This window comes from Ruegeria sp. D3, assembly GCF_056534465.1.
On sequence record NZ_JBQFPK010000004.1, the window covers coordinates 167,780 to 280,474 of the forward strand.

The window sequence follows — 112,695 nt, forward strand, 5'->3', positions numbered from 1 at the left end:
GAAACAGATCCTCTGGCCGAATACCAAGGGTGTCTGACCCCTGATTCAGCAGGCTTTCGGGCAGGAAGTTCATCGAAGGAGATCCAAGGAATCCCGCGACAAACTGGTTGGCGGGGTTGTTATACAGCTCCATCGGGCTGCCAATCTGTTCGACCCGCCCATCGCGCAGCACGACGATCTTGTCGGCCAGCGTCATCGCCTCGGTCTGGTCGTGGGTGACATAGATCATCGAGGCATCCAGTGCCCGGTGCAGGTTTGCGATCTCAATCCGCGTGTTCATCCGCAGCGCCGCGTCGAGGTTCGAAAGCGGTTCGTCAAACAGGAACAGTTTCGGCTCGCGCACGATGGCCCGCCCGATGGCGACGCGTTGGCGCTGACCGCCGGACAACTCAGATGGATAACGGTCCAGATATTCCTCAAGGTTCAGCATCCGGCTGGCAGTGGCGACGCGCTCCTCGATCACCGCTTTGGGCTGCTTCTCTTGTTTCAGCGCCAGTGTCATGTTCCCGCGCACGTTCAGATGGGGATAGAGCGCATAGCTTTGAAAAACCATCGCGATGCCACGTTTCGACGGCGGCACCAGATTGACCTGCTGGCCGTCGATATTGATCTCACCCGAGGATGCATCCTCCAACCCCGCGATCACGCGCAGCAAGGTGGATTTGCCACAGCCCGAGGGGCCGACGAAAACGACAAACTCGCCTTCTTCCACCTCAAGCGAGATGTCTTTCAGGACATGCACCTCGCCAAAGGATTTGTTCACATTGGTCAAGGTCAGAGCAGTCATGTTGCGGACTCCTTAAGCGAAACGGGCTGGCCGGTGCGGATGCTTTCATCTGCGGCCAGACAAATGGCGAGGGATTGGACGGCGTCATTCATATGGCGCGTCAGGTCGATATCGTCAGCGATGGCGCGCAGCATATAGGCTTGTTCGGCGTCACAGAGTTCCTGATGGCCGGGCTCATCGGGCATCTCGACGGTGCGGTCGCCGCCCGGAGTGTGGATCAACAGCCCGCCAACCTTGGTGTGGCCGTCAATATCCGCCGATGCGCCCTTGTTGCCGTCGGTGATCGAGACTGAGCCGTTGGGCGAGACGATGTCTTTCACGAAAAACGCGGTTTCGGACATCATCGGGCCCCACCCGGCCTCATACCAGCCGACCGAGCCGTCCTCAAAAATTACCTGAAACTGGCCGTAATTGTACATGTCCTCGGCGATCTCATCCGACAGGCGCAGGCCCATGCCATGCACGCGGACGGGCTGCGCATCGGTGATCTGGCACATCACATCCACATAATGCACACCACAATCCACGATGGGGGATGTGGTCTGCATTAACGCCTTATGCGTCTCCCACTCCGCCCCCGAGGATTGCTGGTTCAGGTTCAGGCGGAACACATACGGTCCGCCCAGATCGCGCGCCTCGGCAATCAGGCGCATCCACGAGGGGTGATGGCGCAGGATATAGCCGACCACCAGTTTGCGGTTCAGACGAGTGGCGGTTTCCACCACGCGCCGTGCATCGGCCACGTTGGTGGCCAGCGGCTTTTCGACAAACACATGCGCGCCAGCCTCCATTGCGGCGCAGGCAAAATCGGCGTGGCTGTCGGAATAGGTGGCGACGACCACCAAATCGGGTTTGGTCTCGGCCAGTGAGGTGTGGAAATCCGAATAGGCGGGGTATTGGCCCAGCTCGGGGTGGTCTACGCGGCCTGACCGGTTCACCAGCCCCACGATTTGCGCGTCCGGGTGGTTGTGATGGGCCAACGCGTGGCTGAGGCCCATATTGCCAAGGCCAGCGATCAGAACTTTGGTCATTTGACAGCTCCGGATGTGATGCCGCGGATCAATTGGCGCGAGAAGATGACATACAGAACCAGCACCGGCAGGATCGCCATCGACAGGGCCGACAGAACCGCGTTCCAGTCGGTGACGAACTGCCCGATAAAGACCTGACTGCCCAACGTGAGCGTCTTGGTTTCCTCAGCCGGGGCAAGGATCAGCGGGAACCACAGGTCGTTCCAGATCGGGATCATGTTGAACACCGCCACAGTCGCCATCGCGGGCCGGACCAGAGGCAGAACCAGCCGGAAAAAGATCGTGTATTCCGACAGCCCGTCGATGCGGCCTGCGTTCTTCAGATCGTCACTGACCTGCCGCATGAACTCCGACAGGATGAACACCGCCAACGGCAGCCCCTGCGCCGTGTAAACCAGGATCAGCGCCCAGAGCGTGTTGACCAGCCCGGTCGCCACCATCATCTCAAGGATCGCCACGGTGCCGATGCGGATCGGGATCATGATCCCCAACGCCAGATACAGTCCCATCAGCAGGTTGCCCTTGAACTGATATTCAGACAGCGCATAGGCCGCCATTGCCCCGAACAGCAGGATGAAGAACAGCGACGCGACGGTGACGATCATCGAGTTCTGGAAGTAGAGGAAGAAATCCCCCTGCTTCATTACCGTCTCATACCCGATCATTGAGAAACTGTCGGCGTTCGGCAGCGCCAGCGGCTCGCGGAAGATCGCGCGGCGGGACTTGAAGCTGTTGATGATGATCACAAAAACCGGGAACAGGGCTATCAGCGTGTAGAGGATCAGCGCCCCGTGCATCGCGGCGGTATTCAGCGGGTTATGGCGAGCTTTGTTCATCTAAGCGCCCTCACAATTGATACCGGCGCATCCGGGTCTGGATGCCGAAGAGGTAGATGCAAACTCCCACCAGAATGATCGCGAACATGGCCCCGGCGATGGCCGATCCCATATGCGGGTCGCCCAATTGCAACTGGAAGCCAAAGAAGGTGCGGTACATGAACGTGCCCAGAATATCAGTCGAGAAATCCGGCCCGGCCAGCGCGCCTTGGGCGGCATAGATCAGGTCGAACGCGTTGAAGTTGCCCACAAAGGTCAGGATCGAGATGATGCCGATCGAGGGCAGGATCAGCGGCAGTTTGATCTTCCAGAAGGCCGAGGCCCCGGTTATGCCGTCGATCTCTCCGGCCTCAAGGATTTCCTCGGGGATGGTCAGCAGGGCGGCATAGATCAGCATCATCGGGATGCCCACAAATTGCCAGACCGAGATCAGCGCCAGCGTGGTGAGCGCATATTCCTCTTTCCCCAGCCACGGCGCGAACAGGGATTTCAGGCCGACAGCATCCAGCATCGAGGGCGCGATGCCCCAGATGGGCGACAGGATCAGTTTCCATGCAAAGCCAACGATCACAAAGCTCAGGATTGTCGGGATGAAAATCGCCGACCGATAGAGCGCCGAGAACCTCAGGCGCGGGTGGCTGAGTAGCGCCGCCAGCGCGATCCCGATGGGGTTTTGAACAAGCATATGGATCAGGAAGAACCAGAAGTTGTTGCCCAAAGCGTTCCAGAACTGCTCGGACCAGATGGGATCGAAAAACAGCGTTTGAAAGTTCTGCAAGCCAACGAACACGCGGCTCTGATCCACCTCGGAATAGAGCGCCAGCCGCAGCGTGTTGAACAGCGGGAAAATCATCACCGCCGTATAGACCAGCACGGCTGGGGCCAGAAACACGACGATATGCCAGCGGAAGCGGGGGCGATTCATGGGTCAGCTTTCAAAGGGGTGTCGGGTGTACCCGGGCGGGCGTTTCCGCCCGGGTAGGGATCAGCTTACTGATGCGGAGCGTACCAGGAGGCAAGACCTTCCTGCAGTTCGGCGCCCAGTTCTTCGGGCGATTTGGCACCCTTGATAGCCGCAACGGATGCGCCCCAGGTCTCATTCTCAAGGTTCGGCGTGCCGCGCGACAGGATTTGATAGGTCGAGCGGATGGTCGATTCACACTCATCACGCCAGCCGACGATTTCCTTGGCCAGCGGATCCTGCAGCTCAACCGGCGTGCTGGACAGCGGGAAGAAGCCGGGCAGCGCGTTGCCGAAGATTTCCGCGAACTCTGGGCTTGCGACCCAGGCCAGGAAAGTTTCGGCCGCCTCGGGATTCTCGGTGGCGGCGTTCATGCCGATGCCGATATCGGTGTGATCCGAGATATAGCAGGTGTCGCCCGCATTGCGGACCGGCGGCTTGAATGCGCCCATTTCGAAATCAGCCTGCGCGTTGAAGCCAGAGATTTCCCACGACCCGGCAGGGTAAACTGCCGCACGGCCCAGCGTGAAGATGTTCTGGCTGTCGGGATAGGTCTGCGCCTCATACCCGTCGCCCAGATACTCACCCCAGCGGGCCAGCGTGGCGTAAGGGGCGGTCCAGGCCTCATCGGTCAGCTTCTGCTCGCCTTTGATCAGCGCCTGACGGCCTTCCTCACCTTTCCAATAGTTCGGGCCGATGTTGTTATAGCCCATGGTGGCGGCTTCCCACTGGTCGTTGGTGCCCATCGCCATCGGGATATAGGTGCCGTCTTCCTTGATCTTGTCGAGGGCGGCAAAGAACTCATCCTCGGTGGTCGGCACGTCGATGCCAAGCTCGTTGAACGCGTCTTTGTTGTAGATGAACCCGTGAATCACCGAGGCCATCGGAACACAGAAACTGACCGCGCCATCATCGGTCTGCCACGCCGATTTGGCGACATCCGAGAAATTGCCCATCGCCTCGACGCCCGACAGATCAGTCAGGTGCCCGGCTTCGTACAGCGCCAGAGAGGCGTCAAAAGGACGGCACGTGATCAGGTCGCCAGCCGAGCCCGCGTCCAGTTTTGAGTTCAAAACAGCGTTGTATTCGGCGGGGGCCGAGGGCGTGAATTGTACCTTGATGCCGGGGTTTGCGGCCTCAAATGCAGGAATGATCTGATCCTGCCACAGGGTCAGGTCATCGTTGCGCCAGCTTTCGATGGTCAGCGTGACATCTTCGGCCATGGCAGCCGTACCCATAAGGGTTGAGCCCAGCAGAGCCAGCTTCAGACTTGTGCGTTTCATTTCATTCTCCCAGTTGGTTAGCAGTTGTTATTCATGTTTAGTGCGGTGCTCAGAATGCCGTCGGCTTCTTTAAGCCGCGCCACCGCGTCGCCCTTTGACACGCCAAGGGCAGCGATCAGGATGGCGGGTTTCACGTCGCCGTTCGTCTGCGCCAGCGCAGCCTGGGCTGCATCGGTGTCAACCTTGGCAATCCGTTCCACGATCCCGGCCGCGCGCGCACGTAGCTTGTGATTGTCAGCGCGCAAATTCACCATCATGCCGCCATGCACATGCCCCAGATCAAGCGCCATGAGCGAAGACAGCATATTGAGCGCGATCTTCTGCGCCGTCCCAGCCCCCATGCGGGTCGAGCCCGAGATCAACTCGGGTGGCGTGGCGAGCAGAATTGGTATGTCAGCGGTTTGAAGAAGAGGGCTTCCCGCGTTATTGGCGATGCCGATCAAGGTTGCCTTTTTGGCGCGCGCGATGTCACCCGCTGTCAGAGTATAGGGCGTGGATCCGCTAGCCGACACCGCGATGACGGTATCGGTAGGCTTTAAGTCGGACAGAGCTTCGGCAAGTCCTACGTCCGAGTCCTCTGTATCGCCGGGCATTTCAACACCAGTCGGTAAGCCGCCTGCCATGTGAATGCGTAAGTGACTTGGAAGGATCGAGAATGTACCGCCCAGTTCCTGCGCATCCGCTGCGGCCATCAAACCAGATGACCCGGCGGCGACGTAATGCAGCACGCCTCTGGTGCGGAGTGTTGCCGCCATTGCCGCAGCTCCTCGCGCGATCGCGGGTGCCGCACGCTCAACAGCCTGCGCAGCAGCGATTTGACCAGCGGCCAAGGCGCGGGCCGAGTTGGCCAGATCGCTCCGGTCAAGTTGGGCGGCATCAATGTGCAGTTGTTCAGTCGACGGCAGCGTCAAGAGAATCCCCCTTACAGTCCTTTTACAATACCTATGTAATACCACTTGTCTATAACTTTATTATTGCAAGCGATGTTTGGATATTTTTGCGCTAAACACCAGGAATTTGCGATTTGTGCCCGAATTTTGGTCTTTCCAGTGAAGTAAAGGTATTATAATGGTATTGCCATGACTGAGTCTCAAAACACCGCGTTTCTGGCCGTTGACGGTGGTGGAACCCGATGCAGGGTCGCTGCTGAGGTCCGTGGCGTCGTTCATTCGGTCGAGACCGGAGCGGCCAATGTATCAACGGATTTCGAGGGCGGGGTTCGTCAGATCGCTGCCGGTTTGTCTGAATTAGCAGCGGGGCTGGATACCTCTGTAGCAGAATTGGTGCGCTGGCCCGCCTTTATCGGGTTGGCCGGCGTAACGGGTGACAGCGTCGCCGATCGACTGCGAGTGGCGTTGGATATGCCCAACGCGCGGATCGAGGATGACCGACCTGCAGCGGTAAGGGGCGCATTGGGTTCCTCAGATGGCCTAATCGCGCATTGCGGGACCGGGTCATTTCTGGCTGTTCAGATCAACGGTGACATCCGCCTTGCCGGAGGGTGGGGGCCTATCTTAGGCGACGAAGCATCCGCGCAATGGGTCGGTCGACGTGCGCTGTCCGAAGTGCTGCACACGGTGGATCAGATCCAAGCGAAGTCGAGCTTGACGCAAGAGTTTTCTAACCAGTTCGGCGGTGTTGCTGGAATTGTCGAATTTGCGGGACAGGCCGCGCCGGGGGCGTTCGGCGCATTGGCACCTCAGGTCACAGCCGCTGCCGCCGATGGTGATCAGGTTGCGCGTCAGGTCATGCGGGCAGGTGCCGATTACATCGGTGGAATGGCGAAACGCCTTGGGTGGAAGGCGGGGTTAACCCTGTGTTTAACAGGCGGAATTGGCCCGCATTATGCCGATTATCTGCCCGCAGACATGCAAGCTGCGCTAAGACCAGCACATGGCGAACCGCTGATCGGGGCCTTGGCCTTGGCAAAGGAGGGCGCTCATGAGCATTGCTGATTTCTTGCGCGCAGAAGCGTGGCTGAGCCCCGAGAACGGCCCACGATATGTTCAGCTGCGCCGCCGCCTTCAGGAAGGGATAGATACGGGCGTGCTTGCACCGAATTCATCTCTTCCGTCAGAGCGGGAATTGGTGGACATCACTGATCTGTCCCGGGTCACGGTGCGAAAGGCTATTCAAGAGCTGGTGCAGGAAGGTGTGATCGAACAACGTCAGGGTTCAGGCTCGTTCATCCGCGAGCGCGTGCCCCGGGTCGAACAATCGCTGACACATTTGACGTCTTTTACCGAAGACATGTCGAGCCGCGGAATGCAGACCACGTCAAAGTGGTTGGAGCGGGGCGTATTTGCGGCGACGTCTCAAGAGATAGCTGCGCTGAACTTGCCGGAAGGCGCGCAGATTGCCCGCATCTATCGTCTGCGCGAGGCAGACGGCCGCCCTCTGGCGCTTGAGAAGGCAGCACTGCCGTTGGACATTCTGCCGAACCCGATTGAGGTGACTACCTCGCTCTATGAGGTTCTGGACGGGTTGGGGCGTCGTCCCGTTCGGGCGGTCCAGAAAATCTCTGCACTTAATCTTGCTGCGCGCGAGGCTGAGTTGCTGGATGTGCCGGAAGGGGCGGCAGGGTTGAACATCGAGCGTCTCTCATTTCTCAAAAACGGGCGGGTCGCGGAATTGACCCGCTCTCTCTATCGCGGTGACGCTTATGACTTCGTCGCCGAGCTGCGTTTATAATCGGAAGGATCAAAGGCCGATGTCCGACAATACATCCAAGATGCGTCAGGAGATTTTGGAAATCCCTGCCGCGGTTGACCGGCTGCTAGGCAGTGGCGCGGCCAGTATTCAAAACGCGGCCGCGCTGGTCCGGGAAACCGACCCGCGGTTCCTGATCACGGTGGCGCGCGGGTCATCCGACCACGCGTGTAGTTATCTGAAATATGCCAGCGAGCTATTGCTTGGGCTGCCTGTGGCCTCGGTTGGGCCGTCGGTTAGTTCGATCTATGGGGCCGACTTGATGGCGCGGGGCGCTGTATGCCTGTCGGTGTCTCAATCTGGCCAAAGTCCCGATATTGTCGGATTGACGCGCTCGCTGCGGTCATCAGGGGCTGTTGCGCTGGCGATCACCAACAACTCGGAATCGCGATTGGCAGACGTTGCGGATGCGATGCTGCCGCTGCACGCCGGCCCCGAGTTGAGCGTCGCCGCCACCAAGACATTTGTGACTTCGCTGGTGGCAGGGTTGTGGTTGCTGGCCGAAGTCAAGGGCGATGCTGAACTGTTGGGGGCGATACGGGCGCTTCCCGCCCAGTTGGAGCGCGCAGCACAGTGCGACTGGTCTGCAGCGGCGGCCACGATTACAGGGCGTTCGCTGTTTACTTTGGGCAGGGGGCCATCTTTTGCCATATCGGGCGAAGCGGCGTTGAAGATCAAGGAAACCTGTCAGATCCATGCAGAAAGCTATTCAGCTGCCGAGGTGCTGCATGGACCAGTCTCAATCGTCGAGGACGGGTTCCCAACCATTGTCTTTGCGGCTGGGGATGCCGCGGAGGACACCACGGCGCAGGCCGCTGACGCGCTGGCCGATAAGGGGGCCATAGTCTTCGCCACCACGGATCGCGTCACGCGGGCGCAGCAGTTGCCAGTAGAGCGTACGGATCATTGGATCACCGATCCGATCACGACGATCACCGCGTTTTACTCTATGGTCGAATCCGTCGCCAGTATGCGCGGCATTGACCCGGACGCGCCGCGTCACCTCAAGAAAGTGACCGAGACGGTATGACAACAGACAGAGTGATCTTTCGAAACGGTGCAATCTTTGACGGCAAGCGGTTGCTGAGTGATCATTCGCTTGTATTCAGCGGCGGTCAGAGTGTGGAAATCGTAGCTGACGCAGAGGTAGCGGCTGTTGGGGATCACATTGATCTGAACGGAGATATCGTCAGTCCGGGTTATGTGGACTTGCAGGTGAATGGCGGCGACGGTGTCATGCTGAACGATGACCCTTCGGTCGAAACGATCCGCCGGATCGCGCAGGCCCATCACCGGTTGGGAGTCGCGGCTTTGCTGCCGACTTTGATCACGGATACCAGCGAAAAGACTCGGGCGGCGATCGGAGCGGCCATTCAGTCAGTGAAAGAGGGCGTTCCGGGTGTCGCGGGATTGCATTTGGAAGGCCCCCATCTGTCGGTTACCCGCAAGGGGGCGCATGACGGTGATCTGATTTGCCCCATGTCTGATACCGACCTTTCCATGTTGCTTGAGGCGGTGCAGCATTTGCCTTGCCTTAAGGTAACTGTGGCACCTGAAACGGTCTCGGAACAGCAAGTTGGGGCGCTGAGTGATGCGGGCATTCTTGTCTCGCTTGGGCACACGGATGCAGATTTCGCGACCTGTCAACGTTACGCAGCAGCCGGGGCACGCTGTGTCACCCATTTGTTCAATGCCATGAGCCAATTGGGCAACCGCGAGCCCGGTTTGGTTGGCTCTGCTCTTGCTAACGGCGGTCTTTCTGCCGGGCTTATTGCGGACGGCATCCACGTCCATCCCGAAACGATGCGAGCCGCGTGGGCTGCAAAATCCGGCCCGGGCCAGATCTATCTGGTTAGCGATGCAATGGCCGTTGCAGGCACTGATTTGTCCGAGTTCAGATTGGAAGGTCGTCGGATCACGCGAACCGATGGGCGACTGACTCTGGAGGATGGCACTTTGGCTGGGGCCGACCTGGATTTGACGACAGCCATCCGCGTGCTGGTGACGCAGGTGGGTGTTCCCTTGCCAGATGCTCTGACAGCTGCCACGACCTATCCCGCCCAGTTGATCGGGCAAACGCATGGGCCGTCGATGAAGCGCGATCAGATGATCCGGATCAGTGCAAACCTTGAAAAATGCACGTGGTTGTTTCCTACTGAATGAACTGCTTGGGCAGGACTTGTCGGCTGCGCGATTTTTCGGCGCTGAATTTGAAAACAGCGACCGAAGGACGCTTGACGCCATCTGACGCATCGCTTAAACCGACCTCCGCTGAGCGGGCGTCGTATACTGGCTATTACCTCAGCCTTCCAAGCTGATGAAGCGGGTTCGATTCCCGCCGCCCGCTCCAAGTCAGCCCCAAAATTCTGCGTCAAAAGGCCCGTTTGGTGTTCGATTTTGCCATGGCAGCTTGACCCCACGCGCTGTCATCGCCAAGAAGCGCTGAAATAAACGCGAACACCACGTAAGGGCCAGTCATGGCAAGAAACGCCTCAGCCAGTCCATCGGCAAAATCCGCGCCCGGCGCCAGCGAAGAGCGCGCGCGTTCCAGAAAAATCGGCGTTCTGGGCTCGTTGTGGCCGTTTATGAAGCCCTATAAGCTGTTGATGATCGGCGCGACATTGGCATTGATCCTGACGGCCAGCATGACATTGACTCTGCCGTTGGCCGTGCGCCGCGTGGTGGACAACTTCCGTATCGAAGATGGCGAGTTGCTGGATTGGTACTTTCTGGCTGCGCTGGGCATCGCCGGTGTCTTGGCCATCGGAACAGGTATTCGCTATGCACTGGTGACACGGTTGGGTGAGCGCGTCGTGGCCGACATTCGTAAGGCCGTGTTCGACCGCGTCATCGGGATGAGCCCCGAATTCTATGAACGCATCATGACCGGAGAAGTCCTGAGCCGGATCACCACTGACACGACGTTGATCCAGTCTGTGCTGGGCTCTTCGGTATCGATCGCGTTGCGCAACATGCTGATGTTCATTGGCGGTTTGGTGCTGATGCTGCTGACTTCGGCCAAGCTGACCGCGATGGTTTTGTTGCTGATTCCGCTGGTTGTAGTGCCGATTTTGGTGTTGGGGCGCCGGTTGCGCGTGATCAGCCGCGAAAACCAGGACTGGATCGCAGCCTCGTCCGGAAACGCAGGCGAAGCGCTGGGTGCGGTTCAGACCGTTCAGGCCTTTACCCACGAACAGGCAAGCCGCGCCCAGTTCGGAGAGATGACGGAAACTTCGTATGAGGTTTCTTTGCGCCGTATCCAAACCCGTGCCGTTTTGACTGTGATCGTGATTTTTCTGGTCTTCTCCGGCATCGTGGGCGTTTTGTGGATGGGCGCGAATGACGTCCGCAACGGTGTGATGACCGAAGGTGTTTTGATCCAATTCGTGATCTATTCGATCATCATGGCCGGCTCTGTCGCGGCCTTGTCAGAGATCTGGAGCGAACTTCAACGTGCAGCCGGCGCAACCGAGCGTCTGGTCGAATTGCTGAACGCGCAGGACACTGTGAACGACCCCACGCAAGCCAAGGCCCTTCCCGCGCCCGTGCGGGGCGAGATAAGGTTCGACGGCGTCACGTTCCGCTATCCTGCGCGGCCGGATGTGGTCGCGCTGGATCAGATGACTCTAACAGTCAGCCCGGGCGAAACGGTCGCCTTTGTCGGGCCTTCGGGGGCGGGCAAAACGACTGTCATTCAGATGATTCAACGTTTTTACGACCCGGATGCCGGTGGGGTAAGCCTGGATGGCGTCAACCTGCGTGACTTGGACCGATCTGAATTTCGACGTCACATGGCGCTGGTCCCCCAAGACCCCACGATCTTTGCCGCTTCGGCCCGTGAGAACATCCGCTTTGGCCGATTGGACGCAACGGATGCCGAAGTCGAGGCTGCCGCCCGCGCCGCGGCCGCGCATGACTTCATTTCGGCATTGCCGGAAGGCTATGACAGTTTCGTAGGCGAACGGGGCGTCATGCTTTCGGGTGGTCAGAAACAGCGCATTGCCATCGCGCGCGCGATCTTGAGGGACGCTCCGGTTTTGTTGCTGGACGAGGCGACCTCGGCGCTGGATGCGGAAAGCGAGCGGGCGGTGCAGGGTGCTGTGGATCAGATGCGTGCGGGACGCACCACGTTGATCGTCGCACACCGGCTGGCCACCGTGAAAAAGGCGGACCGGATCGTAGTGATGGATGCAGGTCAAATTGTGGCGCAAGGTACTCATGATGATCTGGTGGCGCAGGATGGTCTGTATGCACGTCTGGCGCGGTTGCAGTTCACCGATGGTGTAGCTGCCGAGTAGTATGACGTCGGGGAAACGGATTTTCGCCGTAGCGTAATTTAGTTTTTTACCCCCGCCCTCTCTAACCCGTTGCTTGAACCCGCGTGGTTTTACTTCCATCCTGTGATGGAAAAAGCCGCGCGCAGAGTGCGAAATAAAACGGGAGGAGACGCATGTCGTTTGTTGGCATCGACGATAAGAAGGAACTTGAACAGGAAATGCCGTGGGAGGATCGGGACGTTCCGGTCACATTCCACCAGTTACTGTCGCGAACCGCGACCAAGTTTCCGAACAACAATGCGATCAGCTTTCAGTTGTTTTCTGGTCCCACAGACAAGGCCGAGACGCTGACATGGTCGGACCTGCTGGGCAAGGTCAATCAGGCCGCCAATCTCTTCCGGTCGTTAGGTATCGGGGAACAGGACGTAGTCGCCTATATCCTACCCAACTGTAACGAGACGCTGATCACCATGATGGGTGGCGCGGTTGCAGGTATCGTCAACCCGATCAACCCTTTGCTTGAACCCGAACAGATTGCAGCCATCCTGCGTGAAACCGGTGCCAAGGTTGTTGTCACGCTGAAATCCTTCCCCAAGACGGATGTGGCCCAAAAGGTCGAAGAGGCCGTGCGGCATGCGCCCAAGGTCAACACAATCCTCGAAATTGATCTGAACCGCTATTTGACCCCGCCCAAGTCATGGATCGTGCCTCTTTTGCGTCCCAAGATGGGCGACAAGGAACATCTGGCGCATGCGGATTACAAAAGCTTCAGTAAAGAGCTTGCCAAACAGCCGACCACTCTGACTTTCGAAGACAGTAAGGAAGACCGCGTCGCCTGCAATTTCCACACCGGTGGTACAACGGGTATGCCCAAAGTGGCGCAGCACAAGTACTCGGGCATGATCTATAACGGCTGGCTGGGCGACACGCTGCTGTTCTCGGACGAAGACGTTGTTATGTGCCCGCTTCCGATGTTCCACGTCTTTGCCGTACATGTGATCATGATGGCGGCAGTTTCGTCGGGTGCGCATGTGGTATTCCCGACGCCGCAAGGCTATCGCGGCGATGGCGTGTTCGATAATTTCTGGAAGCTGATCGAGCGTTGGAAGGTGACATTTATCATCACTGTCCCAACGGCGATTGCCGCCAAGATGCAGCGCCCTGTAGATGCCGATATCTCAAGCGTGAAAACTGCGTTCTCGGGCTCGGCCCCGCTGCCGGTCGAGCTGTTCCGCCGCTTTGAAGAGGCCACGGGCGTCACGATCATCGAAGGTTATGGCCTGACCGAGGCAACCTGTCTGGTGTCGTGTAACCCGACGGATGGTGAGAAAAAGATCGGTTCGATCGGGATTCCGTTCCCCTATACGGACGTAAAAATCCTCAACGACAGCCCGGACGGCCCGGTCGAGTCTGCTGCCAATGAGATCGGCGAGATCTGTATTTCGAACCCGGGTGTCTACGCTGGCAATACCTATACCGAAGCCGACAAGAACGTAGATCTTTATCATTTCGACGAATACCTGCGCACAGGCGATCTGGGCCGCTTTGACGAGGACGGATACCTGTGGATTACGGGCCGCGCCAAAGATCTGATCATTCGCGGAGGTCACAATATCGACCCGGCTGAGATCGAAGAGGCCCTGCTGGGCCATGAGGCAGTCGCATTCGCTGGTGCCATCGGTCAGCCCGACGCCTATGCGGGAGAGGTGCCTTGCGCCTTTGTCGAACTAGTCGATGGGGCCAAGGTCACCGAACAGGAACTGATGGAATACTGCGACGTCCACGTTCACGAACGCGCCGCACAACCCAAGCACATGACCATTTTGGACGAACTTCCGAAGACCGCCGTTGGAAAAGTGTTCAAACCCGAACTGCGCAAACAGGCGATCACCCGTATCTACAACGGTGCGCTGGAAAAAGCTGGTGTCGAGGCCCGTGTTGTCTCGGTGATTGATGATAAAAAACGCGGTTTGGTCGCACAGCTTGACGCGAACGGTTCCTCGGACGACGATGTCAGTAAAGTGCTGGGCTCATTCACCCGGCCATGGGAATGGGCTGCCTGATTGCGGAGGACACATGGATTATGAACGCCTGATCGACGAAGAAACTTGGGCGTTCATAAGACGTACCGCTGAAAGCTATCCAGATGATGCGGTTGATCTGTCCATCGCGGATCAGCGCAACGTGTATGACGCCATGTGCCGCGACTTTCGCCAACCGCGCCCGGCGGGCGTTGAAACAGAAGACAGGCACGCCGAGGGTGTGCCTGTTCGCATTTACACTGCCGGTGATCCGACGCGGACGGTCGTCTATCTGCACGGCGGTGGGTTTGTTGTCGGAGGACTGGACAGCCACGATGACGTCTGCGCCGAAATTTGCGCGCAGACTGGGTACCGAATTGTTGCCGTAGATTATCGGCTCTGCCCCGAACATGTGCATCCAGCGCAGTTTCAGGATGCGTGGACCGCAGTGCAATGGGCCGCGAGTGAATTCGGTGACCCGCTTGTTCTGGCCGGAGACAGCGCCGGAGGCAATCTGGTCGCCGCTGTATCTCATCACGCGAGGGGTCGGCTGGATGGGATTCTGGGGCAGGTTCTGATTTATCCGGGATTGGGCGGGGACCGCTCCGAAGGGTCATATATCGAACATGCCCATGCGCCGCTTTTAACGTTAGAAGACATAGTCTTTTACGAAAAGGTGCGTTGCGGTGGCACACCTCCGCAAAGTGACCCGACCTACGCGCCTTTGCAGGATACGGATTTCGCCGGGCTGCCGCCCACAGTGATTGTGACGGCGGATTGCGATCCGCTGCGGGATGACGGGCCAGACTATTGCGCACGGATCAAAAAGGCCGGAGGGAAGGCACATTGCATCAACGAAGCGGGACTGGTGCATGGCTATCTGCGGGCACGAAGCTCGGTCAAACGTGCCGCAGATAGTTTTGAGCGGATTTCGATCGCGATTGAAGCGCTGGGCCAGCAAATCTGGCCCTATGACTGATCACTTCAGAAAGGGTTGCGCCTTCATGGTCTCGGCCACCGGTGCGCCTATCCTCGTCAGGATCGTTGGTGCCAACTGAAGCTGGTCTATGACCGTATCCGCCTCGGGGCCTTCCGCGTCGCCGAAGTAATACAGCGCCGTTTCCTGTTGCAGTGGACTGCGCCCTCCGTGGTGGCCGCGGTCGTCCTGACCGTGGTCGGCGGTGACGATAACCTCGTACCCCAACTGGCGCCAGCGGGGAATAAATGGGGCCAGCATTTCGTCCATGACAAAACAAGCGTGGTCCATCTCTTCGCTTTCGTGGAAAAAACGGTGCCCCATGCTGTCCAGAGTGCAAGTGTGCAGGATTCCGTAATCCAGCCCGAACCGAAGGCACATGTTGGTGAGCTGGGCAAACAGATCCACATCGCAGGGCGTCATCTGATTGGCTTTGCCGTAGCCCGTCATGGTGTGGAACCGGCCGTGGTTGATCGTCTTGCTGTTGGGTTCGTCATATTCCACGTCGCGCACGTAGTCGAAGGGATGGCGGTTGAAGAACTGCGACCAAAAACTATGAGTGACTGCCCCTGTGACGCCCCCGGCCTCGCGTACCTGGCTGAACACATCCTTGTGACCGAGGCGGAAGACATTGCCATTGCCGGTGCAGCCATGTTCCTGCGGTGAGACACCTGTGTGGATCGAAGCGTAGCAACTGGCTGAGATTGACGGCAGCACCGCGCGGTGTTTCCACACGCGCGCCTCGCCGCTGTCGACCCAACCCTCGAGGTTGCCGAACAGGCGGCGGAAATTACGCCAAGGGACACCGTCAAGGATGATGAGAAGAAGTTTGCGGTCCATGGTTCGGCCTTTTCATGGGGTCTTTCGGCGACCCTACGAGATTCGCAGGGCAGGGGCAGCTTGTTCCCGCCCCAAATAGCAAAATCCCGACACCTGTTTGTGACAAGCGTCGGGATTTTATGATTGTTTTGCGTGGGATCAGTTCCCGGCGCTCTCCATCTTGCGGTGGGCGACAACCTCTTCCAGCCAACCCAGATGCATCTCGGGCACCGAGCTGAGCAGAAGGTCGGTATAGTCGTCGAACGGCGGGCTTAGAACCTGCGATTTCGGGCCGTAGCGGACCACACGGCCCTGGTACATCACTGCAATACTGTCGCTGATCGCGCGGACCGTCGCCAGATCGTGAGTGATGAACAAATAGGCCACATCCTCGATCTTTTGCAGGTCCAGAAGCAGCTTCAGGATGCCATCCGCAACCAAGGGGTCGAGGGCCGAGGTGACCTCATCGCAGATGATCATCTTGGGCTTTGCCGCCAGTGACCGCGCGATACAGACACGCTGTTTCTGCCCGCCCGACAGCTCCGCCGGATAACGGTCGATGAACTTCTCGCCCAACTCGATCTCGTCCAGCAGTTCCACGATCCGCTTGCGTTTTTCAGCGCCGCGCATGTTGAAGTAGAACTCCAGCGGGCGTCCGATGATGGTGCCCACGGTTTGACGAGGGTTCATCGCAACATCGGCCATCTGGTAGATCATCTGCAATTCACGCAGATCCTCGCGGGTGCGTCCCTTGAGGTCGGGCGACAGCTTGCGCCCGGCAAACGTGATCTCACCATCGCGCGGCGGCAGCAGGCCGGTGATCACCCGCGCCAGCGTGGACTTGCCCGAACCCGATTCACCCACAACCGCCAGCGTCTGCCCTGGATGAAGCTCGACATTGACGTTGTGCAGCACATCGAAATTCAGCCCCTTGTAACGCGCGGTGATGCCGTCGACGCTGAGCACCGGTTCAGGTGTGGCCTGCTTTTCCTCGTGTTCGATCGAACGCACGGAGACCAGGGCCTTGGTGTACTCTTCCTGTGGGTTGTTGATGATCTGGTCGGTGGTGCCGTATTCGACCGTATTGCCCATGCGCAGAACCATAATGTCATCACTGACCTGCGCAACGACCGCCAGATCGTGCGTGATATACAGCGCGGCAACGCCGGTATCTGCAATAGCCTCTTTGATGGCCATCAGAACGTCGATCTGCGTGGTCACGTCCAGTGCCGTAGTGGGTTCGTCGAACACCACCAGATCAGGCTCGGGGCATAGCGCCAGCGCCGTCATGCAGCGCTGTAGCTGACCGCCCGAGACCTGGTGCGGATAGCGCTCGCCGATATTGTCGGGGTCGGGCAGACCCAGCTTGGCGAACAGTTCGCGCGCGCGGGCCTCGGCCTCTTTGCGGCTGAATTTTTTCTGTTCAACCGCAGCCTCGACCACCTGATCCATGATCTTTTTGGCGGGGTTAAAGGACGCCGCAGCGGACTGAGACACATACGTCACCTCACCCCCGCGCAGCTTGCGGATATCGCCATAGGACGTCTTCAGGATATCACGCCCGTTGACCCAGACCTCGCCTCCGGTGATCTGAACTCCGCCCCGACCATAGGCCATTGAGGCCAGACCGATGGTGGACTTGCCAGCCCCGGATTCACCGATCAGCCCCAGCACCTTGCCGCGTTCAAGGTCAAAGCTGACCCCGTGCACGATTTCGATGTCATGGGGCTTTTCGCCCGGCGGATAGACGGTCGCGCCGATCTTGAGGTCGCGGACCTTGAGAAGGGTATCACTCATCCCCGGCCTCCTTTCAGCGATGTGGTTCGGTTCAGGACCCAGTCAGCCACGAGGTTGACCGAGATTGCCAGCGTCGCGATAGCCACAGCGGGGTAAAGCGCCGCGCCGATGCCATAGACGATGCCGTCCTTGTTTTCTTTCACGATCCCGCCCCAATCGGCCAGTGGCGGCTGAACGCCCAGCCCCAGGAACGACAGTGTCGAGACGAAGAGAACCGCAAAGATGAAACGCAAGCCCAGTTCCGCCACCAGCGGCGACAGAGCGTTAGGAAGGATTTCGCGGAAGATGATCCACGACTGCCCCTCACCGCGCAGCTTGGCGGCCTCGACATAGTCCATTACGGCGATATCTACCGCGACCGCGCGAGCCAGGCGATAGACGCGGGTGGAATCCAACAGACCCATGACGATGATCAGAACCGGAATGGTCACTGGCACCATCGCCAGCACCACCAGCGCGCTGATGAGCGTCGGGATCGACATGATCAGGTCAACTGTTCGGGACATGACCTGATCGGCCCATCCCCCCAGAACAGCGGCCAAAAATCCAAGGATCGAACCGGTCACAAAGCTGAGGATCGTCGCAGCCGTCGCGATAAAGATCGTTGTGCGTCCGCCATAGATCATGCGGCTGAGAAGGTCGCGCCCGATATTGTCGGTCCCAAGCCAGAACTGCGAACTTGACGGTTCCCAGACATCGCCCACGACCTCGGCCATACCGTATGGGGCCAGCACAGGAGCCAGCAGAGCAATCAGAAAATAGAGGGCTGTAAAGGCCAGCCCGATCATTGCAGAGATGGGGATGTTCTTCATTTCGGATGCCTCAGCCTTGGGTTGGCCAGAATGGCAACGATATCTGCAACCATGTTTAGTCCGATATAGATCGCGGCAAAGATCACGCCGCAGGCCAGAACCACGGGCACATCTCGCTTGGTTACGTGGTCCACAAGGTACTGCCCCATGCCGGGATAGACGAACACCACCTCAACCACGACAACGCCGACGACCAGATAAGCCAGGTTCAACATCACCACATTGACGATAGGTGCGACTGCATTGGGCAGCGCGTGGCGGTAGATGATTTTAAAGTTGGTCAGACCCTTCAGTTCAGCCGTTTCGACATAGGCCGACTGCATCACGTTCAGAATAGCGGCGCGCGTCATACGCATCATATGCGCCAAGACAACCATGGTCAGCACCATGACGGGCAGTGCGATCGAGTTCAGCTTTTGCCCAAGTGACATGCTGTCATTGATCATTGCCAGCGGCGAGAACATGCCCAGTTTTACGGCAACGAAATAGACCAGCACATAGCCGATCAGGAATTCCGGGATCGAGATTGTGGTCAGCGTGACAGCCGAAATCAGTTTGTCCGGCCACCGGTTGCGGTAGCGCACTGCCAGCAGGCCCAGAAAAATGGCCAGTGGAACCGAAACCAGCGCGGCCCAGAACGCCAAGAACAGAGTGTTGTTCAGACGGCCGCCAACAGATTCGGCGATGTCCAGCTTGTTTGTCAGGGACTGGCCCAGATCGCCTTGCACAATGCCACCCAGCCATTCGAAATAGCGGGTCAGGGCAGGGCGGTTCAGACCCATTTCTTCGCGTAGGTTAGCCAGAGCTTCAGGGGTTGCGGACTGCCCCAGGACGGCTTGCGCGGCGTCTCCGGGAAGGGCTTCGGTCAGGCCAAAAATCAGGGCCGAAGCGCCGAGCAGCAATAGGAGTCCCAGCGCCAGGCGCTGGGAAACCAGTTTCAGAATAGGATGCATTCGTCCGTGATCCGTATCAGACGAACCACATCTTACGAGACATCTGACCGTTCATCAGCTCTTGGGTCGGGTCGGTCTCCCAACCTTCCAGCTGGTTGCTGACGCCTTCGACAAAGTCGTTGAACATCGGGCAGATCAGGCCGCCTTCGTCGCGGACCATCTGGCCCATCTGGCTGTAGATGTTCTTGCGCTTGTCATTGTCCAGCTCGGCACGGGCTTGGAACAACATTTCGTCAAAGCTGGCAACCTTGAACCGCGTGTCGTTCCAGTCAGCGGTCGACAGATACGCGGTCGCGTACATCTGATCCTGAACCGGACGGCCACCCCAATACGAGGCGCAGAAGGGCTGAACGTTCCATACTTCGGACCAGTAGCCATCGTTGGGCTCACGCTTGATTTCCAGCGGGATACCGGCCTGAGCGGCGGTCTGCTGGAACAGAGCGGCGGCATCCACGGCACCCGGGAATGCACCATCTGCGACGCGCAAGATGATGGGCGATCCGTCATGGCCGGACTTCTTATAGTGCTCGGCGGCTTTTTCGATGCTGAATTCACGCTGTGGGATCGAGCCATCGAACAGAGGATATGCCGCGTTGATCGGCATGTCGTTCCCGATCGAGCCATAACCACGAAGAACCTTGTCGACCAGTTCCTGACGGTTGATTGCATATTTCAGTGCCAGACGCAGTTCGTTGTTGTCGAACGGTGCGGTGTCGCAATGCATGATGAACACATAGTGCCCACGACCAGCTGTTGAATGCACTGTCAGGTTGGGTGCGCGGCCCAGCAGGTCTGCCACTTTGGGCTCGACCCGGTTGATCGCGTGAACCTGGCCCGACTGCAATGCGGCTGTACGGGCGGTTGCGTCGTTGATTACAACCACTTCGACGCTGTCGAAGTTGCCAAAATCACTGTTCCAGTGGTTGGCAAATTTCTTGAACACATGGCGTACGCCGGGCTCGTCGACCTCCAGTTGGTAGGGGCCGGTGCCGATACCGGCGCCGGGGTTGTCCATGCCGCCGTCTGGCTGGATGATCAGGTGGTAGTCGGCCAGCAAATAGGGAAGGTCGGCATTCGCTTCGGTCAGTGTGACCTGGAAATACTCGCCATCGGCCTTCATGGACTCGATGCCCTTCATGATGCCCAGAGCACCGGACTTGGAGTCTTCGTTCGAATGGCGCTCCATGGTTTTCAGCACGTCTTCGCTGGTCATGGTCTTGCCATTGTGGAATTCCACGCCTTGGCGCAATTTGAAAGTCCAAACCTTAGCGTCCGCGCTGCCTTCAACGCTTTCGGCGACGCGTGGCTCGATCGAGCCATCGGGCGCGACCTCGACCAGCGTGTCACCGAACTGCTTGCCGTTCGCGAACGGAACCGAGCTGGCATAGGTTGCCGGGTCAAGCGAGTTGGTGGATTCGCCGCCCTGAAGGCCCAGCTTAAGATCGCCGCCCTTTTTTGGTCCCGCTGCGCGAGCTGCATCTGCAAACATGGTGCTGGCCATCGCTGCCGAAACACCCAATGCTGCCGCTTTTCCCATAAATTCGCGGCGGGTCAGTTTCCCGGCTGTGACCTGTTTGGTCATGTGAGTGAGTTGTTCGTTCATCCAAAGATCTCCCAGTTGATTGGATTCCAGCCCTTGCGCGGGCTTTTTATTGACGCATGAGTCAAAGTTGGCTGATTTTTGCCCACCGGGCAAGTTTTATTGTCATACATTTGCATCGCACTGAGTCACATCTGCTCGCGCGGGATCGAATCCTCCGTTTCCTTTGAAAATACCTCTGTCTCGCCCTCATAGGCGGTCAGTTTGGCTTTCAGGTAAAAGGTATTGATATCCGACCACATTTCACAAGTGGTCACGGTGCGCAGGTGAATGTCATCCCGGCGCATTTCCTGTGTCCAAACACATTGACCGCGCGCTGAAAGCGGATCTTCGGGGTGAATAGACCATTTTTCGGTGGCCGTGCCCCCGTGTGTCAGACCGTGGTGTTTATCTGTGATCAACCCAAAATCATCTTCGATGATCAAGTGCGTTTCGCCCGTGTTCATGTCTGTTTCTACACGGCGTTTGTTGCTGTCTGCACGCAGAGTGTCGACATCGCGAGGGGTTTCAGAATCGGCGGGTTCGAACACCCATTCGTCCCCGGATGACGGGCGAAGAGGGATATCGATCTCACCCTTGGTCATATGAAGCTCGGTCGCCTCGGGCGAGGGCCAGATCAGCGGCCAGTAAGTGCTTGAGATTGCGACACGCAAATGATGCCCTTTGGGAACGCGGTACGCGATATGGTCGAGGTCTAATTCTATCTCGAAGGGTGCGTTGGGTGTCAGGGCCGACGGGGTCGCGTGGCTGTCTCGGTGTGACAGATTAAGGACCCCATAGGTGATACGCGTCGACGCACCGTCGGGGTGCACGTGGTTCAGACGCACGGCAATCTGTGCTTGTGGTTTGTCGGCGCTGACGCGAAGCCGTAGTCGAGGTGCGCCAACGATATCCAAATCATCGGACAGTACTGCGCCGTCGAAACAAGCAGACAACGCGTCGTCCCTCCGCTGATCACCGGGCATGTCCGGGCCGAGCCAGATGGCGCAATACTCGCCGCCTTCCATCCCGCAGGTGTGCGGCGACCGGATGCGAGCGTCCAACGCGCCTGACGCGCCCAACCCGTCCTCGGTCAGCGCCAACGTCTGAACAGGCAAGTGCGTGGTCGCGCCCTTTTCTTCAGCGATCCAGCGGCCGGGACGTTCGGTGTACCAACGTTGCGGGCGAACGCCGTCCATAAGATAGGCACGGTAATCCGGGTCCTGGTCCACTCCGGTATTTCGGCCTTTTAACCAGTGGTCCCACCAGCGCAGCGCCTCTTGCAGGAAGCCAATCCGGGGCTCGGGGATCGCGAAATGCGGATACTTGTGCACCCATGGTCCCACGATCCCTTTGGCTGGGGCGTCAAGTTGTTCGACCAGCAGAGGAACAGTGTTTTTATAGGCGTCACCCCATCCTCCGACAGCGAGGGTTGCGGCCCGGATAGCACCGAAATCCTCGCAGACCGAGCCGTGCTGCCAATAGGCATCCCGAGTCTGATGCCGCAGCCAGACCGACGGCAGGAATGGTTCATTTTCCAGTCGATCCAGCCATAGTTCGCGCCAGTTCGGGCGCAGTGCCGGATCAGGAGCGCGTGACGAATACGACCACATTGTTGCCCCCCAGCCGAGGTTTTCGTTCAGCAGGCAACCGCCCTTGTAGTGGATGTCGTCGGCATAGCGGTCTGCGGTTGAGCAGAGGGTGATGATCGCCTTTAGGGCCTCGGGCTGCATTGCAGCGACCTGCAACGAATTGAAACCGCCCCAGCTGATCCCCATCATCCCAACTTGACCCGTGCACCAGGGTTGGTCGGCCAGCCACCGGATCGTCGAGACGGCGTCGTCCAACTCTTGTTGGGTGTACTCGTCCTCCATCAGCCCTTCGCTGTCGCCATTTCCGCGCATATCGACCCGGATGCAGGCGTAACCGCGCTTAGCGAACCAAGGATGTGTCAGGGCATCGCGCGTCGCGGTGCCGTCGCGTTTGCGGTAGGGCAGGAACTCCAGAATGGCAGGGACAGGATCGTCCTGCGCATCCACCGGTCGCCAAAGGCGGGCAGACAGGCGGCACCCATCTGGCATGTGAATACCGATATCTGGCAGGTCTTCGATCTCGCGCAGCGCATTGGAGGGATGAGTCATCGGATCAGTCTCGTGGTCTTGTGCGTTTCGGGTGAGATAAAAATCGTCAATTCAAGAGCGAATTGCGACAAGCAGATCCATCACGTTTGTTCCGGTGGGGCCGGTCACCAACAAAGCATCTGCACGCTCAAGGTAACTGCCGCTGTCGGCATTCTGAAGCGCTTGCTCTGCGCCGTCTGCCCAAGTGGTTCCATCGACAATACCGCCTGCCGCCTGCGTCGGACCGTCGGTGCCGTCAGTGCCGCCTACGACCACCGTCAGCCCTTCGACGCCAGCGATTTCCTTGGCCAATGCCAGCGCCAGCGCCTGATTGCGCCCGCCGCGTCCCGGATCGTCCGGCAGAACAACCGTCGGTTCGCCTCCAAAGATCATAACTCCCTTTGGCATGTCGCGCAGGCGTGGGCCGAGGGTCGCTGCCACGGCAAGAAAATCGTCGTGCAAAGCTTCTTCATCGGCAAATACCGCTGCGCCTTCGATTTCGGCCTGTCGGACAGCGGCCGCACGGGCGTGGGCGTTTGAGGCCACAATCTGTGCCGATGCTTCGAAATCACGGGCGTCGGGGAGCGCTCCAATCCCCGAGCCGATGACACTCAGATCATCCCCAGGCACATCCGAGATCGCCAGAACCGTTGCTTTGCGTCCTTTGAAATGGGACAGCAATCCGGCCCCCTTGATCCGGGATATCTTGCGACGTTCGACATTCATCGCAGTGATATCAAGCCCTTGGGACAAAAGCCGTTTGTTCAATCGCTCAAGATCATCCAGCGTCTGGCCCGGTACCAGATCTTCCGCCAGCGATGATGCGCCGCCTGACACGAGCAGTAGCAGGTGCGACGAAGCTCCCATTCCTTCCACGGTTTGTCGCAGCGCACGCCCACCGTCCAGACTGCGCGCGTCAGGAACAGGATGAGACGCCTCGATCACCGTTACATGATCAGGCAGGCCCCGTCCGTGATCGTCCTTGGTGACGACAAGGGTTGGCACCGGGCCGAAATGCTCAAGCGCGGCGAGGGCCATTGCCGCTGCAGGTTTTCCCACTGCCAGAATTTGGTCGGGCGCTGGGATATCACCAAGGGCTGTCTGCGTTGCGGCGTGGCCGCCAACGGCATCCACGCCTGCTTGCCAGATGCGTATTGCCTTTTGCGTTTGCTTCATCAGTTCTCCACCCAGATTGTGACCGGCCCGTCATTTACCAGTTCCACGGCCATATCCGCACCGAATTGCCCGGTTTCGACAGATATGCCTTGCGCGTACAGAAAGCGCGCGAATTCTTCGTACAGGTGCTTGCCAATCTCAGGCGGGGCAGCTTCTGAGAAACCTGGCCGGTTTCCCCGTGTCGTATCTGCCGCCAGCGTGAACTGGCTGATCACAAGCGCCGAGCCCCCAATATCCTGAACCGACCGATTCATCTTGCCGGCGTCGTCCTTGAAAATTCGCAGTTTTGCGATTTTGGTCGCCAACTGCTCTGCTTTAACCAAGTCATCGCCCTGCATGGCACAAACCAGAATCATCAGGCCGGGACCGGTCCGCCCAACGACAACACCATCTACGCTGACCTTGGCTTTGGAAACTCTTTGTAAAACGGCCCGCAAGTGCTGCTCCTTTAGTTAATCGGCCCAGGTGATAAATTCACTTGGTGCAGCGCGTGTTGTACGAAATCCATTTGCCGGATGCTCTGAATCCGCATAGCCGAAGGAAATTGCGCAAAGGATCAGCCGGTCGTCAGGGATGTTGAAAAACCGGTGCAGGAATGGGCCGTAGCTGGCCACGGCTGCCTGCGGGATGGTCGCCACGCCCACAGCCTGCGCCGCCAGCGTAAAAGCGGTGATAAAACCGCCACAATCCATTGCACCATATGGGCCCAGCTCGGCTGGGCTGGACACAATCGCGCAATGAGGCGCACCGAAAAGGGTAAAGTTCTGCATCATCTGTTTTGCGGAGGCGGATCGGTCTCCGCGTTCAACACCCACCGCTTCGTATAAAGCCCAGCCACATTCGCGGCGACGGTCCTTGTAAACGCCAGAATATGACGTCGGAAAGGGCAGATCAGGCGCAGGCGCGCCAGTGGTCGCCTCTTCTTGTAGCGTTTTTCGGAAGGTATCGGTTTGGGCACCGCTGGTAACGATAACATCCCATGGCTGTGCGTTGCACCAACTTGGCACACGTGCCGCGCTTGTCAGTATTTGCTCGATCTGGTCTTTCGGAATCGGATCAGGGCGAAAAGCGCGACAGGAATGGCGCTCGTCCAGCAATTTGTTCAATTCGGATAGCGTCACACTGGCCTCTCCCCTCGGCGTTGACGACGCGCAGGATGGCGTCTGACCAAAGGATGTTCAAGCAGTTATCCGGCGGGTAGTGTGTCTGTCTATTGCTGACCGGTCGCGATCAGATAGCCAACCCCCGCGGCAAACAGCAAACCAAGCGCAACGGCGATGGTGATCTTGATAGCAGACCAGGGGCGTTCGCCCTGTACCCGTCCCGTGCGGCCATTCACCACGAACCGATAGGTCTGGCCGCGATACTTGTAGGCCGCCATCCAGACGGGCAACAGGATGTGTTTGAAGGTGACATTCCGCACATCGGTATCAATCGCGTGTATGCGCTGACGGTCGCCGCCTATATCAAAGCGCACGTCCCGCTCGATCACGCGGGCCATATGGCCGCGCGCCTCGGTATAACCTTCCTTCAGCTCGACCGAGTACGCCTCGGCCCGGAACCCGGCCAGATATTCGGGCTGATAGGGTTCCAGCGCAGGCAGATCCCAAGGCTCCAACGCGTCGGTATAGGTTTTGGGTAAGGACCGAGAGGCCAGCACCAGCACATCGTCAAAGAAACGCGCCACCCGCCCGGATTTGGGCGACCATCGCACTTTGGGAACCTGCTGTTGCACCCGCTTGCCATCGCGCATGACAGTGCGGGTTTCGTAATAGACCGTGCCGCGCTCACCTCGGTAGCTGGACTGGGTGTTGGCATCAAAGGTCCAGTAGGGCACATAGATACCCTGCATTTTCCGGCCCTTGCGGGCATAGTCCTTGAGCCCGTTAGGCGCAAACCACAGCCGGCCCAACCAATCGCCCATCGCCTTATGCGCAGCCCGCTCATCCAGCGCAAAAGGCAGCACGCCGCGCGGCTTGATGTGCCGGTTGACTCCGGTATCCGTCACCACGGGCGTGGCGCAGAATGGGCATTCTGCGGCATGGGTGGCTGGGTCGAATTCGACCTGGGCCGCACAATTGGGACAAGAAAGAACGCGCGTTTCCTCGATCTCGGTATCGGGCAGCCGGTCGGCGATGGCGGTGTCGAAATCCAGCTCTTTCAGGCTGGCCCCGCCCCACGGACCTGCGCCGATGGGTTCCGAATGGCCGCAATGGTCGCAGGTCAAAGTGCCATCGCCCGGGTTGAAACGGTAATCCGCGCCGCATTGGTCACAGGGGAAACGGTGTTCTTCTGTCATAGCTTGGCCTCTGTGTTCGTGGCGCTGCTCCCGGGGCCAATTATCAAACGAACAACCAAGGCCGAGAGGATGCAGATTGCGACGAAATTCAGAGAGTTCTTTGCAAATACCCACCAACCATAGTCGGTGTAGACACCGTTGATCGAGATGGTGTCAGTCCCGTCGCCATAGCTGGATGTGCTTTTAGGATCCTGCGACATTAGCCAGCTTCTGAAGAACCTGAAGGTCAGTCGAATGGCGATGAGGTTTACCGCAATCCCTGCGCCCCAAATGGCCGCACGTATATAATTGATCCGGCGGCGCATCATGAAGCGCAGAAAGGGTTTGACCAACAGCCAGCAAATAAAAAACGATATTGGCAGGCCAAACAACGCGTACCAAAACACAAGGAACACAGAGTCCACGTCCAGAGCTTCACGGCTCAGGCTGGCAAACAACGGTACGCCGATAACGCCCACCCAGCCCAACAGCGCAGACAGTTTCACCGCACATCCCAGATCGCGCTGAGAATACGGAGACTCCGCCTTGACGTCGGCCACCGATTACGCCCCCGGCGGCGGTGGCGGCAGGATGGTGAACAGCTGTGCCAGTTCCTGCACCTCGCCCGCCTTTTTCCAGCCGTCCTGACCGGCGGTCCAGACATGGGTGTCACGGGTTAGCTCTCCGTCAGTGGCCATTCGGCCCATCTTGGCCTTGGAAAACGGCCCGCTGGTCTGCCCGTCGACGGCGATATGCCAAACATGCTCAACCGGAGGCGGGGGCGGCGGTGCCGCATGTGCAACTGTTTGCGGGGCAGCGGGGGCGGAGCTGCCCCACGGGCCGCTCGGTTGACCCGCTGCCATGTTCGCCATCTGCTGCGCCATCGCCATTCCCATGCCCATACCAAGACCGGCGCCCATGCCACCGCCCTGACCGGGGTTGTTGGCGGCTGCGGTCATCGCCTCGGCTGCAGAATACTGGGTGAACTTGCCCAAATCACCGGCCAGACCCATAGATGTGCGCTTATCCAGCGCCGCTTCGACCGCCGGCGGCAATGAGATGTTTTCGATGTAAAACTCAGGCATCTCCAACCCGTACCCATCCAGCACGGGCGAGACCTCAGCCGCGATCAGTTTGCCTAGATCGGCGGTGTTGGCCGCCATGTCCAGAACCGGAATGCCCGATCCCGCAATCACGCGGCTGAATTCCTGCACAATGATGTTGCGGATCTGAAAGCTGATCTCATCCATGGTGAATTCGCCATCGGTGCCGACGATCTCGACCAGAAACTTCGCGGCGTCCTTCACCCGCACCGTATAGGTGCCAAAGGCCCGAATGCGGGTTGGCCCAAATTCGGGATCGCGCAGCATGATCGGGTTCTTGGTGCCCCATTTCAGATCGTTGAACCGGGTCGTGTTGACGAAATAGACCTCGGATTTGAACGGAGACTGAAAACCGTGATCCCAATGCTGCAGGGTCGTCAGGATCGGCATGTTGTTGGTTTCAAGCATATAAAGGCCCGGCGTGAACACATCCGCCAGTTGCCCTTCATGCACAAAAACGGCGGCCTGACCTTCGCGCACGGTCAGCTTGGCACCGTATTTGATCGCATGGCCTTCGCGCTCGAACCGCCAGACCATTGTGTCACGGGTGTCGTCGACCCAGTGAATGACGTCGATGAATTCTCCGGTCAGAAAATCGAAAATACCCATTGGGGCCTCCTTATCCTTGGGCCTATAGCGGCTGGCCCATCAATTCACGTGCCAGTATCCGCACCACGGGGCGGGCATCCTGTGCCGTCACGCCCGGTTGCAGGCGCGGATCGTAAAGCATTGAAAGCAGTTTCTCGTCATGGCTGGTCAGCAGAGCAAACTCGTCATCGTCGTTAAAGATCGAAGGCCGTGCGGCCGGACTGTCGTTGGACAGGCCAAGACCCTGCGCCATTTCTTCATGGATGCAACTGCGGCGCAGCAGGTCCGGCAATTCCGTTCGGATGAGTACCACGGCCCGCACGAACTGGTTCGGCGCCCGGTTAGTGGGGGACGCAATTACAAAGCAATCAATATTGGCCCGAGGGTTTGCGACCAGTTCAATGACCGGTTGGCTGATCCCCGGCGCGAGCTCCTTGAGGCGTGACACCACGTATGCGCTGTCGTCTTTGCCTGCAAAAAAGACATGAAAATTCGGTTTTCTTGTGACGACAGAAATCGGGTGGCTGGTAAGTCTCGCTAACCTTTCGGTGTAGGCGTTGACCTGAGCGGTATCCTGTTCGCGCAACTGTGGTTCCACGGTGGGCGCAAACTCAATTTGGACACGAACCGGGGTGGTCCAGCGGCTGAGTTGCCCCTCGGTGCTGTACGTCGTCGCGGTGACGGCGTGGTCGGGATACTCGTTGTAAAACGCAATCACGTCGAAATTGCGCTCAAGGTCGCTGGCGTCGTAGGGCGTATCTGGCCCCCCGCCATCTGTGCGCAGCAGGCCGCGCGTGACCAGATCGCGCTCGACCCGCTGGTAAAACCGCGCAAGATCCTGACTGGCGGCCGAGGGCGCGACATATGCGTTGGGCGCGGGCGTTGCCGGCGCAGGGCGGGGTTCAGGCACTGCAGACGCGGTCAGGGTTTCGTCGCAACTGGCCAAGGCCCAAAGCGCAACGCACCCCAACGCATATCTGAGTGTCCTTAGTCCTGCCACCGTATCAGTCCGGAACAGCGGTGCCGGAATTGTCGCCGATGCCGTCCTTGCGGGCCTTGGCAGCGGCCAGCGTGTCGCGCAGCTCGGCCTCCATCTTCTGAAGCTCTTCTTCGGCGGCCGCACGTTTGGCTTTGCCCTCATCGGCAATAGCAAGGCTTTCATTGATCGTTCCGATCAGATCAGCATTGGCCTGTTTTACAGCTTCGATGTCGAACACGCCGCGCTCCATCTCTTCGCGGATCATCTTGTTCGACTGCCGCAGATTGGCCGCGTTCGAGGTCAGCAACTCATTCGTCAGGTCGTTGGCCTCACGAACGGCCGAGGCAGCCTCGGCACTGCGCTGGATAGTAACCGCCTGCGCCAGTTGGGTTTCCCACAGCGGTACGGTGTTCACCAATGTCGAATTGATCTTGGTCACCAGCGACTTGTCGTTTTCCTGTACCAAGCGGATTGAGGGCAGCGACTGCATCGTCACCTGTCGGGTCAGTTTCAGGTCATGCACGCGGCGTTCCAAATCATCCCGCGCGGCGCGCAGGTCGCGCAATTCCTGCGCTTTCATGACCTGATCATCTTCGGGGGCGGCCTGAACGGCGGCCTCTTTTTCGGGAATATCGTGGCTGTCCAGTTCGGTCAGCTTTTCCTCACCCGCCGCGATATACAGCGCCAGCTCATCGTAAAAACCCAGCGTCTTTTCATAGAGCATATCCAGCGATTTGATGTCTTTCAGCAGCGTATGCTCATGCGCCAACAAATCGTCAGTAATGCGGTCTATCTGGCCCTGTACTTGTTCGTATTGCGCGGTGAACTTGGCAAATGGCGCCGCGCGGCCCATTAGTTTTTCCCACCAGCTTCGTTCGCGCCGTACGTCCAGCTCGCTGACCGAGAAACCGCGAATGGTGGTCACGATGTTGCGCAGGCTGTCTCCGGCTGGTCCAACATCCTTGTTGCGTACGTCGGCCAACATGGCTTGGCTTATTTCCTGCAGTTCGGCTTGCGCCGAAGATCCGAACGCGACGATCGAGTTGGTGTTGTCCATGTCGATCTCTTCCATCCGCTTGCGAATTTCGGCACTGACAGGCTCGTCGGCATCCTCCAGCGAGATGACCTCGGCGGTGGGGTCGGGAAGGGCAACTGCAGTAACTTCCTGCACCATCGTCTCGGCTTCGACCGCCTTATTCTTGATTTCGTCGGACATGGGGAAATCCTCTCTTGCAATAGTGGCCGGTCAGTCCAACCGGACGCCTTCGCGCTGCAACCGTTCGCGCAACACGTCAATTTCAACCGTCAGATCACTGCGGTCATCCAATAGCATCTTGCGGGTTCGAGCCGCGAAATTCTGCTCCAAATCGTCTAGCAATTCCGAGTAACCGGCAAGGGCTTGTGCGTCCCGCGTGCGGGCATAGACATCCGAGAATTTGACGGTCGCATCACGTGCACCTTGCAGATAGACGGTCAGGTATTTGCGCGCACCCGCGAGATCGCGCGGGTCCTCTTCGACCGTACGAAATAACTCGCGCGCAGTGTCCTGAAATCGTTCAACGCGGGCCTCGATCTGTCGGTCGCCTGCGCGTTTGATTGCATCCGTCATCTCGGCCAGATGGGTCTCGGCATCTTCGATCACGCGGGCCACGCGGTCCTGTTGAAAGGTGTCGATGCCCTCCATTCCCTTGTCTTTCATCGGATCCAGTCCGAAAGACACGGAATGCAGCGCCGCGGCAGCGAGACCAAACAGAACAGGCGCGATGATACCGGCGTCTGACGCCGCTGCTGCGTCCAGAAATTCCACTCTGTAAGACGCCAACGCCGTGCCAAGCCCCGTGAGAACACTGGCAAAGATCTTGCGCGGAATAGCGGGCCGTCGCGCCGTTCGACGGGCGTTATAAGCCGCTTCGGCGCGCAGACCCTCGCGCAGAAGAAACGCCGCGCCGGTTAGCAGCGCCGCTGCAATCAGGCCAATGGTCATGCCAAGTGCGCCATCGTTCAGCGACAGAAACACCAATGGTATGGGAGGGATGAACAGAATGTTGGCGCGGGCACCTGCAGGTTCTACCCGGGCGCCGTCGAACTGACCTCGCGACGGCTGTTCGGTCGGGTCGGCTTCACCGTGTGGGCTATATTTTCCGCCATAGCGTTTGGCCATGCGTCTACAAGCCCCCCAGAAGGCCGGTGCACACGCCAAACAACAGCACCACCAGGGCCGCGTAGGCCAGTTTCTGCACTCCGGTTCCGGACATGATGCCCCCAAAAGACGATCCTCACATAAAATTTAGGGCATGAGGGGCGTGTACGCTAGGGGGAAGGTTGCCTAACCCGCGTCACTTGCGAGATTTCTTGCCGATCGGTGCCCGTTTTCTTTGCGGTCGAGCCTTGGGTTTGGCTTGCGTTTCCGGGGCCGCGTCCAAACCCAATTGGTCGCGCATCACGCGGCGACGAATTTCTTCGACCTCGCCGGGCTTCAAGCTGCCCAGTTGAAACGGCCCATAGGATACGCGAAGCAGGCGATTCACGGCGTAACCGATATCCTCCATCGCGCGGCGAATTTCGCGGTTCTTGCCTTCGCGCAAGCCGATGGTCAGCCATGCGTTCGCGCCCTGTTGACGGTCCAGCGAGACGTCCATGGGTAAAAACCGCTCACCTTCAATGACCAGACCTTTGCGCAAGGGGGCAAAATCCTCGTCCTTGGGGCGGCCATTCACCCGCACGCGGTATTTGCGCAGCCATCCGGTCGAGGGCAGCTCCAGCTTGCGCTTGATGCCGCCATCATTGGTTAACAGCAGCAACCCTTCGGAATTTAGGTCCAACCGCCCGACGCTCATGACTCGGGGCATGTCCTCGGGCAGGTTGTCGAAGATCGTCGCGCGGCCCTTTTCGTCCCGCGTCGTCGTCACCAGACCAGGGGGCTTGTGATACAGCCAAAGGCGCGAGGGTTCGGGCTCGGACACCGGCTTGCCGTCAACGGTGATACTGTCTTTGCCGGTGACGTTCAGGGCGGGGCTGGTGATGGCCTTGCCATTTACGGTCACGCGGCCAGCTTCGATCATGCGTTCGGCTTCACGGCGCGAGGCGACACCCGCGCGGGCAAGCACTTTGGCGATCCGGTCGCCGGGAGGAGGGGTTTGTGTCATCCGCAGCCCATAGCGCATCCCGCCGCCTTGCGAAAGACAGGTTTCTGATGCAGTCAGGGGCATGGCATTCAGGTCTTACATGAATATCGCGATAGATCAGGCGCGCGCGGCGGCCGAACGCGGCGAGGTTCCCGTGGGCGCCGTCATTGTGCAGGGTGGCCGGGTGGTTGCAGCAACGGGAAACCGAACACGAGAACTGAATGACCCGACTGCACATGCCGAGATACTCGCTTTGCGCGTAGCCTGTGCCGGGGCTGGGTCCGAACGTCTGCCCGAGCATGACTTGTACGTCACGTTGGAGCCCTGCGCGATGTGTGCTGCGGCCTTGTCTGCTGCGCGTATACGTCGGGTGTATTATGGTGCAGCCGATCCCAAATCGGGCGGCGTGGCGCATGGCGCGCGGGTGTTTTCGCATCCACAAGCGCATCACAAGCCCGAAGTATTCGACGGTATTGCTGCGGCCGAGTGTGAAGATCTGTTGCGCCGGTTTTTTGCTGAAAAAAGAGAGCAAAAATAACTTGATCTTTACTTCAATTCGCAGACCAATCCAGTTGATAGACAACTTGCTGCCCGCCGAATCCTTTCAGCGAAACTGACGCAGGTGGTCTGAATACTAAGTTATCCTCTGCCCCGACCAAAAGGCGCGTTACGTCAGTGACGTGAATTTCGTTTGGCCCGCTGATATCGGTGACGCGGGCTGCCTTGTTGACGACCGATCCGAAAAAATCCTCGTTCCGCTGTATGACATCTCCGGTGTGAATGCCGATCCGCAGCCCAAATGGGGCGTCGGAAGCTGCTGCCGCGTTTCGGCTCTGGATTTCGATCGCCGCCCTTAACGCGTTTTGAGGAGAGGCGAAAATCGACATGGTTCCGTCTCCAAGCGATTTGATCATCCGGCCGCGATTCGCCTCGATCATCTGCGAGGTCAGGGCAAAATGGTCCGCAATAACCTCTGCCCATCTGCGATCACCCAATCGCCGGGTGATCACCGACGAATTCGCGATGTCAGTAAACATGACCGAAGCGGTGCCTTCGGTCTGGTCATGATGAAATTCGTGACGCGCTGCGTCGATCAGGGCGTTCAGCGCAGTGTGCTCGATCCCGATTTTTTCCATGTTCGAGGTGGGATTGGACACATGCGCCTGCACGACTTTCCAAACGCCGTCCTCAAGATGCAAAACAAATGTAAACCGGTGAAATGCAGACTTTCCATTCGAGGCAAAGGTCAATGTCGCGGTGCAATGCGCCCAGCCCGCGTTGCCGCATTCAAACGCTTCCAGGGAGTGTTCATCCCACTCAAAGTCGGGGATTTCTTTCGTGTGATCGGCAAACCCTCGGCGGAAAACTTGCCCCGACCACTCTTCGTTTTCCGCTGATCCTTGATACCGCAGATGCTCAGAAGACGAGAGCATATTGACCAAGGTCGCGCGGTCCTTGAGGCGTACGGCATCGTTCCACCGTCTGACAACGGCGATCAATTCGGGAGAAGGAACGATGCCTTGGCTCATTCGTGCGCTATAGTTTGATCGGCTGCATCACCACGGGCTCGATCACATTTACGCCGGGCAGCCTGTCGATCAGCATTTGCGCGGATTGTTCCAGGATCGGGAATGTTTTGTAGTGGCATGGAATCACGGTTTTGAAATTGAAATACCGCTTGGCAGCGTATGTAGCCCCCTTCATATCCATGGTGAAATGCCCGCCCGCCGACAGGATGCCGATATCGGGTTTGTAGTAGTCGCCCATCCAGTCCATGTCGGCCATTATGTCAGTATCCCCAGACACATATAGCATGTGCCCATTACCCGCGATCATGAACCCAACTTCGCTGCCACCGGTGCGCAAACCATCGGGCGTAGAGAAGGTCGAGCTGTGCGACGCGGGAACCATCGACACCATCACGCCGTTCAGGTTTACCGTGCCACCTTTGTTGAAGCCCACGGTTTCGATCCCTTCGGATTCGCTCCAATACCCCATCAAATCGTATTGGCCGACGACTGGAACCTTAAGGTGCTTGGCCAGTGACACAACATCCGCGACATGGTCGAAATGTGTGTGCGTCAACAGGATGTGAGTTGCCCCCTCAAGGGCTGCGTCGTGCTGGTCTTCGGGCAAAACCGGGTTTCCGGTCAGCCACGGGTCGATCAGCAACACTTGCCCTTCGGTCTCGATGCGAAAGCTGCCGTGACCCAGCCAGATGATATTCATGAAAAAACCTCCCAATCAGTCTGTTGGCTTCAACCTAGCATCGGCTATGTAAAAATTCATGGACTGGTTTCAGGAAATTGACGGGTATTGCGAACGGTTGTCGCCCGCTTATTGGGCCGAGCCGATAAATGCGGTCACGAACGCGGCCTTTCTGGTTGCCGCGTTGATTATGTGGATGCGCGTTCGGGGGCAGGGGATGCCGCTGGCCGTAGCCCTGGTGGCGATTCTGGCTGCGATCGGCGTGGGCAGCTATCTGTTCCACACACATGCACAGGTCTGGGCGGCGCTGGCGGATGTCGCGCCTATCCTGCTGTATATTCTGGTCTACATTTTCGCGATCAACCGTGATGTCTGGCAGATGCGGCCGCTTTTTGCCGCCATCGCTACGGCGTTGTTTATCCCGTATGCAGCCGCGACCATACCTGTGTTCCAACTCGTGCCGGGTCTCGGCGGGTCGGCGGCCTATGCGCCGGTCCCGTTGCTGATCCTGATCTACGCTTTCTTGTTGCGCACGCGCGTTCCGGAAACGGCCAAAGGGCTGGCCATCGGCGCGATAATCCTGATCGCCTCAATTACATTCCGGGCGCTGGATGAACCGATCTGCGGCCATCTGCCGTTGGGTACACATTTCGTGTGGCACATCCTGAATGCGACCATGCTGGGCTGGATGATCGAGGTCTATCGCAGGTACATGATACGTCTACGTTAGTTTTCGAAAGCGGCGGCAAGCTCTTTGGGTAGGTCAAATTCCGTCAATACCCGCGTGCGACCCTCGTCAGACATCTTACGGGCGGTCTTTTCGACGATGCTTTGGATTTTCTCGGCAGAGTGCTTTGCGGCGAAGGGTGCAAAATACCACTTTAGAAACACGAAACAGATCACATCTTCCAGCGCCTGAACCTCGTCGTCGCGCTTGATGCCCTGTTTGCGCAGCATTCGCTCAGCCGCTTCGATGTCGCCGGCGCCATATTCACTAAGCTCCATCAACCCGGCGACGACTTCAGCGTGATGAACCGCTTGCGCTTTGCGCCATGCCAGATAGCCCGCACGACCTTCGGGGTATTCACTGCGCGCAAGCTTCCAACGTTCCACATGCTGACCGCGCGCCGCGATTTGCAGTGGGTCCGAGGCGTTTGGAAACAGCCGGTCCAACTCGGCGGTCATGCGCTGACCGTAGAGCAGGGCGGCAGGTTGGCCATCTTCCAGATTGGGGTCTTGTGCGTTGGCCGCGTCAATCGCGTCCAGAACTGCTTGTTTGCGCGGGTTCATCTTGTGCTCCGTCGAATGGCTGACTTTGTGTCCATCCTAGCGTGTCGTCAGATTAAGCGCAGCAGGCGATTGTATAAAATCCGGGTCGGGGAGAGGAGGACCCGACCCGGACGAAGGGGGTCACATCACTTACCGACCTTCGTTTTATCTTGAGAGACAGGTTCCGAGACCGTTTCGGGGAAGGTCAGGTCGCGGGTCAGGCTGCCCATGGTCGGCCCGAATGCCTGTGCCTGCGCTGCCAGAAGGGTCGAGGTCAGTACAAGGGCGGTCATGAACGTTTTCATCGTCTTACTCCGATTGTGCGTTTCCGTGAGTATGAAGTGAACAGTTCAGTTTAGTTTTTCAAGAGGCAAAGTGAACTAATCGGTTTATTTTTTGCATGGCGGGTATGCTTCATTTGCAGTCGGCTTGGGTCGCCGGGGCGAAAGGCGGGTAAATCCGCCCCCTGCCGCTCTTGCGACCGGGGCGGCAGACAGGTAAACGCCACCTAACGCATATGAGGTTTTCCGATGTCGATTGACCAAAGCACCGCCGCCAAGGTGGCCAAACTGGCCCGGATCAAGGTCGAGGATGACGCGCTGCCCGCGCTGGCATCCGAATTCAACACCATCCTTGGGTTCATCGAGCAACTGAACGAAGTAGATGTTGAAGGTGTCGAGCCCATGGTCTCGGTCGAGCCGATGCGCCTGAAACGGCGCGAGGATGTGGTCACCGACGGAAACCAGCAGGACAAGGTTCTGGCCAACGCCCCCGACGCGCGCGAGGGCTTTTTCGCAGTCCCCAAAGTGGTGGAGTAAGACATGAGCGATCTGAACAAACTGGGCCTGGCCGAGGCCCGCGACGCGCTGCGCAAGGGTGACGTAACCTCGGTCGAGCTGACCGAAGCCTGCTTGAAAGCGATTGATGACGCTGACGCGCTGAACGCTTTTGTCCACAAGACGCCCGAGATCGCGCTGGAACGCGCCAAGACGGCGGATGCCCGGATCAAGGAAGGCGATGCGCCTGCCATGTGCGGTCTGCCGATCGGCATCAAGGATCTGTTCTGCACCAAAGGCGTGCCTTCGCAGGCCGCCTCGAAGATTCTGGAAGGCTTCAAGCCCGAATACGAATCCACCGTGTCTCAGCAATTGGCCGACGCCGGGGCTGTTATGCTGGGCAAGTTGAACATGGACGAATTCGCCATGGGCTCGTCCAACGAAACCTCGGTTTACGGAAACGCGGTCAGCCCGTGGCGGCGCGGCAATGACGACGCGCAACTGACACCTGGCGGCTCGTCGGGAGGCTCGGCGTCTGCTGTGGCGGCTGACCTGTGTCTGGCCGCAACCGGCACCGACACTGGCGGTTCGATCCGTCAGCCCGCCGCGTTTACCGGCATCACCGGCATCAAGCCGACCTACGGCCGTTGCTCTCGCTGGGGCATTGTGGCCTTTGCGTCCTCGCTGGATCAGGCCGGTCCTATGACCAAGAACGTGCGCGATGCGGCGATCATGCTGGAAACCATGTGTGGCCATGACCCCAAGGATTCCACCAGCGCCGAATTGGCTGTGCCGAACTTTGAGGCGATGCTGACCGGCGACATCAAGGGCAAGAAAATCGGCATCCCTAAGGAATACCGTATGGACGGTATGCCGGCCGAGATCGAAAAGCTCTGGGCGGATGGCGCTGAGATGCTCAAAGCTGCTGGGGCCGAGATCGTCGATATCTCGCTGCCGCACACCAAATACGCGCTGCCTGCGTACTATGTGATTGCCCCGGCCGAGGCGTCCTCGAATCTGGCGCGCTATGACGGCGTCCGCTATGGCCGCCGCGCCACGCTGGCGCAGGGCGATGGCATCACCGAAATGTACGAGAAAACTCGCGCTGAAGGCTTCGGTCACGAAGTTCAGCGCCGCGTGATGGTCGGCACCTATGTGCTGTCGGCGGGCTTCTACGACGCCTACTACAACCGCGCCCGCCGCGTACGTACCCTGATCAAGAAAGACTTCGAAGACGTCTTTGCCGCAGGTGTCGACGCAATCCTGACGCCCGCCACCCCGTCAGCGTCGTTTGGGCTGGGTGAGATGACCGAAGCCGATCCGGTGCAGATGTATCTGAACGACGTCTTCACCGTCACCGTGAACCTTGCTGGCCTGCCCGGTGTCTCTGTCCCGGCAGGTCTGGACGCACAGGGCCTGCCGTTGGGTCTGCAGTTGATCGGACGTCCTTGGGAAGAGGGTGATTTGCTCAACACGGCCTACGCGCTGGAAAACGCCGCCGGGTTTGTGGCCAAGCCGGGCAAATGGTGGTAGGTCTGTGCGCAGGCAAGACAACACGGAGCAGCCGGATGCGATTTACGTTTCTGATCCCCGCAATCGGGTTTGTGGCCGCCTGCAACACGGTGGCCCCAATCCAGGGGACCGACTTCAATACACCGTCTTATCAGGCGCAGCGTGAGGCCCAATTGGCTGGCCAAGGCTACACGGGCAACCCTCTGGTCGGCCCAGTAGACGTGTCAGAGCAGGCGCTTGGCGCGCCGGGTACAGCACTGCCCCCATCGGGAGACAACGCAGACCTGGCCTCTGCTACTGCGGCGGCATTGGCTAGTACTTCTGCCTCTGGTGCACCTTTGACCGCTCCGGTTGCGACAGAGCTTCCGAGCAACAACGCCATCTCGGATGAGCAGGATTTTGGGGCTGTATCTGACCGCCGATCCATCGAGTCAGATGCGGCACGGATCGAACAGAATCGTCAAACCTACGAGGTGGTTGCCCCAACAGCGATCCCTCAGCGGGGCACTGATGGACAGCCCAACATTGTGCAATACGCGTTAAGCACTTCAAATCCGGTTGGTACGCAGCTCTATAGTCGGGCAGGGTTCAACCTACAGGCCAAGGCGCAAAGAAATTGCGCAAAATTCCCGTCGGCGGATCAAGCACAGATCGAGTTCCTATCCAATGGTGGCCCGCAGCGCGACCGTAAGGGGTTGGACCCAGACGGAGACGGGTATGCCTGCGGCTGGAACCCCAGCGCGTTTCGCAGTGCCGTCAACAACTGACCTGACTCCGATCTGGCACCCTTCCCCCAATTTCGGCTCACGCAGGGACGGGTTGGTGCCGTCGCTGGTCGTTCTGCACTATACCGCAATGAACAGCGCCCAGGCAGCGTTGGATCGCCTCTGCGACCCGCAATATGAGGTGTCCGCCCACTACCTGATCGGTTGTGGCGGCACGCTCTGGCAGATGGTGCGCGAAGAAGACCGTGCCTGGCACGCCGGGGCAGGTGAGTGGCGCGGCCAAACTGACATCAACTCGCGCTCGATCGGGATCGAGCTGGACAATCGCGGCGACCACCCCTTTTCCGAGCCGCAACTGGTGACACTCGAAACCCTTCTGCTCGCAATTTTGTCGCGCTGGAAAATCCCGCCATCCGGCGTGCTCGGTCATTCCGACATGGCTCCGGGTCGCAAGATCGACCCCGGCCCGCGCTTTCCTTGGTCTCGGCTGGAACACCAAGCCCTTGCCGCCCAATCGGGCGCAGGCGATTGCCCACAAAACCTCACACAAGACGCGTTCCGCGCTGCTGCCCGCGCCGCAGGCTATACTGCCCAAACCGACGACGATACGCTGCTGGCAACTGTGCGCCTGCGTCACCGTCCAAGTGCAACAGGCCCCTTGCACCCTGCCGATTTTGCCGCGCTTATCCCCTAGGACCTGATCCGTCCTTCATCTGGCCAAAAACACCTCGGGGTTGAATTGGCCGTAGGCCAAGAAGGGGCTGGCCCCTTCTACCAACCAATCCACCCTTGACGCCGCCTGGCCCAAAGCCTAACCAGCCCACGCGCGGAGGGCCGGATGGCCGCTGGGGTCGCAAGGCCCGAGAGGAAAGTCCGGACTCCACAAGACAACGGTGCCGGGTAATGCCCGGGCGGGGTAACCCGACGGAAAGCGCCACAGAAATCAGACCGCCACACGCGTGTGGTAAGGGTGAAACGGTGGGGTAAGAGCCCACCGCGCCGCTGGCAACAGCGGTGGCACGGCAAGCCCCACCGGGAGCAATGCCAAATAGGGTCCCCGCGCGGGCCGGTCGGCGCCCGCCGATACCGCCGCTAAGCCTGTCTTGGCCCAGAGGGACCGGGTTGGCAGCTTGAGCCGCGCAGCAATGCACGGCCTAGAGGAATGGTCATCGAAGGGGGTAACTCCGGAACAAGATCCGGCTTACAGGCCCTCCGCGCATATTCCCCGCTCACTTGCCCGGGGGTGAATAGGCTCCGGCAAGTTTGGCAGCTTTTTTCTGAATCGCGACAAAATCCTTGGCCTTCCATGCGCGAACAGTCTCGACCTTGGAAACTGCGCCCGAGGCTGCGACGGCCATGCCGACGGCGACCGCATCAGTTCCGTCCGGTGCCTCGCTGATAACAACCACGTCGTTTTCGCCAGTTGTCACATAAAAAGCCAATAACTTGCCTCCGACTTTCTTTAAAAGAGCTTTCACCGGTCCCGTCCGATCCGCCGGCTTCTTAAGCATCCCACGGACACCGTTCTGCGAATAAGTGGCATATGTAATGAAAATTGGCATGTCTACCTCCTGAAAAAATGAAGGGGACCCTTAAGTTGGCCGGCCCCGAAAGCCGAGTATTTTGATCACGTCACCGGAATCGAAAGCCCTGCGATCAACCAAGCACCGAATACGATCAAGACAATGCCGGTCAGGGGAACCAGCCATCTTGCATGCGGGATAAGTTTTTCCAGCGCGACATACACGGCGATCCCGACAATCCAATAAAGGTTCATAACGCCGCCAACAAACAGCAGCAGCATCAGCGCCCAGCAGCACCCAAGGCAATACGCCCCATGCAGTGCGCCGGTACGAAAGGCGCCAACTGCACCCGGTCTGCTGTGGTCGGCCAAAAAATGCGCAGGGTTGCGGCAATGACGCAGGCATGCAGTTTTCAGGCTGGACAGTTGATAGAGCCCGGCCGCCAACAGAATAATCCCGGCAAAGGTTCGGGATCGGATCGTCATCATCGGCCCGTCGGATAACCCGGCTTGTTCCAACCCCCATTGCGCTCCTGTTGCCAATGCGCTGAAGGCCGCCCAAGTCACCAGATACCCGCTCAGAAAAACCATGCTCAGGACAGCGGACCGGGCCTTTTCTGGCCCCATGCGTTTGATCGCGGTATAAAGCAAAACGGTAGGAGCAGCGCTGGGTGTCATCATGGCGACCATCATCACCCACCACATTAGAAAAATAAGGATGGCGTAGGGCAGGGACCACGCCGTTTGACCTGCCATTGTCATTGGCTCTCCGATCGGTCCGGCCATGCGGGTCATGTCCACTGCGGACATGTTCATACCAATGCCAACTGTTGTGTACCACGCAGCGCCAAGGACGACCGCGAGGACACTCAGCAACACGATTAGTCGGTCATGGCGTAAAACACGATCAATGGCTCCGGCCGAGGCCGGGTCGTTCTCAGAGGTCATGATCGCACCTGTTCACGCGCCAAGAACGCCGTGGCCTGATATGTTAAGATGCGCCAAATGCGCGTGGGTGGCGTCAAAGCTCAGGCTGATCTCGCCACCCGTTGTCTGTGCTTTCCCCGAGGCGGCCTCGGCCTGACGATATTCAAAACCATTCGGTAATTGTATGGATGCCCGATGGGGCAGACCCGATACGATATGTGGAATCGGATTGACCTCAAGATCGAAGACACCATGAACCTTTGCGTGGCCTGTGCGGTCTTCGCGGGACCAGCTCAACTCGATCGGTACATAGAGTGTTTCGTGTTTGTTTGGTGCCATGGCGCTGTAGACGAACCAGAATGTCGCCATTTCATCCGTGTCCTGACCAGTCATGATAGCTTGCATCGCCGCCCGCTGATCGGCCGAGGCCGAGACGTCGATCACCAATTGCATTTGGCCGTTGCCTTCGTGAATCGGGCCCGGCCAATAGTAGACGCCTGCCGCGCGGATTCCCGCAAGATCGGTGTCTCCGTAGTGGCCGCTTTGGATATCATAAACAACAACCGCTTCGCAGTTGCCATGCGTCGGCAAAACGCTGAATTGGCACGGGCAACCGAAGTTGCAGTTGCAATTGGCCAATTCCTCGGCCTGAAGTTCCCATTCCGTCATAATAGCCCCCCAAGTGTACGGCATGATAAAACCGCGCTGCCCCAGGGTTTTGCCTGTGATCCGATGCCTCGTGCATCCCGCCGGAATGCAGCCTTTTGGCCTGCTCCGACCACAGAACTGTATCACGGAACCGTGATCCCGCCAAATCGACACAGTTCGGCTGACGCGCGCCAGATGGAATTGTGCGGAAAAGACACCGATTCAGGTTGACTCGGCTGTGCGACCGGGTAAAAGCGCACGCTCATAGGAATTCAACCGAAAGGCCCCTGCCTTTTCGGACGCAGGAGATAACCATGGCGAAGCCGACGACAATCAAGATCCGTCTGAACTCGACCGCGGGCACGGGCCACTTCTACGTGACCAAGAAAAACGCGCGTACCATGACCGAGAAAATGACCATTCGTAAATACGATCCGGTCGCTCGGAAACATGTCGAGTACAAGGAAGGCAAGATTAAGTAATCTGCCGTCCCTCTTGGACAGCTTAGAAGGCCTCGTGTTTACGGGGCCTTTTTTCGTTTGAAACTGGTTGGATGGTGGATCTCGGACGACCTTGTGCTGCATCTGTGCCGTTGCAACGGCGCATCAGGCGTAAAGCTATTCGCTACGGCTGCGGGTTGCTTTTTGGAACGCCTTTCTCATACGCTTCAGCTAATCGTTCCAAAATGTTGGCCGTCATGAAAAAAATCTTGTTATCCACAGCTACCGTTCTGGCCCTTGCGGCCTGTGAAGACCCTTACAACCGCTCAGGTGTCGGCTTTACCGGCATTGATGGTGAGCCCCGGACAATTGCGGATGTTCCGGGTGCGGTCGCCTTCCTGCCTGAGGCAACGAACGTACCCGCAGAACTCGCCGTCTTGCCGGCGGTGCCCGTGACGACAAGCGAAACCGATCCGCAGAAAATCGCACGGATCGCGATTGACAATGGCGGCCGCAGTGACGCCAATTCAGTCGTGCTGACCGGTTCAGACACAAACCTGTTCCTTAGCACAGTCAGCGTAAACGGAACGCTTTATGGTGTGTTGCGCACCGCGAATAACTCGACCCGTATCGACAACGAAATCGGAGCAGCCTTCGGTCGTAACGCCGAACAGTTCACTGGTTGTTTGCCTGCAGGTAATGTGTTCCGCAAAGGGTCGTCGCAGCGCAGCTCGGGGTTTGCTGTTCCTCTGAACTGCAGCTGATCTTTTCTTTAAGCCGTCTAAGACAAAAGGCCCTCACCGGATAGTGGGGGCCTTTTTTGGTGTACTAAATAGTCCGCGAAAAAAAAGGGCGAGCCATTGGCTCGCCCTGAATTGCGTGGTCTGAAGACCGCTTTACTCGCGGTTGCCGAACAACTGCAACAGGAACATAAACATGTTGATAAAGTCGAGATACAGGCTCAGTGCGCCCATGATCGCTGCTTTACCCAACCATTCCTGATCACCCGAATGGGCCATTTGCAGGTAAGTGGTTTTGATGTTCTGCGTGTCGTATGCGGTCAGTCCAGCGAAGATCAGTACACCGATGACCGAGATTGCAAAGGCCATGGCCGAGGATGCGATGAAAATGTTCACGATCGATGCTACGATCAGACCAATCACGCCCATGATCAGGAACGTGCCCATCGCCGACAGATCTTTCTTGGTCGTGTAGCCATACAGCGACAGCCCCGCAAAGGCGATGGCGGTGATAAGGAAGACCTGAATGATCGACTCGCCGGTAAAGACCAAGAAGATCCAGCTGATCGAAACGCCCATAACGGCTGCGAACAGGTAGAATACCGTCTGCGCAGCTGCTGCCGACATACGGTTGATCCCAGCGCTAAAGCCAAAAACAAAGGCCAGCGGCGCGAACATGATCACCCATCTCAGCGGCGATGAAAACAGGGCGGCACCTAGCGATGTCAGGTATTTGTCAGCACTCAGTTGCGCCGCTGCCGCCGATGGGTCGGTTGTTGTTGCCAGGCCGGCAATTGCCCAAGCCGCCGCAAATGTTATCAGCATGCCGACGGACATGGTGCCGTAGACTTTATTCATGTGGGCGCGCAGGCCCTCGTCAATCTGGGCAGCGCGCGCGCCGGCCGCCGTCCGGATCGTGTCAAATTGTGCCATAAAAGGGTCTCCCTTCGTTAATTCCTTGCGCGCCCGCGAGAGGGCGGCGTTCCCCGCAAATATCGGCAACTGCGGGCAAGCTTTCAAGGGTTTAGCGCAGGATTCCGGTTAAAACTGACAACAAAAATGGCAACCTGCTGATGCGGATCGCCATTCCAGGAAAAAAGATCAATTTAAAAATCATCTTTGCCAGAATTCCGGCGCATCCCAGATTTTGCGCGAGGCCTCTGCCTCGGCCTGTTCGCGGGTGATTCCGATGTCTTCCAACGCGCGGGCATCCAGTCGAGCCAGAGTGCAGCGCTGGCGATACAAAGACACGGCGTCCAGCAACGTTTTCAAGCCAAACCGGCGGCGCGGTGGACAGGGCTGGTGGAGTGCAACTTGGGTCATAATTTATGTCCTTTCCTTTATTTGCGATGAATATCGCCTGTCTCATCAACTTCCTTGATTTATATGGCGTGGTATGACACATTTTAAAAATGAATGTTTTTGATCTGATCCATAAGGAATCGTGAAGATGCGAAATCTCGATATTACGACGCTGCGATCCTTCGTGGCTGTAGCCGACCAAGGCGGAGTAACCCGCGCTGCCGGGTTCCTGCATCTGACGCAATCTGCCGTCTCAATGCAGCTGAAGCGTTTGGAAGAGCTTTTGGGTCTGGATCTGTTGGACCGCAGCGGTCGGACCATTGCCCTGACACCCTCGGGCGAACAGCTGTTGGCGTACGCACGGCGTATGGTCGCTTTGAATGATGAGGTGATCTCGAAGCTGACGGACCAAGCCTATGAGGGAGAAGTCGTGCTTGGTGTACCGCATGACATCGTATACCCGGCCATTCCGCGTGTTTTGAAGCAGTTCAATGCAGATTTCCCTCGGGTGCGCATCCAACTGGTGTCGTCTTTCTCATTGCAGCTCAAGGATATGTTCAAGAAAGGCGAATGTGATTTGATCCTGACAACCGAGGGCGGGGCGGCCGATGGTGCTGAATCGATCGCAGAATTGCCTTTGCGCTGGGTCGGTGCGCCGAATGGGTCTGCTTGGCGTAAGCGTCCATTGCCCTTGGCCGAGGGGCGCCGGTGCCTTTTCCGACCCAAGGTGATCAGCGCCCTTGACGCACAGGACATTCCCTGGGAACTGACCGTCGACGCCGAAGATGATCGTACAATCGAGGCAACGGTCAGTGCCGACTTGGCTGTAAGCGCGATGCTGGAAGGGACCGAGGCCGCACATCTCGAGCTTATCGACTCCGGCGGTGCTTTGCCCGATCTGCCTGTGCAGATGATCAACCTATACGGTGGAGAGGCGGGCCGAGGTGATGTGGTCGAGGCCTTGGCTGCTTTGGTCCGTCAAAATTTCCGCATGTTGGTCGGCACGCCCTTGAAGGCGGTCGCGGGGTAGGGTGGTCAGATAGTGATCACGACCTTTCCGGTCGCGGTCCGATCCCGTAGCATCTGCAAACCTCTGGCTGCTTCGGTCAGCGGAAACGTATGACTGATATGAGGTTTTATGCGCCCTTCGGTATGCCACTGGAACAGGGTTTGAAAGCTCTGCTGCACGATTTCCGGGCGGAAGTTCAGATACCCACCGATGTAAAAACCTATAACGGTCAGGTTTTTGACCAGCAGATGATTCGCTGGGATTTGCGGGACTTCGCCGCCGGCAAAGCCGATTGGCACTAATCTTCCTTCGGGGTTTGTGGCGCGAAATGCGGCTTTGAACACATCGCCGCCGATTGCATCATAGACGACATCAGCGCCGCCCAATTCCTTGACCCGCATGCGAAGGTCCTCAGAGCTATCAATCAAGTGATCCGCTCCCGCCTTGCGGGCCACCTCCAGCTTTTCAGAGCCACGTGCCTGCGCGATGACGGTAGCCCCCATAAGTTTGCCGATTTCAACCGCAGTTAAGCCAACGCCTCCGGCGGCGCCGGTGACTAAAAGTGTTTCGCCCGGTTGCAGCTGCGCTCTGTGATCCAAAGCCATATGCCCTGTTCCGTAGGCAATCTGGATCGCGGCGGCGTCTTCAAAGCTCATGTTGCCTGGCATCGGGATCGCCCGCGCAGCCTCGAATACACCATACTCGGCTAGCCCACCTTGGCCTGAATAAATGGCGATGCGATCGCCCGGATTAAGGTGCGTGACGTCGGGCCCGCAGCTGTCGACAAGCCCAGCGATTTCCATGCCCTGGGTGAATGGGGCCGGAGGCGTGTCCTGATACGTACCCTTTTGCATCAACAGGTCGGCAAAATTCAGGCCACAGGCTTTGATGGCAACGCGAATCTGTCCTGGACCGGGCTCGGGTATGTCCAGATTGCACAGCCGGGGTTCGGCCCCGGTGGTTTCGATTCTAAAAGCCTGCATCATCTTGCTCCGTGTTTGCGGCATAGATTCGGTTTGTCCGACCGTTGTCAATTCATTACCGGACGAGACAACCTAAGGCAGCGCGAGAATTACATAATATTGCAATGCGTGTATGCGTTTATGTCTATTTCGATTGCACAACCATAAACCATTGTTGGGCAATCTCGATTCAACCCGCTTGAAAAAATCACCAAAAGGCGCAATATTGCGCTATGGTGCTGATTTGGGGGCATGTTCCAAATTAGGGAGTGGTAAAGCGCGACTCGCTAGTGATGCGGTGGTGGTGTACGCCGTGCGTCCCTGGGAGTTGTGTGTAGTAGAGGAGAATACCGATGACCCATCACGTCGATGTCCATGTGGGCAAGCGCGTACGGCATCGCCGTTGGCTGATTGGGATGACTCAACAGCAGCTGGCGCAGCAGGTTGGTATCAAGTTTCAGCAAATCCAGAAGTATGAAACAGGGGCTAACCGAATCAGCGCATCCCGCCTGTGGGACATTGCCGAGGCACTAGATGTTCCGGTCAGCTTTTTCTTTGAAGGTCTGGAAGAGGCTGAAAAAGAAACCGCTGGCAAGAAATCGGTTCCTGCGGATCTGATGGGGGACAAGGAAGCACTGGATCTGGTCCGCTCGTATTATGCGATTCCTGAAAACCAGCGCCGCCGTCTTTTCGAACTGGCTCGGGTTCTCAGCGACGTCGCTTGAATTAGCGGGTTGACTCTGATGCCTGTGATCCTCACGGGTGTCGCATGCAACAGATCTCGCTCAGTGATATAGAAGTAGCACAGGAAATGGCCGACGCCGCGCGCGAGGTCATTCTTCCTTTTTTCCGGAAACCGGATCTGGAAACCTCGAACAAGCTGACTGACGGGTTTGACCCGGTCACTGTCGCGGATCGGGCGGCGGAACAAGCCATGCGGGCGGTTCTGGCGCGTCACCGTCCAGACGATGGCATTTTTGGCGAAGAATATGGGCAGGTCGAGGGTCTCAGCGGTCGAACCTGGGTGTTGGATCCGATCGACGGAACCCGAGGCTTCATCAGTGGTACTCCGACTTGGGGGGTTCTGATTGCCCTCAGCACTCAGGACGGACCCGTCATGGGGGTGATTGATCAGCCCTATATTGGCGAGCGTTTCATAGGGTCGGCGGATATTGCCGAGGTCTCAGGTCCGACTGGTACGCAACCTTTGAAGACGCGCGCGACAGAAACGCTGGATCAAGCCGTTTTGTTTACCACGTTCCCCGAGGTGGGAACTTCGGAAGAACGCGCAGGATTTGAATCCGTAGCGCAGCACGTACGCCTGACACGTTACGGCATGGATTGTTATGCCTACGCGTTGTTGGCAGCGGGGCAGGTCGATCTGGTGATTGAATGCGGCTTGAATGCCTATGATATTCAGGCACCCATCGCAGTGATCGAGGCTGCAGGCGGTATCGTGACTGACTGGCAAGGTGGCCCGGCACATCAGGGTGGACGCGTGCTTGCTGTGGCGAATGCTGACCTGCATGCCAAGGCGCTGGCCATTCTGCACGACGTTTGAAACAGGTTGATGCGGGGGCGATGGTCAGGTAGCGTTCATCCCGCTGGTTCTTGAGCCCGTTTTCCGCCAGCCATCGCACTCCATGCATGAAACGGGCATGTGCAAGGAGGGCGAAGTGACAGAATTCCTTATCAAAAACGCAGATTCAATCCTGACCATGGATGACGCGCGCCGTGAACTGGCGGGTGCGGATATCTTGGTCCGGGGCGGTCAGATTGCAGCGATTGGCCATGGGCTGACAGCGCTGGGGGACGTGCACGATGCAGCCGGATGCGTCGTCACGCCGGGTCTGGTTAATACGCACCACCACCTCTATCAGACGCTCACGCGGGCGGTTCCCAATGGGCAGAATGCATTGCTGTTTGGGTGGTTGCAGACGCTCTACCCGATCTGGTCACGATTTGGGCCGGAAGAGATGTTTGTCTCGGCTCAGATCGGGCTGGCCGAGCTTGCTTTGTCGGGCTGCACCCTGAGTTCGGATCACCTGTATCTTTACCCCAACGGCGCAAGATTGGACGATACCATAGCCGCGGCGGCCGAGATTGGCCTGCGTTTTCACCCGACCCGAGGCGCGATGAGCATTGGCGAAAGCGACGGGGGCTTGCCACCGGACGCTTTGGTTGAAAAGGAACAGGCAATCCTAGACGACATGATCCGCGTGGTGGACGCCTTCCATGATCCGTCCGAAGGCGCAATGTGCCGCGTCGGGCTGGCCCCCTGTTCGCCGTTCTCGGTCAGCCGCGACTTGATGCGGGATACAGCTGTTCTGGCGCGGGACAAGGGCGTGATGCTGCACACCCATCTGGCCGAGAATGACGAGGATATCGTCTATTCTCAGGCCCAATTCGGCTGCCGTCCGGGGCAATATGCCGAGGATCTGGGCTGGACGGGTTCGGACGTCTGGCACGCCCATTGCGTTAAGCTGGACGGGGCCGAGATTGACCTGTTCGCCCGCACGCAAACCGGCGTCTCCCATTGTCCCTGTTCGAATTGCCGTCTGGGGTCTGGGATCGCCCCGGTCCGGGCGATGCGGGATCGCGGCGTTCCGGTGGGTCTGGGCGCGGACGGCTCGGCCAGCAATGACAATGGCAGCCTGATCCTTGAAGCCCGGCAAACCATGCTGCTGCAACGGGTCGCAAACGGAGCCGATGCGATGTCTTCCCGCGAGGCACTGGAAATCGCCACGCGCGGCGGTGCGGATGTGCTGAACCGCCCTGATTGTGGCCGGCTAGAGCCCGGAAAACGCGCCGACATTGCGATCTGGGACACGCGTGGCATCGAAAGCGCAGGCAGCTGGGACAAGGCCGCGCTGTTGTTGTCCGGTCCGATGAAGGTCAAACACCTGTTCGTCGAAGGCCGCCAAATCGTGCGCGATGGGCAGATCACAACGCTGGACCTGCCCAAAATCATCGAAACCCAAAACCGCCTCGCCCGCGCGTTGGCGGGCTAGGTGCGGATCCGCTTTTCATCTGACCAAAAATATCCCCGCCGGAGGCATGGGCCGCAAGCCCATCAAACTGAAACAGCCCGCCCCCCGACCCAGACCTCTGCTATGGCGCGGTCGTCACCCATCATGATGGTGGGAAAGATCGCCTCCCATATATCGTCCGCACAAGCTTCGCGCTGGGCGATAGCAGGGGTTGAGGCCAGATCAAGCACAACCAGATCCGCTTCCATACCCGGCTCAACGTTTCCGATCCGGTCGTCCAGCCGCAGCGACCGCGCCGATCCCACGGTGCCCAACCACAACAGCTGCGCCGCGTGCAGGGGCGCGCCGCGCAGCTGGCCGATTTCATAGGCCGAGGCCATCGTGTGCAGCATCGAAAAGCTCGACCCGCCGCCCGTATCCGTGGCCAGCCCTACCCGGTGCCCGTCGCGCATCAACCCGGTCATGTCGAACAGGCCCGAGCCAATGAACGTATTCGAGGTCGGGCAATGGATCAGCGCCGCGTCCACCTCGCGCAGACGATCCCGTTCGCGCGCCTCCAAATGGATGACATGGCCGTAGACGCCATGCGATCCCAGCAGGCCGAATTTCTCGTAGGTATCCAGATAATCCCGCGCCTCGGGGAACAGATCGCGGACCCATTTGATCTCATCGGTCTGCTCGCTCAGATGGGTCTGCATCAGGCAATGAGGATGCTCGGCCCAAAGCGCGCCCATGGCCTCAAGCTGTTCAGGGGTCGAGGTGGGTGAAAAGCGCGGCGTGATGGCATAGGACAACCGGTCGATGCCGTGCCATTTCTCCAACAGCGCTTGCGACTGGTCATAGGCGGTCTGCGCCGTGTCCCGCAGCCCGTCGGGCGCGTTGCGATCCATACAGGTTTTCCCCGCGACCACCCGCTGATTGCGGGCCTGGGCTGCGGTGAAAAACGCGTCCACACTTTCGGGATGAATGGTGCAGAAACTGCACATGGTCGTTGTGCCGTGTGCCGCCGTCAGGTCCAAATAGCGGTTGGCAATCTCGGCGGCATAGGTCGGGTCGCCGAACTTCATCTCTTCGGGGAAGGTATAGGTGTTCAGCCAGTCGATCAGGCGTTTGCCCCAGCTGGCGATCATCGCTGTCTGCGGGTAATGCACATGCGCATCCACGAACCCCGCCATGATCACGTGCTGTCCGTGATCGACGACCGCCGCCTCAGGGTGATCTGCGCGCAGGCGAGTGGCCTCCCCTACGCCAGCAATGCGGTCGCCGTCTATCAGAACCGCCTCACTGATTTTCACCGCATCAGTTGGGTTGCCGTCAAAGGGCGAGCCCTCAAAGCTCAGCACACGGCCTTTCAGCAGCGTTTTTTGCGCCATTTTTTGTCATCTCCGCCTGTATGGGGTGTGGAAACACCATAGGGCGGCGAAACTTGTCGGTAAATCGCCGCATTGTCATTGTTTTCCGGTAGCTGCTTCTTCTAATTAGAGGCCAATGACCAGAACACGGGGGCAGACATGACCACAGGCTTTGATGAACCCGTAACCGAGACAACCAGCGACGAGGACGTCTATGCGCTGGACCGGCGGACCGTGGCGGCCATTCTCTACGCGGTTGATGTAGATGACCGCGACAAGCTGGTCGAGCTGATGGAGCCGCTGCACGCCGCCGACATCGCCGACCTGCTGGAACAGATCAACCCTTACGACCGTGCCCGCCTGATCCGGCTATATGACAAGGAATTCGACGGTGACATCCTGTCGGAACTGGATGAGGCGATCCGCGAAGAGGTGATCGGCGTCCTGCGCCCGGACGTTCTGGCCGACGCTGTGCGCGACATGGAAAGCGATGATGTTGTCGACCTGCTGGAAGACCTCGAAGAACCGCAGCAGGAAGCCATTCTTGACGTACTGGAGGATTCCGAACGTGTCGCTGCCGAGCAGGCGCTGTCCTACCCCGAGAACTCAGCCGGTCGCCTCATGCAGCGCGAGGTGGTCATGGCCCCCGAGCATTGGTCGGTAGGGCAGGCCATCGACTTCATGCGCGCCAACGATGATCTGCCCGAGCAGTTCTATCACGTGGTGCTGGTCGACCCGCGCCTTAAGCCTGTGGCGCAGGTGACTTTGGGCAAGCTGATGGCGACACGTCGCGATGTTCCCCTGCATGACATCGCCGAAGAAGAGTTTCACACGATCCCCGTAGATCAGGACGAGGAAGACGTGGCTTATGCGTTCAACCAATACCACCTGATCTCAGCCCCGGTGGTGGATGGAGATGGGCGGTTGGTCGGCGTGATCACCATCGACGACGCCATGGTCGTGCTGGATGAAGAACACGAGGAAGATATCCTGCGTCTGGCTGGGGTCAGTGACGAAAGCTCGATCTCGGACAGTGTGGCGGCGACCAGCAAGCGGCGTCTGCCGTGGCTGGCCGTGAACCTTTGTACGGCTATTTGTGCCTCGTTGGTGATTTCGCAGTTCGAGGCGGCGATTGATCAACTGGTGGCGCTGGCCATTCTGATGCCGATTGTGGCCTCGATGGGCGGCAATGCGGGCACGCAGTCGCTGACAGTGGCGGTACGGGCGCTGGCCACGCGCGACTTGACGGCGGCAAACGTGATGCGGGTGATCCGGCGGGAATTGCTGGTGGGGATGCTGAACGGGCTGTGTTTTGCCGTCGTGCTGGGCACAGTGGGGATGATGTGGTTCGATTCTCCGATGCTGGGTGTCGTGATCGGGTCGGCCTTGGTCGTGAACATGGTCATCGCGGGCTTTGCAGGTACGGTAGTACCGGTCGTGCTGGACCGTCTGGGCGTTGACCCTGCGCTGGCGTCGGGGACTTTTGTGACCACCACTACGGATGTCATGGGGTTCTTCATCTTTCTGGGGCTTGCCAGCGTGGTGCTACTGTGATCGATCTGACCGAAATCAAAGCCGCCGCGCGTAAGGCGGCTTTTGCGCGCCGCAAGGCCGCGTTTGACGCGCGGCTGCCCGGTGCGGCCGGACGTTTATCCGAAGTGCTGGCTGGGTACCGGGGCGTACCGATCTCGGGCTATATGCCCATCCGCACCGAGATTGATCCACTGCCCGCTATGGCCGAGGCTTCGGCCTATGGCCCGGTCGGGGTGCCGGTCATTCAAGCCGCCGCGCAGCCGCTAAAGTTTTCCCGCTGGACGCCCGAGGGCGCACTGAAAGACGGCCCGTTCGGCGCCAAAGTGCCCGAGGTCGACGACTATTTCGACCCCGAGATACTGATCGTGCCGCTGGTAGCGTTTGATGCACAGGGCGGGCGTCTGGGCTATGGGGGCGGGTTTTATGACCGCACGCTGGAATGGCTGCGGGCCCAACGCCCGACGCTGGCCATCGGGTTCGCCTTTCATGCTCAAGAAGCGGAAGGGCTGCCGCTGGAACCGACAGATCAACCGCTGGATATGGTGATCACCGAAAGCCGGGTTCTGACGTTTTAAGTTAGCCCATGTTTTCTGCGCGGAAGAACTCCCACGCGTCTTGTTTTGACCCGTCGGGCAGGGTGCAGGTTCCGGTCTGTCCCTCGGCGCCGTCCACGATATCATATGTGCCGCCTTTTTCGACGCAGAACGTAGCCGCAGGATTGGCCAGTCCGACCTCAGGCCCGGGGGTGGGGTCACAGGCGGCCAACGGGGTCAGTAAAGCGGCCGAGAGGATGTAGCGGGTCATGAATGTCTCCTGATGCAATATGTTTCCCTGCGTTATGGCGGCAGTTTAACCACTTGTGCTTGGCCGAGGCCACACTTAGGACGGTTCGTATGAGAATATTGTTTCTGGGTGACGTTATGGGCCGTGCAGGACGCACGGCCATTCAACAACATTTGCCACGTCTGCGCGATGAATGGCGGCTGGATTTTGTTGTGGTCAATGGCGAGAACGCGTCGAACGGGATGGGGCTGACCGGCGATCACGCCAAGCTGCTGCTGGATGCAGGGGCCGATTGCCTGACGCTGGGCGATCATGCGTTCGACCAGAAAGACATGCTGCAATTCATCGAGAAAGAGCCGCGCGTCGTGCGCCCCGTAAACTTCGCCAAGGGGGCGCCCGGGCGGGGGCATCGTTTGTTCAACGCGCCGGGGGGGCGCAAGGTGCTGGTGGTGCAGGTGCTGGGGCAAGTCTTTATGAAGCGGCCCTTTGATGATCCGTTCTCGGGTGTTGAACCGATCCTGAAGTCCCACCCGCGCGGCGGGCAGGCGAATGCGATCATTGTCGATATGCATTGCGAGGCGACGTCGGAAAAGATGGCGATGGGCCACTATTGCGATAAACGCGCCAGCCTTGTGGTCGGCACGCACACGCATGTGCCTACGGGTGACGCGCAGATATTGCCCGGCGGCACCGCCTATCTGACCGATGCGGGGATGTGCGGCGACTACGACTCGGTCATCGGTATGGATAAGGTCGAGCCAATGCGCCGCTTTATCACCGGGATGCCCAAGGCGCGGTTCACCCCGGCCAATGGTGAGGCCACCTTAAGCGGCGTGTTTGTCGAGACCGATGATCGCGACGGGCAGGCAAAATCTGTGCATATGGTGCGTGTTGGCGGGCGATTGCAGCAGGCGGGGCCGCAGTAAGGCTTGCTCTGTCTCGCGCAATGCGTGAAACTGACCGCCGGGCCAGAGGTCGGACACACCAGGAATGCAATTCATCCAACTGACAGAGACGGGCAGCGCGATACTGGCGCTGATGGTTGTCGCGGGCATGTTCATCATGTTCCTGCGCGAGATCTACCCAACTGAAGTGGTGGCTATTGGCGGCGTGGCCGTCATGCTGCTGACCGGTATCTTGCCTTACCAAAGCGCGCTGGCCGTGCTGTCCAACCCCGCGCCGTGGACCATTGCGGCGATGTTCATCATCATGGGGGCGCTTGTGCGTACCGGCGCGCTGGATGCGTTTACCTCCACCGCGCAAAAGCAGGCGCAGGTGAACCCGCGCTTTGCTATCGGTCTTCTGATGGCTTTTGTCGTTTTGGCTTCGGCCGTGGTGTCGAATACGCCCGTGGTCGTGGTGATGATCCCGGTCTTTGTGCAGATTGCGCGGACGCTGAACGTGCCGGCCTCAAAGCTGCTGATCCCGCTCAGCTACGCTGCGATTCTGGGCGGAACGCTGACCCTGATCGGCACGTCGACCAACCTGTTGGTGGATGGTGTGGCCCGGTCGCAGGGCATGGCCCCGTTTACCATCTTCGAGGTCACGCCATTGGGCATCGCACTAGTGATCTACGGCATGGTCTATCTGCGGTTCATTGCGCCGCGCCTGCTACCGGATCGCGACAGCATGGCTTCACTTCTAAGCGACCGCTCGAAGATGAAGTTCTTTACCGAGGCAGTTATTCCCCCAGAAAGCAACCTGATCGGGCGCGAAGTGACAGGCGTGCAGCTGTTCAAACGTCCCGGCGTGCGTCTGATCGACGTGGTTAGGGGCGATGAATCGTTGCGTCGCAACCTCAAGGGCGTTGAGCTTAAGCTGGGTGACCGCGTGGTTTTGCGCACCGAGATGACCGAGTTGCTGAGCCTTCAGAGCAACAAGGAATTGAAGCGCGTCGATCAGGTTTCGGCGGTCGAAACCAAGACGGTCGAAGTTTTGATTACCCCCGGTTGCCGAATGGTGGGCAGAACTCTGGGCGCGATGCGTCTGCGCCGGCGCTATGGTGTGTATGTGCTGGCTGTGCACCGTCGGAACCAGAATATCGGACGACAGTTGGATGATCTGGTTGTGCGCGTGGGGGATACGCTGCTGTTGGAAGGCTCGCCTGAGGATGTTCAGAAACTGGCCGCAGATATGGATATGGTAGACGTCTCGCAGCCTTCGGCTCGGGCTTTCCGTCGCAGTCACGCGCCTATTGCGATCGGGTCACTTGTTGGCATCGTCGTGCTGGCGGCGCTTGGCGTTGCTCCGATCCTGCTGTTGTCGATCATCGCGGTTGCGGTGGTGTTGCTGACGCGCTGCATCGACGCGGATGAGGCGTTTTCCTTTGTCGAAGGCCGTCTGCTGGCGCTGATTTTCTCGATGCTGGCGATTGGCGCGGCGCTGGATAAATCTGGTGCGGTGTCCCTGATTGTCGAAGCGGTTGCGCCCGGCTTAAGCTCTCTACCGCCCTTCCTGATCATTTGGGCCGTGTACCTGCTGACCTCGGTGTTGACCGAGCTTGTGTCAAATAACGCGGTGGCCGTGGTCGTGACGCCGATTGCCATCGGTCTGGCGCAGGCGGTGGGCATTGATGCGCGCCCGCTCGTGGTGGCGGTTATGGTGGCGGCCTCGGCCTCGTTTGCGACGCCAATCGGGTATCAGACCAACATGATGGTCTACGGCCCCGGCGGGTATCGGTTCACCGATTTTCTGAAGGTGGGTGTGCCGTTGAACCTGACCGTGGGGCTTCTGGCGTCGCTACTGATTCCGCTGATCTGGCCGCTGTAGCGACGGCACGTAATTGCCGAATAAAATGCCGGGGGCTTGTAAACGCTGATCAAGTCACGATCTTTTTATCAAATAGGAATGTGAAAGGATTGGAACATGCCTTTTCCGAAGCTCGGCCAGGCCATCGTCGTTGGCGCAGTTGCGCTGACCATTCTGGGAAGTCAAAGCCATGCGGGCACCGTTACCGGGACCGCCACATATCGCGAGCGGATCGCAGTGCTTCCGGACGCGACTCTTTACGTCGAACTGCAGGATATTTCTCTGGCTGATGCGCCTGCAGTGACGCTTGCGTCTCAGCGCTATGCGTTGACCAGTGTCCCTGCCGACTACCAGCTGACCTATGATGACGCGCTGATTCAAGATGGCCGGACATATGCCGTCCGAGGCTCAATCTACCATGGCAACAAACTGCTGTTCACGACGGATACGGTGAACCCTGTGCTGACGCGAGGAGCCGGGGATACGGCAGATCTTTTGTTGGTGAAGGTGCCTTCGCAACCAGCCGCAAGTCTGGATGGCACCAACTGGACAGCAATCGGCATTAACGGAGAAGTGGTGGACGCGAAACGCCCGCCTCAGATTACCTTTGCGCAGGGCGGCGCGTTCGGCGGTACCGGCGGGTGCAACAGGTTCTCGGGCCAGGCCGAAATCAGTGGTGACAGCCTGAATTTCCCTGACAACATGGCTGCGACCCTGATGGCATGCCCGCCCGAGCTTGAAGAGGTCGAAGATCAATTCCTTGCCGCGCTCCAGACTGTGACCCGCTATACAATGGCCGGAGACAGCCTTGTGCTGTTGGACGCGGCAGGACAGCCCGTTCTGAAATTCGTCCGCGCGCAGTAATCAGGCCACAGCGCGCGAGCGTCCCGCATTGCGGCCCGAGAAGATGCAACCGCCCAGAAACGTGCCCTCCAGCGCGTTGTATCCGTGGTATCCACCGCCGCCAAAGCCCGCGACTTCTCCGGCCGCGAACAGGCCGGGGACGACCTGACCATCCGTACCGATCATTTGGCTGTCGAGGTTGGTCTGCAGCCCGCCCAACGTCTTGCGCGTCAGAACGTGCAGTTTGACCGCGATCAGCGGACCGTTGTTCGAATCAAGGAACTTATGCGGTTTGGCGGTGCGGATCAGCCGGTCGCCACGATAGTTGCGCGCGGCCAGAATGGCAGCCATCTGGGCATCTTTGGTGAAGGGATTATCAACCTGTGAATCGCGCGCTTCGATCTGGGCGCGCAGATGGTCCTCGTCGATTGGGGCGTCGCCCATCTGGTTCATGCCACGCACCAACTCGCTGAGCGTATTGGCGACAATGAAATCCTCGCCATGCTGTTTGAACGCCTCGACCGGGGCGGTGGCTTTTGATCCGGTCAGTATCCGCTGCAACAGCACTTCGCGCCAACCGCCTTCGGTCATGTCGGGGTTCTGTTCGGACCCAGATAGTGCGAATTCCTTCTTGATCACCTTCTGGGTCAGCACGAACCAGCTGTATTCATAGCCGGTTTTCAGGATTTCCTTTAGCGTACCCAGCGTGTCAAACCCCGGTAAACAGGGCGGCTTCATCCGGTTGCCGGTCGCGTCAAACCACATAGAGCTTGGTCCGGGAAGGATGCGGATGCCATGCGATGGCCAGATCGGATCCCAGTTCCGCACGCCTTCGGTGTAGTGCCACATCCTATCGCCATTGATCACGTGACCGCCCGCCTTCTCGCTGATGGCAATCATACGGCCATCAACGTGAAACGGCACACCGGCCACCATGTCTTTTGGCGGCTCTCCCAGCCGTTCACGGGGCCAGTTCTTACGTACCATCTCGAAATTGCCGCCAATCCCGCCGGAACTTACGATGATCGAGGGCGCGTAGACCTCGAACTCACCCACTTCGTCGCGGTTGGTCTTGGCCCCGTGCTGGGCGGTGTCATCAGCCAGAACCTCGCCCGAGACACCCTTGGCGCAGCCGTTCTGCATGATGATATGGCTGACCTGATGGCGGAACTTCATCTGGATCAGCCCGTTATCCTCATGTTCGCGCACGCGGCGGATGAAATGTTCCAGCACACCCGGACCGGTGCCCCATGTGATGTGGAACCGAGGGACCGAGTTGCCATGTCCATCCGCATATGACCCGCCGCGCTCGGCCCAGCCGACCACGGGGAACCAGCGCAGACCCATATCGTGCAGCCACGGACGCATCTCGCCTGCGGCGAATTCCACATAAGCCTCGGCCCATTTGCGCGGCCATGCGTCCTCATCCCGGTGGAACTGCGCGCTGCCCATCCAATCGCGCAAGGCCAGGTCGTGGCTGTCGCGGATACCCATGCGGCGCTGTTCCGGGGTGTCGATCATGAACAGCCCGCCAAGGCTCCAGAATGCTTGCCCGCCCAGAAAGTGCGCCGGTTCCTGATCGACGATGATGACCTTTTTACCCCGGTCTCCCAGCTCGGCAGCTGCGGCAAGCCCCGCCAGCCCAGCCCCCACTACGATGGCATCTGCAGTGTTATTGGTCATGCGACGTCCTTTCGGCGGAACCATAGGAGGAACGGCACGGCCACGACATACATCGTGATCCCGTAAACGGCCGACGGAAGGGCCAGCGGGCTAAATCCGCTTTCGGTGCCAGTGATCAAAGCAGCTAACGTGATGCCCAGGGTCGAGTTCTGAATGCCTGTTTCTATCGAAACGGTCTTGGCCTCATCCCATGACAAGTTCGCGGCTATGGCAATCCCCAGACCGATCAGCAGTAGTGCAATGTTCAGGGTGATCAGGCCGCCGCCCATGATCCCGAGATTTTCGGTGAATGTCTGCCAATTGGCGGCCAATGCAGCCAGAACCACGAGCACGAACAAGACCGTTGCCAACTTGGACAAGCCGCTCTCGATCCGGTTTGCAAATCCAGTTGCGAAATGGCGGATGCTAATACCGATTGCGACGGGCAGGGTGGTTATCAGGAACATGGCGATTGCCAGTCCGGTGATCGAGACCTCGGGGGCGTCGGCCCCCATGAAATGCGCGATCGACCACGCAGCCAGAAACGGCACTGTCAGCATCGACAACAGGCTGATCACTGCCGTCAGGCTGACCGACAGGGCCACGTCCCCCTTGGCCAGTTTGGAAAGGATATTGCTAGTCACACCGCCGGGGCAGAAGCTGAGGATCATAAACCCCACCGCAATTTCGGGCGGCAGCGCGAACAGTTTGACTGTGGCAAAGGCCGATATTGGCAGCAGCACGACCTGACACAGCGCGCCGATAGCAAAGGGGTAGCCGCGTGTCAGGACGCGGCGAAAATCTGCAATCTCAAGTCCTACGCCCAGAGATAGCATGATAATGGCCAGCGACAGGGGCAGGCCGACAGAAATAAGCAAATCCAAGAACAACTCCTCCCAAAGCCGTTCTGGTCAGCCTATGCGAGCGGTCCGCAATTGCGCAACCGCGCCGTTGGGTCAGCCATAGCGTTCCGCAAAACGGCGCAGGATCAGTGCCGGCTGGGTGACATCGGCCGCATGGCAAATGTCGATCAGGCGCTGGGCATCCTCTGGTGGAAAATAGCCGTGATGCTTGTAGATATTGATACGTTCCTCAAAGTCCTTTGCCTCGGCCTCGGGATGGAACTGCGTCGCATAGACGTTCTGGCCGAAACGGATCATCTGAAACGGGCAGGGGTCAGAAGCCAGCAAGTGCACGCATCCTTCGGGCAGTGCCTGAACCGCCTCTTTGTGGCCGACAAACGCGTCGAAAGTTACGGGCAGCCCTACCGTTAGCTGGTCCTGCATACCGTCCTCGGTCACGTGGCAGGTCGAAGGCCCGACGGGTTCACCGTATTTTTCTTTACTGACCGCCCCGCCAAGGTGGGCGGCCAGAATGCCTAAGCCATAGCAACACCCCATGAAGGGATGGTCCTGCGCAGTTATCTGCGGCATCAATCCCATGATCGACGCCTCGACGCGGGCATCTATGTCAGATTTCGTTGCGGGGTCATCGCTGACACATCCGGGGCCTCCGCCGACGATCACCCCAGCGTAATCGGTTACGTCGAGCCCCTCAGGCAGAGTTTCGCAATCCAGACGGATGCGATGCGTTCGCTCGGGCGTTAACCCGGTTTTGTCCAGGATCGAGGCATACTCAGCGCCCGAGGCGTCTGTCTCAGGGCGCAATTGCAGGATCAGAAATCGTTTCATACGCAGCCTTTACCCGTCACAGCGGCCAGAACACAAGGATCGAGGGGATTGAAACGGCGATGATCAGAACCTCCAACGGCAGTCCCATGCGCCAGTAATCGCCAAAGCGATAGCCGCCGGGGCCAAGCACCAGTGTGTTGTTCTTGTGCCCTATGGGGGTCAGGAACGCCGCCGAGGCCGCCACGGCAACCGTCATCAGGAACGGATCGGGCGAGACCTCCAGCGTGCGGGCCATTTGGATGCCCACGGGTGCGGCGACAATGGCGGTGGCGGTATTGTTCAACACATCCGACAAGGTCATCGTGACCACCATCAGCACCGTCAGAATGGCCCATGCAGGCAGGCCGTTGGTCAGCTGGATCAGACCATTCGCAATCAGTTCTGTTCCGCCCGAGCTCTCCAGCGCGCTGCCCAGCGGGATCATCGAGCCCAGCAGTACCACGACGGGCCATTCGATATGGTTGTAGATCTCGGCAATAGGCATGATCTTGGTCAGTACATAGGCCACCACGACCAGACCCAGCGCAATCGGCAGGTAGATCAGCCCGATACTGGCCGCCAGCACGGCCGCCCCGAACAGACCGATCGCCAGCCACGCCTTGTCATTTGCGGTCACGTTCAGGCCGCGCCCAGCCAATGGTAGGCAGCCCAGCCACTCGGTCACATCCACACTGCGGTCACGAGGGCAGAGCAGCAGCAGGATATCACCCGCCTCGACCTCGGTCTTGCGGACTTGTTCGGTGATCTGTCGGCCTTGGCGCGAGATGCCCATCAGCACTGTGCTTTGTCGCCATGCCAGCCCCAACCCTTGGGCGGTGCGCCCGGTGATGCGGGCGTTCTCGGTGGCGACGACCTCGATCACTTCTAGTCCGTCACCCTCGGCAGTCAGCAATTCCTGCCGTCGCGTGTCCGAGAAATCCAGGTTCAGCGCCGCGCGGAATTCGTCCAGCGCCTCGGGTCTGGCCTCCAGCACCAGCGCATCGCCCGCGTGCAGGGTGGCATGGGCTGAGCGCCCGTAGCGACGCTTGCCGTCGCGGATCAGGCCGATGATGGCGACGTCGGATTTCTCGGCCACCTCGTACAACTCGCTGACGCGTTTGCCGATCTGAGGGGATTCCGGCGGGATGGTCAGCTCGGCGATGTATTCGGCCAGCGCCTCAGAGCTTTCGGTTTGCGGCCCGCGATCGGGGATGAACCGCCATCCGATCAGCGCGACAAAAGCCAGACCGGCAATGGCTGCGATCCCGCCCACGGGGGCGAAATCGAACATATGGAACGGCTCACCCAGAGTTTCGGCTCGGATCGAGGCGATGATGATGTTGGGTGGCGTACCGATCAGCGTGACCATGCCACCCAGAATGGTAGCGAAACTCAACGGCATGAGTGACAGGCCCACAGACCGTCCGGCCTTGCGTGCGGTCTGGATATCGACCGGCATCAAAAGCGCAAGCGCCGCCACGTTGTTCATGAAGGCCGACAGGACCGCTCCGATCCCGCCCATCAGCGCAATGTGCGCGCCCAGCCCGCGCGAGGCATCGACCAGCGAGCGCGTAATCAGGAATACCGCGCCCGAGCGCACCAGCCCGGCAGACACAACCAGAACCAGCGCCACGATGATGGTTGCGGGATGGCCGAACCCGGCGAATGCGTTGTCCACGGGCACAACGCCCAGCACAACACCAATCATCAACGCCGAAAAGGCAACAAGATCATATCGGAATCGCCCCCATAGCAGCATTCCAAAAACTGTGGCGAAAAGGGCAAAAAGAATAATTTGATCACTTGTCATGTCGCCACCATACCCGCGACGGGATATCGGGCAAGCCGCTCTCTTGATCCTGCCCCCCGCAAACGTCTATATGAGCGCCGAACACGCAAACATGATGACGAGGACGCACTATGGCAGGCCACTCCAAATGGGCCAACATCCAGCACCGCAAGGGACGTCAGGACGCCGCGCGGTCCAAACTGTTTTCCAAACTGTCGAAAGAGATCACCGTGGCCGCCAAAATGGGCGATCCCGATCCCGACAAGAACCCGCGCCTGCGTCTGGCGGTGAAAGAGGCCAAGTCGAATTCGGTCCCCAAGGACGTGATCGACCGCGCTATCAAGAAATCGGTGGCCGGTGAAGGCGACGAATACGAAGAAATCCGGTACGAGGGCTATGGCCCGAACGGTGTCGCCGTGATCGTCGAGACGATGACCGACAACCGCAACCGGACCGCCTCAACCGTGCGCTCGACCTTTTCGAAGAACGGCGGCAATCTGGGCGAGACCGGTTCGGTCGGGTTCATGTTCGACCGCAAGGGAGAGGTTGTCTATCAGGCGGACGCTGGCGATGCAGACACGATCTTTGAGGCCGCGATCGAGGCGGGCGCCGAAGATGTCGAAAGCTCGGAAGACGGTCACATCATCTGGTGCGCCGATACCGATCTGAACGACGTATCCAACGCGCTGGAAGAGGCCTTGGGCGAATCCGAATCCACCAAGCTGGTCTGGAAACCCACGACCACGACCGAGCTGGGTCTGGAAGATATGCAAAAGCTGATGAAGCTGGTCGATGCGCTGGAAGACGATGACGACGTGCAGCGCGTGACGACCAATTTCGAAGCGACGGATGAGGTCATGGCGCAGCTGTGATCCTGTCGTTAATCGATCAGGAAAACCCGGCCTCTGGTCGGGTTTTTTTATGCGCCTTTTCAGTGTACTTGGCGGAATGCGTTAAACTCGGTAAACTGTTCGTAAAACAGCAATGAGAGCATGACGGACAGTCCCCCGATCCCTGCTAAACGAAACCTGCCTGTGTTGACCGGGCAAAGCATCCTGTCGCAAATCGCCTGGACGCTTGGCAGCCCCTCCATCGTGCTGCCGTTTCTTGCTGTCTCGCTGGAATTGCCGATGTTCATAGCAGGCGCGCTGGTCTCGGTTCGCATGGTGGGCAGCGTGATTGCGGATGTGTTCCTGGCGCGTTCGATTTCGGCCCACGACCGCAAGAAACGTGGCATTGCGCTGACCGAAGTCGCGGTCGGCCTCTGCCTTCTGATTGCACTGGGGGTTGCGACGACGGGTTATGTGCCACTGATCGCGGCGGCGTTTGTCCTTGTTTTCTTCATCATCGGGTTGGTCGATGAGACGCAGATGCTGATGTATACGGATTTATTGGGCGATCACGTTCAATCCAAATCCCGCATGATCATGCGCTATCTGCAACTAGGGGTCGGAGGGCTTGGCGCCATTGGGCTGGCGCTTTTGGTGCATGAGATCGTTAAAGAAAACCCACCTTTCTCGCGCCATTCGGCAATCATCTTCGTGTCCGTGGGCTTTTTTATCCTGTCGGGCCTGGCCATTCTGGCGATGTTCGAAGGCGCGAGCGGTGATGAAAGCACCCGCGATACCGCGCCCGGGCCGAAACGCAAATTCATCACCTATTTCACCGACATCACCGCGATGTTCAACGAGGCATGGTTCCGGCGCTACATGATCATGCGCTTGCCTCTGGTCGCGGCCACGCTTTCAGTGCCCTTTTTCGCCCTGATCGCGGCTGAGGCGCACCATGCTTCGGCCAAAGGGCTGACGGCCATGATCATTTCCTCGGCGTCTGGATATCTGGTTTCCGCTCCGTTGTGGCAGGTGGTGAACATGAAGTCCCATAGGGCGGTCATGGTGACGGGCAACCTGATGGTCGCCATCACTGGGGCGGTGCTTTTGACCTTTCATTTCTTGCACTTGGATCATAATGTTCATCTGCACGCGATCGCGCTGTTCATCGTGACGGTGGCCGTGACCGGCATCAGCAGCGCACGAAAACTGTATTATCTGGACGTGGCCCCAAAGGATCAGCGGGTCAAAGGTGCGGCAGCGATTAAGAGCGTCAGTCGCCTGGTCGCAGTCATCCTTTCGGCCGCGCTAGCCGCGGTGGCGCATATGCACGAGGTCGCCTGGGCCATTGCTTTTATCGTCGTGGTGGCCGTATTCGCGGCCTTTGCCTGCTATCGCCTGGTTTTGCCGGTGGCAGAAAGCTCGGCTTCGGCTTGACCTATGCCGGCTGCAACGCCTTGCTTGCGCTGCGTTTCACCGCTTGGGTCAACGGGTGCAGCGCCGGGGCCAGAATGCGCCCGACTTGCCATGTCAGGGGAACATCGTAAGGCGCATCCGGAAGCAACAGGGACAGGCTGCCATCGCGCAACGCTGGCTTTACAAGGCTTTCGGGGTTCATCCCCCATCCCAGCCCGGCAATCGCGGCTTCGACAAAGCCATGCGAAGAAGCCAGATAGTGAGAGGGTGGCGAAAGACGCCGCCCGGTTTGATGAGTGATCCAGGCTCTTTGCAGGCCGTCTTTACGGTTAAATGTCAGGTTTGGCGCTTTGCCAAGACTGTCGATGTTTACCCCTTTCGGAAACCACCTTTGCATGAATGCCGGACTTGCTGTCGCCAAGTACCTCAACGACCCAAGCGCGATTGCATCACAGCCCGCGACAGGCTGACCTCCGATAGTGACGGCTGCGCTGACCTCTCCGCGTTTTAACCAGTCAGCGGAATAATCCTGATCGTCGATCACAAGATCAAACAGCATGTCGTCCACCTGCGCCATGGCGTCGATAAACCAAGTTGCCAGCACGTCGGCAGGCACTGCAATCCGAACGCGCGTAGGGTTTGTGTTTTGGTCCAGCGTCAATTCACGTGCCAGTTGGGCCTCCAGCAATCCGATGTCCTCGGCGTGTTGGGCGATGCGCAGGCCAGCCGGAGTGGCGGTGCAGGGTGTGCCGCGAAGTATCAATGCGGCACCGACCCGGTCCTCTAACGCTTTAATTCGCTGGGAAATAGCGGAAGGGGTGACCGATAGCTCGGACGCGGCGGCCTCAAAGCTGCCATGACGCAGAATGGCAGACAAAGCGGACAGGTGATTGGGGTCGAGCAGCATTAGTAAAACTTAATCGGGATAAACATCTTTAATTTGATAGGCAGCCTTGGGCATCGTAGTCAACTGGCCAACAGCTTAAGGAGTTCTAATGCCCACGTCTCTGATTGCCGGTTTTGCGCTCGGCTTTAGCCTGATCCTTGCTATTGGGGCGCAGAATGCTTTTGTTTTGAGGCAGGGCTTGCGGCGCGAGCATGTATTTCCCCTTTGTCTAACCTGCGCAGTGTCGGATGCGATCCTGATCGCAGCGGGTGTGGCCGGTTTCGGATCGCTGGCGCAGATGGTTCCTTGGTTCGAAACCGCGATGCGGTATGGGGGCGCGATTTTTCTGACCTGGTACGGGTTGCGAAGCCTGAATTCCGCGTGGCGCGGGGGCGCAGTGATGGAGGTAGAGGGCGTTCAGCGATCTAGCTTGCGGTCTGTGCTGCTGACGGTGCTGGCTTTCACCTGGCTGAACCCGCACGTTTATCTGGATACGGTTGTGCTAATCGGGTCGATTTCAGCCCAATACGAGGACCGTTTGGCTTTTGCTGTTGGTGCGATGACCGCAAGCTTTGTCTTCTTTTTCTCGCTCGGCTACGGGGCAGGGTTTTTGTCTCCGATATTCGCCCGTGCCAAGTCGTGGCAGGTCTTGGATATGATTATCGGTGTGGTGATGTTGGCGATCGCGGCCAAACTTGTCGTGATCTGAGGGCTTGTCCCCAAGCGGTATTCAGTGTTGAACCGTTAACATGACAACTCTCACCGCCCCCGCTCGGCCTGTTGCTGGCATGTTCTGGATGTTCTCGGCCGGGTTGTCTTTTGTGGTCATGACAGCGTTGGTCAAGTCGTTGGGGTCCAGCATGGATCCGATACAGGCTGCTTTCCTGCGGTTCGTTTTTGGGTTGGTCTTCCTCTTGCCCGCGCTGCGCCTGATCGTCTCGACACCGTTGTCGCGCAAGCACCTGACCCTGTTCGGGATACGCGGGATTGTTCACGCAGTATCGGTGATGTTCTGGTTCTATTCCATGACCCAGATACCCTTGGCCGAAGTCACAGCGATGAACTACATGACCCCGGTCTACGTGACACTTGGTGCGGCGCTGTTTCTGGGCGAGCCACTGGCGTTTCGCCGCATCGCTGCCATTGGAGTAGCCCTGATTGGGGTTGCCATCATCCTCAGGCCCGGCTTTCGAGAGGTTTCGCCGGGACATATCGCTATGCTGATGACCTCGCTGACGTTAGGGGCGTCATATCTGCTGGCCAAACGGCTAGTGCAGGACCTGCCGCCCTCAGTCGTAGTGGCGCATATGTCTATCTGGGTGACACTCGCACTGATCCCTTTCGCGGTGGCCGTCTGGACGCCGCCTAGTCTGTATGACCTCGGCGTGCTGTTTCTGGTCGCCAGTTTTGCCACTCTGGGCCATTACTTCATGACGCTGGCACTGCAGGCGGCACCCGTGGCGGTGACGCAGCCGGTCACGTTTCTGCAGCTGATCTGGGCGACCCTCATGGGTGCGCTGGTGTTTCACGAAAGCGTCGACATCTGGGTCGTTGCCGGAGGCACTCTGATTCTGTCCGCCGTCAGCTTTATTGCCTGGCGCGAAGCCGTTCTGAACCGCAGCAGCCTGACGACACCCAGTATCGCTCCGAAACTGTAGCTGTTTCCGAAGGAATAAGGTGTTATTGATTGACGGGTCAATAAAAACCTCTTAGCGTTTTTTCATCTTGCGCAGTGGAGGGGTAACGATGCCAAAACTCGGAATGGAGCCGATCCGTCGGGATGCGATCGTCAAAGCCACGATTGCCGAATTGGGGGCGAAGAAATCCCTTGATGTCACTGTTAGCCAGATCGCCAAACGGGCCGGTATGTCCAGCGCGCTGGCGCATCACTATTTCGGAGGCAAGGACCAGATTTTTCTAGCCGCTATGCGCCGTATCCTTTCGGATTTCGGGGCCGAGGCCCGGCAGGAGTTGAAAGGCGCCGCACCCAATGAGCGTGCTCAGGCGATTATCCGGTCCTGTTTTGCCCCGTCCTGCTTTACGCCTGACGTGATCGCAGCTTGGATGACCTTTTACGTGCTGGCACAAACCAATGATGAGGCGCTGCGTCTGTGGCAAATCTATCAGGCGCGTATTCGGTCGAACTTGATTTATGCGTTGCGCCCTTTGCTGTCCGATCCGATTGAGGCGGCAGAGGATATGGTCGCGCTGATCGACGGCCTGTATATCCACGCCGCCCTTAACGCGCCTGAAAAGCCGGAACGTGCGGTCAACCACGCGATGCGTGTGCTCGATACTTTTCTTGAGGCTGAAACATGACACAACCTAACATTCTGATCCTGATGGTGGATCAGTTGAACGGGACCCTCTTTCCGGATGGTCCCGCAGACTGGCTGCATGCACCGAACCTCAAGAAACTGGCAGCGCGGTCCACGCGGTTTGCCAATGCCTACACAGCCTCACCTTTGTGTGCGCCGGGTCGGGCCAGTTTCATGTCCGGGCAGTTGCCTTCGCGCACCGGCGTCTATGACAACGCGGCCGAGTTCCGCAGCGACATCCCCACTTATGCGCACCATTTGCGCCGGGCTGGGTACTATACCTGCTTGTCAGGCAAGATGCATTTCGTTGGTCCCGATCAATTGCACGGGTTCGAGGACCGCCTGACCACTGACATCTACCCCGCCGATTTCGGCTGGACGCCCGATTATCGCAAACCGGGCGAGCGGATCGACTGGTGGTATCACAACATGGGTTCGGTGACGGGTGCCGGCGTGGCCGAGATTTCCAACCAGATGGAATATGACGACGAGGTCGCATATAACGCCAAGGCCAAGCTCTATGATCTGGCGCGCGGCAAGGACGATCGCCCATGGTGCTTGACCGTCAGCTTTACCCATCCGCATGATCCCTACGTGGCGCGTCGGAAATATTGGGATCTGTATGAGGATTGCGAGCATCTGCTGCCCGAAGTTTCGGACCTTGGCTATGACAATCAGGACGCGCATTCCAAACGGATTTTCGACGCGAATGACTGGCGTAGCTTTGACATCTCTGAGGACGATATCCGAAAGTCCCGCCGGGCCTATTTCGCCAATATCTCGTATCTGGACGATAAGATCGGCGAAATTCTCGAAGTGTTGGAAACCACGCGGCAAGAGGCAACGATCCTGTTTGTCTCGGACCACGGCGACATGCTGGGTGAGCGGGGCCTGTGGTTCAAGATGGCCTTCTTCGAGGGCTCGTCGCGGGTGCCGCTGATGATCTCTTCGCCCGATTTACCAGCGGGTCGGATTGAGGCGCCGGTCTCGACCATCGACGTCACGCCGACGCTTGGCGCGCTTGCAGGTGTCGACATGGCCGAAATCGCACCATGGACCGATGGCGAAGACCTCGTGCCGCTGGCTAAAGGCGCCGAGCGGACTGCGCCCGTGGCGATGGAATATGCGGCCGAGGCGTCATACTCGCCGCTGGTTTCGCTGCGGTATGGCAAGTGGAAATACAACCGTTGCGCGTTGGACCCCGACCAGTTGTTCGACCTTGAGGCCGATCCGCATGAGTTGGAAAATCTCGCCGAAAAACCTGAACATGCAGGCACCTTGCAAACCCTGCGTGCCAAGTCCGAGGCGCGTTGGGATCTAAACCGGTTCGACGAAGATGTACGTGCCAGTCAAGCCCGCAGATGGGTGGTGTATGAGGCGCTGCGGCAGGGGGGGTACTACCCTTGGGATTATCAGCCCCTGCAAAAGGCATCCGAGCGTTACATGCGCAACCACATGGACCTGAATGTCGTCGAGGAAAGCCAACGCTTTCCCCGCGGAGAATAACAAACTGATTTAGTAATACCCCCTTCGGTTCGGCCAAGGTTTTTCGACGGAAAATCTTGGTGCACCGGTGGGAAACGGAGACCCGAAAATGGAAGCAGATTTCGTCATCGTCGGCGCAGGTTCCGCAGGCTGCGCGATGGCATATCGGTTGAGCGAGGCAGGGGCCTCGGTTCTGGTGATCGAGCATGGCGGAACGGATGCTGGGCCGTTCATCCAGATGCCGGCTGCACTGAGCTATCCGATGAATATGTCGCGCTACGACTGGGGCTATCAGTCCGAGCCTGAGCCGCATCTGAACAACCGTCGTTTGGCCTGTCCACGCGGCAAGGTGATCGGAGGGTCTTCCTCGATCAACGGCATGGTCTATGTGCGCGGCCACGCGCGGGACTTTGATACCTGGGCCGAGATGGGGGCGGATGGGTGGTCCTATTCGGATGTGCTGCCCTATTACAAACGCATGGAGACCTGGCACGACGGTGGGCACGGGGGCGACACGGCGTGGCGCGGCACCGATGGTCCGCTGCATGTGTCGCGTGGGCCGCGCGAGAATCCGCTGTTCAAAGCGTTCGTCGATGCGGGCCAGCAGGCAGGGTACGAGGTCACGGGCGACTATAACGGCGAAAAGCAGGAAGGCTTTGGCCCAATGGAGCAAACCGTTTGGAAGGGGCGGCGCTGGTCGGCGGCGAATGCGTATCTGAAGCCTGCGCTCAAGCGCGACAATTGCGATATTGTGCGGGGTCTGGCGTCGAAGGTCGTAATCGAGAATGGCCGTGCGACCGGAGTTGAACTTGTGCGCGGTGGTAAGACTGAGGTCATTCGCGCCCGGCGCGAGGTGGTGTTGGCGGCGTCGTCCATCAACTCACCCAAGCTGCTGATGTTGTCAGGGATTGGCCCGTCGGCGCATCTGGCCGGGCATGGGATTGAGGTGGTCGCCGATCGTCCGGGTGTAGGTGCGAACCTTCAGGACCATCTTGAGCTGTACATCCAGCAGGCATCGCTGCAGCCGATCACGCTGTATAAACACTGGAACCTGATCAGCAAGGGCTTGATCGGCGCGCAGTGGCTGTTTACCAAAACCGGGCTTGGCGCATCGAACCAGTTTGAAAGCGCGGCGTTCATTCGCTCGCAGCCGGGTGTCGAATATCCTGACATTCAGTACCACTTCCTGCCGATTGCCGTACGCTATGACGGGCAGGCGGCGGCCGAGGGGCATGGGTTCCAGGCGCATGTTGGGCCGATGCGGTCGCCGTCGCGGGGTGCTGTGACATTGCGATCCAAAAGGGCCGAGGATGCCCCTGTGATCAAGTTCAACTACATGAGTCATGAGGCGGATTGGGAAGACTTCCGCACCTGTATCCGCCTGACCCGCGAGATTTTCGGGCAGGAGGCGTTCAAACCTTATGCCGGCAAGGAAATCCAGCCCGGTGCTGACGTTCAAACAGATGATGAATTGAACGCTTTCATCGCCGAACATGCCGAGAGCGCCTATCACCCATGCGGAACTTGTCGGATGGGGCGTGCGGATGATCCAAACGCGGTTGTCGATCCTGAAGGCCGCGTGATCGGTGTGGATGGGCTGCGGGTGGCCGATAGTTCGGTTTTTCCTCAGATTACCAATGGCAACCTCAATGCGCCTTCCATAATGGTCGGGGAGAAGGTCTCGGATCATGTGTTGGGGCGTAACCCGTTGCCCAAGGCCAATGACCGGCCATGGATTCATCCTAAATGGGCGACAGCACAGCGGTGATTTGATCCGCGTCAAAGCGGGGTAGCGCAGACATCTATAAACCTGAATCGCAACGACTAATCTAAGGAGCGAACAGGAATGTCCAACACCCCGCATGAACTGGCCGAAGAGTTTCCGGATAAAGTTGAGGTGATGAGCCAGCTCAAGCAATCAGACGCTCACTTTGCGCGGCTGGCAGAGGAGTACCATGAGATCAACCGCGTGGTGCACCGAGCCGAAACCAATGTCGAGCCCATGGAGGATTTGGCCGAAGGTGAATTGCGCAAGAAGCGCGCGGTTCTAAAAGATGAGATCTGGGCGATTTTGTCCAAAGCATAAGCCAAAAAGGCGGGGGCTCTGCCCCCGTCGCGGCACGCAGCGCCTCCCCCGGGATATTTCAGGCTAAGTGAAGTTCAGGTGACTTCGTAAGGCAAGGTATTGCGGGTATGGGCGTCGATGGTCAGGCGACGTTCGAGTGGTGGAACCGAACGCTGGTGGCAGTTCTGCCTTTCACAGATACGGCAGGATATTCCGATTGGTTCGTAGGCGCTGGCGTTACTGATATCCAGATTATCTGCATAGACGAGCGCTTCGGCGTGCCGGACTTCACATCCAAGCGCGATGGCGTAGCGACGCACAGGCGCGCCGAAGGATCCCCCGGATTTCGAAACGTCCCGCGCCAACGAGATGTATTGAACGCCATCGGGGGTTTCCGCTAGTTGCCGCAGGAAATGGCCCGGTGTTTCAAAGGCGCGGTGCACGTTCCAAAGGGGGCAGGCGCCGCCAAAGCGGGCGAATTGCAGGCGTGTGGCCGAGTGGCGTTTGGTGATTGTACCGGCCTGATCGACACGGACAAAGAAAAACGGAATACCCTTGGCACCGGGACGTTGCAGTGTCGAAAGGCGGTGAGCGACCTGTTCGATTGAAGCCCCAAAGCGGTTGCTGAGCAGTTCCAGATCATGGCGGTAGTCTTGCGCGGCCCCAAGGAATGCGCTGTAGGGCATTAGGGATGCGCCTGCGAAGTAGTTGGCGAGGCCGATCTTGGCGATGGCGCGGGCTTCATCCGTTTGGAATTTGGCAAAGTCCAACGTCGCTTCCAGCAGCTTGTCCTGGTTTATCAGGGCGACTTGCAGCAAAAGCTGGAACACCTGCGTTTGAGGCGTGCTGCGCGAGGACAGAGACAGGGTTTTGCTGTCAGCGTCATACCGTCGGGTTTCTTTGATATCAGCAATGTGTACCCGAATATCCCTTTCTCGCAGGCTGCTGATCGCCGCATCGCGAATGCCGCCGGTTTCTTGTGCGATTGACGCGAAACGCTCGGCCGCCCGATCCACGGCGTCAATGTAGTTGTCGCAATAGTGGAAGAAATCCCGGACCTCTTCCCAGGGGCTGGCTTGAATTTGCGCATCTTCACGCCCCAATGCTTCGTCCAGCGATGCAAGCCGTTCGTGGGTCTGCCGATAAGTTCGGTGCAAAGCGATAAACGCGCGGGCCAACGCAGGCGCATTTGATGCCGCCAGCCGCAGATCGGCCAACGGGGGCATTGCATCGTCAAAGACCGGATCGGCGAGTGCTTCGCGCATGTCTGACACAAGGCGTTCGCTGTCGCCGGTGCTTAACTCGGTCACGTCCATGCCGAATTCCTGCGCCAATGCCAGAACAACCGTGGTCGAGATGGGACGGTTGTTGTTCTCCATCTGATTAAGATAAGGGAGCGAAACCCCAAGCTTGGCGGCGAATTCCTTTTGGGTCAGGGTCAGGCGCGTACGCATCTCGCGCAGTTTCGCGCCTGCATAGAGTTTCTGGGTCGCCATGGCGCGCCTTTGCAACTATTCCGTTGTGGGAAATTAACTTTGCAAATCGCGGGGCGCAAGCATTGCTAGAGTCCCAGATGACGTTCCCGCCGGATTACAGATGTAATTGCAAAGACAGCCAGCAAGGCGGTTATCAGCATCAGCCATAGCAAGGGCATCGCCCCTGTTTCGCGGGTCAACAGCGACCCGGCCAGTGCGCTGAGACCAGCCCCACCCGCCAGCATGATAGCGCCGCTCAGCCCCGCGGCCGTTGCTGCCAGATGTGGGCGCACTGACAGAGCGCCCGAAGTGGCGTTCGGGATTGTCATGCCATTTCCAAGGCCAACGAATGTCATAAGCCCAAAGAAACTAAGGGGTGTGCCTAGCCCAAACAGGAACAAAAGCGCCGACAGAAAAACGCCAGCGGCATTCAGGATGCAGCCCCGCAGGACCATTCGGTTGACACCAAATCGGACGGAATACCGACCGCTTAGGAAGTTGCCGGCAAAATACCCAATCGCAGGCGCGCCAAAATACACGCCAACTTCTGCGGCTGACATTCCGAATATCTCGGTCCCGATAAATGGAGCTCCACCGAGGTAGGCGAAGAAGGCACCTGACGACAACGCAGAGGATAGCGAATACCCCCAAAAGCGAGGAGACGTCAGCAGTTCAGGATACTCTCGAAACTGTTGCAGCAGGGTCTTTCCGCTTTTGGCTGAGGTTTCTCCGAAGTCTTTGAAGCACAGGATCAGCGTCAATGCGCCCAAACCGAAAGGCAGCCAGAAATTAGCCTTCCATCCGAGGGATTCTTCCAGCAGCCCTCCGATCGCGGGGGCAATCATCGGGACGACCGCCATCCCCATAGTCACGTAGCCAATCATCGAGGCAGCCTGATCCTGATCGTAAAGATCCCGCACGGCAGCCCGGCTAAGCACCATGCCGACGACTATTATCGCCTGAGACATCCGAAACGCCAGAAAGACCGTGGCGTTCGGCGCGTAGATGCAGCCCAATGTCACCACCAGGAACAGGGTAAGGCCATACAACAAAACTGGCCTGCGGCCGGCCTTGTCTGCGATCGGTCCGATAAGAATCTGCAACACCGCGCTGACCATAAGGTACAGGGCGATCGAAAGCTGCATGACCTTGTAGTCTGTCTGGAAATAAACAGCCATGTTTGGCAGGCTGGGAAGATAGAGATTCAGACTAAGTGCCGACAGCCCTGACAATAGCACAAGCGTGGCAATAGATGGGGGTGAGCGTCGAGTGGAAGATGATCTGAACTGCATAGTTCAATTGTATAGTCCGCGATTTTGGGATTGGCATCAGCATTGTGATCTCAGCGTTGAAATTTGCTGATTTGCATTATGCTATCGATAAATGTTCAAAGATTTGCAAATTTGCCGAAAGTTGCTTTGGGCTGGCAAGCATAACGTATAGTGTCCCGCCAGATTACATTAGGGGATCACTGTCATGAAAGACATCCTGACCGAGCTTGAAGACCGCCGTAACAATGCCCGTTTGGGTGGTGGTCAAAAACGGATTGACGCTCAGCATGCGCGCGGCAAGCTGACTGCGCGGGAACGTATCGAACTGCTGTTGGATGAAGACAGCTTTGAAGAGTTTGACATGTTCGTCAGTCATCGCTGCACCGATTTTGGTATGGAAAACCAGAAACCTGCGGGCGATGGCGTGGTCACCGGCTGGGGCACGATCAACGGTCGGATGGTTTATGTGTTCAGCCAGGACTTTACCGTATTTGGCGGGTCTCTTTCGGAAACGCATGCCCAGAAGATTTGCAAGATCATGGATATGGCGATCCAGAATGGCGCACCAGTGATCGGCATCAACGACTCGGGCGGCGCGCGGATTCAGGAAGGCGTCGCCTCGTTGGCGGGCTATGCCGAGGTGTTCCAGCGCAACATCATGGCTTCGGGCGTGGTGCCGCAGATCAGCGTGATCATGGGGCCCTGTGCAGGTGGCGCAGTGTACAGCCCGGCGATGACCGACTTTATCTTTATGGTCAAAGACACCTCTTACATGTTCGTAACTGGCCCTGACGTGGTGAAGACTGTCACCAATGAGGTCGTTACCGCCGAAGAACTGGGCGGCGCATCGACCCACACCAAGAAATCGTCGGTCGCGGATGGCGCCTTTGAAAACGACGTTGAAGCGCTTGCCGAAGTGCGCCGACTGGTCGATTTCCTGCCGATCAACAACCAAGAGAAACCCCCAGTCCGTCCGTTCTTTGATGAACCCGACCGGATTGAAACCTCGTTGGATACCTTGATCCCGGACAATCCGAACACGCCTTACGACATGAAAGAATTGATCACCAAAGTGGCGGATGAGGGCGACTTCTACGAGATTCAGGAAGACTACGCCAAAAACATCATCACCGGTTTCATTCGCCTCGAAGGGCAGACTGTCGGTGTTGTCGCCAACCAGCCGATGGTTCTGGCCGGGTGTCTAGACATCGACAGCTCGCGCAAGGCGGCGCGGTTCGTGCGGTTCTGTGACTGCTTTGAAATTCCGATTCTGACCCTGGTGGATGTTCCGGGCTTTTTGCCGGGCACGTCGCAGGAATATGGCGGTGTCATCAAACACGGTGCAAAACTGCTGTTTGCCTATGGTGAGGCGACCGTTCCGAAAGTCACCGTGATTACCCGCAAAGCCTATGGCGGGGCTTATGACGTTATGGCGTCGAAGCACCTGCGTGGTGATTTCAACTATGCGTGGCCGACAGCCGAGATTGCGGTGATGGGTGCCAAGGGCGCGACCGAAATCATCCACCGCGCCGATCTGGGCGATGCCGAGAAAATCGCGCAGCACACACAAGATTACGAAGACCGTTTCGCCAATCCATTCGTTGCTGCCGAACGTGGCTTCATCGACGAGGTGATCATGCCGCAATCGACGCGGCGTCGCGTTTCGCGCGCTTTCGCAAGCCTGCGCAACAAAAAGCTGAAAAACCCCTGGAAAAAGCACGACAACATCCCGTTGTAAGTGCTTGGGCGGGGTCGGTTTCTAGTCAACTCGACCCCGATTGCCTTTGGCAGTCCTAGGTAACGAAGACCTGACAGGGACTTGAGTTTGACATTGAGGGCAAAGCTGATAAATGAGTGCTCTTACCAGATATAGAAAAGCGCGGGCCAAAAGCCATGCGCGCGCGATCCCGGAGAGAGGAGCTCACCTGTGGTGGGTCCGGGGTCGCGCCTTTTGTCTGGGCCTTTTGACCCTGTCATCCCCTGTAGTTGCGGAAACCAATTTGGCTGTCCCTTCGGGTCAGCCCGTGCATCTGAGCGATGTTCTGTTGGACAACAACCCCGGCGAACTTTGGGTCCGTTTCCGCTTTGTTGCTCCGAAGATCGGTTCCGACGTAGGCCGTATCGGCTATGACGTCGCCTCGGTCGATATGGAGCACCTGTGCCATACGCTGGCCGTCGCTTATGTCGCTGAATACGATTTGGAACCGGCACGCGTAGTGATCTCGCTGTCTGATAGGCCAACGGAATTTGGACAAGCCGCACCTGACGCCACGCAGTATTTCGAAGCCTACCGATTGGAGCAGGCGCAGTGTATCTGGGAGGGGCTCTGATCATGAGACCCGGTTTTCAGATCGTCAGAGCGTTACTGACCAGCAATGCGGCTTTGGAGGTGCGCAAGATGAACTCATCCATCACAGGATGCGATTTCGAAGTTTTTGGGGACATTTACGTCAGCGGAGGAGCAACATGCTGAAGCACCGCGGATTTCCCGGTCGTTTGGCCGGAACAGATTTCCAATTCACAATCCGCCGGGCCAATCCCAAGGGTGTGACGCCGCTAACCAGACGTGAAAGGTTCCGTGATCGCAAACCGGCCGACCGCCGGGCGGATGCGGGATTTATGGAGGCGCTCTGGCAACATTTCGGCGACCAGCCTTTTGAGAGGGGCAATCTGGATGCCGGTCGTCTTAGCTGGTTGTTCGAGCGTGAAGTCATTCCAGCCGAGGATCCTTTTGATCCGGCCAGCTATGACGCATTGCTGGTGATCGATCCTGACGCTGCAAAGCTGTCGTTTCCGGATGTTTTCGACGGACTGCGCTGATTTTGACCTATCTGGCCGTATATCCTCACGCGGGCAATGCTCCGTGGAAAACCCTGCCCCGATGGGGGCAGGGTCGTGATATGCGATCAGAAGTTCAACTGCGCCGCAACTTGAACGCGGCTGCCGTCAAAGTCATCGCCCGAGTTCACGTCGTTCCGCTCACCGTAGATGTATTCGGCGCTCAGTGTCAGAGTCTCGGTCGCCTGATAGAAGGCGTTTACGTGGATCGTCTCAAGCTCGGTAAATGCCAGATCACCAGTCGAGGTTGCCAAGTCATAGTCCTCGTAACCGTAGGCGATACCGACGTTCCATTTCGGACCGATGTCCTGACGCAGTTCGACGGTGAAGCCGTCAACATCGTTGGCTTCGCCGTTGACCACCGCATCACCCAAGCCGATCAGCCACGGTCCAAGCGCCTGACCGGTCACGTAGTTGACCTGGAACAGGCCGCCCTGCCAAAGCCGCGCCGATCCGGACAGAGTCACACCCCATTGGTCGACTTCATTGATGCCGGCGTCGTCCTGGGCTCGACCGTAAAGACCGGCAATTCGGGCGACGTAGGTGCCATCATTGTATTCGGCCGACGCGGTGAAAACCGGATCATCCGAGTTGGAGCTACCGACGTTTTCCTCGATGGAGAGTGCAAATTCGGCATTTTCAGAGAATGCGTTAGTGTAACGGACCTGCGGAACACGGGCGAAGGCGATACCAACGGGACCGTTGAATTCAACCGAGGTCGGATAGGTGTCCAAGGGCTGGAAGTTGGTCCAGAACTGGCCGATCAACCACTGGTCGCCGATACGGATATTGGCGTGACGCAAACGCAGTTCAGCAGCGCCGCCGCCTGCAAACAGGTCAAGCTCCAACTGACCGCCGATATCGCCAATGGCGCTGGGCGTACTGGTGAGCAAGCCGATCCGCGACTGACGGACGGTTGCGCCAAAGGTGCCGCTGGTCTCAGCGGAAGGTTCACCAATTACGTTAACGAACGCTGTATCGCCTTGGTCGAAGTCGAAATCGTAGAAGAAGTCGGCTTTGACATAGCCATAGACGTCCAGTGTCGTATTCCCGATCCTAAATTCACCGGGTGTCGCGTTCGGTCCCTGAGATTCCAAGGCTTCGATCCGGAGGCGAAGTTTCTCCAGTTCGGCCTGCGTATTCGCATCCTGGGCATAAGCAAGCGTGCCAGTCACACTAAGCGCAGTAGCAGCGAGCAGAGATGCCGTTTTTCTCTTTGTAATCATTTGGATGTTTCCTTGTGTGCGAGTGTGCACGCGCAACGTTCCACGCCGACGATTTTCAGGGAAATCACGAGATTGGGACAATCAAACGCAAAAATCTCAAGAAAATTTGTGGGAAAAGCGGACCTGGATCACAGCAAGGTGAACAGATCGGTTAACCTTATGAGTGCAGTGTTTTTTTTCGTCGCTATCGCGTGCGCAAAACGTGATGCTGCAAGTGCAAAGCTTGTTTTTCGGGTCAACGTTTGTAACGGGATTGTGACGAACATTCGCGTGAGTCCCCGTGAATATGCGCGAAACAGCGTCGGCGCAAAATTGCGCGGCTTTTCCTTGAATGGGCAGATTCCAGCCGGAAAAATTGCAACTCGTGAATCACAGTTTGCAGGTGCAACCACACCGTGCATGGTGGCCAAGCCGTGCGGCTCTACTTTGCCTGCGCCGCACATGCACCTACTATTCCGTACCCCTTCCTTCCGCGGGCAGGCTTGTGAGTTTCACAAATCCCTGCCCGCGTTTTTCTTTGCGCACACGGAGAGGAATCGACGGCATAAAGCTGCGCATATTTGGCCTAATACCTGTCTGTTATTGAATAGCGGTACACGAACCGCGCATCTGGCTTCGACTGATTCAAACCAACAGATGAGGCAGAAATCATGCGACTCTCGAAACTTGCGATTGCATTTGCGACCTGCGCCGGGCTTGCAGCCTGTGGCGACACCACGGGCGAACAGGCGATCTTGGGCGGTGGCGCCGGCGCGGTCGGCGCGGCGGTGCTGCAATCGGACCCGCTCTTTGGGGCCGTGGTCGGCGCGGCCGGCAACGTGCTGTATTGCAAGACGCAAAACAACTGTAGCTAACGAAGTCATCGGGGCTTACTCGGCCTCGACCGTCATCGCTGATCACGCCGTCGTGGGGTTAAGTCCCTGCGGCGGCGTGTTACGTTTTTCGAACACCAAGACAAAGGACGTTCCATGTTCAACAAGATACTGATCGCCAACCGGGGCGAAATCGCCTGCCGGGTCATCAAGACTGCGCGCAAGATGGGTATCGGCACCGTTGCCATTTATTCGGACGCGGACCGCAACGCGCTGCACGTATCGATGGCGGATGAGGCCGTTCATATCGGCCCGCCCCCTGCGAACCAGTCCTATATCGCGATTGACAAGGTCATGGACGCGATCCGTCAAAGCGGCGCGCAGGCGGTACATCCCGGTTATGGCTTCCTGTCGGAAAACTCCAAGTTCGCCGAAGCGCTTGATGCCGAAGGCGTGGCTTTTGTCGGTCCCCCAGTCGGCGCGATCGAAAGCATGGGCGACAAGATCACCTCGAAGAAAATTGCGCAGGACGCAGGCGTGTCGACCGTGCCCGGTTACATGGGGCTGATCGAAGACGCGGAAGAGGCAGTGAAGATCTCGAACGAGATCGGCTACCCGGTCATGATCAAGGCCAGCGCCGGTGGCGGCGGCAAAGGCATGCGGATCGCGTGGAATGACGACGAGGCGCGCGAGGGTTTCCAGTCGTCCAAGAACGAGGCCGCGAATTCCTTTGGCGATGACCGGATCTTCATCGAGAAATTCGTAACCCAGCCGCGCCATATCGAAATTCAGGTTCTCTGCGATAGCCACGGCAACGGCATTTATCTGGGCGAGCGTGAATGCTCGATCCAGCGTCGGAACCAGAAGGTTGTGGAAGAGGCCCCGTCGCCCTTCCTCGACCCCGAGACCCGCAAGGCGATGGGTGAACAGGCCGTCGCGCTGGCCAAGGCTGTAAACTATGCCAGCGCCGGAACGGTCGAGTTCATCGTGGATGGGGACAAGAACTTCTACTTCCTGGAAATGAACACCCGCCTGCAGGTGGAACACCCTGTGACCGAGCTGATCACCGGTGTCGATCTGGTGGAACAGATGATCCGCGTAGCGGCAGGTGAGAAACTGACCATCACCCAAGATGACGTCACCCTGACTGGCTGGGCGATTGAAAACCGTCTGTATGCCGAAGACCCGTATCGCAACTTCCTGCCCTCTATTGGCCGTTTGACCCGCTATCGCCCGCCGATGGAAACGGCGGCTGGTCCGATGTTGGTGAATGGCAAATGGCAGGGTGACGCGCCCGAAGGCGAGGCCGCAGTGCGTAACGATACCGGCGTTTTTGAGGGCGGCGAGATCAGCATGTACTATGACCCGATGATCGCCAAGCTCTGCACTTGGGCGCCGACCCGGGAAGCCGCGATCGAGGCGATGCGTGTGGCGCTGGACAGCTTTGAGGTCGAAGGCATCGGCCACAACTTGCCGTTCCTGTCGGCAGTGATGGATCATCCCAAATTCATCAGTGGCGACATGACCACCGCTTTCATCGCCGAAGAGTATCCCGACGGTTTTGAAGGCGTCACCCTGCCAGAAGAAGACCTGCGCCGTATCGCTGCGTCTTGCGCGGCGATGTACCGTGTCGCTGAAATTCGTCGCACCCGCGTCTCGGGCCGTATGGACAACCACGAGCGCAAGGTCGGCGCGCATTGGAGTGTTGCGCTGCAGGGTCAGGAGTTCGACGTCAAGATCGAAGCGGATAAAGAGGGCGCGACAGTGGCCTTCTCGGATGGCACAAGTCTGCGGGTTGCCTCGGATTGGACGCCGGGCGACCAACTTGCTGTTTTGGATGTCGACGGAGAGGCGCTGGTCATGAAGGTCGGCAAAATCTCGGGTGGGTTCCGTATCCGCAACCGGGGTGCAGACCTGAAAGTGCATGTGCGCCGTCCGCGCCAGGCGGAATTGGCCAAACTGATGCCCGAGAAACTGCCGCCCGATACCTCGAAAATGCTGCTCTGCCCGATGCCCGGCCTGATCGTGAAGATCGACGTTGAACTGGGCCAAGAGGTGCAGGAAGGTCAGGCGCTATGCACTGTCGAGGCGATGAAGATGGAAAACATCCTGCGCGCCGAGAAGAAAGGTGTTGTAGCCAAGATCAACGCAGGCCCCGGCGACAGTCTTGCCGTGGACGATGTGATCATCGAGTTCGAGTGATCATGACGGCACTTTTGTCATACCCCATAGCTCTCCCGGCGTTCCGCGCCGGGGGCTTGGGGCGTGGCGAAGGCTATCAACCGCCCTCGCGCCGTTCGCGAATCTCACGTTCGCGCAGGGGGGTTTTGTCGATGGATCGACCGATCTCACGCACGCTCCACGGGGACGGTTTGCGCAGTTTGACCACGCCGTCCTTGTCGACGAACACCATCTGGAAACCACGCGGGCGCAATTGCGACCGTATCGGGGATTTTGCCGCCGGGTCCGTGTCGGTGATGACAATCACATCGCGGTCACGCATCGCGGCTTCGCCTTCGATCAGCATGTCGATTTGTTGTTGGAAGCGGGGGTCTGCGGGCGTGTCGGCAAAGACGACAATGGGTCTGTTGACCCATAAAAACTCGCTCAACTCGCTGTCACCTGCGGGTCGGACAAATTCATCCTCATCCGGCGCAGACCCGTCGGCAGCCATCGCTGCCAGCGGGATTAGTGCCGAGAAAACAAGGGCAAGCGTTCGTGTCATGGGGCCTCCTGTTCCATCGAATATAGCCCCTGTTCAGATGAATGCGACCAGTGAAATGCAATGCGCGCTCAATTTGTCGCGCGCAGCCCGGATTGGCCGGGCACTTCGAAACATAACTGCGTGCGGGTTCCTCTTCGCGCGCAACCCGAAATAGGAAAAGGAAATCGCCATGACCGATACCAAAGACTGGCAGGCGCTGGCCGAAAAAGAGCTGCGCGGGCGTCCGCTGGAAGATCTGACCAAAGAGACGCTGGAAGGCATCGACGTCAAGCCGCTCTATACAGCCGAGGATACGGCGGATCTGCCGCACATAGGTACGCTGCCGGGGTTCGGCCCGTTCACGCGCGGGGTGAAGGCTACGATGTATGCAGGCCGCCCATGGACGATCCGTCAATATGCGGGTTTTTCGACCGCCGAGGAATCGAATGCCTTCTACCGCCGCAATCTGGCCGCGGGTCAACAGGGCGTGTCGGTAGCCTTCGATCTGGCCACGCATCGCGGTTATGACAGCGACCACCCGCGCGTGGTGGGCGATGTGGGCAAGGCCGGTGTGGCCATCGACTCTGTCGAGGACATGAAAATCCTGTTCGACGGCATCCCGCTGGACAAGGTTTCGGTCTCGATGACCATGAACGGCGCGGTGATCCCGATTCTGGCGAATTTCATCGTGGCGGGTGAGGAACAGGGGCACGACAAGTCCGTGCTGTCCGGCACCATTCAGAATGACATTCTGAAAGAGTTCATGGTGCGGAATACCTATATTTACCCGCCCGAGCCGTCGATGAAGATCATTTCGGACATCATCGATTACACGTCGAATGAGATGCCCAAGTTCAACTCGATCTCGATCTCGGGCTATCACATGCAAGAGGCCGGCGCGAACCTGGTGCAGGAACTCGCCTACACGCTGGCTGACGGACGGGAATATGTGCGCGCCGCGACGCAGGCCGGGATGGACGTGGACAAGTTCGCGGGCCGTCTGTCGTTCTTCTTTGCGATTGGTATGAACTTCTTCATGGAGATCGCAAAACTGCGCGCCGCCCGCACCCTGTGGCACCGCGTGATGACCGATTTCGGGGCGAAATCAGAGCGGTCAAAGATGTTGCGTACTCATTGTCAGACCTCTGGCGTTTCGCTGCAGGAACAAGACCCATACAACAATGTGATCCGCACAGCCTATGAGGCTATGAGCGCGGTTCTGGGTGGCACGCAAAGCTTGCACACCAACGCACTGGACGAGGCAATCGCGTTGCCCACTGATTTCTCAGCCCGCATCGCGCGCAACACGCAGCTGGTGCTGCAAGAAGAAACCGGTGTGACCGATGTGGTCGATCCGCTGGCGGGGTCTTACTATGTCGAAAGCCTGACCAACGAGCTGGTTGAAAAGGCCTGGGCCCTGATGGAAGAGGTCGAGGAGATGGGTGGTATGACGAAGGCTGTCGCCTCGGGGATGCCCAAGCTGCGGATTGAGGAAAGCGCCGCGCGCCGTCAGGCCATGATCGACCGGGGCGAAGAGGTGATCGTTGGGGTCAACAAGTACCGCAAGGAGCAGGAAGACCCTATCGACATTCTGGACGTCGACAACGTCGCCGTGCGCGAGGCGCAGGTCGCGCGCCTGGAACGTATCCGCGCCACCCGTGATGAGGCGGCATGTGAACAGGCGCTGGACGCCCTGACCAAAGCCGCCCAGGAGGGCGGAAACCTGCTGGCTGCTGCGGTCGAAGCCGCCCGCGCCCGCGCATCCGTAGGAGAGATCAGCATGGCAATGGAGAAAGAGTTCGGCCGCCACCGCGCCGAGGTTAAAACACTGGCCGGTGTCTATGGTGCCGCCTATGAGGGCGACGAAGGCTTTGCCGCGATCCAGAAATCCATCGACGAATTCGCCGAGGCAGAGGGCCGCCGCCCGCGCCTGTTGGTGGTCAAGATGGGGCAGGACGGGCATGACCGGGGTGCCAAGGTGATCGCGACCGCCTTTGCCGATATTGGCTTTGACGTGGATGTTGGCCCGCTGTTCCAGACACCTGCTGAGGCGGCGCAGGATGCGGTCGACAATGACGTTCATGTGGTCGGGATTTCGTCTCAGGCCGCGGGACACAAAACGCTGGCCCCGCAACTGGTCGAAGAACTGAAAAAGGCCGGAGCTGAGGATATTATCGTCATTTGCGGCGGTGTGATCCCGCAGCAGGATTATCAGTTCCTCTATGATCACGGCGTCAAGGCGATCTTTGGGCCAGGCACGAACATTCCCGAGGCTGCACAAGACATCTTGCGCCTGATCCGAGAAACCAAAGGGTAAGGCTAAAGATTTTTCGACGAAAAATCTTGTGATCCCGGCGCTTTGACGGAAACATGCGACCAGACCCAAAAGGTCTGGTCGCACTACGTTGGAGGCACTCATGTTACTGGATCATCTGGCCGTCTCAGGCGAAACCGTTGAGGAGGCTGCAGCTCATATCGAAGACGCGCTGGGTGTGACCCTGCAAGAGGGTGGCAAACACGAAGCCTTCGGAACACATAATCGTCTACTAGGGTTGGCCGATGGGTTGTATCTCGAAGCCATTGCAATCGACCCGGCCGCACCCAATCCCGAGCGAACACGCTGGTTCGATCTGGATCGGTTCGAGGGCCCTCCGCGTTTGACCAATTGGATTTGCCAGGTGCCGAATATTGACGCGGCGCTGGATGTGTTCCCCGATGGTGTTGGACATCCAATCGACTTGGCCCGAGGTGCGTTGCGGTGGCAGATGGCGGTCCCACCGAGTGGTCGTTTGCCTTTCGACAACCTGTTTCCGGCTCTTATTCAATGGCATGGCGATCTGCACCCGGCGCGGATGCTAACGCAAAGCGGTTGCCGATTGCGCCGCTTGGAGGTCTCGCATCCGGAAGGTCTGGAGCTTGCGAAACTGTTGGGCCAGATGGAGGGCGTGGTTTTCGACAGCGGTGCTGCGGCATTGCGGGCGGAGTTTGAGACACCGCATGGACCGCGCGTGTTGGAATGAAAATTCGTCAGGCTCAGGTGGCAGACGCCAAGGCAATCGCGGACATTGCGAATGCTATCATTCGGGACACACTGATCACCTTTACGACGGCTGAACGCAACACCGACAGCATTGCAGAGGATATCCGACAACGGGACCGCGCCTATCTGGTGGTTGAAGACGCCGCTTTGGTTCAAGGATTTGCCACCTATGGCCCGTTCCGATCCGGCCCCGGATATGCTCAATGCCGCGAGCATTCTGTTCAGCTATCAGAGCAAGCACGCGGCAAAGGCGCGGGGAGGGCCCTGATGGCTGCACTGGAAGAAGTCGCGCGGCATGAGGGCGTTCATGTGTTGGTCGCCGGCATCTCTTCGGCCAATCCGGGGGCTGAGGCGTTCCATGCAGCGCTTGGGTTCCAACATGTCGGGCGGATGCCCGAAGTAGGATTCAAATGGGGCAAACGGCTGGATCTTGTGCTAATGCAGAAAATACTTGCCCCCAAGCCACTAGTCGCACCTGACACCGGCGTTTTCAAAGGCTAGGGTGCGCTCATGTCGATCTGGACTCGCATATCCGATGCGCTAAGCGCGCTTGCTAAGGGCGAAAGCCTGACTGCTGTTTTCGAAAAGCTGCGTACGCCGCCTGAACGGTCGGTGGCCTTTACGATCGCAGTGATCGCGCTGGGCGCCAAGATGGCCAAGGCCGATGGGCAAGTAACCCGCGATGAAGTCACCGCATTTCGTGATGTCTTTCAGATCGCGCGCGAAGATGAGGCAGACGCCGCCCGTGTGTTCGACATGGCCCGAACCGACGTTGCGGGGTATCAGGAATATGCCCGCAAGATCGCGGGGATGTTTGCCGATGACAGCACCACCTTCTGCGACCTGATGGAGGGGCTGTTCCACATCGCCATGGCGGATGGGTTCTACCATCCCAACGAAAACGAGTTTCTGGAAGAGGTCAGCCGCATCTTTGGCCAGACCGAGGCGCAGTTTCTGGCCTTGCGCGCGCGGTTTGTTCCGGATGCGCCTAATGATCCCTACATTGTGTTGGGTGTTCCGCGAGATATGCCATTACTTGATATCCGAAAGGTCTGGCGGCAATTGGTGCGCGAAACCCATCCCGACGCGATGATGGCGCGTGGCGTCCCCGAAGAGGCGATCCGACTGGCCGAGAAAAAGATGATCGACATCAACCGCGCATGGGATGAGATCAACGGCGCTCGGGCCTGACCGCAATGCGGCTGGCGACCTACAATATCGAGTGGTTCGCCAATCTTTTTGATCGTCAGGACAAGCTGATTGTCGACGACAGTTGGTCCGGCAGGCACAACATCACCAAAGCGGAACAGGTTGAGGCGATTGCCAAAGTTTTGACGGCCGTAGATGCGGACGCGATGCTCATAGTCGAAGCGCCTAACACCGGTAAGACCCAGAACACCGTGCGCGCGTTGCAGCGCTTTGCCGAGGCATTTGATCTGCGCACCAGTCACGCGGTGATGGGTTTTGCCAACGACACGCATCAAGAACTGTCGCTGATGTATGACCCGATGGCCATGACCGTAAATCACGACCCGAAAGGGACGGGTGACAAGAACGCCCCTCGGTTTGACGGCGTGTTTCATATTGACCTCGACATCGACGCGACCGAAGACCGCGTTCGGTTCTCAAAGCCTCCGATGGAGCTATTGGTGCGAACACCGGCGGGTGGGCGCTTTCGTCTGATCGGCGCGCATCTGAAGTCAAAAGCCCCTCATGGGGCCGAAAGCCGGGACGAGGCTATACGAATCTCGATCGCCAATCGACGCAAGCAATTGGCTCAGGCGGTGTGGCTGTCGCGACGGGTAGGGGCCCATTTAGACGCGGCAGAACCCGTGATCCTGATGGGCGATCTGAACGATGGACCGGGGTTGGATGAGTTTGAAAACCTGTTCGGTCGATCCTCGGTCGAGATTTTGTTGCAGGCGGGCCTGTTCGACCCTCACGCGGTCGAGGCCTATGCGGATCAACCGGGTAGTTTGTTTTCGACGGCGCGCTTTGCACGCCCGACCGAAGGTGAGTATCTTGAGGCTCTGCTGGACTACATCATGATCAGCGAGGAATTGCGGGCGTGCAGTCCGCAATGGCGCATCTGGCATCCTGTTCATGACCCGGCCTGCCTGGCTGTGAAGGACTTGCATCAAGCGCTTTTGACCGCATCCGATCATTTCCCTGTCACACTGGATATTGATCTGTGACCTTACATGACCGGCCTGATGGCTCTATATTACCAGTATGAGACATTTCATCACGATCTGCGCGATTTCCGCAGCCTTGACCCAACCGGTCCACGCTGAAGATGACAGCGGCCCGTCGCTGATGGAGCAAGGCGCCGAACTGTTCTTTGAAGGGCTGCGAAAGGAAATGGAACCAGCGTTCGATGAATTGCTGGGGCTGGCTGATCAGTTTGGACCAGCGATGCAGTCCTTCATGGCCGAGATGGGGCCAGCGCTTGCGGATCTGGCTGCCGAGATCGAGGACTGGAGCACCTATGAGGTCCCGGAAATCCTGCCCAATGGTGATATCATTATCCGCAAAAAGCCCGAAACACCCGAAATCGAACCGGTACAGCCGCAGGACGCGCCGGAAGGTGAGATTGATATCTAAGGCTTAGCCTTTGATCACGACGCGGGTTTCCGACCTCAGTGCAGACGCCAGTGAATTCAGGCGCGCTTGGGCCACTTCGCTGAATAGCGAGGCAACGGTTTCAGGCAAAAACAGTTCAAGCTGTCGCTTTTTGGGATAAAAGCGCAACTTACCCATCGTGGCGTCGTTCTGCATCCAAAGCATCGCGCCGAACCGCATGGCTTTGCCCAGAATCTCGGCCTGTTTCTGGCCGCTTTCATCCAACAGCTCATAAAGCGGCGCAAACCGGTTATCTTCGCGCTTGTTGCGGTATCGGTGCTGCAGGGCAAGCCCGATGAAGACCCGCTCGGAGTGTTTTAGGCCCCCCAAATTGGCGCGTGTGACATAGTCAAAGCAGGTCTCGGCCCGGTAGTCTGGATGCGCGCGCCAACTTACATCATGCAGCAGGCAAGCCGCCTTGATCAGACGCACCCGTGCGTCGGGGGCGGATTTGAACAAGGGCATCACGAAGTCAAACAAGTGTTTGCTGAACCCGGGCAAGCGGGCATCTTTCGCCTCATAAAATCGACTGGCTTCGATCAATGGATCGCGGTCGCGCAGGATTTGTGGCATTTGTTCATATAGCAAGCCTTCACGGATGCCATAGCTTGAGATCGCGATATCCTTAGGTTTGAACGTCCGCACCAACCGGGCCAGTACATCCATCGCAAAGGGCATCAACGCCATACGAGAGCCAGACACACCAGCAAGGCTTCGCAGCTTGTCCGGGTCGCCCTTTTCAATGAATTTTATAGTCTCGTGAACCTGCTTGGTGGTCATGCGGTATTCGTGCAGCACGTTCAGCGGATAGCCCCGGCGCAACATGTCCAACCGTGCAAAAGCACGCCAACTGCCACCGACCAGAAACAGCCGGTCACGCTGCGGGCCCATTTGATCGCGCAGCTCTTCCATCGTGGCTTTGATATGTGCTTTGCGCGCCCGTCGCCCACCTTTGATATCGCGCAGCTTGAGCGGACCAAGAGCCGAAGTCACGCGGCGGCCCACATCGCCGCCTCCGATCTCGGCCAGTTCCATCGAAGACCCGCCGATGTCGCAGATCAAGCCATAGGCTCCGGGCCAGCCCAACAGGACGCCTTGCGCAGACAGGCGCGCCTCTTCACCGCCGTCGATAACCGAGACGGTCAGGCCAGTTTCGGCATACACCTCTTTGCAGAAGGCAGGCCCATCTGTGGCTTCGCGCACCGCAGCCGTCGCGACAACATGCAGGCCCGGCAGCCCCAAATCCTGGGCCAGTTGTGCAAACCGACGCAGGGCAGCCAATGCGCGTTCCCGTCCCCGTGGGTTCAGACGCCCGGTCTCGGACAGGCCTGCGCCCAGTTCGCACATAACTTTTTCGTTGTAGAAATAGGCTGGCGACCGTGCTGCACCGTCAAAGATAACCATTCGGACCGAGTTCGATCCAACGTCGACCACTCCGACACGCGAAAGGGCGCGGGCCTCGGGGTTGTCGAATAGCGGTTTTCCGAAAGGCCCCCAGTCGGGGATGTCTGTGTCGACGGTCTGATCCATGTCTCTTCCAGATATTCCGTGCTTAGAATGCGAAATCGTCGGGTTTGGGTCAATCGTCAGATGCGACCTCACCTACGTCCGAGTTCAGGACACGCACAGCCAGCGAGCGGGTGATGTCACGTTTTTCAGTCAAAGCCACCAAATCCAACTGCGCGACAACATTTGCGGCTGTCTCGAACCTACGATCCATGTGTTTCACAAGGTAGGATATCACCTCGGGGCCCGGGTTAAGCTGTCTGTCCAGAAACAGTTTAGCCAGAACAGCCCCCAAAAGGGCGTCGTCTGGCGGGTCCAGTGCTACGTGGTGTGCCCCCTCGATCCGGCTTTGAAGGTCAGGCAGCGGCAGTTCCCAGAACTTCGGAGCCATGCGCCCTGTCATCAACAGAGCGTTGCCTTCCGCCAGCGTCAAGTTGTGCAAATGGAACAACGTCTTTTGGAGGTCGGGGTCACCGGCGATCATCGGCACGTCTTCCACAGCAATCGGCGTGCTGGCCAGTGCGGGTACATCGTCATAGCGAAGATCACGGGCCTGAATAATCCGGCCTCCGGTCTCAGCCGCCCAGACATGGGCCAGGTGAGTCTTTCCCGCGCCCGCCGGGCCGCTTAGTACCAGTTTGTTGCCGGGCCACGAGGTCGCTGAAATCATTGCCACCGCCAGCGCATTGGCAGGCGAGACAAAGAAATCCTCGCGGCCCAAGGCGGTTTTGGCCGGCAGGTCAAAGCTCAGTTGGCGGGGCATTTATTCGTCGTCCTGTTGAAGCCCTTCAAGGCCCGTATACAAGCGGCTGTCCAGATAAAGCGAAGTCATGAACCGGGCCACAACACCCAGTGCCGCCGCGACCGGAACCGCCACCAGCATCCCGACAAATCCGAACATGGCGCCAAATACCGATAACGCCAGCAAAAGCCAGACCGGGTGCAAACCTACCGAGCTGCCGACCAGCTTGGGGGTCAGGAAATTGCCCTCGGTCACTTGTCCCAGCGCGAAGATCCCGGCGACCAGCCCGATCTGCGCCCAGTCGCCCCAGAACTGAAACAGGGCCAGCCCGATTGCCAGCGATCCACCGATCAGTGCGCCCAGATAGGGGATGAAGGTCACGAGCCCGGCGATAAAGCCCACGATCAGGCCAAACTGCAGGCCCACCGCCATCAGCGCCACGGCATAATAGGTGCCAAGGATCAGGCAGACCGTCCCCATGCCGCGCACGAACGAGGCCAAAACGGCGTCAATCTCGCTGGCCAGGCGCTTTATGGTGGGGGCGTGGTCGCGGGGCAACAGCTCTCCGACACGGGCGATCATACGGTCCCAGTCCAACAGCAAATAGACAGCGACAACGGGGACGATCACCAGCAGTACCACCACATTGATCGCGGATCCCAGCGAGGCCGCCACCGATTGCAGGACATCCCCGGTTTTGGATTGCAGCGTCTCGCCCAGCGAGACAAGGAATTGGTGCGAGCTGGATTCGCGGTCCAGCAGCGAGGGGAATTGTTGCTCGACAAACCCGCGCAGCTGTTTGATCAGGCTGGGCATGAACTCGACAAGGTCGATCAGCTGCGTGACCAGCGCGGGCACGACCATCAGGATCATCAGGACAAAGCCCAGAACTCCGACAACGGTTATAATCGCGGTTGCCGCCATGCGTGACAGCCCCAGATTTTCCAGCCGGTCGGCAACCGGGTCAAGGAAATAGGCAATCGCGCCGCCAATTACGAAAGGTAAAAGCACATCGCCTAGCGCCCACATCAGGAACACGAAGACAACAGCGGCAATGCCCCAGTATCTGAGTTGGTCCTTCACTGGCAGCGCCATGCCCGTCCCCTTGTTGCCGGTTCTTGCATATGTTCTTGGCGTATGCGGCGCGGCGATGCAAGCGGTTCATGGGGCTGTGGATTTCTGCCCCTCAATCGGCAAGCGTTCCCAGTTCCGGCGTCGCCTCATCGGCATGTTCATCTGGCCAGTTGGTGCGCCATATTTCGGCCGACCAATGGCCGCAATGGACCGAAGGGCGGTCGAATCCGTCCAAAGGCTCCAGCAGCGGACGCACAACAACATCATGACGAGGTACAGCGAAATATGGGAAGGAATAGCGCTCTTGCCCAGATCGGTTGACAACCCGGTGTGGCGTGGATTTCAGGCGTCCACCGGACCAAAGCTCTAGCATGTCACCGATATTCACGACAAACCCGCCGGGAGGGCAGTCCGGCGTTATCCAGCCGCCTTCGCGGGTCTGAACCTCCAGTCCGCCGACGGGGTCGGGGGCGATGATGGTCAGGGCGTCGGTATCCTTGTGCGGGTGGATACCATATCCACCCTCATCCGGTGCCTGCGGAGGATAGTGCAGCAGGGTCATGTTGGTCATTGGATCGACAAATGCGTCTCGCAAGGTGCGAGCGGGCAGGGACAGCCCGACCTCTAGCGCGCCCAGCAGATGATCGGCCACCGCATCCAGTTTCGACCAATAGCCAAGTATCGTGTCGCGCGCGCTATCCACGCCCTTTGGCCAGAGGTTAGGGCCATAAAGTGCGCAGTCCTGCCGGATCGGTGCATCGGGGGCCACGTCATAGTGTAGCTTGTAGCCTTCGTATTTGTCGGCCTTGCCTGATCCGTCATTGGGGGTGAAGAATCCCATGGGGATGTATCCACGATAATTCCCGCGCGTGATGGCCTGATCCCATTTGGTGCTTTCCTCGACCGCAAAGATATCGCGCACGCAAGCGCGCACGGCGTCTACAGTATCGGGGGAAATGCCCGTGCCGGTGATCGATAGAAAACCGATACCGGTGCAGGCGTCCATGATTTGCTTAACGGTGCGAGCATAGTCCGGGTGCGCCGAGTCGCGCAGGGGGGTGATGTCGATGGTCGGGATATGCTGCATCAGTGAATCCGCACGCCCTGACGGTCGAGTTCTTTGTGGACGGGGGCGAGATTCATCGTGTCGACCTCCTGATTGCTTTTCAGCGACAGCGCAGCGGCGATGCCTGCGCCTTGGCCCATGACAGCGCAGCAGGCCATGTTGCGTGTGGCGGCATGGGCCACTTTGTCGGCTCCGTGGGAACGGCCCGCTACCAGCAGCCCTTTGATTCCCTTGGGGAGCATCGAACGATAGGGCACCTGCATGTACCGCCCCGTGGTGGGCAGGATTAGGATGCCATAGCCGTCAATGAATTCGGGGTAGATGCCGATCGTATCTTCGAACCGGCCCTGATGGCGGGCGTCATCCTCGGTCATGTTGTAAATCGCTTCGATCTTGCGGGTGTCGCGGATGCCGATGGTCATTCCGAAATTCCGCAGCCGCGCGTTTTCGCAGCCCGGCATGAAGCGCCGCAGTGCCTCGATGGCCAGCATCGACTGACGGCGGCCCTCGATCTCGCCCCGCGTCAAGCTGTCGGGATCGGTGCCGTCAATCTCGGCCAGATGGATGAGGTTCATATAGGTCAGCTCACCCGTGTCATGCATCGCGCCCCAAGTGCCCGCGATGGTGTTCAGGTGCGGCGGGATCATCCCTGCATCAATCGCCTGCTGGAAAGGCTTGTGAACGAAGGGCGAGAACATGTCGTCTTCTTTGCCTGAGGTCTCGATGTTCCACTCACCGCCGCCGCCCCAGTCCTTGTAGGTCTGCGGATCGGCCTTTACGCCCTCCATGAACGCGCGCTTGTCGACACCGGCCAGATGGAACATGACCGAGGCCGCCATCATATCCTCGCGCGCGGTTTTGTGGGTCGGGGCACCGGCGCGGTGGGCGACATCGGCGTCGCCGGTGGCGTCGATCACCACGCGGGCCAGAATCGCCTCGCGACCCGCTTTGGATTCGGTGATGATGCCGGTGATCCGGTTGCCGTCCATGATCGGGGCCACGAACTGACGGTGCAGCATCGGATGCACACCCGCCTCTTCGACCAGTTTGTCGGCGACCAGCTTGAACCCCTCGCTGTCCAGCTCATAACTCAGCGACTGGCTTTCCGGCACCGCCGCGCCCATGTCCTTGGCGCGGGTTTCGAACTCCATGCCGATCCCACCGGCCTCGACGGTCTGTTCATGGCGATACCATGCGAACCCTTCGACCCCCACGGCGGTGATGTTGCCGCCCATGCAGCCGAACCGGTCGACCAGCGACACCTCGGCCCCGGCGCGCGCGGCGGCCAAAGCGGCGGCCAGCCCGGCGGGGCCAGAGCCCACGACCAGAACATCCGTCTGGTGAACAACAGGAATTTGACGGGCGGGTTCCGAGATTGTCTGCATCGGGGCCTCATGTTTTTACATTCCTGTCACATTTGAAGTTCCTGACTGGCGGGTCAACAAAAAATGCGACGGGCCGGTGGTCGCAAAAACGCCATTGCGTGATTGCCCCCGGCGAGGCTTTGGCATAATCACCTTGCAGCGAAATTTTCACCTTTGAAGGTCCTCCCATGCGCCTGAGCCGTTACTTTCTGCCCGTTCTCAAGGAAAACCCCTCCGAGGCTCAGATCGTCAGCCACCGGCTGATGCTGCGCGCGGGCATGATCAAGCAGGCATCCGCCGGGATTTACTCGTGGCTACCGATGGGCTTCAAAGTACTGCGCAAGCTGGAAAACATCATTCACGAAGAGCAGGCGCGCGCAGGCCATATCGCGATTCAGATGCCGATCATCCAATCGGCGGACCTGTGGCGCGAATCCGGGCGTTACGACGACTATGGTCAGGAAATGCTGCGGATGAAGGACCGGCATGACCGGGATATGTTGTTCACGCCGACTGCCGAGGAACTGGTGACGGATATCTTCCGTGGCCACGTCAACAGCTACAAAGACCTGCCGCTGACCCTGTACCAGATCCAGTGGAAGTTCCGCGATGAAATCCGCCCGCGTTTCGGCGTGATGCGGGGGCGTGAGTTCTATATGAAGGACGGCTATAACTTCGACCTGACCAAAGAGGATGCGCTGCACGCCTATAACCGCCATCTGGTCAGCTACCTGCGCACCTATGAGCGTATGGGCCTGCAAGCCATCCCGATGCGTGCAGATTCCGGCCCCATCGGTGGCGACGACACGCATGAATTCCTTGTGCTGGCAGACACTGGTGAATCCGAGGTCTTCTATGACAGCGCCGTCACCGATCTGAGTTTTGGCGACCGTCAGATCGACTATGATGACCGCGCCCAGTGTCAGGCGATCCTCGAGGAGTTTACCTCGAAATACGCGCGCACCGACGAGACCCATGACGAGGCGCTGTTCAACGAAGTGCCGGAAGAGCGCCGCCGGGTGGCGCGGGGGATCGAAGTAGGGCAGATCTTCTATTTCGGGACCAAATATTCCGAGGCCATGGGCGCGACCGTCCAAGGGCCCGATGGCAAGCCGACCCCCGTTCACATGGGCAGCCACGGCATCGGCGTCAGCCGCCTGATCGGCGCCATCATCGAAGCCAGCCATGACGATAAGGGCATCATCTGGCCCGAAGGCGTAACCCCGTTCCATTGCGGCATCGTGAACCTGAAACAAGGTGACGATGAGGCCGACGCGGCCTGCGAGAAACTCTATGGCGCGCTGACGGCGCTGGGGCTTGAGCCGCTCTATGATGACCGCAGCGAGCGGGCAGGTGGCAAATTCGCCACCATGGACCTGATCGGCCTGCCATGGCGCATCACCGTTGGTCCGCGCGGGTTGAAAAACGGTGTGGTTGAACTGACCTGCCGCCGCACTGGCGAGAGCGAGGAACTCAGCCCCGAGGCCGCCGTCACTAAGATCGCCGAGATCTATGAGCAAATCGGCTGACACTGACGCGCCGCTGATCTCGGTTGTCACGGCGACGCATAACCTGCTGTCCCAAGGGCGGCAGGATAGCTTTCGCGAGGTAATCGCGTGCATGGCCCGCCAGAACTGCTTGAGGGCCGAGCATATTATTCAGGACGGTGCCTCAACGGATGGCACCGTTTCGTTTCTTCAGGACGTCACTGCCAATGCAGAACGGACTCGCGTGATCAGCGAACCGGACCGCAACCTCTATGATGCGATGAACAAGGGGGCAGGGGCCGCGCGTGGTCGATACCTTTTGTTCCTGAACTCGGATGACTCGCTCGCTTCGGATGACATCCTGAACATAGCCGCTGAACGTTTGACCGCGACCCGGCCCGACTTCCTGTTCGGGTCCACCTTGCGCCGGTTCAAGGACGGGACGGAAAGCCGCGAAAAACGCATGTCTCTGACTGCGATCCTTCAGCGTATGCCGTTCTGTCACAACTCGGTCCTGATCCGAAGCAACGTGTTCAAGGCGCTGGGCGGCCATGATCCGCAATTTCGCGTGGCGGCTGATTATGACCTGATGCTGCGCATGATATCTGCCGGGTATCAGGGCGAACGTATGGACGAGCCGATTTCGATGTTCTGGGGGCGCGGTGCAAGCAGTGATACGGATCTGACGGCCCGGGACTATGCGCGCGTTTGGATGAAGTACTACGATAAGCTGAAGGCCGCAGATGGTTTGACCGAGGATGATTTCTGCCGGTTCTACCATCGCGGCCACATGCCCGCGAAACTGGTCCTTGGGCGGTTGATCGAACCGGGAACATGCGCCGGTATCAAAGCGGCGGCGCGCCACAGCTTGTGGAAGGCCACGCGGCGCTCAGTCCAGTTTTGGCGCAGCTTTTAGGCGCCGTTCACCGAAGGTCGGGCGGCCAGCAGGTCTCCGGTTTCACTGTCGCGTGCAACAACTATGGGGCGTCCCATCCGCTGCACCAAGTCGCGGAACTCCAGCCCCAGGAACCTCAGCCCACACACCCGCTTTGCCGTTGCGATGTCGGTAATGCACAGGCGTCCTTGCCGGAAGGCAAGCTGGTAGCCTTTGTCTTTCAGGATGTCTGTCAGGCCATTCCAACTGGCCGCACTGGCAAACAAAGGGCGTATCGCGGCCCTCAGCAATGCCGCTGTTTCGCAATCCAGTTCTGTCGATGCCTGCCGGGCCGAAATCACGCCCGCTTTTTCTTTGTTTAGTCGAATACTCATGAGCGACCCCCGCTCTAAAAATTGTATTCCCCCAAAGTCAGGGTGACAAAGTTTCGAAAAATAATCAAAAAGCGAAATATTATTCCAACGAAAATGTTGCATTTTGAGTTCAGTCAATCACGTGAACCCGGCATTGACTACATAGCTGAAACAGTCGCCGCTGGTCTGTGAACGGTATCACAACCTTTGGTTTTGAGAGGTTCGACTAAATCATCCTTACCTCGAATAGCGGTTTGCCGGAACCGACAACTGATTCGTGGTGTGGTTCGCTTGGACAGGTCGGCAAATGCTGCTAGATGAGCGGAAAAACGCAAAAAGGTCCGCGCGGTGCTGAGTTTCGCAACGGTTGTATATTCTAGGGACTTTCCTTTGCTGGAACTTCAGGCCCTTTCCTTCGCCCGGTTTGTTGATCCGGCGCAGGTCGGGTCGATCCATGTGATCATGAACGACGTTGATGAGGGTGCGTTGCGGCAGCGGATCGAGCCGATTCTACCTGCCTACGGAGCACTGCAAGACAAGGTGCGCGTCCTCAGTGGGGACGATGTTCTACTAGGTGAGGGTCATTGTGCGCGACGCCCGGCGCTGGATCGTGTGCTGATCGAGAACCGCTTTCGCATTCCGCTGATCCGCAAGGGCGGGTGGCGTGGCAACAATGGCTACCGCAATCAACAGATTCTGAAACTGGGAGCGGCGCGGGTCGCGGCCTCCGAGAATATGGTCATTCTGGACACCAAGAACCTGTTTCTGCGCCAGTTTGATGAGGCAGAGATCTTTACGCCCGGCGGCGCGGCGCGCATCCCGTTCATTGACATTGAAAGTGATTTTCACCGCGACTGGCTGCTGCAAAGTTTGGATGCCCTAGGTGCGCCACGGTCTGATCCGGGGCAGATCAAAACGACAACCTTTGCCACGCCGTACCCGGTGCGCCGGTCGCTTGTCCTGTCTCTGCTGGATGAAATCAACGCGCGCTACGGCTCGGTTCAGGCCTTGTTCGCGTCGCGCAGGCGGCCCTCAGAGTTCATGCTGATGAACGCGTTTTGTCTGAAATCCCGCGACGGTTACGCCCCATGGTTCGAAGAGGCGGAGTCTACAGCCATCGGGCTCTGGCCTACCTATTCGACCGAGGTGCTGACGCAGTTGCTGGGACGGCTGGATGACCCGCGCAGTTTGACGCTTGGGTTGCACAACCGTGCCATCGCGAACCTGCCACAGAATCTGCGCGACCGTGTTTTTCACGAGCTTGAGGCGCGCGGCATTTGCAACCGGAACCGGGCCGAGGCCGTTTTGCAGCAAACCGCAGCCCTGTCGGGATAACGCGCGGCTTGACCATTCGGCCAAATGCCGAAAGGGTCACGTCCAACAAAAACACCGGAGCAGGCATGGCCAAGACACCCCCGCCCTTTGCACCTTTTGAATGGAAAATCGCCTGGCGATACCTACGCGCGCGCCGCGCCGAGGGGGGCGTCAGCGTGATGACCTGGATCTCGCTGATCGGGATCACCTTGGCCGTGTTCGCTCTGATCGCTACGTTGGCTGTTCGATCGGGTTTCCGTGCCGAGTTTGTCGGCACCATTCTGGGTGCCAACGCGCATGTGACTGTTTATTCGGCTGGGAATTTTGATGCGCAGGGGCGCGTAGATCGGACCATTGAAAACTACGATCAGGTGGCTGACAGGATCGGGCAGGTGCCGGGCGTTCAACGGGCGGCACCTTTGGTCAAGGGGCAAGTGCTGATCACCAACCGCGACCGCAGCAGCGGTGTCGAAGTTTTTGGGATACAGCCGGACGACTTGTTGGACCTGCCGGGCATCGCCGAAAGCGATCAGGCGGTTGGCGATCTGTCGGAATTCCAAAACGAGGAATTCGTTATTGCGATCGGTTCGGGCGTGGCGCGCAGTATCGGGGCTACAGTAGGGGATACAGTCAAGCTGACCTCGCCTAACGGGGTAAAGACGGCTTTTGGCACCTCGCCCCGCGTCAGCGCCTATCGGGTGGTTTATGTGTTTTCGGCCGGGCGCTATGACATCGACCGCACCCGTGTCTACATGCCGTTCGAACAGGCGCAGACCTTCTTTAACCGTGAAGGCGTGGCCGATGAGATCGAGGTTATGGTGGATGAACCTGAAAATCTCACACCCATTCTGATCCCCATCCTGGAAGCAGCAGGCGAACGCAGTCAGATCTGGACATGGCAGGACGCCTCGGGCGGGTTCCTGCGCGCGCTTGAGGTCGAGGACAATGTGATGTTCATCATCTTGTCGATCCTTGTACTGATTGCGGCGATGAACATCGTCTCGGGTCTGATCATGCTGGTCAAGAACAAGGGGCGAGATATCGGCATCCTACGCACCATTGGCCTCAGCGAAGGCTCGGTCTTGCGCGTATTCTTCATTTGCGGGTCATTTACAGGCATTATCGGCACCACGATGGGTGTGGTGCTGGGTTGCCTGTTTGCGATCTATATCGACCCGATCTTCAGCTTTGTGAATTTTGTCATGGGCGGCGGGGTCTGGGATCCGTCGATCCGGGGCATCTATGCGTTGCCTGCTGAATTGCACCTGTCCGATGTGCTCAAGGCGGTCGGGCTGTCGCTGGGCCTGTCCTTCTTTGTCACCTATTTCCCGGCCCGTCGCGCGGCGCGGCTGAACCCGGTTGAGGCGCTGCGCTATGAGTGATGTGACATTGCGGCTGAACGGCCTGACCAAAACCTATCTGCAAGGCACACCGGGCGAGGTGCAGGTGCTGCGCGGCGTCGATCTGGACCTACGCGCGGGCGAGGCGGTGGCACTGGTGGCGCCCTCTGGGGCGGGCAAGTCGACGCTGCTGCATATTGCCGGTCTGCTGGACACGCCCGACAGCGGCACCGTTGAGATCGCGGGGCAGAGCATCGCAGGCAAAGGCGACCGCACCCGCACCGCGCTGCGGCGGCAGGATGTGGGCTTTGTCTATCAGTTCCACCATCTGCTGCCCGAGTTCACAGCGCTGGAAAACATCACCCTGCCGCAACTGGCCAATGGTGTCTCCGAGAAAGCCGCACAGGACAGGGCGATGGCGCTGCTGGATCGCGTCGGTGTTGCCGCGCGCGCGGATCACCGCCCGGCAGCCCTGTCTGGCGGCGAGCAACAGCGGGTCGCCTTTTGCCGCGCGCTGGCCAACGCGCCGCGCGTATTGTTGGCGGATGAACCGACGGGCAATCTGGACCCCGAGACCTCGGATCAGGTGTTCGATGCGCTGATGGCATTGGTGCGGGACGAGGGGCTCTCGGCCCTGATCGCCACGCACAATATGGATCTGGCCGCGCGGATGGATCGCAAGCTGCGGTTGGATGGGGGCATTCTTAAGCCAGTTGAGTGATCGCCACCCCGGCGGCCATCACGGCAATACCGCCCGCGCGTATCCATGTCAGCGGCGTGACTTGCGCACCGAACAGGCCGAAATGGTCTATGGCAGCGGCGCTGATCAACTGCCCGATCAACACGAAGAACACCGCGTTGCCCACACCGAAATGCGGGGCGACGTGGGTAATTGACAGAACGTAGAAGGCGATAAGCACACCCGCAAGCAGCAGGTGTCTTGGTGCCCCGGCGATTTTCGATAAGGCTCCGAACCCCGGAAATAGCACCATGACGACCGCCGAAGATGCAAAGGCGATGGCGAACAGAACCACTGCGGCGGTCGTAGGGGAACCGATCATCTTGCCCAAAGCCGCGTTCAATGCGGCGAGGATGGGAACTCCGATTCCGGCGGCCAGCATGATGGCTGCGTATTGTGTCATGGCCCGTGTCCTATGGTTTCGTTGATCTGGATCATTGCGCCAAGCTGCCCAACGAGCAAGTCTGCAAATGTCAGTCGTGACAGGAGGATGCGATGATCAGACGGGTACTCGGGCTTGTTTCGATAGGGTTAGCAATGGGGTCTCAGGCCATAGCGCAGGATGTGCAAGAGGGTGCGAAACTGTACCAGCACTATTGCGCGACGTGCCACGGCATTGATGCTACCGGGCAGGGTCCTATGGCCGGGGTGCTGGTGATCCAGCCGACAGATTTGACCACATTGGCCAGCGCGGATGGCACTTTCCCGGTCGCACGTGTTGTCGCGCGGATTGACGGGCGCGATCCCTTGGTCAGTCACGGCAGCCCTATGCCGGTCTACGGGTCATATTTCGATGGTCAGGATACTTCGATGAAAACACCTCAAGGGCAGCCAATTCTAACAAGCCAGCCAATCGTGGACTTAGTGGCGTACCTGCAAACGTTGCAAGCGAAATAGCCTTAACGGCAAATTCCCTCGACCTCAGCATCGGCCCAAGGGATTACCACGTCCCGTTCGCGGCGTTCGCCGGGTAGCGCTGCTAGGTCAAAGTGCTGTCCCAGCATTTCATGCAGCCGTTGAGTGCGCGGTGCTGTAGGATCCAGTGCACGGCAGCAGATGTATTCTTCGACAATAGCGCCCTGCTGCTCGAACCCGTAGGACAGGAAATCGGGCGAGGTCGTCAGATCAAATTGATAAGGATCCGTATTGCCCCCATGCTCGGCCGCTGCACGCAATGGGTGATAGCCCGTGGTTTCCCGGTTCTGCCACTGCCACACGTGGGTCAATTCATGGGCCAGCAACATGGCGGCGATCAGGTCCATCTGTTCCGGAAACTCGGACATATAATCCTCGAGGTACCAGTCTTTCGTGAAGTAGACTTTGTTAAACAACGCGACGGCGGCAGGTTTTGCAGTGACCACGCCTTCCTTGGTTGGCGGCAGGATACGCTCGCGGCAGGCCAGACGCGGACGGTCTTTGCGATAAAAGGTGATCGGCACGACCGGGGCGCCTTCGACCAAACGTACGTTCTTTAGGTCCAGCGTGTTGCCCTGAACAGCGCTTGCAAAGGCGACCTCGTTTTCCGTAAGGGGACGGCCGCACGAGTAAAGAAACAACAAAGACGTCATCAAAATGAGGCGCAACATGTTCCGACCTTAATCCCTGACCTTCAACCTGCAACCTGTTTTCAAACGCTCATAGCCAGAACGCGGCTGATTTCCGTGAGCGAACGCCCGGATTGATCCATCCACGTATTAAAAGCAGCCTGCACAGCGCTCATGGCTTTCTTTGAGGCCGGCGCTTTGTCTACGACGCCTTCGGCAATCAACCGTGCTGTAACATCCTGCGAGAGAATGAAGCTGTCACGGCCTGCAAAGCGCATTGCGATCTGCGCCGAGGTTCCCCCCAAGCGCGCACCACGCTTACGCAGCATCTCAAGCAGACCGACAAAGTCGGTCGAAGGCCAGCCACCCAACACCCGGCCTGCACCACCTTCTTCACGCAGTTCCAGCAGAAAGGCTGCGTTGTCACGCACGGCGGCGATCTTGGTGCCGTTGCGCACGATTCGGGTATCTTGCAAGAGGGTGTCGAACTTTTCGTCGTTCATGAAGGCGCATCGGCCCACGTCAAAACCGTCGAACGCAGCCTCGAACCCGTCCCATTTGGATTCTATCACTTTCCAGCTGAAACCGGCCTGAAATATGCATTTGGTCATCACCGATAGCCAGCGGTCTTCTGGCAGATCCGCCAGTTCTTCAGGGGATTTGGGTGTCTCGAGCTGCGAATTCAGGGCGTCGGCGCCGCCGTGTCGGTCGGCGGCCATCCTAAAGATATCGTCAAAATGGTGCATAGCGGTGTCCTTTCTAATCAGCGTTGCTTGTCAGGCCCGGGGTTTCAAGGCCCCGAATCCAGGGCAAGGCCTAAGCGTTTCGGGAAAAAAGTTGGAAAATTGGAAAGAAACACTCGACAAATCAGGTGATTCTGGTTTGTGATTGACTGGTCAATCAATGTCCGCACCCAGCGAAATGTGAAAACACGTGGGGGCGGGCTTTCGGTGCATGCCGGCAGGCGGGGGACATTTAGGTCGGTCGAGCGTATGATTTCCGCGCTGGACCCAACTGTTTGCTTTCCCTTTCCGGCTTTAATTGTGCATGTTGCGGCATGGTAATGTCGTGAGACAGCCCCCGAGGCGCGTGCTTGTGCCGGAGCGGGCGAAGCAAAAAAGACAGGGAGAATGTCGATGAAAAAACTCAGTGTAAGCCTTTTGGCGATGACCGTTGCGGGCTCGGCTTTTGCGGCCGATATGGGCGCCGTGGATGAACCGATCAAACTGGCGATCAACGAGTGGACTGGTCAGCATGTGACCACCCATGTGGCCGGGGAGATGCTGGAAGCCGCAGGGTACAACGTGGAATATGTCACCGCGGGCATGATGAACCAGTTCCAGGCGCTGGCCGATGGCGACATCGACGCCACGCTTGAGATCTGGTCGTCGAACGTGTCCGACGAATATGCCAAGAAGGTTGATGAAGGCACCGTCGTTGAAATTGGCGATTTGGGTCTGGATGCCAAAGAAGGCATCGCATACCCCGCCCACGTGGCCGATCTGTGCCCGGGCCTGCCCGCTTGGGAAGCCTTGAAAGATTGCGCACAGGTTTTCGCAACCGCTGAAACGCTGCCCGGTGGCCGACTGGTCGACTACCCGGCAGATTGGGGTACGCCCGGCGCGGACCGCATGACTGGTCTGGAACTGCCGTTCAAAGCCGTGCCCGCTGGGTCCGAAGGCGCACTGATCGCCGAACTGCGCGCCTCGACCGAGCGCAAATCGCCGCTGCTGATCACATTCTGGCAACCGCATTGGGCGATGTCGGCCTATGACGTTCAGTTTGTCGAACTTCCCGCCGGTGAAGAGGCGTGCTTTAACGATCCGGCGTGGGGTCCGAACCCGAATGCAGTGAACGACTGCGACTTCTCGCCCTCGCGTATCTTCAAGGCAAGCTGGAGCGGCATGGAAGACAAATGGCCCGCAGCTTATGAAATTCTGACCAACTATCAGCTGGCGGTCGAAGATCAGCAGCCGATGATGGGCGCGATCGACGTCGATGGCGGCAAGGTCGAGGAAGTCGTCGCTGCGTGGATGGCTGAGAACGAAGGTAAGTGGCGTCCGGTCGTTGACGCGGCAACACAGTGAGCCAGCCTAAGTGACGCAAGCTAATACGCCAGCCATTGCCTGCCAGAATCTCTGGCAGGTCTTTGGCCCCGGTGCAGACAAGGCCCTGACCGACGCGCTGTCTCGGTCAGGGAGTGACTCCGACAAAGCCGCCTCCGATCTGCGCGAACGCGGGTTCATCCCTGCCGTGCAGGACGCTAATTTCGAAGTCAAAGAGGGCGAACTTTTCGTTATCATGGGCCTGTCGGGCTCGGGCAAATCGACGCTGATCCGATGCATCTCGCAACTGCTGCCCGGTACGGGCGGTGAAATCCGCGTGGATGGCGAGAACGTCATCGGAGCCTCCAAGAAGGTACTGACCGACCTGCGCCGTAAGAAGCTGGGCATGGTGTTCCAGCATTTCGGTCTTTTCCCCCATATGACCGTCGCCGAAAACGTGGCCTATCCGCTGCGTGTTCAAGGCGTTGGTAAAAAGGAACGTCTGGCCCGCGCGCAAGAGGTGATCTCATTGGTCGGCCTTGAGGGGCGCGAAGACAGCTTCCCACGGCAGCTATCGGGCGGTCAGAGGCAACGTGTGGGCATCGCCCGCAGTCTTGCCGTGAACCCCGACATTTGGTTTTTGGATGAGCCGTTCTCGGCCCTCGATCCCCTGATCCGTCGTCAGTTGCAGGACGAATTCCTGCGCATACAGGCGACGTTGAAGAAATCCATCGTCTTCATTACCCACGATATCCAAGAGGCGCTGAAACTGGCCGACCGGATCGCCATCATGCGCGATGGCAAGATCGTGCAGATCGGCACGCCCACCGATATCGTGCTGCGCCCGGTTGATGACTATGTACGCGAATTCTCGAAAGACGTCGCCAAGGGCCAACACGCCAAGGTTGCCTCGGTCATGCGCGACGAGTCCGAGCGTGGCCCGGACGATCCCGGTCTGACAACCAGTATGACATTGGACGCCGCGCTGGCGCATTGCATGGAGCTGTACGAACCGGTGCCAGTGCGGGATGAGGCGGGCAATATCGTCGGCACGGTTCACCCGTCCGATCTGGCTGCGGCGCTGCAGGTGGATGAGACATGACGGCGATCACGGACATCCCTGCACAGGCGCGCCTGACGATCGGAACCAAGGCGGCACTGATTACTGTTGTCGTCGGCGCGCTGTGTCTGGCGCTTGAGGGTATTGCCCCGTGGCTGGTTAAATGGCCCGCCGCATGGGAGTTGCCGGCGACGCAGTGGGTCGGAGCCTTCCTCGACTGGTTCCTGAACGGCATCAAACCGGCGATGCGGTTGTTTTCCGACCTGATGACCTATCCGATGGATGCGGCGAATTTCGTTCTGGCAAATACGCCATGGCCGATCCTGATTGGGCTTGTCACCGCGCTGGGCTGGTATCTGGGCGGGTTGCCCATGGCGGCGCTGGGGTTCTTCGGCCTCAGCTTCGTGCTGGCCTCGGGCTATTGGGCTGAAAGCATGAACACTCTGGCGCTGGTGGCCGTTTCGGTCCCAGTGGCGCTGGTTGTGGGTGGAGGGATCGGCATTCTGGCCAATGAGATCCCCCGCGTGAAAAATTTTGTTCAGGCCGTGCTGGACGTCATGCAGACCGTGCCGACCTTCGCTTATCTGACGCCTTTGCTGCTGCTCTTTGGTTTTGGCCCGGTGGTGGGTTTGATCGCGTCGGCCGTCTACGCGGCACCGCCCATGGCGCGCAACGTGATGCTGGGCTTGGAACGGGTCGAGCCCGAGATCAAAGAGGCCGCCATCATGTCCGGTGGCACACGGTTCCAGCAGCTGTTTCAGGTGGAAATCCCGGCAGCGGCAACGCAGATCATGGTCGGTGTGAACCAATGCCTGATGGCGGCCTTGTCGATGGTGATCATCGCGGCCGTGATCGGTGGCTTCAACGATATCGGCTGGGAGGTTCTGCTGACCATGCGCAAGGCGCAGTTCGGCGAATCCCTTATGGCCGGTCTTGTGATCGTGGTGTTTGCCGTCGTCATCGACCGTATGAGCGGCACGCTCGCCACCGAACGCAAACGCTATGACCAGCGAGTCGTCTGGGCGGTTCTGGGCTTTACCGTGCTGTTCACTGCGGCCTTCTGGCTGTGGCTGCCGAACCCGTCCGAGCTGACCCTTCTGGATCCGATGGCCGAGGCGATTGACAGCGGCTTGACCGCCTTCACTCAGGCCAACGGTCCGTGGTTAGATGCGCTCAAGAACAACTCGCTGTTCTACGTGCTGCTGCCACTGCGGATTGGTCTCGACCAAGCGGTGCTGCCGTTCACGTGGGGCTTTCAGTGGACGCCCGGGATGAGCTTCGGTCTCTTTGCCGTGGCCGCTGTGATCGCGGCGCTGATGGCATGGCGCGGGCATCTGACCGGAGGGTTGGTTGTGCTGATCCTGATCGGCATGTTGGAAACTGGCATTGCGAATCTTCCATGGCCCTTTGTCCTGACGGGGGCTGCTGCCCTCAGCTATGTCGCGGGTGGTTGGCGACTGGCGGCGCTGTCCGTGGGGCTGCTGTGCACCATCCTTGTCTCGGGCCTGTGGGAGCGCGCCTTGCTGTCGCTTTACCTCAGCGGTGCGGCGGTGTTTTCCTGTGCTGTGGTCGGCGGGCTGATAGGTCTGGCCAGCGCGATTTGGACGCCAGTATGGAAAATCGTCCGCCCGATCTGTGACATGCTGCAAACGATCCCTCTATTCGTGTTCCTGATCCCGGTTCTGATGGTGTTCCAGATCGGAGAGTTCTCGGCCTTCCTGGCGATCTGCGCCTATGCGATCGTGCCGATGATCCGGTACACCCGCCATGGTCTGGTAAACACACCCGAGGAAATGATGGAGGCTGCTATCTCCAGCGGCGCGACCGAGTGGCAGATCATGCGAGACGTGCGCGCGCCCTATGCCGCGCCGACTATCCTGCTGGGGCTGAACCAGACGATCCTCTATGCCTTTGCGATGCTGGTGATCGCTGCGCTGATCGGCACCACCGGTCTGGGTCAGTCGATCTATCTGGCGCTGGGGCAGGCGGATGTGGGGCTTGGTATCTCGGCCGGGGCGGCGATGGCCATTCTGGCGCTGATCGCCGACCGTATGGTGCAGGGCTTTGCCGAGGAACGCCGCAAGGCACTGGGCCTGTAACTCAGGGCGGAGGCGGCGCGACCGCCCCGCCTAATTTGATTTCGAACAAAGACGTTCCCAACCCACAGGGCTAAACCGGGCGCAACACGTTCGGAGACTCTGATGACTAGTTGGGTCCTATTCCTTGCAGCGCTGATCACATTCATGCTTACACACGCTATTCCGGCGCGTCCCGCCTTGCGTGGGCAGTTGATCACAGCGTTGGGGCGCAAGGGATATTTCGCAGCTTTTTCGGCTTTGTCAGTGCTGGTTCTGGGCTGGCTGATTGTCGCGGCCAGTCGTGCGCCTTATGTCGAGGTCATCCCACCTTGGCCTGTTTTCCGCTGGGTGCCATTGTTGGTCATGCCCATCGCCTTGTGGCTGGCCACCGCCGGTGTGGCGATACAGAATCCGTTCTCATTCGGTGGATTGGGTCGACGCCCGTTCGATCCGGAAAAGCCGGGCATTCTGCGCGCCACTCGACATCCGGTGCTGGCGGCGCTGATGCTTTGGGCACTGGCGCATCTGCTGGCCAATGGCAGCCTTTCGCACGTGATCCTGTTTGGCCTGTTTGCCGGGTTCGCGGCGATGGGAATGGCCCTGATTGACCAGCGCAAATCCCGCGAGATGGGCATCGAATGGATTCGCCTGTCCCGTAACACCGCGCGCTTTTCCCTACGCGCCCCGCATCCCTGGCCACCCCTTTGGGTCTGGCTGGTTTCACTTGCCGCATATGCGGTTCTGCTTCACCTGCACGCAGCTGTGATCGGGCTTTCTCCTTTACCTTAGGGTAAAGGAGTGGCCGGAGCGTATCTTGCGTGCTATCTGGAATGTCACAGTTTTACGACGAGGGTCTCTGAATGTACCTGGGCTATGTAACCACCACCGACCGTGGCGCGACCGATCTTTTGCTGGCCGCAGCTGCTGAACAACTGTTGAAATCTGGCGCTCGGCTTGCAGGCGTTGTGCAGACCAACACTGAATGCGTTGACAGCACCAAATGCGATATGGACGTGCGCGTTCTACCCGAAGGTGACACCATCCGCATCTCGCAGTCACTGGGCACGCAATCCCGAGGATGCCGTTTGGACCCCGCCGCGCTGGAACAGGCTGTGGGGTATGTGACCGCGTCGCTTGCCGACAAGCCGCAATTGTTGATCGTCAATAAGTTCGGCAAACATGAGGCTGACGGGCGCGGGTTTCGTCCTTTGATTGCCGAGGCATTGGCGCAGGACATCCCTGTTTTGGTTGGCGTGAACGGTCTGAACATGGAAAAGTTCCAAGAGTTCACGGGCGGCGGAGCAGAAGAAATCACGCCGAAACGCGATGCCATTCTGGAATGGTTTGACCGTATCACAGCGCAACGAGCAGCCGCTGCTTAACGCGGGCTCTTTCATCGTAAAAAACAACGCCTTTGGTATGCCAAGGGCGTTTTTTAATATGAAAACTCGCAACGTCACCCAGAGATTCAACTTCGCGAACGGAGATGATGCGCGCTGCACATCATGCAACCCGTTGCGCTTTTTTACCATCTGAGGAAGATGGTGGGCGACCCTGAACTGGTAGTTTCAAGCTAAATCAATGGCTTGAAGTGTAAACCCCGGCGAAAGCGTCTTATTGTTTTTCAAGGACTTTCACGTGAACTGTCAAACTTTACAGGGCCTCAAGAGAGGAACTGAAGCATGAATCACGCTTGACGATTACAAAAAACCCCCGCCGAGAAAAACGGCGGAGGCATCCAAAAAAAACGATCCCGCAATCCTCTGCCAAAAGGAAGCAAGATGCTGAATAAAAATAGCAAAACCACCACCAAAGCACAAGCGCAACAAGTTTATGACCAGAACAGACAAGCGGCCCTAGATGCTGCAGCTCATGACCTGCGGGTATTCCCCGTTCACGTGACCCACGACCCGAAAAAGCCCGGCAAGAAGAAAGCCAAGGTTCTTGTCAAATCTTGGGTGAAAGACGCCTCGACTGATCCCGTCCAGATTAACAGTTGGTGGGATGAAAACCCTAGTGCGGTTCCGGGGATGCCAACTGGCGATTTTCTTGTGATTGATTTGGATGATCGCGACGGGAAGGACGGTTCCGCTGCATACAAGGCTATGGGTCTCGACCCGGAAGATGCGCTTTTCACTGTAGAAACACCGTCTGGGGGCGAGCACCTTTATTTTGAGAACTCGATTGGTCTCAGCATTTCACAAGACAATATCGCCCCGGGCATCGACACACGCGGAAAAGGCGGCTTCGTGTTTGCCCCCGGTGCCCGGACGGTCTTCGGGGAATACCGAATAAAACGGGGTGATTTGAACTATCTTCAACTTGGTTGTTTGACCGCTGTCCCTCAGCTAATTTTTCATGCACTCACGAAACAGAAATGCGAGAAGGAACAATCTGCACTCGGCGAGTGCGATCTAGACACGATCCGTGATGCACTGAATGTCGTGCCCAATGACCTCTACTATGGCGACTGGATTGAAACCCTAATGGCCGTTCATCACGCAACCGGCGGCGCGGAAGAGGGGCTTGCTCTCGCTCTGGCATGGTCTGCGGGCTACGATGGTTTTTCCATCAAAGAAGTCCAGAGTAAGTGGCGGTCATTCGGCAAATTCGAAGGTAATTCTATCACAAAAAAACACTTTTCATGAAAGCGCGTGAGCATGGTTGGGACGACCCGCTTGCGCTCTTGACTGACGCGGATGTTGAGATTGGCGAGACGACTGATTTGCGGTCCGCTGGGCACGGGTCGCTGGATGCAGAAGCCCGCGAACTATTGGGGCTTCCGCCCTCGCGATTGAAATTTCTGAGCCCGACTGATTGCGAAACCCTGCCTACCCGGAACTATCTTATCAAGGGTCTGCTGGGCGAGGGCGACGTTGCCGCTGTCATTGGCGCACCGGGTGCGGGTAAATCTCTTCTGGCCCCTTATCTGGGCTATGCAATAGCGCAAGGCGCGGAAGTCTTCGGCTGCCGGAACCGACAGGGCGGCGTCTTCTACGTTGCCGCAGAGGATAGCCATGGCATGCGCGCGCGAGTTCAGGCACTCCGAGGTCAATACGGTGATGCCGATGCCTTCAGGTTGGTGGAAGGCGTCTCCGATCTATTGAGCGAAAACAGCGAAGACCTGAAGGCATTGCTGATCGCTGTTGAGGACCGGCGCCCGGTGCTAATTGTGATCGACACGCTCGCTATTGCCTTCCCAGGCTTAGAAGAGAACGAGGCGAAGGCGATGGGCCGAGTCGTTGCTGTAGCCCGTAGCTTGACCCGATGGGGTGCCGCCGTCGTGCTTGTCCACCACGACACCAAGGCCGGCGACGGGCTGCCGCGAGGTCACTCCATCCTGAACGGCGCGTTGGACCTGTCACTGCACCTGAAGCGCAACGGCAAGGTGGTCTGCGTCCGACCGACCAAGAACCGGAACGGCAGCACTGATCAGCAACTGGCCTTTCGCGTTGACACGGTCCAGATGGGAAATGACGATGACGGCGAGCCGGTCTTGACCGCGATCTGCGTGGAGGAGCACGCCACCGAACTGCAAAAGACAGGCAAGCCATTGGCCCGAAGTAAACGTGTCGCACTCGAAATCCTGACAGACTTGCTCCGGTGGCAGAGTAGTGTTTCTGAAGATGAGTGGCGGGCGGCGTGTATCGCCGATCCGAAGTTCTCTGCGGCGGAAACTGATAACGGAAAACGCAAGACATTCCGCGAGGCCCGCGTGGACCTTGCAGACCGAGAATTGATCGCACTTCGCGATCGGGGTTTTGTTCTGACGGAAAATGACCACGGGGCGCAGCCGGAGGACGACCATGAGATCCTGTGAGAGACGGGACTTTCAGGAAACACTTCCCCTCACGTCCCCGGCAAACCGGGAGATGGGCAGGGGACGGGACAGGACACACCCCTTAGAGGGGGTGTCCCAAGTCACCGCCCCTCAAATGCCATTTTGACAGTGTTGAGAAATTCATAAGGAGAGCCTCGGCGGGGAAGCTGTTCGCTCGGGTCCTTCCCGAGGGAGGCTTGCTCCGGGGGGTGCGCCGAGCCCCAGTTTTCCATAGTTTTTGGGGCCTCTAACGATAACAGACCTATTTCGCCCGCCATGTATGGTTTCAGCATCTCGTGCCAGCTTGCAATCAAGGCTTTAACCATAGGATTGCTTCCTAGGTTTTTGGACCCTGCGCCATAACAGATCCAGTGGCTTCCTCGACGAGGTCGCTGGAGAAATTCATCCATCGGACTCGATGTCGTCGTTCTCACCCGCCGCTTCAACAGCAGTCTTCGCCACTTGTTCTGATTGCCAGTCCCCATAGGAAACGTTGGAGCCGCTGACCTTCCAAGACGAGCGACCGTTGTCGGGGCGCCCGTAAACCACCGCAGATGCCGCGCTTGGGCTATTGAACGCGACATCTTGCGCAAAGCTAAGAAGGCCCTTTTGCCCCGGGACCAGCTTGCCCGTCTTGATTAGCTGCGCGTGCCGTTTTGAATAGCTGTGGTCCGAAGTGCTCGACCAGGCACTCACTGCGTCCGATCCCTCCAGAACAATAAATTCCCCTTCGACCTCGCGGGCGCGCGCTTCCAACCCAAGCTTACTGTGGACCAACTTGAACAGTGGTGCGACTTCGATTTCTGAGGTGATTTCGTCCCCGGCGGAAACTACCTTGGTCATGGCTCTGTGCTGGCGAAGGAAATCAAACCCAAGGACCGGCAGGATGAGGCGAAGCTGGTCTATGAAGTACTCCATGTCGGACGCGTCGGCCTCCGGCAGGGCGACCGGCGGGGGTGCCGTGCTATTCTGAACACTGGAGTTGCCCACAGCGTTTGCGATAGCAATCAACCGCGCCTCTAGATAACGCGCATGCGCCTTAGTGATGTTCTGGTCTTTGCTGGTTACAACGCAAGTGCTCTCCCAGAAATCCTTGCCGGAGTCTCTGTTGTGCTGAACGAGACGCTTTCGGACATTGTCGCTTTCACCGATGTAGAGTTGAAGGGTATCCGGGTCCTTAGGATCGCGACCAGTCAGGAAATAGATTCCGGTACGGTCAAGTTCCGAGCGTTTGAGGAAAGCAGGCAATCCATTCCGTGACCCGGATAGGACATGACCAGTCCAGTTCATTATCTCGGCCGTTGTCAGGCCGGACGCCGTGCCTTCGGCAAGAAACAATTTTACCGATCTCCCTAGTCGGGAACTCATGCTACAACCTCCATCGCCTTCTCACTCCCCCACGATACAAATTTCGCCCGACATCAGCATGAGTATTAGGAGGCTGTGGGTCGCCTCGAAACCGAGGTTCGGGCCGGATATGTACTGATTGTTCAACGAAGTTTATGCCATCTCATTTCTGACTTCCAATCATCTGCGAATTTGCGGGGGCGCAAGACGAAACCTGCAACCCGGCCTTTCTATCAACTATTTGCCAAAGTAAAGATAAGCGGTTTCGAAACAACCCGTAGGAAAGCAGTAACAGCCTTGGGCAGACGCAATGAGGATTCAGCGTTACCTAACTTGACAGACGCATTTTGCGCCATACTGGCAAACCATTATCCGAGCCGCCTTGGATATGCCCAAATTCTCATGTTAGCGTGCCGCCAAAGATACAGTGGGAGGATTCCCGCTTAAGAAAACAAAGATAAGAGCAGGCTGTATACTATGAGCGCAGATATTAAATCACTTAGTTCTTTCGTCTGGTCTATAGCTGAGCTGCTTCGTGGGGATTTTAAGCAATCTGAGTATGGCAAAGTAATATTGCCCTTTGTCGTGCTGCGACGCCTAGACTGCATTCTTGAAGAGAGCAAGCAGAGCGTCCTCGACATGGCCGCATCGCTGCCAGATGATATGGACGACGAGGCACGCGACACGCTGCTTTTTGGCTCTGTTGGTCAAAACATCCGCATTTACAACTTGTCCCACTTCACCTTTGCTTCGCTCAAGGGGCAGGATGCCAAAGACATCCATATGAACCTGCTCGACTACATCACCAAGTTCTCAGGCAACGTCCGCGACATCTTCCTCGACAAGTTCCTGTTCACTGATCAGCTAAAACGGCTGAACGATGCCGGGCTGCTCTATCAGGTGTTCGACCGCTTCACCCAGATTGACCTGCACCCCGACGCGATCTCTAACCTTGAAATGGGGTATCTGTTCGAAGACCTCATCCGCCGCTTCTCGGAGATTTCAAACGAGACAGCAGGGGAACACTATACCCCGCGCGAGGTCATCCGTCTCATCGTCTCGTTATTGCTCATCAACGACAAGGACGCGCTGACCGGCTCTGGCGTCATCCGGCAGGTCTATGACCCGGCAGCGGGCACAGGCGGGATGCTGTCAATTGCTGAGATGGAGATGAAGGCGCTCAACGACCGCATCCGCGTCGAACTCTTCGGGCAGGAACTGAACCCCGAGTCCTTCGCGATCTGCAAATCCGACATGCTGGTGACCGGGCACAACCCCGAGAACATCGCCTTCGGCAACACGCTGACCCAAGACGCCCACGCTAACAAACGCTTCCATTACATGTTATCAAATCCGCCCTATGGCGTGGACTGGAAGAAATACGCTGACCCCATCAAGGACGAGGCTGCAGAACTAGGCATGGGCGGGCGCTTTGGTGCAGGCCTTGCGTCAGTTAGGTATCGTTGTTGGGATTCGATGGATGCAAAGCCACGATGATATAGTTGAGTCGTTCAGCCTTAAAACGCAAAGCTTTGAAGAGCTAAGCGACGCAGTCGTCAACTGGGATCAGGAGTATGACCAGTTGTCGGGCGGTCAATTCGAGGGTGGCCTCAAGCTGGCGCAGGTTAATGAGTCCCAGATCCTCAGAATTCGATGGGGACAAAAAATTCGCTACCGTGGAACAGCCCCAGCTGGGGCTTTTGCCTTTGCTTTGCCGTTCGATCAGCAAGGAGATGCAAACTGGATCGGCCAGAAAGCGGGCGTGGACACAGTTCTCATGCAAGCACCAAACAAGGCCGGCGATCTGATTTCCTCCAATTTCTACGACGCGCTGGTGCTCGGAGTTCCTGAAAACGACGTGTTCCGGATTTCATCGGCGCTATCTGGGAAAGGCGAAATCAGTGGCAACTTGCATGGGGCCTCAACCCTTTCGACGGCAGGTGCAGCTTCTTTACGCCATCAGGGACAATCGCTCATTGACCGGGCTATCTCAGATTTTTCCGACGACAGAGCCGCTCTTAAGCGTCTCTCCGATCAGTTTATCAAGTTGTTCCTTTGGGAGCTGGTGAAGTCAAATGGCGGCGGCCTAAAGGAACACCGGGTTTCCAGACCGGCCAGACTGGTGGGGGACGCAACAGATCTGGTTCTATCCGACGTGACCGGAAACATAGGATTGACCACTCTTTGCGCTCATTATGGTGTCAGCCTTAGGACACTTCACTATGCATTCAAAGATGTCACGGGCCTTTCAGCTGCGACCTGGCTGCGACGCATGAGGCTCAATAGAGTGCATCGCGAACTGCAAGGCGCGAT

At 58.5% G+C, this 112,695-nt stretch carries 110 protein-coding genes, 1 tRNA gene, 1 other RNA gene and 1 pseudogene (2 of these 113 only partly in view); 60 read left to right on the forward strand and 53 right to left on the reverse strand.

What is annotated here, in order from left to right:
* From ACR0DX_RS07745 to ACR0DX_RS07770, 6 genes are all read right to left on the reverse strand, one after another.
* On the reverse strand, window positions 1-787 hold the 5' portion of the coding sequence (locus tag ACR0DX_RS07745; RefSeq protein WP_170352412.1) for an ABC transporter ATP-binding protein. 206 nt of this gene lie to the left of the window's left edge; the window shows 787 of its 993 coding nt (coding positions 1-787); its start codon is at window positions 785-787; the stop codon falls past the left edge of the window.
* Window positions 784-1,818, reverse strand: a complete 1,035-nt coding sequence (locus tag ACR0DX_RS07750; RefSeq protein ID WP_170352413.1) for a Gfo/Idh/MocA family protein — start codon at window positions 1,816-1,818, stop codon at window positions 784-786. The genes ACR0DX_RS07745 and ACR0DX_RS07750 overlap by 4 nt, the downstream gene beginning before the upstream one ends.
* Window positions 1,815-2,654 (reverse strand): carbohydrate ABC transporter permease, encoded by an 840-nt coding sequence (locus ACR0DX_RS07755; protein WP_170352414.1) that lies wholly within the window; start codon window positions 2,652-2,654, stop codon window positions 1,815-1,817. Before ACR0DX_RS07755 ends, ACR0DX_RS07750 begins: the two co-directional genes overlap by 4 nt.
* Before the next feature lie 10 nt (window positions 2,655-2,664).
* Complete coding sequence (locus ACR0DX_RS07760; protein ID WP_170352415.1) at window positions 2,665-3,579, reverse strand: carbohydrate ABC transporter permease; 915 nt, start codon at window positions 3,577-3,579, stop codon at window positions 2,665-2,667.
* 65 nt (window positions 3,580-3,644) lie between these two features.
* On the reverse strand, window positions 3,645-4,898 hold the full coding sequence (locus ACR0DX_RS07765) for an ABC transporter substrate-binding protein (protein WP_170352416.1): 1,254 nt from the start codon (window positions 4,896-4,898) through the stop codon (window positions 3,645-3,647).
* Between the two features lie 17 nt (window positions 4,899-4,915).
* Window positions 4,916-5,809 carry an N-acetylmuramic acid 6-phosphate etherase gene (locus ACR0DX_RS07770; RefSeq protein WP_170352417.1) on the reverse strand — a complete coding sequence of 298 codons (894 nt, stop codon included), beginning with the start codon at window positions 5,807-5,809 and terminating at the stop codon, window positions 4,916-4,918.
* Between the two features lie 168 nt (window positions 5,810-5,977).
* Between ACR0DX_RS07770 and ACR0DX_RS07775 the strand changes: the two genes are divergently transcribed.
* From ACR0DX_RS07775 to ACR0DX_RS07810, 8 genes are all read left to right on the forward strand, one after another.
* On the forward strand, window positions 5,978-6,853 hold the full coding sequence (locus ACR0DX_RS07775) for a BadF/BadG/BcrA/BcrD ATPase family protein (protein WP_170352418.1): 876 nt from the start codon (window positions 5,978-5,980) through the stop codon (window positions 6,851-6,853).
* Window positions 6,840-7,589, forward strand: coding sequence for a GntR family transcriptional regulator (locus ACR0DX_RS07780; RefSeq protein WP_170352419.1), 750 nt, complete (start codon window positions 6,840-6,842; stop codon window positions 7,587-7,589). Before ACR0DX_RS07775 ends, ACR0DX_RS07780 begins: the two co-directional genes overlap by 14 nt.
* A 19-nt stretch (window positions 7,590-7,608) precedes the next feature.
* Entirely contained in the window at window positions 7,609-8,637 is a 1,029-nt protein-coding gene (locus ACR0DX_RS07785; RefSeq protein WP_170352420.1) for an SIS domain-containing protein, read from the forward strand.
* The gene (gene nagA, locus ACR0DX_RS07790; RefSeq protein WP_170724346.1) at window positions 8,634-9,770 is read left to right on the forward strand and encodes an N-acetylglucosamine-6-phosphate deacetylase; all 1,137 of its coding nucleotides are present in this window, start codon (window positions 8,634-8,636) and stop codon (window positions 9,768-9,770) included. The genes ACR0DX_RS07785 and nagA overlap by 4 nt, the downstream gene beginning before the upstream one ends.
* Before the next feature lie 112 nt (window positions 9,771-9,882).
* Window positions 9,883-9,957: transfer RNA gene (locus ACR0DX_RS07795), tRNA-Gly, on the forward strand.
* A 127-nt stretch (window positions 9,958-10,084) separates the two neighbouring features.
* Window positions 10,085-11,905 (forward strand): ABC transporter transmembrane domain-containing protein, encoded by a 1,821-nt coding sequence (locus tag ACR0DX_RS07800; RefSeq protein WP_170352422.1) that lies wholly within the window; start codon window positions 10,085-10,087, stop codon window positions 11,903-11,905.
* Between the two features lie 152 nt (window positions 11,906-12,057).
* Window positions 12,058-13,947 (forward strand): acyl-CoA synthetase, encoded by a 1,890-nt coding sequence (locus ACR0DX_RS07805; RefSeq protein ID WP_170352423.1) that lies wholly within the window; start codon window positions 12,058-12,060, stop codon window positions 13,945-13,947.
* A 13-nt stretch (window positions 13,948-13,960) separates the two neighbouring features.
* Window positions 13,961-14,884, forward strand: a complete 924-nt coding sequence (locus tag ACR0DX_RS07810; protein ID WP_170352424.1) for an alpha/beta hydrolase — start codon at window positions 13,961-13,963, stop codon at window positions 14,882-14,884.
* Here ACR0DX_RS07810 and ACR0DX_RS07815 read toward each other — a convergent pair whose 3' ends face one another.
* The 16 genes from ACR0DX_RS07815 to ACR0DX_RS07890 all read right to left on the reverse strand — a co-directional run bounded on the left by ACR0DX_RS07815 (window position 14,885) and on the right by ACR0DX_RS07890 (window position 32,294).
* Entirely contained in the window at window positions 14,885-15,721 is an 837-nt protein-coding gene (locus tag ACR0DX_RS07815) for an alkaline phosphatase family protein (protein ID WP_170352425.1), read from the reverse strand.
* 138 nt (window positions 15,722-15,859) lie between these two features.
* On the reverse strand, window positions 15,860-17,497 hold the full coding sequence (locus tag ACR0DX_RS07820) for an ABC transporter ATP-binding protein (RefSeq protein WP_480845694.1): 1,638 nt from the start codon (window positions 17,495-17,497) through the stop codon (window positions 15,860-15,862).
* Window positions 17,494-18,309: an ABC transporter permease gene (locus ACR0DX_RS07825; RefSeq protein ID WP_170352427.1), complete on the reverse strand. Its 816-nt coding sequence runs from the start codon at window positions 18,307-18,309 to the stop codon at window positions 17,494-17,496. The genes ACR0DX_RS07820 and ACR0DX_RS07825 overlap by 4 nt, the downstream gene beginning before the upstream one ends.
* Window positions 18,306-19,262 carry an ABC transporter permease gene (locus ACR0DX_RS07830; protein WP_170352428.1) on the reverse strand — a complete coding sequence of 319 codons (957 nt, stop codon included), beginning with the start codon at window positions 19,260-19,262 and terminating at the stop codon, window positions 18,306-18,308. Before ACR0DX_RS07830 ends, ACR0DX_RS07825 begins: the two co-directional genes overlap by 4 nt.
* Window positions 19,263-19,278: 16 nt before the next feature.
* Window positions 19,279-20,865 carry an ABC transporter substrate-binding protein gene (locus ACR0DX_RS07835; RefSeq protein ID WP_170352429.1) on the reverse strand — a complete coding sequence of 529 codons (1,587 nt, stop codon included), beginning with the start codon at window positions 20,863-20,865 and terminating at the stop codon, window positions 19,279-19,281.
* A 125-nt stretch (window positions 20,866-20,990) separates the two neighbouring features.
* Window positions 20,991-22,982 (reverse strand): CocE/NonD family hydrolase, encoded by a 1,992-nt coding sequence (locus ACR0DX_RS07840; RefSeq protein WP_170724345.1) that lies wholly within the window; start codon window positions 22,980-22,982, stop codon window positions 20,991-20,993.
* A 51-nt stretch (window positions 22,983-23,033) separates the two neighbouring features.
* Complete coding sequence (locus tag ACR0DX_RS07845; protein ID WP_480845698.1) at window positions 23,034-24,137, reverse strand: DUF4147 domain-containing protein; 1,104 nt, start codon at window positions 24,135-24,137, stop codon at window positions 23,034-23,036.
* Window positions 24,137-24,574 carry a D-aminoacyl-tRNA deacylase gene (gene dtd / locus ACR0DX_RS07850; protein WP_170352432.1) on the reverse strand — a complete coding sequence of 146 codons (438 nt, stop codon included), beginning with the start codon at window positions 24,572-24,574 and terminating at the stop codon, window positions 24,137-24,139. Before dtd ends, ACR0DX_RS07845 begins: the two co-directional genes overlap by 1 nt.
* 15 nt (window positions 24,575-24,589) lie before the next feature.
* The gene (locus ACR0DX_RS07855) at window positions 24,590-25,258 is read right to left on the reverse strand and encodes a nitroreductase (protein WP_170352433.1); all 669 of its coding nucleotides are present in this window, start codon (window positions 25,256-25,258) and stop codon (window positions 24,590-24,592) included.
* Between the two features lie 89 nt (window positions 25,259-25,347).
* Window positions 25,348-26,436, reverse strand: a complete 1,089-nt coding sequence (locus tag ACR0DX_RS07860; RefSeq protein ID WP_170352434.1) for a TFIIB-type zinc finger domain-containing protein — start codon at window positions 26,434-26,436, stop codon at window positions 25,348-25,350.
* A complete protein-coding gene (locus tag ACR0DX_RS07865) occupies window positions 26,433-26,975 on the reverse strand; it encodes a hypothetical protein (RefSeq protein ID WP_170352435.1) in 543 nt (180 codons plus the stop codon). The genes ACR0DX_RS07860 and ACR0DX_RS07865 overlap by 4 nt, the downstream gene beginning before the upstream one ends.
* 3 nt (window positions 26,976-26,978) lie before the next feature.
* On the reverse strand, window positions 26,979-28,127 hold the full coding sequence (locus ACR0DX_RS07870) for an SPFH domain-containing protein (protein ID WP_170352436.1): 1,149 nt from the start codon (window positions 28,125-28,127) through the stop codon (window positions 26,979-26,981).
* Window positions 28,128-28,149: 22 nt separating this feature from the next.
* Window positions 28,150-29,106: a DUF2927 domain-containing protein gene (locus tag ACR0DX_RS07875; RefSeq protein ID WP_170352437.1), complete on the reverse strand. Its 957-nt coding sequence runs from the start codon at window positions 29,104-29,106 to the stop codon at window positions 28,150-28,152.
* A 4-nt stretch (window positions 29,107-29,110) separates the two neighbouring features.
* Window positions 29,111-30,301, reverse strand: a complete 1,191-nt coding sequence (locus tag ACR0DX_RS07880; RefSeq protein ID WP_170352438.1) for a toxic anion resistance protein — start codon at window positions 30,299-30,301, stop codon at window positions 29,111-29,113.
* Between the two features lie 30 nt (window positions 30,302-30,331).
* Window positions 30,332-31,246 carry a 5-bromo-4-chloroindolyl phosphate hydrolysis family protein gene (locus ACR0DX_RS07885; RefSeq protein WP_170352439.1) on the reverse strand — a complete coding sequence of 305 codons (915 nt, stop codon included), beginning with the start codon at window positions 31,244-31,246 and terminating at the stop codon, window positions 30,332-30,334.
* 175 nt (window positions 31,247-31,421) lie between these two features.
* Window positions 31,422-32,294 carry a pseudouridine synthase gene (locus ACR0DX_RS07890; RefSeq protein WP_480845703.1) on the reverse strand — a complete coding sequence of 291 codons (873 nt, stop codon included), beginning with the start codon at window positions 32,292-32,294 and terminating at the stop codon, window positions 31,422-31,424.
* Between ACR0DX_RS07890 and ACR0DX_RS07895 the strand changes: the two genes are divergently transcribed.
* The gene (locus ACR0DX_RS07895) at window positions 32,293-32,748 is read left to right on the forward strand and encodes a nucleoside deaminase (RefSeq protein WP_170352441.1); all 456 of its coding nucleotides are present in this window, start codon (window positions 32,293-32,295) and stop codon (window positions 32,746-32,748) included. The two genes, ACR0DX_RS07890 and ACR0DX_RS07895, sit on opposite strands and share 2 nt — an antisense overlap.
* 13 nt (window positions 32,749-32,761) lie before the next feature.
* Here the strand turns inward: ACR0DX_RS07895 and ACR0DX_RS07900 are convergent, their stop codons facing one another.
* Complete coding sequence (locus ACR0DX_RS07900) at window positions 32,762-33,739, reverse strand: adenylate/guanylate cyclase domain-containing protein (RefSeq protein ID WP_170352442.1); 978 nt, start codon at window positions 33,737-33,739, stop codon at window positions 32,762-32,764.
* 7 nt (window positions 33,740-33,746) lie between these two features.
* Window positions 33,747-34,439 carry a metal-dependent hydrolase gene (locus tag ACR0DX_RS07905; protein WP_170352443.1) on the reverse strand — a complete coding sequence of 231 codons (693 nt, stop codon included), beginning with the start codon at window positions 34,437-34,439 and terminating at the stop codon, window positions 33,747-33,749.
* 58 nt (window positions 34,440-34,497) lie between these two features.
* On the opposite strand from ACR0DX_RS07905, the gene ACR0DX_RS07910 reads away from it, so the two are divergent.
* Window positions 34,498-35,148 carry a ceramidase domain-containing protein gene (locus tag ACR0DX_RS07910; RefSeq protein WP_480845706.1) on the forward strand — a complete coding sequence of 217 codons (651 nt, stop codon included), beginning with the start codon at window positions 34,498-34,500 and terminating at the stop codon, window positions 35,146-35,148.
* Here the strand turns inward: ACR0DX_RS07910 and ACR0DX_RS07915 are convergent.
* Window positions 35,145-35,708, reverse strand: a complete 564-nt coding sequence (locus tag ACR0DX_RS07915; RefSeq protein ID WP_170352445.1) for a DUF4202 domain-containing protein — start codon at window positions 35,706-35,708, stop codon at window positions 35,145-35,147. The genes ACR0DX_RS07910 and ACR0DX_RS07915 overlap by 4 nt on opposite strands.
* 125 nt (window positions 35,709-35,833) lie before the next feature.
* Complete coding sequence (locus ACR0DX_RS07920) at window positions 35,834-35,992, reverse strand: hypothetical protein (protein WP_170352446.1); 159 nt, start codon at window positions 35,990-35,992, stop codon at window positions 35,834-35,836.
* Window positions 35,993-36,217: 225 nt separating this feature from the next.
* On the opposite strand from ACR0DX_RS07920, the gene gatC reads away from it, so the two are divergent.
* From gatC to rnpB, 5 genes are all read left to right on the forward strand, one after another.
* A complete protein-coding gene (gatC, locus tag ACR0DX_RS07925) occupies window positions 36,218-36,505 on the forward strand; it encodes an Asp-tRNA(Asn)/Glu-tRNA(Gln) amidotransferase subunit GatC (RefSeq protein WP_170325838.1) in 288 nt (95 codons plus the stop codon).
* A 3-nt stretch (window positions 36,506-36,508) separates the two neighbouring features.
* Complete coding sequence (gene gatA, locus ACR0DX_RS07930; RefSeq protein ID WP_170352447.1) at window positions 36,509-37,996, forward strand: Asp-tRNA(Asn)/Glu-tRNA(Gln) amidotransferase subunit GatA; 1,488 nt, start codon at window positions 36,509-36,511, stop codon at window positions 37,994-37,996.
* Window positions 37,997-38,031: 35 nt separating this feature from the next.
* On the forward strand, window positions 38,032-38,742 hold the full coding sequence (locus ACR0DX_RS07935; RefSeq protein ID WP_170352448.1) for a hypothetical protein: 711 nt from the start codon (window positions 38,032-38,034) through the stop codon (window positions 38,740-38,742).
* Complete coding sequence (locus tag ACR0DX_RS07940) at window positions 38,693-39,394, forward strand: N-acetylmuramoyl-L-alanine amidase (RefSeq protein WP_170352449.1); 702 nt, start codon at window positions 38,693-38,695, stop codon at window positions 39,392-39,394. Before ACR0DX_RS07935 ends, ACR0DX_RS07940 begins: the two co-directional genes overlap by 50 nt.
* Window positions 39,395-39,526: 132 nt before the next feature.
* An RNA gene (gene rnpB, locus ACR0DX_RS07945) (RNase P RNA component class A) lies at window positions 39,527-39,920 on the forward strand.
* A gap of 9 nt (window positions 39,921-39,929) precedes the next feature.
* On the opposite strand, the gene ACR0DX_RS07950 is transcribed toward rnpB, so the two are convergent.
* From ACR0DX_RS07950 to ACR0DX_RS07960, 3 genes are all read right to left on the reverse strand, one after another.
* A complete protein-coding gene (locus ACR0DX_RS07950) occupies window positions 39,930-40,262 on the reverse strand; it encodes a GYD domain-containing protein (RefSeq protein WP_170352450.1) in 333 nt (110 codons plus the stop codon).
* 65 nt (window positions 40,263-40,327) lie between these two features.
* A complete protein-coding gene (locus tag ACR0DX_RS07955; protein ID WP_170352451.1) occupies window positions 40,328-41,170 on the reverse strand; it encodes a DUF2182 domain-containing protein in 843 nt (280 codons plus the stop codon).
* Between the two features lie 12 nt (window positions 41,171-41,182).
* Window positions 41,183-41,818, reverse strand: a complete 636-nt coding sequence (locus ACR0DX_RS07960) for a DUF1326 domain-containing protein (RefSeq protein ID WP_170352452.1) — start codon at window positions 41,816-41,818, stop codon at window positions 41,183-41,185.
* Between the two features lie 293 nt (window positions 41,819-42,111).
* Here ACR0DX_RS07960 and rpmG point away from each other — a divergent pair, with 293 nt between their 5' ends.
* Both rpmG and ACR0DX_RS07970 read left to right on the forward strand, forming a co-directional pair.
* Window positions 42,112-42,279, forward strand: coding sequence for a 50S ribosomal protein L33 (gene rpmG / locus ACR0DX_RS07965; protein ID WP_010441901.1), 168 nt, complete (start codon window positions 42,112-42,114; stop codon window positions 42,277-42,279).
* Window positions 42,280-42,494: 215 nt separating this feature from the next.
* Window positions 42,495-43,001: a hypothetical protein gene (locus ACR0DX_RS07970; RefSeq protein ID WP_170352453.1), complete on the forward strand. Its 507-nt coding sequence runs from the start codon at window positions 42,495-42,497 to the stop codon at window positions 42,999-43,001.
* Between the two features lie 132 nt (window positions 43,002-43,133).
* Here ACR0DX_RS07970 and ACR0DX_RS07975 read toward each other — a convergent pair whose 3' ends face one another.
* Both ACR0DX_RS07975 and ACR0DX_RS07980 read right to left on the reverse strand, forming a co-directional pair.
* The gene (locus ACR0DX_RS07975) at window positions 43,134-43,910 is read right to left on the reverse strand and encodes a Bax inhibitor-1/YccA family protein (RefSeq protein WP_170352454.1); all 777 of its coding nucleotides are present in this window, start codon (window positions 43,908-43,910) and stop codon (window positions 43,134-43,136) included.
* A gap of 180 nt (window positions 43,911-44,090) precedes the next feature.
* Window positions 44,091-44,300 (reverse strand): DUF1127 domain-containing protein, encoded by a 210-nt coding sequence (locus ACR0DX_RS07980; protein ID WP_170352455.1) that lies wholly within the window; start codon window positions 44,298-44,300, stop codon window positions 44,091-44,093.
* A 127-nt stretch (window positions 44,301-44,427) separates the two neighbouring features.
* On the opposite strand from ACR0DX_RS07980, the gene ACR0DX_RS07985 reads away from it, so the two are divergent.
* A complete protein-coding gene (locus ACR0DX_RS07985; RefSeq protein WP_170352456.1) occupies window positions 44,428-45,309 on the forward strand; it encodes a LysR family transcriptional regulator in 882 nt (293 codons plus the stop codon).
* 5 nt (window positions 45,310-45,314) lie between these two features.
* On the opposite strand, the gene ACR0DX_RS07990 is transcribed toward ACR0DX_RS07985, so the two are convergent.
* Entirely contained in the window at window positions 45,315-46,271 is a 957-nt protein-coding gene (locus ACR0DX_RS07990; protein WP_170724344.1) for an NADPH:quinone oxidoreductase family protein, read from the reverse strand.
* Between the two features lie 332 nt (window positions 46,272-46,603).
* Between ACR0DX_RS07990 and ACR0DX_RS07995 the strand changes: the two genes are divergently transcribed.
* From ACR0DX_RS07995 to ACR0DX_RS08005, 3 genes are all read left to right on the forward strand, one after another.
* A complete protein-coding gene (locus ACR0DX_RS07995) occupies window positions 46,604-46,975 on the forward strand; it encodes a helix-turn-helix domain-containing protein (RefSeq protein WP_170352458.1) in 372 nt (123 codons plus the stop codon).
* A 44-nt stretch (window positions 46,976-47,019) separates the two neighbouring features.
* Window positions 47,020-47,811, forward strand: a complete 792-nt coding sequence (hisN, locus tag ACR0DX_RS08000) for a histidinol-phosphatase (protein ID WP_170352459.1) — start codon at window positions 47,020-47,022, stop codon at window positions 47,809-47,811.
* A 115-nt stretch (window positions 47,812-47,926) separates the two neighbouring features.
* Window positions 47,927-49,261 (forward strand): 8-oxoguanine deaminase, encoded by a 1,335-nt coding sequence (locus ACR0DX_RS08005; protein WP_170352460.1) that lies wholly within the window; start codon window positions 47,927-47,929, stop codon window positions 49,259-49,261.
* A gap of 62 nt (window positions 49,262-49,323) precedes the next feature.
* Here the strand turns inward: ACR0DX_RS08005 and guaD are convergent, their stop codons facing one another.
* On the reverse strand, window positions 49,324-50,613 hold the full coding sequence (gene guaD, locus ACR0DX_RS08010; RefSeq protein ID WP_480845713.1) for a guanine deaminase: 1,290 nt from the start codon (window positions 50,611-50,613) through the stop codon (window positions 49,324-49,326).
* Between the two features lie 138 nt (window positions 50,614-50,751).
* On the opposite strand from guaD, the gene mgtE reads away from it, so the two are divergent.
* Together mgtE and ACR0DX_RS08020 are read left to right on the forward strand one after the other, a co-directional pair.
* A complete protein-coding gene (mgtE, locus tag ACR0DX_RS08015) occupies window positions 50,752-52,146 on the forward strand; it encodes a magnesium transporter (RefSeq protein ID WP_170352462.1) in 1,395 nt (464 codons plus the stop codon).
* Window positions 52,143-52,700, forward strand: coding sequence for a 5-formyltetrahydrofolate cyclo-ligase (locus ACR0DX_RS08020; protein WP_480845716.1), 558 nt, complete (start codon window positions 52,143-52,145; stop codon window positions 52,698-52,700). Before mgtE ends, ACR0DX_RS08020 begins: the two co-directional genes overlap by 4 nt.
* 1 nt (window position 52,701) lies before the next feature.
* Here the strand turns inward: ACR0DX_RS08020 and ACR0DX_RS08025 are convergent, their stop codons facing one another.
* Complete coding sequence (locus ACR0DX_RS08025; RefSeq protein WP_170352464.1) at window positions 52,702-52,929, reverse strand: putative hemolysin; 228 nt, start codon at window positions 52,927-52,929, stop codon at window positions 52,702-52,704.
* An 89-nt stretch (window positions 52,930-53,018) separates the two neighbouring features.
* Here ACR0DX_RS08025 and ACR0DX_RS08030 point away from each other — a divergent pair, with 89 nt between their 5' ends.
* The 3 genes from ACR0DX_RS08030 (at window position 53,019) to ACR0DX_RS08040 (ending at window position 56,520) form a co-directional block, all read left to right on the forward strand.
* Entirely contained in the window at window positions 53,019-53,834 is an 816-nt protein-coding gene (locus tag ACR0DX_RS08030; RefSeq protein ID WP_170352465.1) for a TIGR00282 family metallophosphoesterase, read from the forward strand.
* A gap of 64 nt (window positions 53,835-53,898) precedes the next feature.
* Window positions 53,899-55,677: an SLC13 family permease gene (locus tag ACR0DX_RS08035; RefSeq protein ID WP_170352466.1), complete on the forward strand. Its 1,779-nt coding sequence runs from the start codon at window positions 53,899-53,901 to the stop codon at window positions 55,675-55,677.
* A 96-nt stretch (window positions 55,678-55,773) separates the two neighbouring features.
* A complete protein-coding gene (locus ACR0DX_RS08040) occupies window positions 55,774-56,520 on the forward strand; it encodes an META domain-containing protein (RefSeq protein ID WP_480845719.1) in 747 nt (248 codons plus the stop codon).
* Here the strand turns inward: ACR0DX_RS08040 and ACR0DX_RS08045 are convergent, their stop codons facing one another.
* From ACR0DX_RS08045 to ACR0DX_RS08060, 4 genes are all read right to left on the reverse strand, one after another.
* Window positions 56,521-58,182 (reverse strand): FAD-binding dehydrogenase, encoded by a 1,662-nt coding sequence (locus ACR0DX_RS08045; RefSeq protein WP_170352468.1) that lies wholly within the window; start codon window positions 58,180-58,182, stop codon window positions 56,521-56,523.
* Window positions 58,179-59,045, reverse strand: a complete 867-nt coding sequence (locus tag ACR0DX_RS08050) for a bile acid:sodium symporter family protein (protein WP_170352469.1) — start codon at window positions 59,043-59,045, stop codon at window positions 58,179-58,181. Before ACR0DX_RS08050 ends, ACR0DX_RS08045 begins: the two co-directional genes overlap by 4 nt.
* Before the next feature lie 72 nt (window positions 59,046-59,117).
* On the reverse strand, window positions 59,118-59,852 hold the full coding sequence (locus ACR0DX_RS08055) for a glutamine amidotransferase (RefSeq protein WP_170352470.1): 735 nt from the start codon (window positions 59,850-59,852) through the stop codon (window positions 59,118-59,120).
* Between the two features lie 16 nt (window positions 59,853-59,868).
* Window positions 59,869-61,641 (reverse strand): SLC13 family permease, encoded by a 1,773-nt coding sequence (locus ACR0DX_RS08060; protein ID WP_170352471.1) that lies wholly within the window; start codon window positions 61,639-61,641, stop codon window positions 59,869-59,871.
* A 110-nt stretch (window positions 61,642-61,751) separates the two neighbouring features.
* On the opposite strand from ACR0DX_RS08060, the gene ACR0DX_RS08065 reads away from it, so the two are divergent.
* A complete protein-coding gene (locus ACR0DX_RS08065) occupies window positions 61,752-62,492 on the forward strand; it encodes a YebC/PmpR family DNA-binding transcriptional regulator (protein ID WP_170352472.1) in 741 nt (246 codons plus the stop codon).
* Window positions 62,493-62,612: 120 nt separating this feature from the next.
* Complete coding sequence (locus tag ACR0DX_RS08070) at window positions 62,613-63,887, forward strand: MFS transporter (RefSeq protein ID WP_170352473.1); 1,275 nt, start codon at window positions 62,613-62,615, stop codon at window positions 63,885-63,887.
* Between the two features lies 1 nt (window position 63,888).
* On the opposite strand, the gene ACR0DX_RS08075 is transcribed toward ACR0DX_RS08070, so the two are convergent.
* Window positions 63,889-64,773 (reverse strand): LysR family transcriptional regulator ArgP, encoded by an 885-nt coding sequence (locus ACR0DX_RS08075; RefSeq protein ID WP_170724342.1) that lies wholly within the window; start codon window positions 64,771-64,773, stop codon window positions 63,889-63,891.
* A gap of 88 nt (window positions 64,774-64,861) precedes the next feature.
* On the opposite strand from ACR0DX_RS08075, the gene ACR0DX_RS08080 reads away from it, so the two are divergent.
* The 6 genes from ACR0DX_RS08080 (at window position 64,862) to ACR0DX_RS08105 (ending at window position 70,641) form a co-directional block, all read left to right on the forward strand.
* Window positions 64,862-65,461, forward strand: a complete 600-nt coding sequence (locus tag ACR0DX_RS08080) for a LysE/ArgO family amino acid transporter (RefSeq protein ID WP_170352475.1) — start codon at window positions 64,862-64,864, stop codon at window positions 65,459-65,461.
* A 40-nt stretch (window positions 65,462-65,501) separates the two neighbouring features.
* A complete protein-coding gene (locus tag ACR0DX_RS08085) occupies window positions 65,502-66,410 on the forward strand; it encodes a DMT family transporter (protein ID WP_170352476.1) in 909 nt (302 codons plus the stop codon).
* Between the two features lie 88 nt (window positions 66,411-66,498).
* On the forward strand, window positions 66,499-67,071 hold the full coding sequence (gene betI / locus ACR0DX_RS08090) for a choline-binding transcriptional repressor BetI (protein WP_170352477.1): 573 nt from the start codon (window positions 66,499-66,501) through the stop codon (window positions 67,069-67,071).
* Window positions 67,068-68,576, forward strand: coding sequence for a choline-sulfatase (betC, locus tag ACR0DX_RS08095; RefSeq protein ID WP_480845724.1), 1,509 nt, complete (start codon window positions 67,068-67,070; stop codon window positions 68,574-68,576). Before betI ends, betC begins: the two co-directional genes overlap by 4 nt.
* 88 nt (window positions 68,577-68,664) lie before the next feature.
* Window positions 68,665-70,323, forward strand: coding sequence for a choline dehydrogenase (betA, locus tag ACR0DX_RS08100; RefSeq protein WP_170352479.1), 1,659 nt, complete (start codon window positions 68,665-68,667; stop codon window positions 70,321-70,323).
* Window positions 70,324-70,401: 78 nt separating this feature from the next.
* On the forward strand, window positions 70,402-70,641 hold the full coding sequence (locus ACR0DX_RS08105) for an HP1242/YdcH family protein (protein WP_170352480.1): 240 nt from the start codon (window positions 70,402-70,404) through the stop codon (window positions 70,639-70,641).
* 74 nt (window positions 70,642-70,715) lie between these two features.
* Here the strand turns inward: ACR0DX_RS08105 and ACR0DX_RS08110 are convergent, their stop codons facing one another.
* Window positions 70,716-72,116, reverse strand: a complete 1,401-nt coding sequence (locus tag ACR0DX_RS08110; protein ID WP_170352481.1) for a helix-turn-helix transcriptional regulator — start codon at window positions 72,114-72,116, stop codon at window positions 70,716-70,718.
* Window positions 72,117-72,181: 65 nt separating this feature from the next.
* The gene (locus ACR0DX_RS08115; RefSeq protein WP_170352482.1) at window positions 72,182-73,387 is read right to left on the reverse strand and encodes a multidrug effflux MFS transporter; all 1,206 of its coding nucleotides are present in this window, start codon (window positions 73,385-73,387) and stop codon (window positions 72,182-72,184) included.
* Window positions 73,388-73,571: 184 nt separating this feature from the next.
* Here ACR0DX_RS08115 and ACR0DX_RS08120 point away from each other — a divergent pair, with 184 nt between their 5' ends.
* The 3 genes from ACR0DX_RS08120 to ACR0DX_RS08130 all read left to right on the forward strand — a co-directional run bounded on the left by ACR0DX_RS08120 (window position 73,572) and on the right by ACR0DX_RS08130 (window position 76,186).
* Complete coding sequence (locus tag ACR0DX_RS08120; RefSeq protein ID WP_170352483.1) at window positions 73,572-75,104, forward strand: acyl-CoA carboxylase subunit beta; 1,533 nt, start codon at window positions 73,572-73,574, stop codon at window positions 75,102-75,104.
* Between the two features lie 262 nt (window positions 75,105-75,366).
* Window positions 75,367-75,696 carry a DUF6497 family protein gene (locus ACR0DX_RS08125; RefSeq protein ID WP_353393756.1) on the forward strand — a complete coding sequence of 110 codons (330 nt, stop codon included), beginning with the start codon at window positions 75,367-75,369 and terminating at the stop codon, window positions 75,694-75,696.
* 136 nt (window positions 75,697-75,832) lie between these two features.
* Window positions 75,833-76,186 carry a hypothetical protein gene (locus ACR0DX_RS08130; RefSeq protein WP_170352485.1) on the forward strand — a complete coding sequence of 118 codons (354 nt, stop codon included), beginning with the start codon at window positions 75,833-75,835 and terminating at the stop codon, window positions 76,184-76,186.
* An 86-nt stretch (window positions 76,187-76,272) separates the two neighbouring features.
* Here ACR0DX_RS08130 and ACR0DX_RS08135 read toward each other — a convergent pair whose 3' ends face one another.
* Window positions 76,273-77,430 carry a DcaP family trimeric outer membrane transporter gene (locus tag ACR0DX_RS08135; protein WP_170352486.1) on the reverse strand — a complete coding sequence of 386 codons (1,158 nt, stop codon included), beginning with the start codon at window positions 77,428-77,430 and terminating at the stop codon, window positions 76,273-76,275.
* Between the two features lie 650 nt (window positions 77,431-78,080).
* Here ACR0DX_RS08135 and ACR0DX_RS08140 point away from each other — a divergent pair.
* Both ACR0DX_RS08140 and ACR0DX_RS08145 read left to right on the forward strand, forming a co-directional pair.
* Window positions 78,081-78,284 (forward strand): hypothetical protein, encoded by a 204-nt coding sequence (locus ACR0DX_RS08140; RefSeq protein WP_170352487.1) that lies wholly within the window; start codon window positions 78,081-78,083, stop codon window positions 78,282-78,284.
* A 114-nt stretch (window positions 78,285-78,398) separates the two neighbouring features.
* On the forward strand, window positions 78,399-80,444 hold the full coding sequence (locus ACR0DX_RS08145) for an acetyl-CoA carboxylase biotin carboxylase subunit (protein ID WP_170352488.1): 2,046 nt from the start codon (window positions 78,399-78,401) through the stop codon (window positions 80,442-80,444).
* Window positions 80,445-80,520: 76 nt separating this feature from the next.
* Here ACR0DX_RS08145 and ACR0DX_RS08150 read toward each other — a convergent pair whose 3' ends face one another.
* The gene (locus ACR0DX_RS08150; RefSeq protein ID WP_170352489.1) at window positions 80,521-80,967 is read right to left on the reverse strand and encodes a DUF4174 domain-containing protein; all 447 of its coding nucleotides are present in this window, start codon (window positions 80,965-80,967) and stop codon (window positions 80,521-80,523) included.
* A 169-nt stretch (window positions 80,968-81,136) separates the two neighbouring features.
* Here ACR0DX_RS08150 and scpA point away from each other — a divergent pair, with 169 nt between their 5' ends.
* The 6 genes from scpA (at window position 81,137) to ACR0DX_RS08180 (ending at window position 86,590) form a co-directional block, all read left to right on the forward strand.
* Window positions 81,137-83,263 (forward strand): methylmalonyl-CoA mutase, encoded by a 2,127-nt coding sequence (scpA, locus tag ACR0DX_RS08155; RefSeq protein ID WP_170352490.1) that lies wholly within the window; start codon window positions 81,137-81,139, stop codon window positions 83,261-83,263.
* A gap of 100 nt (window positions 83,264-83,363) precedes the next feature.
* The gene (locus ACR0DX_RS08160) at window positions 83,364-83,966 is read left to right on the forward strand and encodes a VOC family protein (protein WP_170352491.1); all 603 of its coding nucleotides are present in this window, start codon (window positions 83,364-83,366) and stop codon (window positions 83,964-83,966) included.
* Window positions 83,963-84,487: a GNAT family N-acetyltransferase gene (locus ACR0DX_RS08165; RefSeq protein WP_170352492.1), complete on the forward strand. Its 525-nt coding sequence runs from the start codon at window positions 83,963-83,965 to the stop codon at window positions 84,485-84,487. Before ACR0DX_RS08160 ends, ACR0DX_RS08165 begins: the two co-directional genes overlap by 4 nt.
* Before the next feature lie 9 nt (window positions 84,488-84,496).
* On the forward strand, window positions 84,497-85,177 hold the full coding sequence (locus ACR0DX_RS08170; RefSeq protein ID WP_170352493.1) for a molecular chaperone DjiA: 681 nt from the start codon (window positions 84,497-84,499) through the stop codon (window positions 85,175-85,177).
* Window positions 85,178-85,182: 5 nt separating this feature from the next.
* Window positions 85,183-86,181 (forward strand): endonuclease/exonuclease/phosphatase family protein, encoded by a 999-nt coding sequence (locus ACR0DX_RS08175; protein ID WP_480845732.1) that lies wholly within the window; start codon window positions 85,183-85,185, stop codon window positions 86,179-86,181.
* A 37-nt stretch (window positions 86,182-86,218) separates the two neighbouring features.
* On the forward strand, window positions 86,219-86,590 hold the full coding sequence (locus tag ACR0DX_RS08180) for a hypothetical protein (protein ID WP_170352495.1): 372 nt from the start codon (window positions 86,219-86,221) through the stop codon (window positions 86,588-86,590).
* A gap of 3 nt (window positions 86,591-86,593) precedes the next feature.
* Here the strand turns inward: ACR0DX_RS08180 and ACR0DX_RS08185 are convergent, their stop codons facing one another.
* The 5 genes from ACR0DX_RS08185 to ACR0DX_RS08205 all read right to left on the reverse strand — a co-directional run bounded on the left by ACR0DX_RS08185 (window position 86,594) and on the right by ACR0DX_RS08205 (window position 92,381).
* Window positions 86,594-88,138, reverse strand: a complete 1,545-nt coding sequence (locus ACR0DX_RS08185; protein WP_170352496.1) for a Ppx/GppA family phosphatase — start codon at window positions 88,136-88,138, stop codon at window positions 86,594-86,596.
* A gap of 49 nt (window positions 88,139-88,187) precedes the next feature.
* The gene (locus tag ACR0DX_RS08190; RefSeq protein WP_170724339.1) at window positions 88,188-88,877 is read right to left on the reverse strand and encodes a P-loop NTPase family protein; all 690 of its coding nucleotides are present in this window, start codon (window positions 88,875-88,877) and stop codon (window positions 88,188-88,190) included.
* The gene (locus ACR0DX_RS08195) at window positions 88,878-89,951 is read right to left on the reverse strand and encodes an AI-2E family transporter (RefSeq protein WP_170352498.1); all 1,074 of its coding nucleotides are present in this window, start codon (window positions 89,949-89,951) and stop codon (window positions 88,878-88,880) included.
* A gap of 91 nt (window positions 89,952-90,042) precedes the next feature.
* A complete protein-coding gene (locus ACR0DX_RS08200; RefSeq protein WP_170352499.1) occupies window positions 90,043-91,017 on the reverse strand; it encodes an isopenicillin N synthase family oxygenase in 975 nt (324 codons plus the stop codon).
* Entirely contained in the window at window positions 91,017-92,381 is a 1,365-nt protein-coding gene (locus tag ACR0DX_RS08205; protein ID WP_480845736.1) for an FAD-dependent oxidoreductase, read from the reverse strand. Before ACR0DX_RS08205 ends, ACR0DX_RS08200 begins: the two co-directional genes overlap by 1 nt.
* A gap of 167 nt (window positions 92,382-92,548) precedes the next feature.
* Between ACR0DX_RS08205 and proS the strand changes: the two genes are divergently transcribed.
* Together proS and ACR0DX_RS08215 are read left to right on the forward strand one after the other, a co-directional pair.
* Complete coding sequence (gene proS, locus ACR0DX_RS08210) at window positions 92,549-93,889, forward strand: proline--tRNA ligase (RefSeq protein WP_170352501.1); 1,341 nt, start codon at window positions 92,549-92,551, stop codon at window positions 93,887-93,889.
* The gene (locus tag ACR0DX_RS08215) at window positions 93,873-94,763 is read left to right on the forward strand and encodes a glycosyltransferase family 2 protein (protein ID WP_170352502.1); all 891 of its coding nucleotides are present in this window, start codon (window positions 93,873-93,875) and stop codon (window positions 94,761-94,763) included. Before proS ends, ACR0DX_RS08215 begins: the two co-directional genes overlap by 17 nt.
* Here the strand turns inward: ACR0DX_RS08215 and ACR0DX_RS08220 are convergent.
* Window positions 94,760-95,116, reverse strand: a complete 357-nt coding sequence (locus ACR0DX_RS08220; protein ID WP_170352503.1) for a hypothetical protein — start codon at window positions 95,114-95,116, stop codon at window positions 94,760-94,762. The genes ACR0DX_RS08215 and ACR0DX_RS08220 overlap by 4 nt on opposite strands.
* A 324-nt stretch (window positions 95,117-95,440) precedes the next feature.
* Here ACR0DX_RS08220 and ACR0DX_RS08225 point away from each other — a divergent pair.
* From ACR0DX_RS08225 to ACR0DX_RS08235, 3 genes and pseudogenes are all read left to right on the forward strand, one after another.
* Window positions 95,441-96,430, forward strand: a pseudogene (locus ACR0DX_RS08225) (DUF6492 family protein); the annotation flags it as partial.
* 65 nt (window positions 96,431-96,495) lie between these two features.
* Entirely contained in the window at window positions 96,496-97,791 is a 1,296-nt protein-coding gene (locus ACR0DX_RS08230; RefSeq protein WP_170352505.1) for a lipoprotein-releasing ABC transporter permease subunit, read from the forward strand.
* The gene (locus ACR0DX_RS08235) at window positions 97,784-98,470 is read left to right on the forward strand and encodes an ABC transporter ATP-binding protein (RefSeq protein ID WP_170352506.1); all 687 of its coding nucleotides are present in this window, start codon (window positions 97,784-97,786) and stop codon (window positions 98,468-98,470) included. The genes ACR0DX_RS08230 and ACR0DX_RS08235 overlap by 8 nt, the downstream gene beginning before the upstream one ends.
* Here the strand turns inward: ACR0DX_RS08235 and ACR0DX_RS08240 are convergent.
* A complete protein-coding gene (locus ACR0DX_RS08240; protein WP_170352507.1) occupies window positions 98,454-98,891 on the reverse strand; it encodes a DMT family transporter in 438 nt (145 codons plus the stop codon). The two genes, ACR0DX_RS08235 and ACR0DX_RS08240, sit on opposite strands and share 17 nt — an antisense overlap.
* A 92-nt stretch (window positions 98,892-98,983) precedes the next feature.
* Between ACR0DX_RS08240 and ACR0DX_RS08245 the strand changes: the two genes are divergently transcribed.
* Window positions 98,984-99,385, forward strand: coding sequence for a c-type cytochrome (locus ACR0DX_RS08245; protein WP_170352508.1), 402 nt, complete (start codon window positions 98,984-98,986; stop codon window positions 99,383-99,385).
* 2 nt (window positions 99,386-99,387) lie between these two features.
* Here ACR0DX_RS08245 and ACR0DX_RS08250 read toward each other — a convergent pair whose 3' ends face one another.
* Complete coding sequence (locus tag ACR0DX_RS08250; protein ID WP_170352509.1) at window positions 99,388-100,074, reverse strand: hypothetical protein; 687 nt, start codon at window positions 100,072-100,074, stop codon at window positions 99,388-99,390.
* A gap of 41 nt (window positions 100,075-100,115) precedes the next feature.
* Entirely contained in the window at window positions 100,116-100,778 is a 663-nt protein-coding gene (locus ACR0DX_RS08255; RefSeq protein ID WP_170724338.1) for a DNA-3-methyladenine glycosylase I, read from the reverse strand.
* Window positions 100,779-101,168: 390 nt separating this feature from the next.
* On the opposite strand from ACR0DX_RS08255, the gene ACR0DX_RS08260 reads away from it, so the two are divergent.
* The 7 genes from ACR0DX_RS08260 (at window position 101,169) to ACR0DX_RS08290 (ending at window position 109,035) form a co-directional block, all read left to right on the forward strand.
* Window positions 101,169-102,119, forward strand: coding sequence for an ABC transporter substrate-binding protein (locus ACR0DX_RS08260; RefSeq protein ID WP_170352511.1), 951 nt, complete (start codon window positions 101,169-101,171; stop codon window positions 102,117-102,119).
* A gap of 10 nt (window positions 102,120-102,129) precedes the next feature.
* A complete protein-coding gene (locus ACR0DX_RS08265; RefSeq protein ID WP_170352512.1) occupies window positions 102,130-103,179 on the forward strand; it encodes a betaine/proline/choline family ABC transporter ATP-binding protein in 1,050 nt (349 codons plus the stop codon).
* Window positions 103,176-105,236, forward strand: a complete 2,061-nt coding sequence (locus ACR0DX_RS08270) for an ABC transporter permease subunit (RefSeq protein WP_170352513.1) — start codon at window positions 103,176-103,178, stop codon at window positions 105,234-105,236. The genes ACR0DX_RS08265 and ACR0DX_RS08270 overlap by 4 nt, the downstream gene beginning before the upstream one ends.
* A gap of 102 nt (window positions 105,237-105,338) precedes the next feature.
* Window positions 105,339-106,004, forward strand: coding sequence for an NnrU family protein (locus ACR0DX_RS08275; RefSeq protein WP_170352514.1), 666 nt, complete (start codon window positions 105,339-105,341; stop codon window positions 106,002-106,004).
* A 71-nt stretch (window positions 106,005-106,075) separates the two neighbouring features.
* Window positions 106,076-106,597: a DUF2478 domain-containing protein gene (locus ACR0DX_RS08280; RefSeq protein WP_170352515.1), complete on the forward strand. Its 522-nt coding sequence runs from the start codon at window positions 106,076-106,078 to the stop codon at window positions 106,595-106,597.
* Window positions 106,598-106,996: 399 nt separating this feature from the next.
* On the forward strand, window positions 106,997-107,863 hold the full coding sequence (locus ACR0DX_RS08285) for a bifunctional DNA primase/polymerase (RefSeq protein WP_480845743.1): 867 nt from the start codon (window positions 106,997-106,999) through the stop codon (window positions 107,861-107,863).
* On the forward strand, window positions 107,860-109,035 hold the full coding sequence (locus tag ACR0DX_RS08290) for an AAA family ATPase (RefSeq protein WP_480845745.1): 1,176 nt from the start codon (window positions 107,860-107,862) through the stop codon (window positions 109,033-109,035). Before ACR0DX_RS08285 ends, ACR0DX_RS08290 begins: the two co-directional genes overlap by 4 nt.
* Window positions 109,036-109,437: 402 nt before the next feature.
* On the opposite strand, the gene ACR0DX_RS08295 is transcribed toward ACR0DX_RS08290, so the two are convergent.
* Window positions 109,438-110,403 carry a GIY-YIG nuclease family protein gene (locus tag ACR0DX_RS08295; protein ID WP_170746529.1) on the reverse strand — a complete coding sequence of 322 codons (966 nt, stop codon included), beginning with the start codon at window positions 110,401-110,403 and terminating at the stop codon, window positions 109,438-109,440.
* A gap of 456 nt (window positions 110,404-110,859) precedes the next feature.
* Between ACR0DX_RS08295 and ACR0DX_RS08300 the strand changes: the two genes are divergently transcribed.
* Complete coding sequence (locus tag ACR0DX_RS08300) at window positions 110,860-111,879, forward strand: HsdM family class I SAM-dependent methyltransferase (RefSeq protein WP_170746530.1); 1,020 nt, start codon at window positions 110,860-110,862, stop codon at window positions 111,877-111,879.
* Window positions 111,863-112,695, forward strand: the 5' portion of a protein-coding gene (locus ACR0DX_RS08305; RefSeq protein ID WP_170352519.1) for a helix-turn-helix domain-containing protein. It continues 124 nt past the right edge of the window; only the first 833 of its 957 coding nucleotides appear in the window; its start codon is at window positions 111,863-111,865; its stop codon lies off the right edge, out of view. The genes ACR0DX_RS08300 and ACR0DX_RS08305 overlap by 17 nt, the downstream gene beginning before the upstream one ends.

Bases quoted from the DNA above. Each gene is read 5' to 3' on its own strand.
- ACR0DX_RS08030 (WP_170352465.1), top strand. From the start codon at position 53,019: ATGAGAATATTGTTTCTGGGTGACGTTATGGGCCGTGCAGGACGCACG.
- ACR0DX_RS08215 (WP_170352502.1), top strand. From the start codon at position 93,873: ATGAGCAAATCGGCTGACACTGACGCGCCGCTGATCTCGGTTGTCACG.
- ACR0DX_RS07920 (WP_170352446.1), bottom strand. From the start codon at position 35,992: ATGAAAACGTTCATGACCGCCCTTGTACTGACCTCGACCCTTCTGGCA.
- ACR0DX_RS08130 (WP_170352485.1), top strand. From the start codon at position 75,833: ATGCTGAAGCACCGCGGATTTCCCGGTCGTTTGGCCGGAACAGATTTC.
- ACR0DX_RS08245 (WP_170352508.1), top strand. From the start codon at position 98,984: ATGATCAGACGGGTACTCGGGCTTGTTTCGATAGGGTTAGCAATGGGG.
- ACR0DX_RS08275 (WP_170352514.1), top strand. From the start codon at position 105,339: ATGACTAGTTGGGTCCTATTCCTTGCAGCGCTGATCACATTCATGCTT.
- ACR0DX_RS08295 (WP_170746529.1), bottom strand. From the start codon at position 110,403: ATGAGTTCCCGACTAGGGAGATCGGTAAAATTGTTTCTTGCCGAAGGC.
- ACR0DX_RS08070 (WP_170352473.1), top strand. From the start codon at position 62,613: ATGACGGACAGTCCCCCGATCCCTGCTAAACGAAACCTGCCTGTGTTG.
- ACR0DX_RS08085 (WP_170352476.1), top strand. From the start codon at position 65,502: ATGACAACTCTCACCGCCCCCGCTCGGCCTGTTGCTGGCATGTTCTGG.
- ACR0DX_RS07940 (WP_170352449.1), top strand. From the start codon at position 38,693: ATGCCTGCGGCTGGAACCCCAGCGCGTTTCGCAGTGCCGTCAACAACT.
- ACR0DX_RS08260 (WP_170352511.1), top strand. From the start codon at position 101,169: ATGAAAAAACTCAGTGTAAGCCTTTTGGCGATGACCGTTGCGGGCTCG.
- ACR0DX_RS08060 (WP_170352471.1), bottom strand. From the start codon at position 61,641: ATGACAAGTGATCAAATTATTCTTTTTGCCCTTTTCGCCACAGTTTTT.
- ACR0DX_RS07845 (WP_480845698.1), bottom strand. From the start codon at position 24,137: ATGAAGCAAACGCAAAAGGCAATACGCATCTGGCAAGCAGGCGTGGAT.
- ACR0DX_RS08300 (WP_170746530.1), top strand. From the start codon at position 110,860: ATGAGCGCAGATATTAAATCACTTAGTTCTTTCGTCTGGTCTATAGCT.
- ACR0DX_RS07800 (WP_170352422.1), top strand. From the start codon at position 10,085: ATGGCAAGAAACGCCTCAGCCAGTCCATCGGCAAAATCCGCGCCCGGC.
- ACR0DX_RS08185 (WP_170352496.1), bottom strand. From the start codon at position 88,138: ATGGATCAGACCGTCGACACAGACATCCCCGACTGGGGGCCTTTCGGA.
- ACR0DX_RS08175 (WP_480845732.1), top strand. From the start codon at position 85,183: ATGCGGCTGGCGACCTACAATATCGAGTGGTTCGCCAATCTTTTTGAT.
- ACR0DX_RS07755 (WP_170352414.1), bottom strand. From the start codon at position 2,654: ATGAACAAAGCTCGCCATAACCCGCTGAATACCGCCGCGATGCACGGG.
- ACR0DX_RS07785 (WP_170352420.1), top strand. From the start codon at position 7,609: ATGTCCGACAATACATCCAAGATGCGTCAGGAGATTTTGGAAATCCCT.
- ACR0DX_RS07810 (WP_170352424.1), top strand. From the start codon at position 13,961: ATGGATTATGAACGCCTGATCGACGAAGAAACTTGGGCGTTCATAAGA.
- ACR0DX_RS07765 (WP_170352416.1), bottom strand. From the start codon at position 4,898: ATGAAACGCACAAGTCTGAAGCTGGCTCTGCTGGGCTCAACCCTTATG.
- ACR0DX_RS07750 (WP_170352413.1), bottom strand. From the start codon at position 1,818: ATGACCAAAGTTCTGATCGCTGGCCTTGGCAATATGGGCCTCAGCCAC.
- ACR0DX_RS08220 (WP_170352503.1), bottom strand. From the start codon at position 95,116: ATGAGTATTCGACTAAACAAAGAAAAAGCGGGCGTGATTTCGGCCCGG.
- ACR0DX_RS08280 (WP_170352515.1), top strand. From the start codon at position 106,076: ATGTACCTGGGCTATGTAACCACCACCGACCGTGGCGCGACCGATCTT.
- ACR0DX_RS08105 (WP_170352480.1), top strand. From the start codon at position 70,402: ATGTCCAACACCCCGCATGAACTGGCCGAAGAGTTTCCGGATAAAGTT.
- ACR0DX_RS08045 (WP_170352468.1), bottom strand. From the start codon at position 58,182: ATGACCAATAACACTGCAGATGCCATCGTAGTGGGGGCTGGGCTGGCG.
- ACR0DX_RS08075 (WP_170724342.1), bottom strand. From the start codon at position 64,773: ATGCTGCTCGACCCCAATCACCTGTCCGCTTTGTCTGCCATTCTGCGT.
- ACR0DX_RS08165 (WP_170352492.1), top strand. From the start codon at position 83,963: ATGAAAATTCGTCAGGCTCAGGTGGCAGACGCCAAGGCAATCGCGGAC.
- ACR0DX_RS07830 (WP_170352428.1), bottom strand. From the start codon at position 19,262: ATGCATCCTATTCTGAAACTGGTTTCCCAGCGCCTGGCGCTGGGACTC.
- ACR0DX_RS07955 (WP_170352451.1), bottom strand. From the start codon at position 41,170: ATGACCTCTGAGAACGACCCGGCCTCGGCCGGAGCCATTGATCGTGTT.
- ACR0DX_RS07950 (WP_170352450.1), bottom strand. From the start codon at position 40,262: ATGCCAATTTTCATTACATATGCCACTTATTCGCAGAACGGTGTCCGT.
- ACR0DX_RS07820 (WP_480845694.1), bottom strand. From the start codon at position 17,497: ATGAGTGATACCCTTCTCAAGGTCCGCGACCTCAAGATCGGCGCGACC.
- hisN (WP_170352459.1), top strand. From the start codon at position 47,020: ATGCAACAGATCTCGCTCAGTGATATAGAAGTAGCACAGGAAATGGCC.
- proS (WP_170352501.1), top strand. From the start codon at position 92,549: ATGCGCCTGAGCCGTTACTTTCTGCCCGTTCTCAAGGAAAACCCCTCC.
- ACR0DX_RS08230 (WP_170352505.1), top strand. From the start codon at position 96,496: ATGGCCAAGACACCCCCGCCCTTTGCACCTTTTGAATGGAAAATCGCC.
- mgtE (WP_170352462.1), top strand. From the start codon at position 50,752: ATGACCACAGGCTTTGATGAACCCGTAACCGAGACAACCAGCGACGAG.
- ACR0DX_RS08250 (WP_170352509.1), bottom strand. From the start codon at position 100,074: ATGTTGCGCCTCATTTTGATGACGTCTTTGTTGTTTCTTTACTCGTGC.
- ACR0DX_RS08290 (WP_480845745.1), top strand. From the start codon at position 107,860: ATGAAAGCGCGTGAGCATGGTTGGGACGACCCGCTTGCGCTCTTGACT.
- scpA (WP_170352490.1), top strand. From the start codon at position 81,137: ATGACCGATACCAAAGACTGGCAGGCGCTGGCCGAAAAAGAGCTGCGC.
- ACR0DX_RS07780 (WP_170352419.1), top strand. From the start codon at position 6,840: ATGAGCATTGCTGATTTCTTGCGCGCAGAAGCGTGGCTGAGCCCCGAG.
- ACR0DX_RS07860 (WP_170352434.1), bottom strand. From the start codon at position 26,436: ATGACAGAAGAACACCGTTTCCCCTGTGACCAATGCGGCGCGGATTAC.
- ACR0DX_RS08150 (WP_170352489.1), bottom strand. From the start codon at position 80,967: ATGACACGAACGCTTGCCCTTGTTTTCTCGGCACTAATCCCGCTGGCA.
- ACR0DX_RS07970 (WP_170352453.1), top strand. From the start codon at position 42,495: ATGAAAAAAATCTTGTTATCCACAGCTACCGTTCTGGCCCTTGCGGCC.
- ACR0DX_RS08080 (WP_170352475.1), top strand. From the start codon at position 64,862: ATGCCCACGTCTCTGATTGCCGGTTTTGCGCTCGGCTTTAGCCTGATC.
- gatA (WP_170352447.1), top strand. From the start codon at position 36,509: ATGAGCGATCTGAACAAACTGGGCCTGGCCGAGGCCCGCGACGCGCTG.
- ACR0DX_RS07895 (WP_170352441.1), top strand. From the start codon at position 32,293: ATGGCATTCAGGTCTTACATGAATATCGCGATAGATCAGGCGCGCGCG.
- nagA (WP_170724346.1), top strand. From the start codon at position 8,634: ATGACAACAGACAGAGTGATCTTTCGAAACGGTGCAATCTTTGACGGC.
- ACR0DX_RS07905 (WP_170352443.1), bottom strand. From the start codon at position 34,439: ATGAATATCATCTGGCTGGGTCACGGCAGCTTTCGCATCGAGACCGAA.
- ACR0DX_RS07885 (WP_170352439.1), bottom strand. From the start codon at position 31,246: ATGGCCAAACGCTATGGCGGAAAATATAGCCCACACGGTGAAGCCGAC.
- ACR0DX_RS07870 (WP_170352436.1), bottom strand. From the start codon at position 28,127: ATGGGTATTTTCGATTTTCTGACCGGAGAATTCATCGACGTCATTCAC.
- ACR0DX_RS08140 (WP_170352487.1), top strand. From the start codon at position 78,081: ATGCGACTCTCGAAACTTGCGATTGCATTTGCGACCTGCGCCGGGCTT.
- ACR0DX_RS08200 (WP_170352499.1), bottom strand. From the start codon at position 91,017: ATGCAGCATATCCCGACCATCGACATCACCCCCCTGCGCGACTCGGCG.
- guaD (WP_480845713.1), bottom strand. From the start codon at position 50,613: ATGGCGCAAAAAACGCTGCTGAAAGGCCGTGTGCTGAGCTTTGAGGGC.
- ACR0DX_RS07975 (WP_170352454.1), bottom strand. From the start codon at position 43,910: ATGGCACAATTTGACACGATCCGGACGGCGGCCGGCGCGCGCGCTGCC.
- rpmG (WP_010441901.1), top strand. From the start codon at position 42,112: ATGGCGAAGCCGACGACAATCAAGATCCGTCTGAACTCGACCGCGGGC.
- ACR0DX_RS08025 (WP_170352464.1), bottom strand. From the start codon at position 52,929: ATGACCCGCTACATCCTCTCGGCCGCTTTACTGACCCCGTTGGCCGCC.
- ACR0DX_RS07900 (WP_170352442.1), bottom strand. From the start codon at position 33,739: ATGAGCCAAGGCATCGTTCCTTCTCCCGAATTGATCGCCGTTGTCAGA.
- ACR0DX_RS08120 (WP_170352483.1), top strand. From the start codon at position 73,572: ATGAAAGACATCCTGACCGAGCTTGAAGACCGCCGTAACAATGCCCGT.
- ACR0DX_RS07985 (WP_170352456.1), top strand. From the start codon at position 44,428: ATGCGAAATCTCGATATTACGACGCTGCGATCCTTCGTGGCTGTAGCC.
- ACR0DX_RS07880 (WP_170352438.1), bottom strand. From the start codon at position 30,301: ATGTCCGACGAAATCAAGAATAAGGCGGTCGAAGCCGAGACGATGGTG.
- ACR0DX_RS08115 (WP_170352482.1), bottom strand. From the start codon at position 73,387: ATGCAGTTCAGATCATCTTCCACTCGACGCTCACCCCCATCTATTGCC.
- ACR0DX_RS07960 (WP_170352452.1), bottom strand. From the start codon at position 41,818: ATGACGGAATGGGAACTTCAGGCCGAGGAATTGGCCAATTGCAACTGC.
- ACR0DX_RS07935 (WP_170352448.1), top strand. From the start codon at position 38,032: ATGCGATTTACGTTTCTGATCCCCGCAATCGGGTTTGTGGCCGCCTGC.
- betI (WP_170352477.1), top strand. From the start codon at position 66,499: ATGCCAAAACTCGGAATGGAGCCGATCCGTCGGGATGCGATCGTCAAA.
- ACR0DX_RS08285 (WP_480845743.1), top strand. From the start codon at position 106,997: ATGCTGAATAAAAATAGCAAAACCACCACCAAAGCACAAGCGCAACAA.
- ACR0DX_RS08160 (WP_170352491.1), top strand. From the start codon at position 83,364: ATGTTACTGGATCATCTGGCCGTCTCAGGCGAAACCGTTGAGGAGGCT.
- ACR0DX_RS08255 (WP_170724338.1), bottom strand. From the start codon at position 100,778: ATGCACCATTTTGACGATATCTTTAGGATGGCCGCCGACCGACACGGC.
- ACR0DX_RS07890 (WP_480845703.1), bottom strand. From the start codon at position 32,294: ATGCCCCTGACTGCATCAGAAACCTGTCTTTCGCAAGGCGGCGGGATG.
- betC (WP_480845724.1), top strand. From the start codon at position 67,068: ATGACACAACCTAACATTCTGATCCTGATGGTGGATCAGTTGAACGGG.
- ACR0DX_RS07835 (WP_170352429.1), bottom strand. From the start codon at position 20,865: ATGAACGAACAACTCACTCACATGACCAAACAGGTCACAGCCGGGAAA.
- ACR0DX_RS07760 (WP_170352415.1), bottom strand. From the start codon at position 3,579: ATGAATCGCCCCCGCTTCCGCTGGCATATCGTCGTGTTTCTGGCCCCA.
- ACR0DX_RS08135 (WP_170352486.1), bottom strand. From the start codon at position 77,430: ATGATTACAAAGAGAAAAACGGCATCTCTGCTCGCTGCTACTGCGCTT.
- ACR0DX_RS07910 (WP_480845706.1), top strand. From the start codon at position 34,498: ATGGACTGGTTTCAGGAAATTGACGGGTATTGCGAACGGTTGTCGCCC.
- ACR0DX_RS08040 (WP_480845719.1), top strand. From the start codon at position 55,774: ATGCCTTTTCCGAAGCTCGGCCAGGCCATCGTCGTTGGCGCAGTTGCG.
- ACR0DX_RS08065 (WP_170352472.1), top strand. From the start codon at position 61,752: ATGGCAGGCCACTCCAAATGGGCCAACATCCAGCACCGCAAGGGACGT.
- ACR0DX_RS07775 (WP_170352418.1), top strand. From the start codon at position 5,978: ATGACTGAGTCTCAAAACACCGCGTTTCTGGCCGTTGACGGTGGTGGA.
- ACR0DX_RS07825 (WP_170352427.1), bottom strand. From the start codon at position 18,309: ATGAAGAACATCCCCATCTCTGCAATGATCGGGCTGGCCTTTACAGCC.
- ACR0DX_RS07915 (WP_170352445.1), bottom strand. From the start codon at position 35,708: ATGAACCCGCGCAAACAAGCAGTTCTGGACGCGATTGACGCGGCCAAC.
- ACR0DX_RS08180 (WP_170352495.1), top strand. From the start codon at position 86,219: ATGAGACATTTCATCACGATCTGCGCGATTTCCGCAGCCTTGACCCAA.
- ACR0DX_RS08235 (WP_170352506.1), top strand. From the start codon at position 97,784: ATGAGTGATGTGACATTGCGGCTGAACGGCCTGACCAAAACCTATCTG.
- ACR0DX_RS08055 (WP_170352470.1), bottom strand. From the start codon at position 59,852: ATGAAACGATTTCTGATCCTGCAATTGCGCCCTGAGACAGACGCCTCG.
- ACR0DX_RS08240 (WP_170352507.1), bottom strand. From the start codon at position 98,891: ATGACACAATACGCAGCCATCATGCTGGCCGCCGGAATCGGAGTTCCC.
- ACR0DX_RS07805 (WP_170352423.1), top strand. From the start codon at position 12,058: ATGTCGTTTGTTGGCATCGACGATAAGAAGGAACTTGAACAGGAAATG.
- gatC (WP_170325838.1), top strand. From the start codon at position 36,218: ATGTCGATTGACCAAAGCACCGCCGCCAAGGTGGCCAAACTGGCCCGG.
- ACR0DX_RS08145 (WP_170352488.1), top strand. From the start codon at position 78,399: ATGTTCAACAAGATACTGATCGCCAACCGGGGCGAAATCGCCTGCCGG.
- ACR0DX_RS08205 (WP_480845736.1), bottom strand. From the start codon at position 92,381: ATGCAGACAATCTCGGAACCCGCCCGTCAAATTCCTGTTGTTCACCAG.
- ACR0DX_RS07980 (WP_170352455.1), bottom strand. From the start codon at position 44,300: ATGACCCAAGTTGCACTCCACCAGCCCTGTCCACCGCGCCGCCGGTTT.
- betA (WP_170352479.1), top strand. From the start codon at position 68,665: ATGGAAGCAGATTTCGTCATCGTCGGCGCAGGTTCCGCAGGCTGCGCG.
- ACR0DX_RS08195 (WP_170352498.1), bottom strand. From the start codon at position 89,951: ATGGCGCTGCCAGTGAAGGACCAACTCAGATACTGGGGCATTGCCGCT.
- ACR0DX_RS08110 (WP_170352481.1), bottom strand. From the start codon at position 72,116: ATGGCGACCCAGAAACTCTATGCAGGCGCGAAACTGCGCGAGATGCGT.
- ACR0DX_RS08190 (WP_170724339.1), bottom strand. From the start codon at position 88,877: ATGCCCCGCCAACTGAGCTTTGACCTGCCGGCCAAAACCGCCTTGGGC.
- ACR0DX_RS07990 (WP_170724344.1), bottom strand. From the start codon at position 46,271: ATGCAGGCTTTTAGAATCGAAACCACCGGGGCCGAACCCCGGCTGTGC.
- ACR0DX_RS08270 (WP_170352513.1), top strand. From the start codon at position 103,176: ATGACGGCGATCACGGACATCCCTGCACAGGCGCGCCTGACGATCGGA.
- ACR0DX_RS07815 (WP_170352425.1), bottom strand. From the start codon at position 15,721: ATGGACCGCAAACTTCTTCTCATCATCCTTGACGGTGTCCCTTGGCGT.
- ACR0DX_RS08170 (WP_170352493.1), top strand. From the start codon at position 84,497: ATGTCGATCTGGACTCGCATATCCGATGCGCTAAGCGCGCTTGCTAAG.
- ACR0DX_RS07840 (WP_170724345.1), bottom strand. From the start codon at position 22,982: ATGACTCATCCCTCCAATGCGCTGCGCGAGATCGAAGACCTGCCAGAT.
- ACR0DX_RS08035 (WP_170352466.1), top strand. From the start codon at position 53,899: ATGCAATTCATCCAACTGACAGAGACGGGCAGCGCGATACTGGCGCTG.
- ACR0DX_RS07995 (WP_170352458.1), top strand. From the start codon at position 46,604: ATGACCCATCACGTCGATGTCCATGTGGGCAAGCGCGTACGGCATCGC.